100 protein-coding genes, 1 tRNA gene, 2 pseudogenes and 1 riboswitch (2 of these 104 cut by a window edge) are annotated in these 113,528 nt (G+C 65.9%); of the genes and pseudogenes, 55 read left to right on the top strand and 48 right to left on the bottom strand.

Annotated elements, in window-relative coordinates; all coding sequences use genetic code 11:
• On the top strand, positions 1-1,073 hold the 3' portion of the coding sequence (locus U0034_RS12620; RefSeq protein WP_085227941.1) for an ABCB family ABC transporter ATP-binding protein/permease. The gene continues 814 nt to the left of window position 1, outside the view; the window shows 1,073 of its 1,887 coding nt (coding positions 815-1,887); its start codon lies off the left edge, out of view; the stop codon is at positions 1,071-1,073.
• Between the two features lie 38 nt (positions 1,074-1,111).
• On the opposite strand, the gene murU is transcribed toward U0034_RS12620, so the two are convergent.
• A complete protein-coding gene (gene murU / locus U0034_RS12625) occupies positions 1,112-1,834 on the bottom strand; it encodes an N-acetylmuramate alpha-1-phosphate uridylyltransferase MurU (RefSeq protein ID WP_085227942.1) in 723 nt (240 codons plus the stop codon).
• Positions 1,835-1,847: 13 nt separating this feature from the next.
• Positions 1,848-2,885: an aminoglycoside phosphotransferase family protein gene (locus U0034_RS12630; RefSeq protein ID WP_085227943.1), complete on the bottom strand. Its 1,038-nt coding sequence runs from the start codon at positions 2,883-2,885 to the stop codon at positions 1,848-1,850.
• Between the two features lie 195 nt (positions 2,886-3,080).
• On the opposite strand from U0034_RS12630, the gene U0034_RS12635 reads away from it, so the two are divergent.
• The 5 genes from U0034_RS12635 to gloA all read left to right on the top strand — a co-directional run bounded on the left by U0034_RS12635 (position 3,081) and on the right by gloA (position 9,331).
• Positions 3,081-5,447 (top strand): LPS-assembly protein LptD, encoded by a 2,367-nt coding sequence (locus U0034_RS12635; RefSeq protein WP_085227944.1) that lies wholly within the window; start codon positions 3,081-3,083, stop codon positions 5,445-5,447.
• An 80-nt stretch (positions 5,448-5,527) separates the two neighbouring features.
• Complete coding sequence (locus tag U0034_RS12640; RefSeq protein ID WP_176072592.1) at positions 5,528-6,916, top strand: peptidylprolyl isomerase; 1,389 nt, start codon at positions 5,528-5,530, stop codon at positions 6,914-6,916.
• A gap of 10 nt (positions 6,917-6,926) precedes the next feature.
• Positions 6,927-7,949 (top strand): 4-hydroxythreonine-4-phosphate dehydrogenase PdxA, encoded by a 1,023-nt coding sequence (gene pdxA, locus U0034_RS12645; protein WP_085227946.1) that lies wholly within the window; start codon positions 6,927-6,929, stop codon positions 7,947-7,949.
• A 53-nt stretch (positions 7,950-8,002) separates the two neighbouring features.
• A complete protein-coding gene (gene rsmA, locus U0034_RS12650) occupies positions 8,003-8,821 on the top strand; it encodes a 16S rRNA (adenine(1518)-N(6)/adenine(1519)-N(6))-dimethyltransferase RsmA (protein WP_085227947.1) in 819 nt (272 codons plus the stop codon).
• Positions 8,822-8,944: 123 nt separating this feature from the next.
• On the top strand, positions 8,945-9,331 hold the full coding sequence (gloA, locus tag U0034_RS12655) for a lactoylglutathione lyase (protein WP_085227948.1): 387 nt from the start codon (positions 8,945-8,947) through the stop codon (positions 9,329-9,331).
• Positions 9,332-9,346: 15 nt separating this feature from the next.
• On the opposite strand, the gene U0034_RS12660 is transcribed toward gloA, so the two are convergent.
• From U0034_RS12660 to U0034_RS12690, 7 genes are all read right to left on the bottom strand, one after another.
• Positions 9,347-10,213: a M48 family metallopeptidase gene (locus U0034_RS12660; RefSeq protein ID WP_085227949.1), complete on the bottom strand. Its 867-nt coding sequence runs from the start codon at positions 10,211-10,213 to the stop codon at positions 9,347-9,349.
• Between the two features lie 86 nt (positions 10,214-10,299).
• The gene (locus tag U0034_RS12665) at positions 10,300-11,097 is read right to left on the bottom strand and encodes a lysophospholipid acyltransferase family protein (protein WP_085227950.1); all 798 of its coding nucleotides are present in this window, start codon (positions 11,095-11,097) and stop codon (positions 10,300-10,302) included.
• Positions 11,098-11,134: 37 nt separating this feature from the next.
• Positions 11,135-11,698 (bottom strand): D-glycero-beta-D-manno-heptose 1,7-bisphosphate 7-phosphatase, encoded by a 564-nt coding sequence (gmhB, locus tag U0034_RS12670; protein WP_085227951.1) that lies wholly within the window; start codon positions 11,696-11,698, stop codon positions 11,135-11,137.
• A gap of 8 nt (positions 11,699-11,706) precedes the next feature.
• The gene (glyS, locus tag U0034_RS12675; RefSeq protein ID WP_085227952.1) at positions 11,707-13,812 is read right to left on the bottom strand and encodes a glycine--tRNA ligase subunit beta; all 2,106 of its coding nucleotides are present in this window, start codon (positions 13,810-13,812) and stop codon (positions 11,707-11,709) included.
• A 17-nt stretch (positions 13,813-13,829) separates the two neighbouring features.
• Positions 13,830-14,837 carry a glycine--tRNA ligase subunit alpha gene (gene glyQ / locus U0034_RS12680; protein ID WP_085227953.1) on the bottom strand — a complete coding sequence of 336 codons (1,008 nt, stop codon included), beginning with the start codon at positions 14,835-14,837 and terminating at the stop codon, positions 13,830-13,832.
• A 173-nt stretch (positions 14,838-15,010) separates the two neighbouring features.
• Positions 15,011-16,684 (bottom strand): apolipoprotein N-acyltransferase, encoded by a 1,674-nt coding sequence (gene lnt, locus U0034_RS12685; RefSeq protein ID WP_085227954.1) that lies wholly within the window; start codon positions 16,682-16,684, stop codon positions 15,011-15,013.
• A gap of 112 nt (positions 16,685-16,796) precedes the next feature.
• Entirely contained in the window at positions 16,797-17,690 is an 894-nt protein-coding gene (locus tag U0034_RS12690; protein ID WP_085227955.1) for an HlyC/CorC family transporter, read from the bottom strand.
• Positions 17,691-17,865: 175 nt separating this feature from the next.
• Between U0034_RS12690 and U0034_RS12695 the strand changes: the two genes are divergently transcribed.
• The gene (locus tag U0034_RS12695) at positions 17,866-18,465 is read left to right on the top strand and encodes a DUF4337 domain-containing protein (RefSeq protein WP_085227956.1); all 600 of its coding nucleotides are present in this window, start codon (positions 17,866-17,868) and stop codon (positions 18,463-18,465) included.
• A gap of 77 nt (positions 18,466-18,542) precedes the next feature.
• Here the strand turns inward: U0034_RS12695 and U0034_RS12700 are convergent, their stop codons facing one another.
• From U0034_RS12700 to miaB, 4 genes are all read right to left on the bottom strand, one after another.
• Complete coding sequence (locus U0034_RS12700) at positions 18,543-19,202, bottom strand: gamma-glutamylcyclotransferase (protein ID WP_085227957.1); 660 nt, start codon at positions 19,200-19,202, stop codon at positions 18,543-18,545.
• Positions 19,203-19,226: 24 nt separating this feature from the next.
• Positions 19,227-19,700 carry an rRNA maturation RNase YbeY gene (ybeY, locus tag U0034_RS12705; RefSeq protein ID WP_085228112.1) on the bottom strand — a complete coding sequence of 158 codons (474 nt, stop codon included), beginning with the start codon at positions 19,698-19,700 and terminating at the stop codon, positions 19,227-19,229.
• An 84-nt stretch (positions 19,701-19,784) separates the two neighbouring features.
• The gene (locus U0034_RS12710) at positions 19,785-20,858 is read right to left on the bottom strand and encodes a PhoH family protein (RefSeq protein WP_085227958.1); all 1,074 of its coding nucleotides are present in this window, start codon (positions 20,856-20,858) and stop codon (positions 19,785-19,787) included.
• A gap of 24 nt (positions 20,859-20,882) precedes the next feature.
• Positions 20,883-22,250 (bottom strand): tRNA (N6-isopentenyl adenosine(37)-C2)-methylthiotransferase MiaB, encoded by a 1,368-nt coding sequence (gene miaB / locus U0034_RS12715; protein ID WP_085227959.1) that lies wholly within the window; start codon positions 22,248-22,250, stop codon positions 20,883-20,885.
• Positions 22,251-22,501: 251 nt separating this feature from the next.
• Positions 22,502-22,669, top strand: a riboswitch (FMN riboswitch).
• A 122-nt stretch (positions 22,670-22,791) separates the two neighbouring features.
• On the opposite strand from miaB, the gene ribB reads away from it, so the two are divergent.
• Positions 22,792-23,487, top strand: a complete 696-nt coding sequence (ribB, locus tag U0034_RS12720) for a 3,4-dihydroxy-2-butanone-4-phosphate synthase (protein WP_085227960.1) — start codon at positions 22,792-22,794, stop codon at positions 23,485-23,487.
• Between the two features lie 162 nt (positions 23,488-23,649).
• On the opposite strand, the gene U0034_RS12725 is transcribed toward ribB, so the two are convergent.
• The 4 genes from U0034_RS12725 to glpD form a co-directional block, all read right to left on the bottom strand.
• Complete coding sequence (locus U0034_RS12725) at positions 23,650-24,342, bottom strand: HAD-IA family hydrolase (protein WP_085227961.1); 693 nt, start codon at positions 24,340-24,342, stop codon at positions 23,650-23,652.
• Between the two features lie 217 nt (positions 24,343-24,559).
• On the bottom strand, positions 24,560-25,267 hold the full coding sequence (locus U0034_RS12730) for an MIP/aquaporin family protein (RefSeq protein ID WP_085227962.1): 708 nt from the start codon (positions 25,265-25,267) through the stop codon (positions 24,560-24,562).
• Between the two features lie 127 nt (positions 25,268-25,394).
• Positions 25,395-26,894, bottom strand: coding sequence for a glycerol kinase GlpK (gene glpK, locus U0034_RS12735; protein ID WP_085227963.1), 1,500 nt, complete (start codon positions 26,892-26,894; stop codon positions 25,395-25,397).
• 113 nt (positions 26,895-27,007) lie between these two features.
• Positions 27,008-28,564, bottom strand: coding sequence for a glycerol-3-phosphate dehydrogenase (glpD, locus tag U0034_RS12740; RefSeq protein WP_085227964.1), 1,557 nt, complete (start codon positions 28,562-28,564; stop codon positions 27,008-27,010).
• Positions 28,565-28,758: 194 nt separating this feature from the next.
• Between glpD and U0034_RS12745 the strand changes: the two genes are divergently transcribed.
• Positions 28,759-29,124, top strand: a complete 366-nt coding sequence (locus U0034_RS12745) for a hypothetical protein (protein ID WP_085228113.1) — start codon at positions 28,759-28,761, stop codon at positions 29,122-29,124.
• Positions 29,125-29,284: 160 nt separating this feature from the next.
• On the opposite strand, the gene U0034_RS12750 is transcribed toward U0034_RS12745, so the two are convergent.
• A complete protein-coding gene (locus tag U0034_RS12750; RefSeq protein ID WP_085228114.1) occupies positions 29,285-29,482 on the bottom strand; it encodes a hypothetical protein in 198 nt (65 codons plus the stop codon).
• Positions 29,483-29,767: 285 nt separating this feature from the next.
• A complete protein-coding gene (locus tag U0034_RS12755; protein ID WP_085227965.1) occupies positions 29,768-30,553 on the bottom strand; it encodes a DeoR/GlpR family DNA-binding transcription regulator in 786 nt (261 codons plus the stop codon).
• Positions 30,554-30,723: 170 nt separating this feature from the next.
• On the opposite strand from U0034_RS12755, the gene U0034_RS12760 reads away from it, so the two are divergent.
• From U0034_RS12760 to U0034_RS12770, 3 genes are all read left to right on the top strand, one after another.
• Positions 30,724-32,364: a gamma-glutamyltransferase family protein gene (locus tag U0034_RS12760; RefSeq protein ID WP_085227966.1), complete on the top strand. Its 1,641-nt coding sequence runs from the start codon at positions 30,724-30,726 to the stop codon at positions 32,362-32,364.
• A 262-nt stretch (positions 32,365-32,626) separates the two neighbouring features.
• The gene (locus tag U0034_RS12765; protein WP_327197006.1) at positions 32,627-33,460 is read left to right on the top strand and encodes a ferritin-like domain-containing protein; all 834 of its coding nucleotides are present in this window, start codon (positions 32,627-32,629) and stop codon (positions 33,458-33,460) included.
• Positions 33,461-33,520: 60 nt separating this feature from the next.
• Positions 33,521-34,078 carry a hypothetical protein gene (locus U0034_RS12770; RefSeq protein ID WP_085227967.1) on the top strand — a complete coding sequence of 186 codons (558 nt, stop codon included), beginning with the start codon at positions 33,521-33,523 and terminating at the stop codon, positions 34,076-34,078.
• 60 nt (positions 34,079-34,138) lie between these two features.
• On the opposite strand, the gene U0034_RS12775 is transcribed toward U0034_RS12770, so the two are convergent.
• From U0034_RS12775 to U0034_RS12785, 3 genes are all read right to left on the bottom strand, one after another.
• Entirely contained in the window at positions 34,139-35,725 is a 1,587-nt protein-coding gene (locus U0034_RS12775) for a DEAD/DEAH box helicase (protein ID WP_085227968.1), read from the bottom strand.
• 193 nt (positions 35,726-35,918) lie between these two features.
• The gene (locus U0034_RS12780; protein WP_085227970.1) at positions 35,919-37,214 is read right to left on the bottom strand and encodes a cytochrome c; all 1,296 of its coding nucleotides are present in this window, start codon (positions 37,212-37,214) and stop codon (positions 35,919-35,921) included.
• 19 nt (positions 37,215-37,233) lie between these two features.
• Positions 37,234-37,965 (bottom strand): c-type cytochrome, encoded by a 732-nt coding sequence (locus U0034_RS12785; RefSeq protein ID WP_085227971.1) that lies wholly within the window; start codon positions 37,963-37,965, stop codon positions 37,234-37,236.
• Positions 37,966-38,519: 554 nt separating this feature from the next.
• Here U0034_RS12785 and U0034_RS12790 point away from each other — a divergent pair.
• Positions 38,520-39,440 carry a CopD family protein gene (locus tag U0034_RS12790; RefSeq protein ID WP_085227972.1) on the top strand — a complete coding sequence of 307 codons (921 nt, stop codon included), beginning with the start codon at positions 38,520-38,522 and terminating at the stop codon, positions 39,438-39,440.
• 143 nt (positions 39,441-39,583) lie between these two features.
• Here U0034_RS12790 and dgoD read toward each other — a convergent pair whose 3' ends face one another.
• Positions 39,584-40,732: a galactonate dehydratase gene (gene dgoD, locus U0034_RS12795; RefSeq protein WP_085227973.1), complete on the bottom strand. Its 1,149-nt coding sequence runs from the start codon at positions 40,730-40,732 to the stop codon at positions 39,584-39,586.
• A 207-nt stretch (positions 40,733-40,939) separates the two neighbouring features.
• On the opposite strand from dgoD, the gene U0034_RS12800 reads away from it, so the two are divergent.
• The 8 genes from U0034_RS12800 to U0034_RS12835 all read left to right on the top strand — a co-directional run bounded on the left by U0034_RS12800 (position 40,940) and on the right by U0034_RS12835 (position 48,556).
• Positions 40,940-41,620, top strand: coding sequence for a FadR/GntR family transcriptional regulator (locus U0034_RS12800; protein WP_085228116.1), 681 nt, complete (start codon positions 40,940-40,942; stop codon positions 41,618-41,620).
• A 147-nt stretch (positions 41,621-41,767) separates the two neighbouring features.
• The gene (locus U0034_RS12805) at positions 41,768-41,920 is read left to right on the top strand and encodes a DUF6496 domain-containing protein (protein ID WP_170151674.1); all 153 of its coding nucleotides are present in this window, start codon (positions 41,768-41,770) and stop codon (positions 41,918-41,920) included.
• A 304-nt stretch (positions 41,921-42,224) separates the two neighbouring features.
• A complete protein-coding gene (gene phnS / locus U0034_RS12810; RefSeq protein WP_085227974.1) occupies positions 42,225-43,316 on the top strand; it encodes a 2-aminoethylphosphonate ABC transporter substrate-binding protein in 1,092 nt (363 codons plus the stop codon).
• 89 nt (positions 43,317-43,405) lie between these two features.
• Complete coding sequence (locus U0034_RS12815) at positions 43,406-44,464, top strand: ATP-binding cassette domain-containing protein (RefSeq protein WP_085228117.1); 1,059 nt, start codon at positions 43,406-43,408, stop codon at positions 44,462-44,464.
• 43 nt (positions 44,465-44,507) lie between these two features.
• Positions 44,508-45,437 carry a 2-aminoethylphosphonate ABC transporter permease subunit gene (locus tag U0034_RS12820; RefSeq protein WP_085228118.1) on the top strand — a complete coding sequence of 310 codons (930 nt, stop codon included), beginning with the start codon at positions 44,508-44,510 and terminating at the stop codon, positions 45,435-45,437.
• A complete protein-coding gene (gene phnV, locus U0034_RS12825) occupies positions 45,434-46,252 on the top strand; it encodes a 2-aminoethylphosphonate ABC transport system, membrane component PhnV (protein WP_085227975.1) in 819 nt (272 codons plus the stop codon). Before U0034_RS12820 ends, phnV begins: the two co-directional genes overlap by 4 nt.
• 21 nt (positions 46,253-46,273) lie before the next feature.
• Positions 46,274-46,843 (top strand): phosphonate degradation HD-domain oxygenase, encoded by a 570-nt coding sequence (locus U0034_RS12830; protein ID WP_085227976.1) that lies wholly within the window; start codon positions 46,274-46,276, stop codon positions 46,841-46,843.
• 159 nt (positions 46,844-47,002) lie between these two features.
• Positions 47,003-48,556 carry an FGGY-family carbohydrate kinase gene (locus U0034_RS12835; protein WP_085227977.1) on the top strand — a complete coding sequence of 518 codons (1,554 nt, stop codon included), beginning with the start codon at positions 47,003-47,005 and terminating at the stop codon, positions 48,554-48,556.
• A 44-nt stretch (positions 48,557-48,600) separates the two neighbouring features.
• Here the strand turns inward: U0034_RS12835 and U0034_RS12840 are convergent, their stop codons facing one another.
• Positions 48,601-51,093: a hypothetical protein gene (locus U0034_RS12840; RefSeq protein WP_085227978.1), complete on the bottom strand. Its 2,493-nt coding sequence runs from the start codon at positions 51,091-51,093 to the stop codon at positions 48,601-48,603.
• A 334-nt stretch (positions 51,094-51,427) separates the two neighbouring features.
• Here U0034_RS12840 and deoC point away from each other — a divergent pair, with 334 nt between their 5' ends.
• From deoC to U0034_RS12880, 8 genes are all read left to right on the top strand, one after another.
• A complete protein-coding gene (gene deoC / locus U0034_RS12845; RefSeq protein WP_085227979.1) occupies positions 51,428-52,432 on the top strand; it encodes a deoxyribose-phosphate aldolase in 1,005 nt (334 codons plus the stop codon).
• A 15-nt stretch (positions 52,433-52,447) separates the two neighbouring features.
• Positions 52,448-54,871: an aldehyde dehydrogenase family protein gene (locus U0034_RS12850; protein ID WP_085227980.1), complete on the top strand. Its 2,424-nt coding sequence runs from the start codon at positions 52,448-52,450 to the stop codon at positions 54,869-54,871.
• Between the two features lie 64 nt (positions 54,872-54,935).
• Positions 54,936-55,409 carry an RbsD/FucU family protein gene (locus tag U0034_RS12855; protein WP_085227981.1) on the top strand — a complete coding sequence of 158 codons (474 nt, stop codon included), beginning with the start codon at positions 54,936-54,938 and terminating at the stop codon, positions 55,407-55,409.
• A complete protein-coding gene (locus U0034_RS12860) occupies positions 55,406-56,344 on the top strand; it encodes a ribokinase (RefSeq protein ID WP_085227982.1) in 939 nt (312 codons plus the stop codon). Before U0034_RS12855 ends, U0034_RS12860 begins: the two co-directional genes overlap by 4 nt.
• A gap of 37 nt (positions 56,345-56,381) precedes the next feature.
• Entirely contained in the window at positions 56,382-57,425 is a 1,044-nt protein-coding gene (locus tag U0034_RS12865; protein WP_085228119.1) for an ABC transporter permease, read from the top strand.
• 96 nt (positions 57,426-57,521) lie between these two features.
• Positions 57,522-58,529, top strand: a complete 1,008-nt coding sequence (locus U0034_RS12870; protein WP_085227983.1) for an autoinducer 2 ABC transporter substrate-binding protein — start codon at positions 57,522-57,524, stop codon at positions 58,527-58,529.
• 72 nt (positions 58,530-58,601) lie between these two features.
• Positions 58,602-60,173, top strand: a complete 1,572-nt coding sequence (locus tag U0034_RS12875) for a sugar ABC transporter ATP-binding protein (RefSeq protein ID WP_085227984.1) — start codon at positions 58,602-58,604, stop codon at positions 60,171-60,173.
• A 26-nt stretch (positions 60,174-60,199) separates the two neighbouring features.
• Positions 60,200-61,207: an ABC transporter permease gene (locus tag U0034_RS12880; RefSeq protein WP_233211936.1), complete on the top strand. Its 1,008-nt coding sequence runs from the start codon at positions 60,200-60,202 to the stop codon at positions 61,205-61,207.
• Between the two features lie 59 nt (positions 61,208-61,266).
• Here the strand turns inward: U0034_RS12880 and U0034_RS12885 are convergent, their stop codons facing one another.
• Entirely contained in the window at positions 61,267-61,995 is a 729-nt protein-coding gene (locus U0034_RS12885; RefSeq protein ID WP_085227986.1) for a DeoR/GlpR family DNA-binding transcription regulator, read from the bottom strand.
• 158 nt (positions 61,996-62,153) lie between these two features.
• Positions 62,154-62,309: pseudogene (locus U0034_RS12890) on the bottom strand (exo-alpha-sialidase); the annotation flags it as partial.
• Between the two features lie 457 nt (positions 62,310-62,766).
• On the opposite strand from U0034_RS12890, the gene U0034_RS12895 reads away from it, so the two are divergent.
• The gene (locus U0034_RS12895) at positions 62,767-63,945 is read left to right on the top strand and encodes a GGDEF domain-containing protein (protein WP_085227988.1); all 1,179 of its coding nucleotides are present in this window, start codon (positions 62,767-62,769) and stop codon (positions 63,943-63,945) included.
• 67 nt (positions 63,946-64,012) lie between these two features.
• On the opposite strand, the gene U0034_RS12900 is transcribed toward U0034_RS12895, so the two are convergent.
• The 6 genes from U0034_RS12900 to glcD all read right to left on the bottom strand — a co-directional run bounded on the left by U0034_RS12900 (position 64,013) and on the right by glcD (position 72,485).
• Positions 64,013-65,665: an L-lactate permease gene (locus U0034_RS12900; RefSeq protein ID WP_085227989.1), complete on the bottom strand. Its 1,653-nt coding sequence runs from the start codon at positions 65,663-65,665 to the stop codon at positions 64,013-64,015.
• 304 nt (positions 65,666-65,969) lie between these two features.
• On the bottom strand, positions 65,970-68,144 hold the full coding sequence (locus U0034_RS12905; RefSeq protein WP_085228120.1) for a malate synthase G: 2,175 nt from the start codon (positions 68,142-68,144) through the stop codon (positions 65,970-65,972).
• 92 nt (positions 68,145-68,236) lie between these two features.
• Entirely contained in the window at positions 68,237-68,641 is a 405-nt protein-coding gene (locus tag U0034_RS12910; RefSeq protein WP_085227990.1) for a heme-binding protein, read from the bottom strand.
• Between the two features lie 35 nt (positions 68,642-68,676).
• Positions 68,677-69,897, bottom strand: coding sequence for a glycolate oxidase subunit GlcF (glcF, locus tag U0034_RS12915; protein WP_085227991.1), 1,221 nt, complete (start codon positions 69,895-69,897; stop codon positions 68,677-68,679).
• A gap of 21 nt (positions 69,898-69,918) precedes the next feature.
• Entirely contained in the window at positions 69,919-70,986 is a 1,068-nt protein-coding gene (gene glcE, locus U0034_RS12920) for a glycolate oxidase subunit GlcE (protein ID WP_085227992.1), read from the bottom strand.
• Positions 70,986-72,485: a glycolate oxidase subunit GlcD gene (glcD, locus tag U0034_RS12925; protein ID WP_085227993.1), complete on the bottom strand. Its 1,500-nt coding sequence runs from the start codon at positions 72,483-72,485 to the stop codon at positions 70,986-70,988. The genes glcE and glcD overlap by 1 nt, the downstream gene beginning before the upstream one ends.
• 199 nt (positions 72,486-72,684) lie before the next feature.
• Between glcD and glcC the strand changes: the two genes are divergently transcribed.
• Complete coding sequence (gene glcC / locus U0034_RS12930; protein WP_386092133.1) at positions 72,685-73,467, top strand: transcriptional regulator GlcC; 783 nt, start codon at positions 72,685-72,687, stop codon at positions 73,465-73,467.
• 25 nt (positions 73,468-73,492) lie between these two features.
• On the opposite strand, the gene U0034_RS12935 is transcribed toward glcC, so the two are convergent.
• On the bottom strand, positions 73,493-74,575 hold the full coding sequence (locus U0034_RS12935) for an AI-2E family transporter (protein ID WP_085227995.1): 1,083 nt from the start codon (positions 74,573-74,575) through the stop codon (positions 73,493-73,495).
• A 173-nt stretch (positions 74,576-74,748) separates the two neighbouring features.
• Positions 74,749-77,409, bottom strand: a complete 2,661-nt coding sequence (locus U0034_RS12940; RefSeq protein ID WP_199187066.1) for a cation-translocating P-type ATPase — start codon at positions 77,407-77,409, stop codon at positions 74,749-74,751.
• 275 nt (positions 77,410-77,684) lie between these two features.
• Between U0034_RS12940 and U0034_RS12945 the strand changes: the two genes are divergently transcribed.
• From U0034_RS12945 to U0034_RS13000, 12 genes are all read left to right on the top strand, one after another.
• On the top strand, positions 77,685-78,335 hold the full coding sequence (locus U0034_RS12945; protein WP_139831162.1) for a hypothetical protein: 651 nt from the start codon (positions 77,685-77,687) through the stop codon (positions 78,333-78,335).
• Positions 78,336-78,394: 59 nt separating this feature from the next.
• A complete protein-coding gene (locus U0034_RS12950; protein ID WP_085228122.1) occupies positions 78,395-79,099 on the top strand; it encodes a FadR/GntR family transcriptional regulator in 705 nt (234 codons plus the stop codon).
• Positions 79,100-79,177: 78 nt separating this feature from the next.
• Positions 79,178-80,080, top strand: coding sequence for an L-threonate dehydrogenase (gene ltnD / locus U0034_RS12955; RefSeq protein ID WP_085227997.1), 903 nt, complete (start codon positions 79,178-79,180; stop codon positions 80,078-80,080).
• Positions 80,077-81,411: a 3-oxo-tetronate kinase gene (gene otnK, locus U0034_RS12960; RefSeq protein ID WP_085227998.1), complete on the top strand. Its 1,335-nt coding sequence runs from the start codon at positions 80,077-80,079 to the stop codon at positions 81,409-81,411. The genes ltnD and otnK overlap by 4 nt, the downstream gene beginning before the upstream one ends.
• Positions 81,408-82,073, top strand: coding sequence for a 3-oxo-tetronate 4-phosphate decarboxylase (gene otnC, locus U0034_RS12965; RefSeq protein WP_085227999.1), 666 nt, complete (start codon positions 81,408-81,410; stop codon positions 82,071-82,073). The genes otnK and otnC overlap by 4 nt, the downstream gene beginning before the upstream one ends.
• Before the next feature lie 220 nt (positions 82,074-82,293).
• Complete coding sequence (locus U0034_RS12970) at positions 82,294-83,658, top strand: MFS transporter (RefSeq protein WP_085228000.1); 1,365 nt, start codon at positions 82,294-82,296, stop codon at positions 83,656-83,658.
• Positions 83,659-83,674: 16 nt separating this feature from the next.
• Positions 83,675-84,472 (top strand): 2-oxo-tetronate isomerase, encoded by a 798-nt coding sequence (gene otnI, locus U0034_RS12975; protein ID WP_085228001.1) that lies wholly within the window; start codon positions 83,675-83,677, stop codon positions 84,470-84,472.
• A 55-nt stretch (positions 84,473-84,527) separates the two neighbouring features.
• Complete coding sequence (gene denD / locus U0034_RS12980; RefSeq protein WP_085228002.1) at positions 84,528-85,487, top strand: D-erythronate dehydrogenase; 960 nt, start codon at positions 84,528-84,530, stop codon at positions 85,485-85,487.
• A 167-nt stretch (positions 85,488-85,654) separates the two neighbouring features.
• Entirely contained in the window at positions 85,655-86,023 is a 369-nt protein-coding gene (locus U0034_RS12985) for a response regulator (protein WP_085228003.1), read from the top strand.
• The gene (locus U0034_RS12990) at positions 86,016-86,651 is read left to right on the top strand and encodes a chemotaxis protein CheC (RefSeq protein WP_085228004.1); all 636 of its coding nucleotides are present in this window, start codon (positions 86,016-86,018) and stop codon (positions 86,649-86,651) included. Before U0034_RS12985 ends, U0034_RS12990 begins: the two co-directional genes overlap by 8 nt.
• 21 nt (positions 86,652-86,672) lie before the next feature.
• Positions 86,673-87,623, top strand: a complete 951-nt coding sequence (locus U0034_RS12995) for a diguanylate cyclase (protein WP_085228005.1) — start codon at positions 86,673-86,675, stop codon at positions 87,621-87,623.
• Positions 87,624-87,790: 167 nt separating this feature from the next.
• Complete coding sequence (locus U0034_RS13000) at positions 87,791-88,138, top strand: carboxymuconolactone decarboxylase family protein (protein ID WP_085228006.1); 348 nt, start codon at positions 87,791-87,793, stop codon at positions 88,136-88,138.
• Between the two features lie 86 nt (positions 88,139-88,224).
• Here the strand turns inward: U0034_RS13000 and U0034_RS13005 are convergent, their stop codons facing one another.
• Positions 88,225-88,800 (bottom strand): flavin reductase family protein, encoded by a 576-nt coding sequence (locus U0034_RS13005; RefSeq protein ID WP_085228123.1) that lies wholly within the window; start codon positions 88,798-88,800, stop codon positions 88,225-88,227.
• A 108-nt stretch (positions 88,801-88,908) separates the two neighbouring features.
• Positions 88,909-89,673: a helix-turn-helix transcriptional regulator gene (locus U0034_RS13010; protein WP_199187068.1), complete on the bottom strand. Its 765-nt coding sequence runs from the start codon at positions 89,671-89,673 to the stop codon at positions 88,909-88,911.
• Between the two features lie 152 nt (positions 89,674-89,825).
• Between U0034_RS13010 and U0034_RS13015 the strand changes: the two genes are divergently transcribed.
• Positions 89,826-90,452: an MSMEG_1061 family FMN-dependent PPOX-type flavoprotein gene (locus tag U0034_RS13015; RefSeq protein WP_102622983.1), complete on the top strand. Its 627-nt coding sequence runs from the start codon at positions 89,826-89,828 to the stop codon at positions 90,450-90,452.
• A gap of 74 nt (positions 90,453-90,526) precedes the next feature.
• Here U0034_RS13015 and U0034_RS13020 read toward each other — a convergent pair whose 3' ends face one another.
• Both U0034_RS13020 and U0034_RS13025 read right to left on the bottom strand, forming a co-directional pair.
• Positions 90,527-90,829, bottom strand: coding sequence for a hypothetical protein (locus U0034_RS13020; protein WP_085228007.1), 303 nt, complete (start codon positions 90,827-90,829; stop codon positions 90,527-90,529).
• Positions 90,826-91,317 carry an RrF2 family transcriptional regulator gene (locus tag U0034_RS13025; protein WP_085228008.1) on the bottom strand — a complete coding sequence of 164 codons (492 nt, stop codon included), beginning with the start codon at positions 91,315-91,317 and terminating at the stop codon, positions 90,826-90,828. Before U0034_RS13025 ends, U0034_RS13020 begins: the two co-directional genes overlap by 4 nt.
• Positions 91,318-91,446: 129 nt before the next feature.
• On the opposite strand from U0034_RS13025, the gene U0034_RS13030 reads away from it, so the two are divergent.
• Positions 91,447-92,361, top strand: a complete 915-nt coding sequence (locus U0034_RS13030; protein ID WP_085228009.1) for an NAD(P)/FAD-dependent oxidoreductase — start codon at positions 91,447-91,449, stop codon at positions 92,359-92,361.
• Positions 92,362-92,420: 59 nt separating this feature from the next.
• On the opposite strand, the pseudogene U0034_RS13035 reads toward U0034_RS13030, so the two are convergent.
• A pseudogene (locus tag U0034_RS13035) lies at positions 92,421-92,626 on the bottom strand (helix-turn-helix domain-containing protein); the annotation flags it as partial.
• 225 nt (positions 92,627-92,851) lie between these two features.
• On the opposite strand from U0034_RS13035, the gene U0034_RS13040 reads away from it, so the two are divergent.
• On the top strand, positions 92,852-94,645 hold the full coding sequence (locus tag U0034_RS13040) for a hypothetical protein (RefSeq protein ID WP_085228010.1): 1,794 nt from the start codon (positions 92,852-92,854) through the stop codon (positions 94,643-94,645).
• Positions 94,646-94,848: 203 nt separating this feature from the next.
• On the opposite strand, the gene U0034_RS13045 is transcribed toward U0034_RS13040, so the two are convergent.
• The 5 genes from U0034_RS13045 to U0034_RS13065 all read right to left on the bottom strand — a co-directional run bounded on the left by U0034_RS13045 (position 94,849) and on the right by U0034_RS13065 (position 100,944).
• Positions 94,849-95,871: a hypothetical protein gene (locus U0034_RS13045; RefSeq protein WP_139831163.1), complete on the bottom strand. Its 1,023-nt coding sequence runs from the start codon at positions 95,869-95,871 to the stop codon at positions 94,849-94,851.
• Positions 95,872-96,413: 542 nt separating this feature from the next.
• A tRNA-Met gene (locus tag U0034_RS13050) sits at positions 96,414-96,490 on the bottom strand.
• Between the two features lie 115 nt (positions 96,491-96,605).
• Positions 96,606-98,264, bottom strand: a complete 1,659-nt coding sequence (locus U0034_RS13055) for an MFS transporter (RefSeq protein WP_085228012.1) — start codon at positions 98,262-98,264, stop codon at positions 96,606-96,608.
• A 236-nt stretch (positions 98,265-98,500) separates the two neighbouring features.
• A complete protein-coding gene (locus U0034_RS13060) occupies positions 98,501-100,012 on the bottom strand; it encodes a sensor histidine kinase (RefSeq protein WP_085228013.1) in 1,512 nt (503 codons plus the stop codon).
• A 134-nt stretch (positions 100,013-100,146) separates the two neighbouring features.
• Positions 100,147-100,944, bottom strand: a complete 798-nt coding sequence (locus U0034_RS13065) for a response regulator transcription factor (RefSeq protein WP_085228014.1) — start codon at positions 100,942-100,944, stop codon at positions 100,147-100,149.
• A 340-nt stretch (positions 100,945-101,284) separates the two neighbouring features.
• On the opposite strand from U0034_RS13065, the gene recA reads away from it, so the two are divergent.
• The 9 genes from recA to U0034_RS13110 all read left to right on the top strand — a co-directional run bounded on the left by recA (position 101,285) and on the right by U0034_RS13110 (position 110,625).
• A complete protein-coding gene (gene recA, locus U0034_RS13070; protein WP_085228126.1) occupies positions 101,285-102,352 on the top strand; it encodes a recombinase RecA in 1,068 nt (355 codons plus the stop codon).
• Between the two features lie 259 nt (positions 102,353-102,611).
• Entirely contained in the window at positions 102,612-103,112 is a 501-nt protein-coding gene (gene recX, locus U0034_RS13075) for a recombination regulator RecX (RefSeq protein WP_386092128.1), read from the top strand.
• A 108-nt stretch (positions 103,113-103,220) separates the two neighbouring features.
• Positions 103,221-103,865: a DUF2889 domain-containing protein gene (locus U0034_RS13080; protein WP_085228016.1), complete on the top strand. Its 645-nt coding sequence runs from the start codon at positions 103,221-103,223 to the stop codon at positions 103,863-103,865.
• A 38-nt stretch (positions 103,866-103,903) separates the two neighbouring features.
• A complete protein-coding gene (gene sucC / locus U0034_RS13085; RefSeq protein ID WP_085228017.1) occupies positions 103,904-105,073 on the top strand; it encodes an ADP-forming succinate--CoA ligase subunit beta in 1,170 nt (389 codons plus the stop codon).
• Positions 105,074-105,112: 39 nt separating this feature from the next.
• Positions 105,113-105,994 carry a succinate--CoA ligase subunit alpha gene (gene sucD / locus U0034_RS13090; RefSeq protein ID WP_085228018.1) on the top strand — a complete coding sequence of 294 codons (882 nt, stop codon included), beginning with the start codon at positions 105,113-105,115 and terminating at the stop codon, positions 105,992-105,994.
• 239 nt (positions 105,995-106,233) lie between these two features.
• Positions 106,234-106,938, top strand: coding sequence for a TerC family protein (locus U0034_RS13095; protein ID WP_085228127.1), 705 nt, complete (start codon positions 106,234-106,236; stop codon positions 106,936-106,938).
• Between the two features lie 196 nt (positions 106,939-107,134).
• Positions 107,135-107,716: a pilin gene (locus U0034_RS13100; protein ID WP_085228019.1), complete on the top strand. Its 582-nt coding sequence runs from the start codon at positions 107,135-107,137 to the stop codon at positions 107,714-107,716.
• Between the two features lie 144 nt (positions 107,717-107,860).
• Complete coding sequence (locus tag U0034_RS13105; protein WP_085228020.1) at positions 107,861-109,636, top strand: PglL family O-oligosaccharyltransferase; 1,776 nt, start codon at positions 107,861-107,863, stop codon at positions 109,634-109,636.
• Positions 109,637-109,785: 149 nt separating this feature from the next.
• Complete coding sequence (locus U0034_RS13110) at positions 109,786-110,625, top strand: AraC family transcriptional regulator (protein WP_085228021.1); 840 nt, start codon at positions 109,786-109,788, stop codon at positions 110,623-110,625.
• Between the two features lie 12 nt (positions 110,626-110,637).
• Here U0034_RS13110 and U0034_RS13115 read toward each other — a convergent pair whose 3' ends face one another.
• The 4 genes from U0034_RS13115 to U0034_RS13130 form a co-directional block, all read right to left on the bottom strand.
• Complete coding sequence (locus U0034_RS13115; RefSeq protein WP_085228022.1) at positions 110,638-111,225, bottom strand: LysE family translocator; 588 nt, start codon at positions 111,223-111,225, stop codon at positions 110,638-110,640.
• A 208-nt stretch (positions 111,226-111,433) separates the two neighbouring features.
• Positions 111,434-111,928 (bottom strand): cyclic pyranopterin monophosphate synthase MoaC, encoded by a 495-nt coding sequence (moaC, locus tag U0034_RS13120; RefSeq protein WP_085228023.1) that lies wholly within the window; start codon positions 111,926-111,928, stop codon positions 111,434-111,436.
• A gap of 158 nt (positions 111,929-112,086) precedes the next feature.
• Positions 112,087-112,968 (bottom strand): amidohydrolase family protein, encoded by an 882-nt coding sequence (locus U0034_RS13125; RefSeq protein ID WP_085228024.1) that lies wholly within the window; start codon positions 112,966-112,968, stop codon positions 112,087-112,089.
• A protein-coding gene (locus tag U0034_RS13130; RefSeq protein ID WP_085228025.1) for an MFS transporter crosses the window boundary here: on the bottom strand, positions 112,965-113,528 show its 3' portion. 744 nt of this gene lie beyond the right edge of the window; only the last 564 of its 1,308 coding nucleotides appear in the window; its start codon lies off the right edge, out of view; it ends in the stop codon at positions 112,965-112,967. Before U0034_RS13130 ends, U0034_RS13125 begins: the two co-directional genes overlap by 4 nt.

The raw sequence follows: 113,528 nt of genomic DNA on the forward strand, positions 1-113,528 counted from the left end.
AGAACTCGCTGTCGCTGCTCAACTTCGGCCAGCAGGCGATCATCGGCACGGGGCTCGTCTTCATTCTGTGGCGGGCCACCTCGGGTGTGATGGCGGGCCGGCTCACGCTCGGCGACCTCGTGCTCATCAACACCTTCATGCTGCAGCTTTATATCCCGCTCAATTTTCTCGGCGTCATCTATCGGGAGCTCAAGCAGGCCTTGACCGACATGGACCGGATGTTCACGTTGCTCGGCGCCGCGCGCGAAATCGCCGACGCGCCGGGTGCGCCCGCTCTCGCCATACGCGGTGCGCGCGTTTCGTTCGACCGTGTGTCGTTCGCCTACGAGCCGTCGCGGCCCATCCTGCATGACGTCAGCTTCACGATCGAGGCCGGCACGACGACGGCCGTGGTGGGCGCGAGCGGTTCGGGCAAGTCGACACTCGCCCGGCTGCTCTTTCGCTTCTACGATCTCGATCGCGCGACGGGCGGCACGATCACGATCGACGGGCAGGACATCCGCGACGTGACGCAGGACTCGCTGCGGCGCGCCATCGGCATCGTGCCGCAGGACACCGTGCTCTTCAACGATACGATCTACTACAACATCGCCTACGGACGGCCCGCGGCCACGCGCGAGGAAGTGGTCGCCGCCGCGCGCGCCGCCCATATCCACGAGTTCGTCGAAGGATTGCCGAAGGGCTATGAGACCCCGGTCGGCGAGCGCGGACTCAAGCTGTCGGGCGGCGAGAAGCAGCGCGTGGCCATCGCGCGCACGCTGCTCAAGAATCCGCCGATCCTGGTCTTCGACGAGGCGACGTCCGCACTCGACTCGCACTCGGAGCGGGCGATCCAGGGGGAACTGGATCAGATCGCCGAAGGCCGCACGACGCTCGTCATCGCGCACCGGCTGTCGACGATCGTGCACGCGCACCAGATCATCGTCATGGATCGAGGGCGCATCGTCGAGCGCGGCACCCATGCGCAACTGCTCGCGGCGGGGGGCGCGTTCGCGCAGATGTGGGCGCTGCAACAGCGCGCGGCACGCGAAGCGCCCGCGGAGCCGGTGCCCGTGAACGGTCAGGCGCGCTGATCGTGCCGTCCGCGCAGCGCTGCGGTGCGCCGCCGCGGTTACCGGGCCGCGCCGCTTGCCAGGCGTGCATCGAGCGCGCGCAGTTGCTCGGGCGTGCCGACGTTCTCCCAAGCGCCGTCGTACAGCTCGCCGCTCGCCCGGCCCGCGGCGATCGTTTCGCGGTAATAAGGCGTGAGCGCCCGGCGCTCGCCCGGCTGCAGGCCGCGAAACATTCTCGTGTCGTACAGTCCGATGTTGCCGAACGTATAGCGGGGCGTGCCCTGGAGCGCGAGCTGGCCGCCCACGAGGGCGAAGTCCCCCTCCGCGTGAAACGGCGGGTTGGGGACCATGACGAGGTGCATGCCGGGCTCGCTCATGCAGGCGAGCCGTTGCGCCGGCTGCACGAGCCGCGCATAGTCGAACGCGCAATGGATGTCCCCGCTCACGGCCGCGAACACGGTGCCGTGCCCGGCCTCTTCGAGAAGCGGCAATGCCTGCGCGATGCCGCCCGCCGTCTCGAGCGCATCGCCCTCGGCCGAGTAGGCGATCGATACACCCCAGCGCGAGCCGTCGCCGAGCGCCGCCTCGAGCTGGCCCCCGAGCCACGCATGATTGATCACGATCGAGCGCAGCCCCGCGGCGGCGAGCCGCTCGATCTGCCAGACGATGAGCGGCTTGCCGCCCACCTCGAGCAGCGGCTTCGGGCGCGCGTCGGTGAGCGGGCGCATTCTTTCGCCGCGGCCGGCCGCGAAGATCATCGCTTTTTGAAGCGCGAACGTCATCGTGCGCCAGTCCTCAAAACGTGTAGCCGACGTCGACGGAGTGCCCGTCGAGTTCGTCGACGAGCCGCGCGAACGGGGCGAGCGGCCGGTAGCGTCGCGCGACCTTGCGCACGTAGCCGACGAAGCGCGGCAGATCGTCGAGATAGCGCGGCTTGCCGTCCCGGTAATTGAGCCGCGCGAAAAGCCCGAGCACCTTGATGTGCCGCTGCAGCCCCATCCATTCGATTTGCCGATAGAACTCGCCGAAATCCGCGTCGACAGGCAGTCCGGCTTTCTTTGCGCGCTCCCAGTAGTAGGCGAAGCAGTCGAGTTCGAATTCCTCGTCCCAACTCAGGAAGGCGTCGCGCAGCAGCGAGGCGACGTCATACGTGATCGGCCCGTGGACCGCGTCCTGGAAGTCGAGCACGCCCGGGTTCGGCTCGCAGATCATCAGGTTGCGCGGCATGAAATCGCGCAGCATGTACACCTGCGGCTGTGCGCGCGCGCTCGCGATCAGGAGCGCCCAGGTGCGATCGAGCACGCCGCGGGCCGGCTCGTCGAGGGGCCGGTTCAAATGCCGCCCGATGTACCACTCCGGCATCAGCTCCATTTCGCGGCGCATGAAGGCTTCGTCGAACGGCGGCAGCACGCCTTCGCGCGAACTCAGCTGCCAGCGGATCAGCGTGTCGAGAGCGTCGCGGAAAAGCGGCCGGGCAGCCTGCGGATCGGTCGGGTCGAGGGCATGGATATACGGCTTCGTGCCGAGATCCGTCACCAGCATGAAGCCTTCCTCGAGATCGCATTCGAGCACGCGCGGCGCATGGATGCCTGCCGTGGCCAGCATGCCGGCGATATCGGCGAACTCGCGGCACTTCTCGGGCGGCGGCGCATCGACGGCGATGAGCGTCGCGCCGTGCCCGGCCGCGCTCGAGAGCCGGAAATAGCGGCGAAAACTGGCGTCCGCGGAAGCGGGAGCAAGCGTGGCGAGATCGAGCGCGTAGTGCGCCTCGTGCTTACGCAGCCATGAGGCCAGCGCGTCGAGCCGGGCGTCTGCGGGGAGGATATTCGTCATGGTGGAGGGGGGTAAAACGTCTTGCCATATAATACCCGACGACTTTTTGTGTTGCGCCCCGTGTCGGCCTTCGCACGGTCCCGTCGACCGCCGTCATCGCGTGCGCCGCGCGTGACGGGACCGCCACTTTTCGAGGGCGGTGCGAGTGCCCGCGCGCGCGCCGTGCCTGCCCATTGGGCCTTCGCCAATCGATACATGCCGCCCAGACAGCTTTTTCGAACGAATTCCTCCGGCGATTCCCCGCCGCGCCTGCGACGCCTCGCAGCGGCATTGATTGCCGTTCCCGGGCTCGTGCCGTCCGTCTCGCACGCGCAGCTCACGGGTGCTGCCGCCGAGCCGCAGCAGCTCGATGCGCCGTGGGGGCTGCGGCTCGCGCCACAGATCGAGGAGCATCCGCTCGCGCCCGGCAGCGCACCCTCCACGTTCGTGCTCGGCGAGCATACGAGCGGAACGGCCGAGCGCGACATTGCCGCCAAGGGCGCGGCGGAGATTCGCCGGAACAATTCGGTGATCAAGGCCGACGCGCTGCATTACGATGAAGACACCGACATGGCCGACGCGTACGGCAACGTGCGCATCGCGAGCGGCGGAGCGACCTTCGCCGGCCCGGAGGCCCACCTGCAGGTGGAGTCGAGCCAGGGTTACATGCCGGCGCCGAAATACAAGTTCACGCTGCGGGGCGGGTCGGGCAGCGCGAAGCGCGTCCAACTCGTCGACAACGAGCGTTCGGTGTTCACCGACGGCACTTACACCGCCTGCCAGTGCGAAACGAACCCGGCGTGGTACATCCGCGGCAGCGAGTTCGATTTCGATACGGGCCGCGACGAAGGTGTCGCACGCAACGGCGTGCTGTTTTTTCAGGGCGTGCCGATCTTCGCGAGCCCGTGGCTGTCGTTTCCGCTGAGCGGCGAGCGGCGCAGCGGCCTCTTGCCGCCGCTCTTCTCGATGAGTTCGACGAACGGGTTCGAGTTCTCTCAGCCGTACTATTTCAACATCGCGCCGAATCGCGATCTGACGCTGACGCCCCGGATCATCTCGAAGCGCGGCGTGCAGACGCAGGCCACGTTTCGTTATCTCGAGCCCACTTTCGCGGGCTCGCTGACCGGCGAATATCTGCCGAACGACGCAATCAAGCACGAGAACCGTTACGCGATCTACTGGCGGCACGACCAGCAACTGGGCGCGGGCTTCGGCGCCTACGTGAACTACAACCGGGTATCCGACAATACCTACCCGCAAGACCTGGCCTCCGCCGGCAACCAGTTTCTGGTCGGCACGCAGATCGTCTATCAGCAGGAGGCGGGCATCACGTACAACCGCGGGCCGTGGTCCGTGCTCGCGCGCGAGCAGCACTGGCAGTCGCTCGACGAGGCATCGACGCCATACGGGCGCGAGCCGCAGTTGAACGTGAAATACACGAAGTACAACGTCGGCGGGTTCGACTTCGGCGCCGAAACCGACTTTTCGCGCTTTCGAATCACGACGGACGACGCGACTGAAGGCAACCGGTTCGTCTTCAACCCGTACGTGTCGTACTGGTTCGGCGGCCCCGGCTACTTCGCGGTGCCGAAAGTGCAGATGCACTTTGCGTCGTACAACCTCACGAACATCGGGTCGACGGCGCCCACAGGGCAGCCGAAGAACTTCACCGAGTCGATCCCGACGTACAGCTTCGACACCGGTCTCATCTTCGAGCGCTCGATGCGGCTCTTCGGGCGGGACTACATCCAGACGCTCGAGCCGAGGCTCTATTACGTCTATACGCCGTATCGCAACCAGATCTTCGCGCCGCTGTTCGATACGGCGGAGTCCGACTTCGGCCTGGCCGAGATTTTCACGCCCAACACGTTCGTCGGCAACGACCGGATCGCGGACGCAAACCGTGTCACCGCCGGCTTGACGACGCGTTTCATCGACGCCGCGACCGGGGACGAGCGGGCTCGCTTCGTGCTCGCCCAGCAATACTATTTCCGCGGCCAGCGCGTCGCGCTCGACTCGAGCACCACCGCCTCGTCCGCGAGCCATTCCGACCTCATCGTTGGCGCCTCGGTCAAGCTGGGCGCGGGTTTCGCTTCGGAAACGGCGTTCCAATATAATGCCGACGAAAACCAGCTCGTCCGCTCGAGCGTCGGCTTCGGATTCAGCCCGGCGGACCGCAAGGTGATCAACGTCGCCTACCGCTATACGCGGCGCACAGCCACGCTCGGCGACGTGCCGATCAACCAGTTCCTGATCTCGGCCGAGTGGCCGATCACGCGGCGGCTCTATGGGGTCGGCCGGTTCAATTACGATATGGCGGGCCACCGTATCGTCGACGGCGTCGTCGGCTTCCAGTACGATGCCGACTGCTGGACGCTCGGCTTCGGTGTGCAGCGCTACGCGAACGGCGTCACTTCGACCAACCGGTCGAGTTCCGCCACACGGGTGCTCGCGCAGCTTACATTGAAGGGGCTTGCGAACGTCGACAACGGGTTGACGGCGGCCTTCATGGCCGGCGTGGCGGGATATTCGCCACCGCCGCCCGCCGAGCCGCCGCTTTCGCGCTTTTCCGACTATGAGTGAGACGTCGTCGGCGCGAGAGCAACGGTTCTCGCACAACGGGGCAGGGCACGATTCCGTCGCCCGACATGAATGGAGTAGCTGTGGCAATTTCGAATAAGCTTCGCTTGGCAACGCTCGCGGCCAGTCTCGGCCTCGCTTTCGTTCTGGCACCCGCGGCGCCTGCCGTCGCGCAGGCATTGCCGGGTCAGGCCGCTTCGCGCGCGAGCGCAGGCACCGCGGTCGATTCGGTGGCCGCCGTCGTGAACGACGACGTCATCACCGAGCGCGAGCTTCAGACGCGCGTCGATCTCGTCGCGCGCCGCCTGAAGCAGCAGAACGCGCCCATGCCGTCGGCCGACGACCTGACGCGCCAGGTGCTCGACCAGATGGTCCTCGAGCGCATTCAACTGCAAAAGGCGAAGGAAGACGGCATCACGGTCGACGATGCGGCCGTGCAGGCGACGCTCCAGCGCCTCGCTCGCGCCAACAACATGTCGCTCGACAATTACCGTTCGCGCATCGAGGCGCAAGGTGTGCCCTGGGCGGTCTTCGTGCGCGACGCGCGGACCGAGCTGACGCTTTCGAAACTGCGCGAGCGCGAGGTCGACAGCAAGATTTCGGTGTCCGATGCCGAGGTCGCCAATTACATTGCAAGCCAGCGCGGACCGGAAGCGAAGGCACAGCAGGATCTGCGCATCGAGCACATCCTCGTGAAAGTGCCGGAAGGCGCATCGCAGGACGTGCTCGCAGCCGCTCAGAAAAAGGCCGAGGAGATCCTCGCGCGTGCGAAGGCAGGCGCGAAGTTCGAATCGCTTGCGAAGGACACGTCGCAAGCGGCCGACGCGCGCAACGGCGGCGATCTCGGCTTCCAGCCGCCGGCGCGGTTGCCCGAGGAATTCGTCAAAGCCTCGTCGCAGCTGCGCCCCGGCGAGCTGGCTCCGGATCTGATCCGCACGGCCGATGGTTTCGAGATCATGCGGCTCGTGGATCGCCGCACCTCGGTGGGCGGTTCGGCCGGCGATGCGCCGAAGCTCGTGCAAACGCACGTGCGGCATATCCTGGTGCGCGTGGGCCCGGGCGGAATGCCGGAACAGCAGGCGCGCGAACTTGCGGTCAAGATCCGCCAGCAGGTCGCGGCCGGCGGCGATTTCGCCAAATTCGCGCGCAGCTACTCGCAGGACGGCTCCGCATCGCAGGGCGGCGATCTCGGCTGGATCAGCCCCGGCGAGACGGTGCCCGAGTTCGAGCGCGCGATGAACTCGCTCAAGGACGGTGAGGTGAGCCCGCCGGTTCGCACCGAGTACGGCTACCACGTGATCGAAGTGCTCGGCCGCCGCGATGCGCCGGGTTCGATTCAGCAGCAGATGGAGCTCGCGCGTCAGGCCATCGGACAGCGCAAGGCCGAGCAGGCTTACGGCGACTGGCTGCGCCAACTGCGCGATTCGGCTTACGTCGAATACAAGGTGGGCGGCTCGCTCGCGCAGCAGTGAGCCGAAAGCGATGACGTCCGCCGACCGATCCGACCGATCACCGCTTCAGATCGCGATCACCACCGGGGAGCCGGCCGGCGTCGGCCCTGAACTCACCGCGATGGCACTCGCCGGCGCGGCGGCCCACTGGCCGCATGCGCGGTTCGTGGTGTTCGGCGATGCCGGGCTGATGGCGGCGCGCGCCGGGGCCGTCGGCGTCGATTGGGCCGCGCTGACCGCTGGGGGCGAGGCAGGCGAGGCGCGGGTGCGGGTCGAACATCGGCCGCTGGCCGTGTCCTCGGTTGCCGGCAAGCTCGATGCGGCCAACGGACGCTACGTGCTGGGCCTGCTCGACGACGCGATCGACGGCGCAGTAGCCGGCAAGCTCGATGCTATCGTGACGGCACCGCTGCAAAAGAGCACGATCAATGACGCCGGCGTGCCGTTTACGGGCCATACGGAGTATCTGGCGGAGCGTACGCATACGGCGCGCGTGGTCATGATGCTGGCGGGCACCGGCGCCCGGCCGTTGCGTGTCGCGCTCGCGACGACGCACCTGCCGCTCAGGGACGTGTCGGCCGCGCTGACCGTCGACGGTCTGCTGGAGACGCTCGCCATCATCGACCATGACCTGCGGCGCGACTTCTCACTGCCCGTTCCGCGCATTCTCGTTACGGGGCTGAACCCGCATGCGGGGGAGAACGGCTATCTTGGCCGCGAGGAGATCGACGTGATTACTCCGGCGCTCGAGCAGGCGGCCCGGCGCGGCATCGATGCGCGCGGCCCCTATCCGGCCGACACCCTTTTTCAGCCGCGGTACCTCGAACAAGCCGACTGCGTGCTCGCGATGTTCCACGATCAGGGGTTGCCCGTGCTCAAGTACGCGACCTTCGGCGAAGGCGTCAACATCACGCTGGGCTTGCCGATCATTCGTACGTCGGTCGACCACGGCACGGCGCTCGATCTTGCCGGCACGGGCCGGGCCGACGCCGGCAGCCTTATTGCCGCGATCGATACGGCCGTCTCGATGGCGCGCAACCGGCGCGGCAACTGAGACGGCCTCCGGCTGCCGCGTTTCCCGATCTTTTTGCCGTTTTCACGAATCCGATGTCCACCAGCAGACAGCATCAAGGCCATTTCGCGCGCAAACGGTTCGGTCAGAACTTCCTTGTCGACCTGGGGGTGATCGATGCCATCGTCAACGCGATCCGCCCCGTGCGCGGCGAAACCATGGTCGAAATCGGGCCGGGGCTCGGCGCACTGACCGGGCCGCTCGTCGAGCGCATCGCAGCGCCCGGTTCGCCGCTGCACGCCGTCGAACTCGACCGCGATCTGATCGCCCGTCTGGAAAAGAAATTCGGCGAGCGCCTCGCGCTGCATGCGGGGGACGCGCTCGCATTCGATTTTGCCTCGCTCGTCGGCACGCAGGCGCGTCCGACCCTGCGCATCGTCGGCAACCTGCCGTACAACATCTCGAGCCCGCTGCTCTTTCATTTGATGGCGTTTGCGCCGATCGTCGTCGATCAGCACTTCATGCTGCAAAACGAAGTGGTCGAGCGGATGGTGGCCGAACCGGGGTCCAAAGCTTTCGGCCGGCTTTCGGTGATGCTGCAGTACCGGTATGCGATGGACAAGCTGCTCGATGTGCCGCCCGAGGCGTTCCAGCCACCCCCGAAGGTCGATTCGGCGATCGTGCGGATGATTCCGTACCGGCCCGACGAGATCGCGAGCGTCGACGAGCGGCTGCTCGGCGAGCTCGTGACGGCGGCGTTCTCCCAGCGCCGCAAGATGCTGCGCAACACGCTGGCCGATTACCGCGAGCGCGTCGATTTCGACGCGCTCGGGTTCGATCTGGCCCGGCGTGCCGAGGACGTACCGGTCGACGAGTACGTGCGCGTCGCCCAGGTGCTCGCCGCCGGCTCCTGACGCAGTGCCGGGCCCGGCGACGGCATCTGCCCGCCACGGGTACCATGTCGGAATCGCGAATCACCGAATCACCGAATCACCGAATCATCGATTCATCGAAACATTGATTGTTGGGAGTACATCATGCGTTTGCTGCACACGATGCTGCGAGTCGGCGACCTCGATCGCTCGATCGCTTTCTATACGCAATTGCTCGGCATGAAAGTGCTGCGCCGTCAGGATTACCCCGAGGGTCGCTTCACGCTGGCGTTCGTCGGCTATACGGAAGAAAGCCAGGGCACGGTGCTCGAGCTCACGCACAACTGGGACACCAAGTCGTACGAGCAGGGCAACGCGTTCGGTCACATCGCGATCGAGGTCGACGACGCTTACGCGGCCTGCGAGAAGATCAAGGCGCAAGGTGGCACCGTCGTCCGCGAGGCCGGGCCCATGAAGCATGGCACGACCGTCATCGCGTTCGTGACCGACCCGGACGGCTACAAGATCGAATTTATCCAGAAGAAACGCTGATCGCCGCGCGCGGCATCAGAGCGCGGGCAGCAGGTCGGGCGGATGATGCTTGAGCGTATGCCGCGCTTCCCGGAACTCGGGAAAGATCGATTCCACCGTTTGCCAAAAGCGCGGGCTATGGTTCATCTCGCGCAGATGCGCGAGTTCGTGTGCGACGACGTAGTCGATAATCGACAACGGGAAGTGAATGAGCCGCCAGTTCAGGCGGATGCGACCGTCGCTCGAGCAACTGCCCCAGCGGGTGGACGCCGACGATAGCGCGTACGCCTTGAAGCCGACGCCGAGCTTTTGCGCGTAGAACGCAAGCCGTTCGCCGAAGATCCGCTTGGCCTCGGTTTGCAGCCAGCCTTGCACGCGGTCCTTGATCTGCTGGGCGTCGGCATGCGCGGGCAGTGCCAGCGCGAGCGAGCCCGCGGTCGCATCGAATGCGAGCACGCCGTGCGGCGAGGCAAGGGAAACCGTCACAGGTTTGCCGAGATAGGGGATGTGCGCACCGTCCCGCCATTCGACGTGCGGCAAGGCCCGCTGCTCGGTGCGCGTTTGCCATTCGGCCAGCTTCGAAAATATCCAGCGTTCCTTGCCGGCGATGGCTGCTTCGATGTCGGCCAGCGTTACCCACCGCGGTGCCGTGATCGTGAGACCGTTGCCGTCGATCGAAAAGCCGATCGTGCGGCGCGTCGAACGCTTCAAGCCGTATTCGAGCGTACGCCCGGCCAGCGTCAGGCGGCGCAGCCTCGCGCCGGGCGCGACGCGCGGCGCCTCACCGGCCGGCGAGGCGGGCTGCGTCCCCGCATCGCCCTCAGGGTCGCCGAAGAGCGGCAGGTCGAGTTGCCGATTGTCGAGCGCCTTCGATTCGCGGCGGGAGAGAGCGGACTTGGGCATCGATTCGCGGGGGCGTTGGATAGGGGCCTGCCGATCGGTTGCGGTTGCGGTTGCGTCTGTGGTTTGTGGATGCGTTTCCGGCAGCGTCAGATGCCGGCTGTTCCCGCGGAGTCGGTCGAGCGCCGGCCGGCTGCATTTGCACCGGCGTCGCCGCCCGAATCGCGGTATGCGTCCGGATCGATACGTCGCATCTCGTTCTCGATCCACGTCTCGACACGCGTGTTCACCTGCTCGGGCGTGAGCCCTTCGGTGGCGATCGGCTTGCCGATCGATACGGTCACGAGCCCCGGATACTTGATGAACGAATTGCGCGGCCAGACATGACCCGCATTGTGCGCGATCGGTACGACCGGCGCACCTGCGTCCACCGCGAAGCGCGCACCGCCGGTCTTGTATTTGCCCTGCTGGCCGACCGGCGTACGCGTGCCTTCGGGAAACATGATGACCCAGGCTCCTTCGCTCATCCGCAGCCGCCCCTGCTTGACGACCGAGGCGAACGCGTATTTCCCGTCCTTGCGGTTGATGTGCACCATGTGCAGCATGCCGAGCGCCCAGCCAAAGAACGGCACGTAAAGCAGCTCGCGCTTGAAGACGAAGCAAAGCGGGCGCGGCATCATCGCGGGCAGTGCCACCGTCTCCCAGGCCGACTGATGCTTCGAGAGCAGCACGGCCGGGCCGTCCGGCAGATTCTCGAGCCCTTCGACGCGGTAGCGAATGCCGGTCAGATGCCGGGCGACCGCGAGCGTGGCCCGGCACCAGCCAACGGCCATCCAGTAGCGCTTGTCGGCCCGCATGAAAGGAAAGGCAACGAAGCAGGCCATCGCGTACGGCATCGTGAACGCGATGAAGTAGATGAAAAGCAGAAGCGAGCGGAGAAAACGCATTGGAGTGGTCGGTCGGTTGGACGCCACGCGATGATGGCTATTCTTCGCGCTCGGAAAGAAAGGCGAGCGCGAAAGCCTTCAGATCGTCGTGGACGCGGGTGCCTGCGGGCAGGCCATCGGCCTCCAGCGTTTTTTTGCCTTTGCCGGTCAGAACCAGGTGCGTCGGAAACCCGAGCGCCGCACCCGCTTCCAGATCGCGCAGCGAATCGCCGACGACGGCAGTCGTCGCGGGATCGACCTCGAAGCGATCCATGATCATCTTCAGCAGGCCGGGCTTCGGCTTTCTGCATTCGCAGTGATCTTCGGCGGTGTGCGGACAGAAGAATACCGCATCGATGCGTCCGCCCACCGCCGCCGCCGCACGCTGCATCTTCGCATGCATCGCGTTGAGCGCGGCCATGTCGAAAAGCCCGCGTCCGATGCCCGACTGGTTCGAAGCGACCACGACGCGGTAGCCCGCCTGATTGAGCCGCGCGATCGCCTCGAGGCTGCCGGGGATCGGAACCCACTCGTCGGCGGATTTGATGAACGCATCCGAGTCGACGTTGATGACCCCGTCGCGATCGAGAATGACGAGCTTCTTGCTGGAGGTCATGTGCATCTTCCCCGTCACGCCGCCAGCTTCGAAATGTCGGCAACGCAGTTCATCTGCGCGTGCAGGGCGGCCAGAAGCGCAAGGCGGTTCCGGCGCAGCGCTTCGTCCTCGGCATTCACCATGACGTCGTTGAAGAACGTATCGACGGGCACGCGCAGCGCCGCCAATGCCGAGAGCGCGCGCGTGTAGTCGCGCTGCGCGAGCTGCGACTGCACGGCGGGGGCCACCTTGCCGAGCTCGTCGTTGAGTGCCTTTTCGGCGTTCTCCACGAGCAGGCGCGGCTCGACGCCGGAAGCGCCGCCCGCTGCCTGCTCGGATTTCTTCAGGATGTTCGAGATGCGCTTGTTGGCCGCGGCCAGCGCTTCGGCTTCGGGCAGCCCCGCGAATTCGCGCACCGCTTCCAGGCGCGCGATGACGTCGTCGAGGCACCGTGGCTCGAGACTCAGCACGGCGTCGATCTCGCCCGCCGCATAGCCGCGCTCGCGCAGCAGGCCACGCAGGCGGTCGATGAAGAACGCGTAGAGCGCATCGGTGGAATCGCTGACTTGCGGCTCGCCGGCAAACGTCGCGCAGGCCGTACGCAGCAGCTCGACGAGATCGATCGGCAATTGCTTTTCGATGAGGATGCGCAGCACGCCGAGCGCATGGCGGCGCAGCGCGAACGGGTCTTTCTCGCCCGTGGGCACGAGGCCGATGCCCCAGATGCCCGCGAGCGTCTCGAGCTTGTCGGCCAGCGCAACGGCCGTGCCGGCCGGCGTGGAGGGCAAGGCGTCTCCGGAAAAGCGCGGCTGATAATGTTCGCTGCAGGCGAGCGCCACGTCCTCGGGCTCGCCGTCGTGGCGCGCGTAGTAGGTGCCCATCGTGCCTTGCAGCTCGGGGAACTCGCCGACCATGTCGGTCAGCAGGTCGGCCTTCGCGAGATAGGCCGCGCGCTGCGCGAGCCCTGCGTCGGCACCCACGAGCGGTGCGACGAAGCCAGCCAGCGACACGAGCCGCTCGACGCGCTTCAACTGCGAGCCGAGCTTGTTGTGGTAGACGACGTTCGCAAGCAGCGGTACGCGCTCGGCGAGCGGCTTTTTCTTGTCCTGCTCGAAGAAGAACTTCGCGTCGGCAAGACGCGGGCGCACCACGCGTTCGTTACCTTCGACGATCTCGCCCGGCGTTTTCGTCTCGATGTTCGAGACGATCAGGAAGCGCGAGCGCAGCCGGCCTTCGCCATCGGTGAGTGCGAAGTACTTCTGATTCGTCTGCATCGTCAGAATCAGGCACTCCTGCGGCACCTGCAGGAATGCGTCGTCGAAGCGGCATTCGTAGACGACGGGCCATTCGACGAGCGACGTCACTTCATCGAGCAAGGCTTCGGGCATTACCACCATGTCGCCGTTCCCATGGGCGACGAGCTGCGTGGCGATGCGCTCGCGGCGCTCGGCGTAGCTCGCAATCACGTGGCCCTTCGTGCGCAGCGTGCTCGCGTAATCGTCCGCATGCAGGATCGCCACGAGGCCGTCGGACAGGAAGCGGTGGCCGAGCGTGGTGTCGCCGGCGTCGATGCCGAATGCGGTCACGGGCACGACGGCGTCGCCGTGCAGCACCGTCAGGCGCTGCACGGGGCGCACGAACTGCACGCTCGCGCCGTCCGGGCGCTGGTACGTCATCACCTTGGGAATCGGCAGCTTGGCGAGCGTTTCGTCGAGCGCTGCCTGCAGGCTGTCCACCAGTGTCGCGCCGGGCGCGGCATAGCGCAGGAAGAACGCTTCCGCCTTGCCGTCCTGCGCACGTTCGAGGCGATCGACGGTGAGATCGGGGAAGCCGAGCGCTGCGAGCTTTTTCGCGAGCGGGGCCGTCGGGTTGCCGTTCGCATCGAGCGCGACGGATACGGGCAGCACCTTCTCGCGCACCTGTCTTTCGGGAGCGAGCGTGCGCACCTGGCGGATCACGACGGCGAGGCGGCGCGGGGTGGCGTAGGCGTCGAACGACGGCTCGCCCTCGATGAGCGCGCGCGCGGCGAGCCGCTCGACGAGGCCCGTCGCGAAGGCATCGCCCAGCCGTTTCAGGGCTTTCGGCGGCAGTTCCTCAGTCAGCAGTTCGACGAGCAGTGTGGCGTTTTGTGCGTGATTCATGTCTGGATCTGTTCTCGTCATTTCTCGTCGATCGCGCGTTCGACCTTCAGCGGCGGCGCCCAGGCCGGCATTGCCGCGTCCTGCGCGTCGGTGGTGAGCCCGCGCACACCGTGCACCGGATTGCCGAGCATCGGAAAACCGAGCTTTTCGCGCGACTCGTAATAGGCTTGAGCGACGAGGCGCGACAGCGCGCGGATTCGGCCGATGTAGGCGGCGCGCTCGGTGACGGAGATCGCGCCGCGCGCGTCGAGCAGATTGAACGTGTGACCCGCCTTGAGCACGAGTTCGTAGCCGGGCAGCGCGAGCTGCGTCTCGATCATGCGCTTTGCCTCGGCCTCGTAGGCGTTGAACAGCGTGAAAAGCAGATCGACGTTCGCGTGCTCGAAGTTGTAGGTCGACTGCTCGACCTCGTTCTGATGGTAAACGTCGCCGTAAGTGAGGCGGCGCAGCTCGGGGCCGTTCGGGCCCGGCTCCTCCCATTCGGTCCAGACGAGATCGAACACGTTTTCGACCTTCTGCAGGTACATCGCGAGCCGCTCGAGCCCGTAGGTGATTTCGCCGAGCACGGGCTTGCAGTCGAGGCCGCCCACCTGCTGGAAGTAGGTGAACTGCGTGACTTCCATGCCGTTGAGCCAGACTTCCCAGCCGAGCCCCCATGCGCCCAGCGTCGGGTTTTCCCAATCGTCTTCGACGAAGCGCACGTCGTTTTGCTTCAGATCGAAGCCGAGCGCCTCGAGCGATCCGAGGTAGAGATCGAGGATGTTTTCCGGCGCGGGTTTCAGTACGACCTGATACTGGTAGTAATGCTGCAGGCGGTTCGGGTTGTCGCCGTAGCGGCCGTCCTTGGGGCGGCGCGAGGGCTGTACGTAGGCGGCGCGCCACGGCTCGGGGCCGATCGCGCGCAAAAACGTATGGACGTGCGACGTGCCGGCCCCGACCTCCATATCGATTGGCTGCAGCAGCGCGCAGCCCTGTCGGTCCCAATAGGATTGCAGCGTCAGAATGAGTTGCTGAAACGTGAGCATGTCGTGCCTTTGGCGGCGTAAGGCGAAGGCCCGCAGCGGGCCGCCGCGTGGTGCGTGCGCAGATACGGGCGGCGCGCCTGCCGGCTCAATCGGGGCCGGCAGGCCGCTGCTCGCTGCTAAAACGATGAATTTTACCGGAAAGCGCGCAAAGCTCCCTCATTCGCGAGGGTTGCTCAATTGCCGCCCTTGCGCCGCGAGGGCCCCAAGGCGAAGCCGAGCGCGAGCAGCACGAGCGAGACCGCCAGCACGGTGTTGTTGCCGCTCGCGATATAAGGCGTGCGGCCGGCCGTGCCCTGCACGTGCACGTCGAGCGCGCCTTGCGTCATCGTGGGCAGCCGCGCCGTGACGCGGCCGCGCGCGTCGATGGCCGCCGTCGCGCCGGTATTGGTGGCGGCGATCAACGGGCGGCCCGTTTCGAGCGTGCGCATGCGCGCCATCTGCAGATGCTGGTCGAGCGCGATCGTGTTGCCGAACCAGGCGAGGTTCGACACGTTCACGAGAACGCCCGCGGGCACCGGCGCAAGACGCAGCCGGCGGGCGATTTCCTCGCCGAAGATGTCCTCGTAGCAGATGTCGACATCGACAGGCTGATTGCGAACCATGAACGGTGGCTGCACGACCTTGCCGCGGGCGAGGTCGCCGAGCGGAATGTTCATCAGCTCCACGAACCAGTGGAAACCAAGCGGCACGAATTCGCCGAAAGGCACGAGGTGGTGCTTGTCGTAGCGATAGAGCAGATCCGTTTTCGGCGTGAGGCCGAAGAGGCTGTTGGTCGGATCGGTGAGGCGGCCGTCCTGCTGCACGGTGGCGCCGAATGCACCGAGCAGCACGGCGGTGCCCGTGCTGTCGGCGAAAGTGCGCACGGCGCGGCCGAAACTTTCGGGAAACTGCTGCGGCAGGAGGGGCACGGCCGTTTCCGGGGTGACGACCAGATCGGCCGGCCGCTCGGTGATCATCTTCTGATAAAGCGCGACGGCGGCTGCGACGCCCGCCTCGTCGAATTTCATTTCCTGCTTCACGTTTCCTTGCAGGATCCGTACGTCGAGCGGCGCGTTCGCGGGGAGCGTCCAGCTCACGTGTGCAAGCCCGAAGCCCGCGGCGACGAGGGCCAGCGCCAGCGCTGCCGGCCAGGCGGCCGCGGCGCGGTGCGAGGAGGGTGCGATGAAAAAACGATGGAGCGCCTGCACGACGAGCGCGGCCGCGAGCGCCGTCACCCAGCCCACGCCATAGACGCCCGCAACGGGCGCGAAGCCGGCAAACGGGCCGTCCACCTGCGCGTAGCCGCTTGCAAGCCATGGGAATCCGGTGAAGACGATGCCGCGCAGCCATTCGCTCAGTGCCCAAGCGCTCGCGAAGGCGAACGCGCCGTGCCACGTCGGCGAGAACGGCCGTGCGTCGCGCTCCCTGCGTCCGTTGCGCTCGTGGCCGGCGCACAGCGACCAGATCGCGGCGGCAAGGGCCGGATAGAGCGCGAGATAGAGCGAGAACAGCACGAGCGCCGCTGCGGCAAGAGGGGCTGCCATGCCGCCGTAGTCGTGCATGCTGACGTAAAGCCACCAGATGCCCGTGACGAAGTTGCCGAAGCCGAAGGCGCCGGCTGTCAGCGCCGCGCTCTTCCAGCGCTTCGTGCGTGAAAGCCACGCATAGAGAAACGCGAGCAGCGCCAGCTCGAGCCAGCCGCCATGCGGTGTCGGTGCGAACGACAGCGTGTTGGCGGCGCCGGCCGCCAGCGCGGCAACATAGTGCAGGCGGCTTTGCGTGCCGCTTGCCTGCGGTGCCGTATCGGCGCTGCCCGCTTTGCGCAAGCCTGCGCGCTGGCGCAGGCGGGGGGAGATCGGTTCTGCCATGAAGCGAGTGTCGTTCGTTGTCTGCAAGGCCGATGTCGATCGCGCCTCATTGCACGGCGGCGCCGTCACTGCGGTGACCGCCGTCAAGCGGGTGCCGGGGGGGCGCGGCGCGTCAGGTTTGCACGTGCTGCGCTTCGCGTTCGCGCTGCCCGGCGAGCGGGTCGCGCCGCACGAGCAGCATGTGGATCTGGCGCGCGTCGGCGCGCAGGATTTCGAAGATGAGGTCGTCGATGCGTGCACGTTCGCCGCGATGCGGCACGCGACCGAAATGATGGGTGACGAGACCGCCTATCGTGTCGACTTCGTCATCGGAGAACTGCGTGCCGAACGTTTCGTTGAACTGCGAGATCTCGGTGAGCGCGCGCACCCTGTAGCGTCCGTCCGGCGAGGCGATGATGTTGCCGCTTTCCTCGTCGAAGTCGTATTCGTCCTCGATGTCGCCGACGATTTGTTCGAGCACGTCTTCGATCGTGATGAGCCCGGCCACGCCGCCGTATTCGTCGACGACGATCGCGATGTGATTGCGGTTCACCCGAAAATCGTGCAGCAGCACGTTGAGCCGCTTGGCCTCGGGAATGAACACGGCGGGGCGGAGCATCCCGCGCACGTCGAACTCTTCCTCGGCGTAGTAGCGCAGCAGATCCTTCGCGAGCAGCACGCCGATGATGTTGTCTCGGTTGCCCTCGTAGACGGGATAACGCGAGTGCGCTTTATCGAGCACGAACGGGATGAAGCGCTCGGGACTGTCCGCGATGTTGATCGCGTCCATTTGCGCGCGCGGAATCATGATGTCCCGCGCGCAAAGATCGGAAACCTGGAAGACCCCTTCGATCATCGAGAGCGAATCGGCGTCGATGAGATTGCGTTCGTGCGCTTCTTGCAGAACATCGAGCAGTTCGGCGCGCGATTCGGGCTCCGGCGAGATGAGATCGGTCAGCCGTTCGAGCAGCGAACGCTTTTCGTGCGGTTTGTCGGTGTGTCGTCGACTGGGATAGGAGTCGTTCATGGCGAAGCGCCCTGGACAACCGGGCGCGAGGTAAACGGAGAGTTAAGGATACACCACCCTCGTGACGCGTTCGCCACGCGGGCGTCTCCTGCTAAAGTCGTCGCCGGGTGCCGCCGGCGGACAGCCGGGCCGGCCGCGCCCCCGGTCTCTTCTACTCTCTTTGCGCGAAAGAAATATGTCGGAACAATTCGAAGTCCGCGGTCCCCACGAGGAGGCCCTCGAACATGGCGGCCATCATGCTCACGCGTCGCCCGGCGATGCCCGTGATCCGTTCGCCGGCCGCGTCGCCGTCATGACGGCGGTTCTCGCGACGGTGGGCGCCGTCTTTGCCTATCAGGGCGGCTCCACCGAGGGGCTCGCGCTCTTTTACAAGAACGAGGCGGCCATCCGCAAGACCGAAGCCGCGAATCAGTGGAGCTATTACCAGGCCAAGGGCGAGAAGCAGAACCTTGCCGAACTCGGTGCGGCACTGAGCCCGCCCGAGTCGAAAGCGAACGCGAAATTTGCCGCCGACATCGCCAAGTACGCACAGCAGAAAACCGAGATCCGCGCGCACGCCGAAGCGCTGGAGAAAACCGTGCTCGAGGCCGATACGGCCAGCGAGCGGCAATTGCACATGCACCATCGTTGGGCGCAGGCGACGACGCTGACTCAGGTCGCCATTTCGCTCGCCGCCATCACGCTGCTCACGCGGCGCCGATGGCTGCTCTGGGGCGCCGCGGCGACTGCCGGCGCAGGCGTGCTCGTCGGCATCGCGGCGGCGTGCGGTGTTTGAACGGCGGGGCAATGGGAGCGTCGAGCCGGCCCGGGCGTTGCGGCGCGGTTGGGCCGCGCAGCGCACGTGCCGGCGTGTCATTCCCCGGCGCAGCGCTTGAGCAGGGATTCGAGCGCGCGATCGGGCATGCCGCTTTCGCGCAACGCCGCAACGGTGCGGCTCACGTAGTCGCGCGTCGTGCCGTAGCGTCCGCAGGCGCAGCCGAGCACCGTTCGCACGACGGCATCGGACAGCTTTCCCGTATAGGTGGGTACGTCGCGGCGCATCACGAAGGCGAGTGCCTTGACTCGCCGGCCGTCCGCGAGCGCGCATGGCAGCCAGGCGGGACGATACGAGCCCATCGGCATCTCGCGCCGCCACAATGCCTCGAGGTGCGGCATCGCCGTTTCTCCAGCGAGGCGAAACGCCATGCCCGTGCACGAGCCGCCACGATCGAGGGCGAGCACGAGCCCCGGCTGCTCGGGCGTGCCGCGGTTCACGCGCGACCAGAGGTAAAGCCCGCGATGGTAGCCGCGCACACGGGCGCGCATCGTCTCCGCGGCAGGCAGGCCAGGGTTCCAGATCAACGAGCCATAGCCGAAGAGCCATAGGTCGCCCATGCCGTCCCAATGCTCGAGCGTGCGCGCAAGCGAGGCGGCGAGTTCATCGTCGGAGAGCAACCTCGCCTCGCCGAGCGAGGGCGGATAAGTGTCGTCTCCGCAAGGCGCAGGCGAGGGGATCGGGCGGGGGGCGGACATCGCGGCTCGCACCGGAGGCACGATTCAGCGCCCGTGCTCGCGGTACGGGTCCGCGTAGCCGAGGCCGCCGAGAATCTCCGCTTCGAGCGCTTCCATTTCGCGCGCCTCGTCGTCGGCTTCGTGATCGTAGCCCTGCGCGTGCAGCGTGCCGTGCACGATCATGTGCGCGTAGTGGGCCTCGAGCGGTTTGCCTTGCTCGGCGGCTTCCTGTTCGATGACGGGGCAGCAGACGACGATGTCGCCCGCGACCGGGTCGTCGTCCGTTTCCGCGTAGGCGAACGTCAGCACGTTCGTGGCGTAGTCCTTGCCGCGATAGCCGCGATTGAGCTGGCGGCCTTCGTCGGCATCCACGAAACGCAGCGTCAGCGCGCCGTCGGCGAAAAGCGCCGCCTTCACCCAGCTCGTCACGCGCGCGCGCGTCAGCAGCGCCTTGTGCTCGGGGTAGGCTTTCGCGGCGGGAAACTGCAGCGTGAGCGAGAGTCGGGGGGAGCGCTTCATCGGCGGTTCACCGGGCGGCAGGATGCACGCGGTGCGGCGGCGCACTGGCGATGGCCGCCCGCGCACCGGCCCGGTGCGCTGAATTCAACGCAGGTCCGACGCGGCGCCATCGTCTTTCTTCGCATGCTTGTCGTAAGCCTCGACGATCCGCGCGACGAGCGGGTGACGCACGACGTCGGCGCTCGTAAAGCGCGTGAGCGCTATGCCGCGCACGTTGGCGAGCACTTGCTGCGCCTCGATGAGGCCGCTCTTTGCCCCGCGCGGCAGATCGACTTGCGTCGTGTCGCCAGTCACGACCGCCTTCGAGCCGAAGCCGATGCGGGTGAGAAACATCTTCATCTGCTCGGGCGTGGTGTTCTGCGCCTCGTCGAGGATGATGAACGCGTGGTTGAGCGTACGCCCGCGCATGTACGCGAGCGGCGCGATTTCGATCATCTGCCGCTCGAACATTTTCGCCGTCTTGTCGAACCCGAGCAGGTCGTAGAGCGCGTCGTAAAGCGGCCGCAGATAAGGGTCCACCTTTTGCGCCAGATCGCCCGGCAAGAAGCCGAGCCGCTCGCCGGCCTCGACGGCCGGACGCGTCAGCACGATGCGTTTCACCTGGTCGCGCTCGAGCGCATCCACGGCGCAGGCCACGGCGAGGTAGGTCTTGCCGGTGCCCGCCGGCCCGACGCCGAAGGTGACGTCGTGCGAGACGATCTGCTTGAGATACTCGCGCTGCGCCGGCGTGCGTCCGCGCAGATCGGCCCGGCGCGTATAGAGCTTCGGGCCGAGTTCTTCGATGTTTTCGTCGTCGAACCGGGCCGGCTCGTCGAACGGATGGTCCGGATCGTAGCGGACTTCCGTTTCGAGCGGCTCGCCGTCCCCGGCCGGGGATGCGCGATTGCCCGGGTGGCGGGCCTCGACGAGCGCGAGCTGGATGTCGTCCACCGACAGCGGCTCGCGGGCGCGGTTGTAGAACGTTTCGAGCGCGCCGAGCGCGAGCTTCGCGCCGCGCCCGCGGATCGAGATCCGATGCCCGCGCCGCTGCAGCGTTACGTCGAGCGCCTGCTCGATCTGGCGCAGATTTTCGTCGAGCGGGCCGCAGAGATTGGCGAGCCGGGCGTTGTCCTCGCGCGGCGCGGTGAATTCGAGAGGTTGGGCGGTCTTCGAGGCCAAAGCGATCCTGATTCTGAACGAAGCTCAGTGCGTTGCCGTATCGGCGTCGGCAAGCACGAGCTCGCCGCGCAGCGAATGCGGATACGCGTGATTGATGCGCACGTCGATCATCTGGCCGATGAGCCGCGCATGCGCCGCCACCGGCGCAGGGAAGTTCACGACGCGGTTGTTCGCCGTGCGTCCGGCGAGCTCCGTCGCATCCTTGCGCGACGGGCCTTCGACGAGAATGCGCTCGACCCCGCCCACCATCGATTCGCTGATGCGCACGACGTTGGCGTCGATCGTCGACTGCAACTGCTGCAGCCGCTCGAGTTTCACTTCGCGCGGCGTATCGTCGTGCAGGTTCGCCGCCGGGGTGCCGGGGCGGGGGCTGTAGATGAACGAGAAGCTGTTGTCGAAGTCCATCTCCTCGACGAGCGCCATCGTCTTGGCGAAATCGGCATCGGTTTCGCCGGGGAACCCGACGATGATGTCGGTCGACAGCGACAGGTCAGGCCGGACCGCGCGCAGGCGCCGGATCACCGACTTGTATTCGAGCACCGTGTAGCCGCGCTTCATCGCCATGAGGATGCGATCCGAGCCGTGCTGCACCGGCAGGTGCAGGTGCGAGACGAGCTTGTCGACTTTCGCGTAGGCATCGATGAGCCGCTGCGTGAATTCCTTCGGATGCGACGTGGTGTAGCGGATGCGCTCGATGCCGGGAATGTCGGCGACATATTCGATCAGCGTCGCGAAATCGGCGATCTCGCTCGATCCGGGCGTGAGCGGGCCGCGGTAGGCATTCACGTTCTGGCCGAGCAGCGTGACTTCGCGCACGCCCTGATCGGCGAGCCCCGCGACCTCGGTGAGGACGTCGTCGAGCGGGCGCGAGACTTCCTCGCCGCGCGTGTAGGGCACCACGCAATAGCTGCAGTACTTGCTGCAGCCTTCCATGATCGAGACGAACGCGCTCGGGCCTTCCACGCGTGCCGGCGGCAGGTGATCGAACTTTTCGATTTCGGGAAACGAGATGTCGACCTGGGCACGGCCGCTCGCGCGGCGTGCATCGATCATCTGCGGCAGGCGGTGCAGGGTCTGCGGGCCGAATACGAGGTCGACGTAGGGCGCCCGCGCGACGATCGCGGCGCCTTCCTGGCTTGCCACGCAGCCGCCTACGCCGATCAGCAGATCGGGCCGGGCCTCTTTGAGCTCGCGCACACGGCCGAGATCGGAGAAAACCTTCTCCTGCGCCTTCTCGCGCACGGAGCAGGTGTTGAACAGAATGACGTCCGCGTCTTCGGGCGTATCCGTCTTGACGAGACCTTCAGCCTGCCCGAGCACGTCGACCATTTTGTCGGAGTCGTACTCGTTCATCTGGCAGCCGAAGGTCTTTACATACACTTTCTTGGTCATGAAGCTCGCCGTTCGCAGTGGTTGACCTGGGGGCGGTAAATCGGGGGAGCATGCGTGCGCCACGCGTCTTGTCGTATTGCGGCGGCGCAAAGGCCAGCCGGGGCATGCGGTTCAGCCCGTCATTATAGCCTTTCGGGGCGGCCCGGCCGGCGCCCGGCGCCTGGTCGGTCAAAACCCTCGCACCCGAGTGGGTGGCCGGCGCCGCGCGCGCAGCTGTTGTATCCTCTTTCCCGCCGGTTCGCCGGCACACGATGCGTCTTCAGGGCGGGGCGAAATTCCCCACCGGCGGTAAGCCGGCTTTGTGCCGGCGAGCCCGCGAGCGCCCGTGTCGCGGCCTTCAGTCGGGCTGCGGCGCGGGGTCAGCAGATCTGGTGCGATGCCAGGGCCGACGGTCATAGTCCGGATGGAAGAAGATGCAAGAGTCAGTCACCGCTCGCCGTTTTGGCGCCGTGCGGCCCTGTGCCGCGCGCGTTCGGCAGCGCGTGTCCTTTTGCGTGCCCTGAAACGTTTTTCGCCCATTTCATCGCGAGGAGCGTTTCATATGTCAGTCCCTTTCCGCTCGGCAGTCGCCGAATTTTCCCTGCTTGCCGCCGCCGCCGTGCCGCCGCGCATTGCCGCGGCGCTGGACGCCATGCGTGCCGGCCGCGCGGTCATCGTGCTCGACGATGACGACCGCGAGGACGAGGCCGACCTGATCGTCGCAGCCGATCGCATGAGCGTCGAGACGATGGCGCTCATGATCCGCGAGTGCAGCGGCATCGTCTGCCTGTGTCTGCCTGACGAGACCGTGCGCGCACTCGATCTCGCGCCGATGGTCGCGAGCAACGAAAGCCGTTACGGTACTGCGTTCACCGTGTCGATCGAGGCGCGCCACGGCGTGAGCACGGGCGTATCGGCGGCCGACCGTCTGACGACGATTCGTGCCGCCGTCGCGGATGGTGCTCAGCCGGCCGACATCGTGCGGCCAGGGCACGTGTTTCCGCTGCGTGCCCAACCGGGCGGCGTGCTCGCGAGGCGCGGTCACACGGAGGGGGCCGTCGATCTGGCCGCGCTCGCGGGCCTGAAGCCAGCCGGCGTGCTGTGCGAACTGATGAACGCCGATGGCACGATGATGCGCGGCGCGGACGTCGAGCGCTTCGCCCAGGCGCACGGGATGCCGATACTCACGATCGCCGAACTGGTGGCGTTTCGCCGCTCGTTGGCCGAGTTGGACGAGCGTTGCGCCATGGAAGCCTGAGACCCGGGCTCGAGGCCGCCAGAGCCTGCGAGACCTCGAGCGCGGTGCCGCGGCGGGCCTGAAGGTCTGGCCCGGGTTCCGCGCGGAGCCTGACCGAGGGCCGCGCGCGGCTTGCGGGAGCCGTGCTGCGAACGTGCTCGCAGCCGTCGGGCAGGCGCGCGGCTAGCGCGCGTGCGGCAACGATTCGAATGTGCCGTGTGCGCCGCCGGCCAGGAGCGCCGGCACCTGATCCATCCGTTCCACGATGACGCTCACGCCGAGCCGGCGCAGCGCCTGGGCGTAGCCGCCGGGCTGGTGGCTCGAGCCGACGAACGCGATCGTTCGCATGCCGGCCGCGCGTGCGGCGTCGAGCCCGGCGAGGTTGTCGGCCACGGCCACGCAGCGTGCCGGCTCGACGCCGAGCGCACGCGCAGCGTGCTGGTAGATGTCCGGGTGCGGCTTCGCCCTGGCCACCATGTCGGCGCCGAAGAGGCGCCCGCCGACGTGTCCGGCGAGCCCGACGCGGGCCACGGCGATCGCCAACTGGGCAACGCGCTGATTCGACACAATGGCAGCGGGCAGCGTGATGCGCGAAAGCGCCTCGCGTATCTCGGCGACGGGCGCGCACGAGCGCGCGAGTGCCTGCTCGACCGTGCGGGCGAGCTGGGCATCGAAGTCGGGCGGCAGGACGATGCCGAGGCGGTGCGCGATCTCGTCGGGAGGCGGAGGCGAGAGCGGGCCGAAGACGGCTTGCTCGATCGGTTCGGGGTCGATTTCAGGAAACGCAGCCGATAGAAGATCGGCGAGCGCACGATGCGCAACGGCATCGCTGACGACGAGCGCGCCGTCGCAATCGCAGAGAAGTTGTTCGAACATGAAGAAGGGGGCACGCCTGGAGGCGGCCTACCCCGCGGCATGCATTGTTGTCGATTGAGCCCCCAATGATACGTAGATTGGGGGCGTGCCGCTTCCCTTCTTCGATGCTTGCAATCAGCTTTCGGTCAGGCGTTCGAACCGGTTTTCGAGATCATGGGCTGCGGCGGGGCTGCGCCGCGAACGCCGGCCGCGGTGGCCGGCCCCTCGAGTCAAATGTTCAATGCGCGTGCAGATAGACCCATGACGCCATCGCGCCGCCCGCGAACGGCCCGCACACGGGAATCCAGGCGTAGCGCCAGTCGCTCGTGCGCTTGCCGGGGATGGGCAGCAGGGCGTGCATGAGGCGCGGCGCAAGGTCGCGGGCCGGGCTCATCGCATAGCCGGTGGGGCCGCCGAGCGAGATGCCGATGCCGAGCACCAGCAGGCCGACGGGCAGCGCATCGAGCGCGCCGAGCCCGACCTGCGGCGAAGCAAGATAGAGCACTCCGAGGATCAACACGAATGTGCAGATCATTTCGGTCAGGATGTTGTGCGGCACGCTGCGAATGGCCGGGGCCGTGCAAAAGCAGGCGAGCTTGACGTCCGGATCCTCGGTGGTCGAGAAGTGCTGGCGGTAGGCGAGCCAGACGAGAAATGCCCCGGCCATGCCGCCGAGCATCTGCGCGACGATGTACCCGGGTACTTTCGCCCAGGCGAACTTCCCGGCGAGTGCAAGGCTGACGGTGACGACTGGATTCAGATGCGCGCCGCTGAACGACGCGGTGACGTATACGGCCACGAACACGGCCATGGCCCATCCCCAGACGATGACGATGAGATCGGCGCCCTTGCCCTTCGTGCGCGCGAGCAGCACGTTGGCAACGGCGCCGTTGCCGAGCAGCACGAGCAGGGCCGTGCCGAGAAATTCAGCGATCAGTGGCGACATGGTTGACTCCGGAATGGCATCGAACGGCTGCGCGGATCGGCCAGGCCGCGCGCGCAGCGCTTCTTGGTTGTGGGTGCGACTCTCAGGTTCGCGTACGGCTGTGTGCGGCAAACAACCCGCACTGCGTTCAGGAGGCGTCCGCCCAGGCCTTCGCGGCGGTGACGGCGCGCTGCCAGCCCGCGAGGCAGGCTTCGACGGCGGGCTTCTCCATCGTCGGCGAGAAGCGCCGATCGAGCTGCCACTGGCGCTCGAGCTCGCCGATGTCGCTCCAGTAGCCCACTGCCAGCCCGGCCAGGTAAGCGGCGCCGAGCGCCGTCGTTTCGCTCACGCGCGGCCGCACGGCGGCCACGCCGAGCAGGTCGGACTGAAACTGCATGAGCAGATTGTTGGCGCACGCGCCTCCGTCGACGCGCAACTCTTCTATGCGGATGCCCGAATCCGCTTCCATGGCCTTGAGCACATCGACCGACTGGTAGGCGATCGAGTCGAGGGCCGCGCGGGCGATATGCGCGCTCGTCGTCCCGCGCGTGACGCCGAAGAGGGTGCCGCGCGCGCGGGGGTTCCAGTGCGGCGCCCCTAGCCCGGCGAAGGCCGGCACGAGGTAGACGCCGTCGCAGTGCGGCACGCTGGCGGCGAGCGCTTCGATGTCGGATGCCTGCTTGATGATGCCGAGCCCGTCGCGCAGCCATTGCACGACGGCGCCGGCGATGAAGATGCTGCCTTCGAGCGCATAGTTGACCTTGTCGCCGATCTTCCACGCGAGCGTCGTGACGAGGTTGTTCCTGGACTCGATCGGGTGTTCGCCCGTGTTCATGACGAGGAAGCACCCCGTGCCATAGGTGTTCTTCACCATGCCCGAGCTCGTGCACATCTGCCCGAAAAGCGCCGCATGCTGATCGCCCGCGATGCCGCCGATCGGGATTTTCGATGCGAAGACGGTCGTGACGGTCGGTCCATAGACCTCGGACGATGCCCTCACCTCGGGCAGCATGCTGCGCGGGATGTCGAGGGCTTCGAGCAGATCGGCGTCCCATTGCAGCGTGTGGATGTTGAACAGCATCGTGCGCGATGCGTTCGTCACGTCGGTGATGTGAAGCGCATGCTTCGTGAAGTTCCAGACGAGCCAGCTGTCCACCGTGCCGAATGCGAGCTTGCCTTGCCGCGCTTTCTCGCGCGCGCCTTCGACGTTGTCGAGGATCCAGCGGATTTTCGTGGCCGAGAAGTAGGCATCGATCGGCAGGCCTGTCTTCGCGCGAACCTTTTCCTCGAGCCCCTGCGCTTTCAGCGAATCGCAGAACGGCGCGGTGCGGCGGTCTTGCCAGACGATGGCGTTGTAGATCGGCTGCCCTGTTTCGCGGTCCCAGACGATCGTCGTCTCGCGTTGGTTCGTGATGCCGATCGCCGCGATCGACGTGCCGTTGAGTCCGGCGCGCGTGACGGCCTCGGCCGCCACGCCGGCCTGCGTCGACCAGATTTCCTGCGGGTCGTGCTCGACCCAGCCCGGCTGCGGGTAGATCTGGCGGAATTCCTTTTGCGCCACCGAGACGATGTTGCCCTGACGGTCGAAGATCATGGCACGCGAGCTCGTCGTACCCTGGTCGAGCGCAAGAATGTATTGATCCGGCATTGTCTCTTCTCCATGTGTTGTCATGAGTTGTGTTGTTCGCCGCGTATCGCGTGTCGCGATATGCGGCGGCCCTCGGAAACGGCAGTGTGCGGACTGCTGACGGCCCTCAGCCTCTAGCCCGGCTGCGGCGACAGCGTTCCGGGCGGCGCGGCCGGCGCCGGCGCACGCGCGAACCAGGCATCGATCGCCGTGCGGGCCGGTTGCTGGTCCTTCGGCCCGATGTGCAGCCCGAGCTTCGTGCGTCGCCACAGGACGTCGTCGGCGCAACGCGCCCATTCGGCATCGCGCAGGTAGCGCAACTCGCATTCGTAAAGGCCCGGCGCGAATGCCGCGCCAAGTTCGTCGATCGATCGGGCCTGGCCGACGAGGCGCGCGGCGCGCGTACCGTACGCGCGGGCGTAGCGATGCGCGAGCGCCGCCGGTAGCCAGGGATGTTCGTTTGCGAAGCGCGCGGCGAACGCGTCGAAGCGAGCATTTGCGATGTCGCCACCCGGCAGCGGCACGCCTGCCGTCCACGCGTGCGCCCGATGCTCGAGCGCCGCATCGAGCAGGTCGACCGCTTCTTCGGCGAGCTTGCGAAACGTCGTGATCTTGCCGCCGAACACCGACAGGAGCGGCGCTTCGCCGGCGCGCGTATCCACTTCGAGCCGGTAGTCGCGCGTGACGGCCGATGGATTGTCGGCGCCTTGCTCTTCGAGCAGCGGGCGCACACCCGAATAGCTCCAGCAGACGTCTGCTGGCGCGATCTTGCGCTTGAAATAGCGGTTGATGGATTCGCAGAGATAGCGAATCTCGTCTTCGTCGATCGCAACGCGCGCCGGATCGCCGTGGTATTCGACGTCCGTCGTGCCGATCAGCGTGAAATCGGTTTCGTACGGGATCGCGAAAATGATCCGCTTGTCCGGGTTCTGAAAAATGTAGGCGTGATCGTGCTCGAAGAGGCGCCGCGTGACGACGTGGCTGCCTTTGACGAGACGCACGGCATGATGAGCCGAGCGCCCGAGCGCGTCGTGCAGCAACTGGCCGACCCAGGGGCCCGCGGCATTCGCGAGCGCGCGTGCGCGCACGTCCAGCCGGGAGCCATCGGCGCAGGCAAGTTCCGCGTGCCATTGACCGCCCGCCCGCACGGCCCGCACGAGTTTCGTGCGCGGAGCGACCGTCGCCCCGCGCTCCGCGGCGTCGAGTGCGTTCAGCACCACGAGCCGCGCATCGTCCACCCAGCCGTCCGAATAGACGAAGCCGCGTTCTATCGAATCGACGAGCGGCGCACCGGCCGGGTGCCGCCGCATGGCGATGCCGCGCGAGCCCGGCAGCAGTTCGCGCCGCGCCAGATGGTCATAGAGGAAGAGACCCGCCCGGATGAGCCAGGCCGGGCGCAGGTTCGGCATGTGGGGCATGACGAAGCGCAGCGGCCGGATGATGTGCGGCGCCGCGCGCAAGAGTGTCTCGCGCTCCTGCAGCGCCTTGCGTACGAGGCCGAACTCCTTGTATTCGAGGTAGCGCAACCCGCCATGAATGAGCTTGGTGCTCGACGACGACGTGTGCGAGGCGAGATCGTCCTGCTCCACGAGCAGGACGGACAACCCGCGCCCTGCCGCGTCGCGCGCGATGCCCGCGCCGTTGATGCCGCCGCCCACGACAAGCAGATCGTATTGGCCGCCTTGCGTCACTTGTGCTGTCCCTCGATGCGTCCCGACTGGGATGGAAAATAAACTGAAGCTATCGTGTTCGTTTGCGAAATCTATCGAACATTTTCGAAAAAGGCAAGGTCGAGAAGTGGGTTCGAAACCGAACATCGGCTCAAATCGATGATCGACTGCCGCGACGGCGCTACCATCACGGGAAATTCTGGACGAGGTGGGCGATGCGAGGATCGACGCGGGGTATTTGGGCAGTGGCGTGCGTGCTGCTGGGCGGGTGTGCGGGTATGGTCGGGCCCGGCGCGCCGTCGCTTTCGGCGCTGGAGCAGGTGTGCGGGGCGCAGACGGACTTCGGCGGGGACACGCAGTCGGTCTATTCCGCCTATCTCGACGCCTATGTGGCGTACCGGCACGGCCGGTTGCCGCAACAGGCGTATTGCGCGTTCCAATCGTCGATCGCCGAACGGCATGCCGCGCTGGCGGCGGCGGGCCCTGGCGCCCGGGCCCAATGGGCCGACTTCTTCAATGACGCGCGAGCGAGGGCGCTGAGTTGGCGCGCCGCGGTCGACCCGTCGCTGCGCGGAGGCTGAGCTGCTGCTGCCACGGCGCGGGCGGCGCAGCCTGTGGCCGGCATGGCTCACGACGGGCCAATGGGCAGCTATGAGCGGCTATGAGCGGCTCCGGCGCACGCAGCAACCGGCCGGCCGCAGGTGCGGCCGGAGAACAAGAGGAAGGGAATGTGCGCTTTTCTCAGGAGAAGCGTTTCATGGCTTTGACGGTGGAGTTTCCGGATTCCGTCAGGCGCCACTGCTGATGGCCCGAAGCCAGATTCTCGAGCTGCACGAGTTGCTGCTCGAGCAGGGCATCGAGTTCTTCACGGTCCATGTCGATTTGATTGGGAGCGTCCTTCACGAGCAGTAGCGTGGCGAATTCATGCGGACTCAGCATCGTTCTCTCCATGGGCAATCGCATTGCCTCGGCAACCGGCCTGCCGCCGCCGGTGCGCTCGACCTGTCGGGAGCTGGGATTTCATCGTGAGCAGGGCGCTCACGCCAAGGATCTGCAGTGTAGTCAAGCGATCGTTCAGATCCAAATCGTCCCCCTAAAATTTTGGGTTTGACAACAGCCCGGGGGACAAGCGGTTGGCTCACCGGCGCCGTTTCTTGAATCCACTTGAAGTTTCGCGTGCAACGCAGCATGCCCGATTGATCGGGCGAGCGCCCTGAACGACGATCAATGGTCTGCCGCGACGAATACCTGAAGCCCCGTGGTGGCGATCGTCTCGGCCATCTCGGCCGGCGGCGGCGCATCGGTGAAGAGTGCGTCGATCTGGTTCAGGTGCCCCTGGCGCACGAGGGCCGGGCGGCCGAATTTCGAATGATCGGCCGCGAGGAAAACCGTGCGCGCGTGCTCGATGATCGCCTCGGCCACGCGCACCTCGCGCGTATCGAAATCGCGCAGGGTTCCGTCCGGCTCGATGCTCGAGGTGCCGACGATTGCAAAGTCGACCTTGAATTGCCGGATGAAGTCGATCGCCAGTTCGCCGACGATTCCCTTGTCCCACGGGCGGACGATGCCACCCGTGACGAGCACCTCGCATTCGGGGTAGCCGCTCATCATGTTGGCGACGTTGAGGTTGTTCGTGATGATGCGCAGACCGCGATGCCGGTTCAGCGCGCGCGCGACTTCTTCGGTCGTCGTGCCGAGATTGATGAAGAGCGAGGCCTGATCGGGAATGTGCGAGGCCACGAGGGCCGCGATGCGGCGCTTTTCCTCGTGAAACATGCGCTGACGCGCCGTGTAGGACACGTTCTCGGAGCTCGTCGGTAAGCTCGCGCCGCCGTGGTAGCGACGCAGCAGGTTCATATCGGCGAGCCAGTTCACGTCGCGGCGGATCGTCTGCGGCGTGACGTCGAAGTGGGCCGCGAGATCCTCCACCGTGACGAAGCCGTCGCGCTGTACCCAGTCGAGCAGAGCTTGCTGGCGCGCGTTCAGGCTGAGGCGGGGGTCTCGGGTCATGATGGGGCGGCGGACGGGCGAATGGAAGTGGAGGTATTGTAAGACCTTCGTGCGCAGGCTCCGCCCCTGGGGTGTCTCGCCCCTTCGCCGGAGCACTCGCTATCGGGTCGGCTCACAGGGCGGCCTCATCGGATCCTCCGCTATCGGATCGCCCTCTATCGGATCGCGACATGACTCGTTTCGACTGGCACAACCCGTATCCCGCCCCCCGCCTGCCCGTGTTTGCGCGCAACGTCGTTTCGACGTCGCATCCGCTCGCCGCACAGGCCGGTCTGCGCATGCTGTGGCAAGGGGGCAACGCCGTAGACGCGGCGCTAGCGGCAGCGGCCGCGCTCGTTGTCGTGGAGCCGGTTTCGTGCGGCCTGGGGGGTGACGCGTTCGCGCTCGTCTGGCACGACGGGCGCCTGCACGGGCTCAATGCGTCCGGTGTCGCGCCGGCCGCCTGGAGCCCGGAATACTTTCGGCAGCGCTACGGCGACGCGCGCAGCGGCGTTGCGAGACAGCCGAGGCGCGGTTGGGATACCGTCACGGTGCCGGGCGTCGTTGCGGGCTGGGAGGCGCTGCACCGGCGCTTCGGCTCGCTGCCGTTCGGCGACATTCTCGCGCCCGCGATCGAGATTGCCGAACGCGGGTTCGCGGTGTCTCCGATCGTGGCCAGAAAATGGGCCGCGGCCGTGCCCGAGCTCGCGAGCGAGCCTGGGTTCGCCGCCACCTTCATGCCGCATGGCCGGGCGCCGGCCGTGAGCGAGTTCGTGCGCCTGCCCGGGCACGCGAAAACGCTGCGGCTGCTCGGCGAGGCCGGCCCCCGCGCGTTTTACGAAGGCGAGCCGGCCGAACGCATCGCCGCGTTCGCGCGCGAGGGCGGAGGCGCGCTTACCGACCGGGATCTTCGCGAATACCGCGCCGAGTGGGTCGAGCCAATCGGCAAAGACTATCGCGGCTACACAGTCCACGAAATTCCGCCGAATGGCCAGGGCATCGCGGCGCTCATCGCGCTGGGAATTCTCGAGCGCTTCGATCTGGCCGCGCTCGTACGCGACGGCGTGGACGCGCAGCACCTGCAGATCGAGGCGATGAAGCTCGCGTTCGCCGACGTCTACCGTTATGTCGCGGATCCGGCATCGATGGAACTCACGCCGCAGGAGATGCTCGACGACGCATATCTCGAGGCGCGCGCGGCGCTGATCGACCCGAGACGTGCGCGTCATCATGCGTTTGGCATGCCGCGCGCGGGCGGCACCGTTTACCTGGCGGCGGCCGACGAGCGAGGAACGATGGTCAGTTTCATTCAATCGAACTACATGGGCTTCGGCTCGGGCGTGGTCGTCCCTGGCATGGGCATCGCATTGCAGAACCGCGGCTGTGGCTTCTCGATGGACCCGCGCTCGGCGAACGTGGTGGCGGGCGGCAAGCGGCCGTTTCATACGATCATCCCCGCGTTTCTGACAGAGCGTGCCGAGGGCGTCCAGCGGCCCGTCATGAGCTTCGGCGTGATGGGCGGCGACATGCAGCCGCAAGGCCATGTGCAGACGATCGTGCGCATGCTCGATTTTGGCCAGCAGCCGCAGGCCGCCTGCGACGCGCCGCGCTGGAAGGTCAATCGGGACTTCACGATCGATTTGGAGGCAACATTCGAACGCGAGACGGCGGCAGAACTGAAAGCGCGCGGCCATGTCGTCGAATCGTTCGACGATCCCTATATGGACTTCGGCGCCGGGCAATTCATCTGGAAGCTCGATGAAATGAACGCCGAATGCGGCTATGTAGCAGCCAGCGACAGCCGGCGCGACGGCCTTGCGGCAGGTTTCTGAGCATCTTGAAAATAGGCGTTGTAATGTGGCGAAACATGCCGCAATCGTCTAACAGTTCGGGCGGCTTCCGTGCGAGGAACCGAGCGCGCGATATCGGGTCTTTGCATTGTGCCGACGCAGGGTCGGCAAACTCCGGCTACCATGCCAGGAATAAGCTCTAACGAATTGGATGCGCCGCATTCGCCTATTTCGGCACGAAGAGATGCTCGAGGCTGCACGCGCGGGCCGGCCGATGGAATGCGGCATTGGGAGCACAACGCAAATGTCGATGCATACCGAATCAAGGCACGAGATGCCCTGGCGTATCGAGGATATCGATCTGACGAGGATCGACCGGCAGCGGGCCGCCGCGAATGAAGATCTGCTGCTGCTTTTGTGCGCGGCGTCGTTCATCGAAAGCGGCACAGACCTTTATACGAGCAATCTCAGCGAGTACTTCCACGGCGATCCCGAAGTCTCGGCGTGGCTCAACAACGAGTGGGAGCCCGAAGAGCTTCAGCACGGGCGCGCACTGAAGGCGTATATCAACCACGTCTGGCCCGAGTTCGACTGGGATCTGGCATTTCGTAATTTCTTCGACGAGTATTCGAAAACATGCTCGATCGAGGCATTCGAAAAAACGCGCGCGCTCGAGATGGTGGCCCGCTGTGTCGTGGAAACGGGCACAGCCACGCTTTATCGTGCGATCAACGAATGCTCCGACGAGCCGGTACTGAAAGAGCTCACCGATCACATTCGTACCGACGAAGTCCGTCATTACAAGCATTTTTTTCGCTACTTCAAGAAGTACAACAAGATCGAAGGCAATGGGCGGCTTGCGGTGCTCGGCGCATTGATGCGCCGCGTGCTCGAAATCAAGAGCGAGGATTCGGAGATCGCGCTGCGGCACGTCTTCGCCATCCGCTATCCCGAGCGCGTGCAGGATGCCGCATACAACCGCAATCGCGCCGCGCGCATCAATACGCTCGTGCGCCGCAACCTGTCGGCCGATATGTGCGTGAAGATGCTGCTCAAGCCGCTCGAGCTTCCCGCGCGTATTCAGCCGGGCGTGCACTATCCGCTCGCCAAGCTTACGCAGCACGTCTTCTTTCGTTGATTGCCTCGTGGCCGCGGGTTTTGCGGCTGCGCAGCGCTTCTTTCATCCGTCTTGCACGTCATGACCGATTCTTCCCGAGCGCACGCTTTGCAGGCCACCGTATTCGACGAGTGGCCGGCCGAGCTGCACGCGCTCTTCGATGGGCTCTCGCTCGATCGCAAGGCGGGTTTTGCGGCCTCGCTCGTCGTCGTCGACGAATGCGGCCGGCCGTGGACATCGCTGCTGAGCGCAGGGGAGCTTTACGCGCCCGACTCGCGCAGGCTTGCGTTTTCGTTATGGCGAACGTCGCGCGCGGCCCGCTGGCTCGGTAGTGCTGCCCAGCATCAGGCCTGCGCCTTCGCAGCCCTGTCATTCGTTCACGATGCCGTCTTCTATCAGGTGCAGCTGAACGTCGAGCCGCTCGCGGCCGATGGGGAACTGGCCTCGTTCGTCGCTTCGATCGATTCCGCCCAGGCGCAGCAGGTCGGCTATGCGCGCTTGACGAGCGGCATTGCGTTCAGCCTCGAAGCGGTATCGCGGGCATCGGTGCTCGAGCGCTGGCAGCGCCAACTCGCTGCGCTGACCGAGGCCGTGGCGGCGTGCCCGCCGCAAGGCGGAGCCGCACCGACGCGCGGCTAGCGGTCCGGCACGGAAGGCGGCCGGCTGGAAGGTGCCGGCAGGGGATGGGGCCGCGGGAGATCAGCGGCTCGTCGGCGCGCCAGGACGGCGGCTGTTGCCGCCGAGCAGCGCACCGGGATCGCGCGCGTGCTTGCGTGCGCCATTGCCGTCCGTCCGCTGCGTTGCCGATTGCTTGCCCGTACCTCCGCCGGATTTGCCTGCGCCGCCGGGTTTTCCCGCGCCACCGGGTTTTCCCGCGCCGCCCGCGCCGCTCGGGCGCTGGCGTGCGTTGGGCTGCGCCGCGCCGCCTGTCTTGGCGGGGGTGCCTTGCGCCTTTGCTTGTTGCTGCGGGCGGGGCGTCGATGCGCGAGGCTTCTCCGTTGCACTTGCACCTGCCTTTTGCTGCCGGCGCTCTGGCGTGGCGGCCGTCTTCTGGCCGCGCGCCGGGGCTTGGCTCTGCGCCGGAGCCGGGCGCGCCGCGCCGCCGCGTCCACGACGCTGCTGGATCGGCTCGGGCTTCGCATCGGGATCGGGCTCGAAGCCCGGAATGACTTCCTGCGGAATCGTGCGCTTGATCAGCTTTTCGATGTCCTTCAGCAGTTGCCGTTCGTCGACGCACACGAGCGACACCGCCTCACCCGATGCGCCGGCGCGGCCCGTACGGCCGATCCGATGCACGTAATCCTCGGGCACGTTCGGCAGATCGTAGTTGACGACGTGCGGCAACTGGTCGATGTCGATGCCGCGCGCGGCAATGTCGGTCGCGACGAGCACCTGTAGCGTGCCGTCCTTGAACTCGGCCAAGGCGCGAGTGCGGGCCGACTGGCTCTTGTTGCCGTGAATCGCCAGCGCGCTGATGCCGTCTTTCGTCAGTTGCTCGGCGAGCCGGTTCGCGCCGTGCTTCGTGCGCGTGAACACCAGCACCTGAAACCAGTTGTGCTGCCGGACCAGATGCGTCAGCAGCTCGCGCTTGCGCTCGCGGTCGACCGGATAAATCTTTTGCGAGACCAATTCGGCCGTGGTATTGCGACGGGCCACTTCGATGAGGGCCGGCGAGTTGAGCAGGCTGTCGGCGAGTGCCTTGATCTCATCGGAGAAAGTGGCCGAAAACAGCAGGTTTTGCCGCTTCGGCGGCAGTTTGGCGAGTACCCGCTTGATGTCGTGGATGAAGCCCATGTCGAGCATCCGGTCCGCTTCGTCGAGCACGAGGATCTCGAGGTGCGAGACGTCGATCGTCTTTTGCTGCATATGGTCGAGCAAACGCCCCGGCGTGGCGACGACGATATCGACACCGCGCTTGAGCGCCTCGATTTGCGGCTGGATGCCCACGCCGCCGAAAAGCACGGCGGACTTCAGCTTCGTGTATTTGCCATAGGCACGCACGCTGTCTTCGACCTGTGCGGCGAGTTCGCGCGTCGGGGTCAGGATCAGTGCGCGCACGGCGCGTTTGGCGGAATGGCCCGCGCCTTGCGATTTCGCGAGACGCTCGAGCAGGGGCAGCGTGAAGCCGGCCGTCTTGCCGGTGCCCGTCTGCGCGCCGGCGAGCAGATCGCCCCCGTTCAGTACGGCCGGAATCGCCTGTAGTTGAATCGGGGTCGGCGAGGTATAGCCGAGTTCGCGAATGGCCCGTACGAGGGGTTCCGACAAGCCAAGGGAGTCAAAGGACATAGAGTTCGTTCAGGAGTGCGGATAAAAGCGATTCGCCTGCCGCGTCGTGCGTCCGAGGAACGCACCCTGCGTGCCTGGCGCTCGTGGCGCCGGCGATTCGCCCGGATCCGGCGGGGCGATTGGCGCGCGCCGGAAATGCAAAGAGGGCGCGGCCGCGGTTACCCGCGTTGCCGCGCCCTCGTCGGTCATGTGTTTAATCGAGCGGCGCCGAACGCAGATCGCTCACTTGCTGCGGCGAGACGGCCGAACCGTGGTTGCCCCACGATTGACGCACGTACGTCACGACAGCGGCCACTTCCTGGTTCGACAGCGCCTGCGCGAACGGCGGCATACCGTAGGGCTTCGGATTGACCGTCGTGCTCGGCGGATAACCGCCATTCAGCACCATGCGGATCGGGTTTACCGCCGAGGGCATCTGAATCGACTGGTTGTTCGCGAGCGGCGGATACGCCGGCGGCTTGCCGAGGCCGTTTTCGGCGTGGCAGGTCGCGCACTTGTCGACATAGATTTTCTTGCCCTGCTCGAAGAGCTCGCCACCGAACTTCTGCGACGTTTCGTACTGCATCGTCTCGGGGGCTTCGCTCTTTTGCGGAATCGTCTTCAGGTACGTGGCCATCGCGCGCACGTCGTCGTCCGACAGGTATTGTAGGCTGTTGTGGACCACTTCCGCCATCGGACCGAATACCGCACCGCGTTCGGACACGCCGTTCTTCAGCAGATCGGCGATATCCTTGATTTCCCAATCGCCGAGGCCCGCTTCCTTGTTGGATGTCAGCGACGGTGCGTACCAGTTCTGCAGCGGGATGAGACCGCCCGCGAACGCCGCCGAATTGACCGGGCCGCCCATCAGGTTGATCGAGGTGTGGCACATCGAGCAGTGGCCAAGACCTTCCACGAGATAGGCGCCGCGGTTCCACTCGACCGATTTCGTCGGGTCGTCCTTGTACGCGCCCTCGCGGAAGAACAGCGTGCGCCAGCCGATCAGCAGGTTGCGGTTATTGAACGGGAAGCGCAGCTCGTGCGGACGGCTCGGCACCGACACCGGCGCCACCGAGCGCAGGTAGGCGTAGATCGCGTCCGAATCCTCGCGCGTGACCTTCGTGTAGCTCGTGAACGGGAAGGCCGGATAGAGCAGGCTGCCGTCTTTCGAGCGGCCCGTGTGCATCGCGCGGTAGAAGTCGTCGGACGACCACTTGCCGATGCCGTACTGATCGTCGGGCGTGATGTTGGGCGTGTAGAGCGTGCCGAACGGCGTTGCCATCGGCAGGCCACCGGCGAACTGCTTGCCGCCGCGCACCGTGTGGCAGGCGATACAGTCGCCGGCGCGGGCCAGATATTCGCCGCGCTTGATGAGCGCGGCCTGATCGGCCGGCGTGGCAGCCTGTGCCGTGCCGTTGTGCAGGTTGTCGGAGCCAGACCAGAGGACCGAGCCGAGCGCCGCGGCCGCGAGCACGACAGCCGACAACGCGAACAGGGACTTGCGTTTCATTTAACGTTTCTCCTCGCGCTTATTGCGGTTCGCTGCCGCAGGCAAGCGGAGTCTTCATCGAGCGGGCCGGAGCCGGAACGGGGTTTTGCGGGGCGCGCTGCGTCGCGAGCCAGGCCGCTGCGGCGTTCACGTCTTCGTCGGTGAGCCGCGATGCGATGTCGTGCATGCAATCGGGCGCCTTCGCGTGCCGGGTGCCCGTGCGCCATGCGCCGAGCTGCGCGCTGATGTAATCCTGGTGCAGCCCCACGAGGCCCGGGATGGCCGGGTCCATGCCCGTCAGCGCCTTGCCGTGGCAGGCTACGCAGGCCGGCACGTTCTTCGAGGCGTCGCCTTGCAGTACGAGCGCCTTGCCGCGCGCGAGGGTATCGGGCGAAACCGTGGCCTTCGTGGGTTCCGGGTACGGCGGGCGCTGTTTCGAGAACCAGTCTGCGATCTCGTGCAGATATTCATCCGAGAGATAGGTCACGAGGTAGTTCATCGGCGGATACTTGCGCCGGCCCTCGCGGAAATTCTGCAGCTGGTTGAACAGATACTCGGCCGGCTTGCCCGCCAGGCGCGGGAAGTAGTCGTTGTCCGTACCCTGGCCGTGGCTGCCGTGACACGCGGTGCAGCCTTGCACGCGCGCTTCCATCGTATCGGGGGCCTTGGGCTGGGGTTGCGCTTGCGCGCTACTTGCGACGCCGGCACCGCCAATCAACAGAAGGGCGAGTAGCGGGCGGAAAATGCGTCTTGAAGACACGCGTAACTCCATCGTTATTCGGGGACCTGCCGGACTTCGATCGGCCCGGTATGGCTCTGTGACTTGGTCTACTGCTGGATGCGGATCGGTGAGTCGCAGCGGCGCCTGCGGCGTTGCGACGCAGCATTCTATCATCGATGACTCCCTGCGGCTATTTACGGCAGGCGACGCGCATCCGTCCAGATGCGTCGGCGCGACAATTTGACGCGCGCCCCGCGGCGCGTGGCGGGGGCCTCGGAGCGAAAAAAGGGCCGTACCGCTTGGCCACCTGTCGTTGCGGCGCATCGCGCATGCCCGCCTCGCACGCGTGCGGCACGCGGCGTACACTCATGGGTTTTGTCAGAGCCGCGGCGTGGCCCGGGTCTGCGCTCGTCCGCTTTTGTCCGTCTTTGTCATTTGCGCCGTTTCGTTGTTTCTCCCTGCTGCCTGCCGATGAAGCCTTTCCAGTCCGTTTTTCCGCCGGATTGTCTGCTGGACTCTCCGCCGAACCCGCGTCGTTCGCCGGCCCTTCGCGCCGCCGCGCGCCTCTCGCCTCGCGTGGGCGATTCCGCGGGATGGGCCGTGCAATGAACATCGACGGACTGCTGATCGGACAGGCTGCGCTCGCCGCGTTGATGAGCGTGGCTTTCGCGTTGGCACTCGGCTCCGCGACGTTTGCGCGCTGGCTGAGCATGGACGGCGCCCAGGCGCCCGCCGCGGCGTCTCATGCGGCCTGGGCGCGCGCTCGGGCGTCGATCGTGGCCGCGGCGTTCGCGCTCGTGCTGGCCGATGGTGGCTGGCTTCTGTATGAAGCGGCATCGATGAGCGGCTCCGACCTTTTCGGTGCGCTGGCGGTCCTGCCCGACGTCATCGGGCAGACCCACACCGGCCACGCGTGGGCTGTCGCGTTCGGCGGCTCCGCGCTGATGCTCGTGACGGCACTGCTTTACCGCGGCGGCCGGCTCGGCCAAACCATGCTCTGGGTCGCGGCCGCCGTGATCGGCGCGGGCACCGCCTCGCTTGGCCATGCGGCCGATGCGGGCGTGTTCTCGCTCGTCTCGGCAATGCAGTTCGTCCATGTGCTGTCCACCGCGTTCTGGGGCGGCATCGTGCTGGCCGGCGGTTTCGTCGTGCTGCCGGCCCTCGACGCCTCGGTCACGCGCACCGCGCTGCTCCGCCTGGCCGACCGCGTGTCCGGGGCGGCCCTCGCCGCGTTTCTTCTCGTTGTGGTGTCCGGCGTGTTCGCCGCTTATTCGGGGCTCGGCGGCGACGCCGGTGCGCTGCGCACGACCACCTGGGGGCATGTGCTCACGCTCAAGCTCGCGCTCGTATTGCTTGCCGTCGTGCTCGGCGGGCTGAACCGGATCTTGGCGCTGCCGCGCCTGCGGCGCACCGCTTCCACGATGGACGCCCACACGTTCGTCAACATCGTGCATCTGGAGGCGTATGTGATGGTGGCGGTGTTCGTCGCGGCGGCGGCACTCGCGCAGTGCCCGCCTGCGGGTTGATGCCCACTGCCGGCACCTTGATACGTCGAGATCTGGCCGGGCAGGGGCAGGCCCGCCAGCGTTAAGCGGGCCCGTTACGACGACGTTACCGGACCCAAGTCATGAAACGGGGGCTCTGTAACGCAAAGGCAGCCTTCCAGGCATCACCATTCGGCGACGCTGCCGTCCTCGTGCCGCCAGACCGGATTGCGCCAGCGATGGCCGACCTTCGCCATTTCGCGCACCTTCTCCTCGTCCACGTCGATCCCGAGGCCGGGGCCCTGCGGAATGCTCACGAAACCGTCTTCGTATTTGAAGACTTCGGGGTTGCGGATGTAGTCGAGCAGGTCATTGCCCTGGTTGTAGTGAATGCCGAGGCTTTGTTCCTGGATGAACGCGTTGTAGCTCACGGCGTCGATCTGCAGGCACGCCGCGAGCGCGATCGGCCCGAGCGGGCAGTGCAGCGCGATGGCAACGTCGTACGCTTCGGCCATCGTCGCAATCTTGCGGCATTCGCTGATACCGCCCGCGTGCGACGCGTCGGGCTGGAGAATATCGACGTAGCCGCCCGCGAGGATCTGCTTGAAGTCCCAGCGCGAGTAAAGTCGCTCGCCGAGGGCGATCGGCGTGTTCGTCTGGTTGACGATGTCGCGCAGCGCTTCCGCGTTCTCCGAGAGCACGGGCTCCTCGATGAACAGCAGCTTGTAGGGATCGAGTTCCTTGGCGAGCACCTTGGCCATCGGCTTGTGGATGCGCCCGTGGAAATCCACGCCGATGCCCACGTGCGGCCCGACAGCGTCGCGCACGGCGGCAACGTTCGCGATGACACGCTCGACCTTGTCGTATGTATCGACGATCTGCACTTCTTCCGAGCCGTTCATCTTGAGCGCCTTGAAGCCGCGTTCGACGACGGCCCGTGCGTTGTTCGCGACATCGCTCGGGCGATCGCCGCCGATCCACGAGTACACCTTGATGCGATCGCGCACCTGCCCGCCCAGCAATGCGTGCACGGGCACGCCATGATGCTTGCCCTTGATGTCCCACAGCGCCTGGTCGATGCCGGCAATTGCGCTCATCGAAATCGGGCCGCCGCGGTAGAAGCCCGCGCGGTACATGACCTGCCAGTGGTCCTCGATGGCGAGCGGGTCCTTGCCGATCAGGTAGTCGGCCAGCTCGTGCACGGCCGTCTCCACCGTGTGCGCACGCCCCTCGACGACGGGCTCGCCCCAGCCGACGATACCGGCATCGGTCTCGATCTTGACGAACGTCCAGCGCGGCGGGACAACGAACGTTTCAAGCTTGGTGATCTTCATGGGTCTATCTCCTCCTTCAGCAATTCGGCCGGCGCAGGCGTTCGGAAGCGCGCCGGAAAACGGATTGTATCGCAAGTCCGTCAGAAGTAGTATTAATAGTATTATATCGCCGGCAACTTGCGCTTTCCGTACCGGCCGCGATAATCGCGGACGGTGGCATGCGGGCGTCATCGTCCCGACTTATTTCACGGTTATCGAAGGAGAACGATCATTCAGCGCGATCTGCACGGGCGGGTGACCTATCAGCTGGCAACAGGTATTTTGCGCGGCGAGTACGCGCCCGAATCGATCCTGCCGCGCGAGGCCGAGTTGATGGAGCGGTTCGGCGTGAGCCGTACCGTGCTGCGCGAGGCGCTGCGCACGCTCACTTCCAAAGGGCTCGTCGAATCGCGCCCGAAGGTCGGCACGCGGGTGCGGCCGCGCCGTGCCTGGAATCTGCTCGATGCCGACCTGCTCGAATGGTATTCCCTGGTGGCGCCTCCGCTCGCGTTTGCGCTGAAGTTGCAGGAGGTGCGCGAGATGGTCGAGCCGTATGCGGCCGAACTCGCGGCGCGCGCGCATACGAACGAGACGATGGCCGCGCTCGAGAGCGCGCATGGGGCAATGGTCGCGGCGCGCAATGTCGACGAATGGGTGAGGGCGGACCTGCTTTTCCACCTCGGCATCCTGGCGGCATGCAGCAATGAATTGCTGATGCCGCTCGGACCGCTGATCGAGCGCACGCTCGAGGCCCAACTGCTGCTCAACGCCAAGCGGGCCGAGATATTCAATGCGTCGCTCGCCGAGCACACGGCCGTATTCGAGGCGATACGCGCACGCGACGGCGAGGGCGCGCGCGCGGCGATGGCGGGCCTGCTCGGCGTCACGCGTAAGCGGATCGAGGGCTGAGCGCCAGGAATGCGGGTTGCTTCGATATGGGTACGCCATTCATCGGCATATATAGGTACGCCGTTCATCGGCGTATAGGGGTACGCCGTTCATCGGCGCATACGACGCGACGGACGCGCGCCAGACGCGCATATAGAGGAGGGCACCATGCCACTACGTAAAGGCACGTCCCGCGAGGACATATCGAAGAACGTCAAGACCGAAATGAAGCACGGGAAGTCGCAGAAGCAGTCCGTGGCGATCGCGCTGAATCAGGCGCGCAAGCACGGCGCGAAGATCCCGAAGAAGCACGACCGTTGACCTGTCGCGCGGCCACATCCGAGCTGGGGTGGCCGCCCTGGCGCGGGCGCCTGGCCGCAGCCCGTCCCGCGCCCCGCGTTTAACCCGTCGCCTTCAACCAGCCGACTCCAACCGGCCGACTCCAACCGGCCGACTCCAACCGGCCGACTCCAACCGGTTTTTGGCGGCCGCGAGGCCATCTCCCTCCCGTCGAAGCGCCTTCGCCGCTGGTCGTCACGCGTCATCGCTCTGTCACCGAAGCCTGTGAAGCTTGCGCTCTACCGTATTTCCCGGCTCTCGGGCATACGCTTCGGAGAACAGCGACATGAGAAAGGATTTCCGGCGCGCAGCACGCGGCGTCGCGCGCGCACTCGCCGCGCTGAGCGCGTTCGTTGCGCTGCAGGCCGTGGTCACTGCCCCGGCCCACGCCGCCGGCGCCGTCGTGCTTTATACCGCCGACGGTCTGGAGAATCTATACCGCGACGTGCTGCCCGCGTTCGAGAAGAAAGAGGGCGTCAAGGTCAACATCGTGACGGCCGGCAGTGGCGAAGTCGTCAACCGGGCGACGATCGAAAAGGACGCCCCGAAAGCGGACGTGATCGTGACGCTGCCGCCATTCATTCAGCAGGCGCAGCAAACGGGTCTGTTGCAAGCCTATGCGAGCCCGAACTACGCCAACGTTCCGGCGATAGCGAAAGCGAAGGATGGGATGTGGGCGACCTTCGTCAACAACTATTTCTCGTTCGCAGTCAATCCGGAAGTCGTCAAGCACGAGCCGAAGACATTCGCGGACCTGCTGCATCCTGACTATACCGGCAAGATCGCTTATTCGAATCCGGCCACGGCGGGCGACGGCATGGCCGTCATCATTCTCACCACGTCGCTCATGGGCGAGGACAAGGCGTTCGACTATCTGAAAAAGCTCGAGCAGAGTGCGAAGTTCCATACGAAGGGAACGGGCTATCTCGACGTGCTGCTCTCTCGCAACGAAATCGCGGTCGCGAACGGCGACCTGCAGATGGACCTCGACGACGCAGCCAATGGCGGCCTTTCGCTCAAGCCGATCTTCCTCGCGGCGGAGGCGGGTAGCACGCCTACGACGTTTCAACTGCCGTATGCGATCGGTCTCGTCAAGAACGGACCGAATCAGGCTGCCGGCCGAAAGCTGATCGATTATTTGATGTCGAGCGAGGTGCAGGCGAAGGTGCCGGACGTCTTCGGCATTCCCGGGCGTACCGACGTCCCGCTCGCCGGCCGCAATGGCGACGCTGTAAAACGCGCAATCTCCGGCGTCAGGCTGATCCCGGTCGACTGGAACCAGGTGATGACGAAAAAAGCCGATTGGACCGCCCGTTGGAAGCGCGATGTGATCGGCTCGTCCGGCAAAGAGACGGAACTCGTCAAGCCCAAGCAGTGATCGATGATCCGCAACCGCCTGTCCGAGTGCCGAGCCGGACGCGTCCATTGAACGTATTCGCCGATTCCGAACGCCGCGCCTTCGACACCATGGCGCTGGCGCTGCAACCGGCGGACACGCAGGTGCCCGCGGGCGTCGACATCGCCCATCTGAGCGTGCGCTTCGCCGAGCGAGCGGTGCTCGACGACCTCTCGCTCTCGATCGGGCGCGGCGAATTCATGACCGTGCTCGGCCGCAGCGGGTGCGGCAAGACCACGCTGCTGCGCTACATCGCCGGGTTCGTGGACGAGCGGGCGGCAGCGGGCCGGCTGCGCATCGGCGGGCGGGATATGACGGGCGTCGCGCCGCACAAGCGCAATCTCGGGCTCCTCTTTCAGAGCTATGCGCTCTTTCCGCATCTGAGCGTGTTCGAAAACGTGGCCTTCGGCCTGCGTGCGCGACGCGTCGGCACGGCAGAGATCGCGCGCCGCGTGACCGAGGCACTGATGCTCGTGCAACTCGGCGATGCGGGGCACGTCATGCCGGCCGAACTGTCGGGCGGCATGCAGCAGCGCGTCGCGCTCGCGCGGGCGCTCGTCATCGAGCCCGATGTGCTGCTGCTCGATGAGCCGCTTTCCGCGCTCGACGCCAATCTGCGCGCGTCCGTACGCTCCGAACTCAAGGCGCTGCACGAGCGGCTGCCAGGGCTCACGATCGTTTGCGTGACGCACGATCAGGACGACGCGCTCGTGCTTTCGGATCGCACGCTGTTGCTGCGCGAGGGGCGCATCGCGCAGTTGGGCACGCCCCAGTCGCTCTACGACGCACCCCGCGACGCATTCGTCGCGCGCTATCTGGGCCCCGCCAATCTGCTCCCGCCGCGCGTTGCGTTCGCACTCGGCGACGCGCGCTATGGCGAGCGCGAGCGGCTCGCCTGCCTGCGCCCGGAGCAGTTGCAGATCGTGCCGCTTGGCGATGGCCATCTGCACGGCACGATCGCCGCCGTCGACTGGTACGGCGCCGCGTTGTCGGTGTCGGTCGTGCTCGATGCGATGCCCGAGGAGCCCGTGCTCGTCACGACGCAGCGCGCTCGGGGCATGGTCCCGGAAAAAGGCGCGCGCATTTCGCTGCGCTACGAGGCCGATCATGTCCCGCTCGTTTCCCTCTGAGCCGGCGCCGCTCGAATTGCGCGATGCCGCGCGGGCGCGCGCCATGCCCGCGGGCGAGGGCGCCGGTCTGGCCGGGCAAACCCAGGCGGGCCGCCGCGGCCAGCGGCTCGCCGGTCGGCTTTCCGGCCGCCGCTCCGACCGCCTCTCCGACTGGCAGCTCTGGTTCCTGCTGGTTTTCGTGCTGGGCCCGCTCGTCGTTTACCCGCTCGCGCGGCTCGTCCAGCTCAGCCTGAGCGATGCGCACGGCTTCACGCTGCATCCTTACTTCGCATTTTTCTCGAACCCGGAAAGCCGCGGTGTCGTCGCGACGACTCTCGGAATTCTCTTCGCCAGCGCCGGTATCGCTTCTCTGCTCGGCGTCGCGCTCGCCGCGCTGCTGTTTTTCCGCCCGTTTCCCGGGGCACGCCTCGTTACGCGCTTTCTCGAGCTGTTCGTCGCTTTCCCGTCGTTCCTCGTCGCCTTCACGCTGATTTTTCTCTACGGCTCGCAAGGCTCGGTGAGCATCGCTTTGCAACGGCTCTTCCATCTCGATGCGCCGCCGCTCAATTTCCTTTTCGGTGCGGGCGGCGTGATTCTGGCCGAGGTCGTTTTCTATGCGCCGTTCGTCGTTCGGCCCACGCTCGTCTCGTTTTCGCTCATCGACGTGCGTCTCGTGGAAGCGGCGCGCAGCCTCGGCGCGGGCAGACTGATGGTCGCCTGCCGCGTGATCTTGCCTCTTGCCTGGCCCGGCATCGCGGCCGGCACGATCCTCTGCTTTCTGATGACGCTCAACGAGTTCGGCATCTTGCTCGTGCTCGGCAGCGCGCATCTGGTGACGCTGCCCGTTGCCATCTACAGCGCCGCGACCGTCGACCTCGACATGCCCACGGCCGCCGCCGGTGCGGTCGTCATGCTGACGATGTCGCTCGCGCTCTTTGGTCTGTACCGGCGCGTCAATCGCCGGGTGGACCGTCTTCCAGGGGCGCGCCGATGACGCCGCCCACCGCCGGCCGCGCGATGCGGCGCGTAGCCGGCCGCCTGCTGCTCGCGGCGGCGGTGCTCGCGAGCGCGTGGCTCTTCGTGCTGCCCCTCTTCGTCGTCGCACTGTCGAGCGTCGCGGCACATTGGTCGGGCTCGATCCTCCCCGACGGCATCAGCCTGCGCTGGTTCGAGCGGCTCGGCTCGAGCGATTTCGCGGCCCTGGCCACGAGCCTCGAAGTGGGTTTCGGCGTTGCCGTGCTCGGCACGGCACTTGGATCATGGCTCGCACTCGTACTCGAGCGCCGTAGCGCGCAGGGCCTCGGGGCGCTCGCCGATGCGATCGCGATGATGCCCAACGGCGTGCCGAGCGTCGTGCTGGGGCTCGCGGTGCTGATCGCGTATCACAAGGCGCCGTTTGACCTTTCGGGGTCGGGCGCCATCGTCGTGCTTGTCCAGCTCGCGCTGGTGTTGCCGTTTTGCTACCGTTGCACCGCCGCGGCGTTGCGGCCCGAGCTGACGATTCTGCGCGAAGCGGCTGCGAGCCTCGGAGCGCCGCCCGCGATGGTGCTGCGCCGCGTAGTGCTGCCCCAGCTCGTACCCGCGCTGCGCGCGAGCCTCGCGCTCGGGTTCGCACTGTCGCTCGGCGAGCTCGGTGCGACGCTGACCGTCTACCCGCCGGGGTTCGCAACCGTTCCGATCGTCGTGATCGGGCAGGTCGAGCGCGGCTACTATCTGCCCGCTTCGGCACTGTCGCTCATCCTGCTCGTCGCGTCGCTCGCCGTGCTGACCCTGATCGCGGCGCGTGCGCCGGCCCCCCGCCGGCGCTGACACGCGCCCTGGAGCAATGCCATGGCTCTGACACTCGACGACATCCGGACGCTTTTCGAGCAGCACGGGGATATCGCCTATAGCGGCGAGGCCGTCACGCAGCGCCAGCATGCGCTGCAAAGCGCGACGCTCGCCGAGGCGGAAGGGGCCAGGGCCGAGCTCGTCGCGGCCGCCTTTCTGCACGATCTGGGTCATCTGCTGAACCCGCAGGGCGATACGCCGAGCGGGCGCGGCGTCGACGATCTTCACCAGTTCTTCGCGTTGCCGTTTCTGCGGCCTTTGCTGCCCGACAGCGTGCTCGAGCCGATTCGCCTGCATGTGGATGCGAAGCGCTATCTGTGCGCCATCGACAAGCATTATCGCGAGCGCCTGTCCGCCGATTCGCTGCGCAGCCTCGGGTTGCAGGGCGGCGTATTCGATGCGGCCGCGGCCGAGGCGTTCGCGGCGCGCCCCTGCGCCGTCGAGGCGGTGCGGCTGCGGCTATGGGACGATGCCGCCAAGGACCCGGCGATGCCCACGCCCGGTCTCGATCACTTTCTCGATGTCGTGAGCGGCGTGATGCTCGCCGGCCGCGCGGGCCGGATGCCCTGAGCCCGCGTGGCCGGTTGCGCATGTGCTGCGTTTCGGCCTATAAACGCACTTGGTTGTTCATGCTGTTCATGCGGCATCGATCGCGGGCGGGCGCTTGTGCGCCGGCGCGGGTCTGCCGCCCGCCGGCTACTCATACAAAAATCCTGGAGACATGCCCGCATGGATTACGTCATCGGCATCGACATCGGCACGCAAAGCACGAAGGCGGTCCTCGCGGACCGCAACGGCGCCATCGTCGCGCAGCACGCGAGCGGATACCGGCCCGACACGCCCAAGCCGCTTTGGGCGGAGCAGTGGCCGAGCGTGTGGTTCGACGCCGTGCTCGAGTGCATTGCCGGGTGCACGCGCACCGCATGCGAGCACGGCATCGAGCCCGGCGCCATCCGGGCGCTCGCGATCAGCAGCCTGTATGGCGGTTCGGGCATCCCGGTGGGCGACGATATGGAGCCGCTTCATCCGTGCCTGATCTGGATGGACCGCCGCGCCACCGATCAGGTGGCGTGGGTGAGGCAGCACGTGGACGTCGAGCGGTTACAGGCGATCACCGGCAATGGCGTGGACAGCTACTACGGCTTCACGAAAATGCTGTGGCTGCGCGAGCACCGGCCGGACGTCTGGGCGAAAACGCGCTGGTTCGTGCCGCCCAACGCCTGGGTCGCGTATCGGCTCACGGGCCAGCTTGCCGTCGATCACAGCTCGGCCGGCAATATCGGCGGAGTGTACGACGTGGCGGCGCGCGCGTGGTCGCGCGAGACGCTCGACATGCTCGGCATCCCCGCCTCGATGATGCCCGAGCGGCTCGTCGAATCCACCGATACCGTGGGCGGGCTCGCTGAGCGCTGGGCGGCGGAACTCGGTCTTGCCGCCGGCATGCCGATCGTCGCGGGCGGCGTCGATGCGGCCATTGCGACGCTCGCGGCCGGCGTCACCCGGGCCGGCCAGCATGTGGCGATGATCGGCACGAGCATGTGTTGGGGATATATCAATCAAAGCGTCGATGCGCGCCACGGGCTGGTGAGCATGCCGTACGTCGTGAACGGCCGCCGCGATCTCTATGTGTTCGGCGGCGCGAGCTGCGCGGGAGCCTGCGTGAGCTGGTACCGCGATCAATTCTGCCAGGCCGAGATCGAGGCGGCGCGCGGCCTCGCGCACGGCGATCCGCACCGCCTGCTCGAAGAGGCGGCCGCGCAGGTGCCGGCCGGCTGCGACGGCGCGGTATTCCTGCCTTACCTGATGGGCGAACGCAGCCCGATCTGGGACGCCGAAGCGAGCGGCGCGTTCGTCGGCCTGAATCTCGTGCATACGCGGGCCCATCTGTATAGAGCCGTACTCGAAGGCGTGGCCTTCGCGCTCGCCCACAACATCGAAGCGGGCCGCCGCGGCGCGCGCTCGCTCGACGAGCGGCTTATCGTCGTCGGCGGCGCGGCGCATTCTGACTTGTGGATGCAGATCATCGCCGATGTGACGGGCTACCCGGTTTTCACGATCGAACAGGAAGTGGAGGCGGCGATTGGCGCGGCGCTGCTCGCGGCCATCGGCACCGGGCTCGCGAGCGAGGAAGAGGCGGCCCGCGGCTGGGTGACGCTGCGCGCGCATGCGAAGCCCGACGCGGGCCGCCGTGCCGTGTACACGCGTCAATTCGAGGTTTACAAGCAACTTTACCCCGCGCTGCGGGATGCCATGCATCGGTTGCGCGACGTAACGCGGAACTAGGTCGGAGCGGGCATGCCCCGGAGGGCGGCGCCCCGTGCGCCGTCTCAGGACGCCCCGTGGCGGTTGCGGCCCAACCGGTACCGCCGCCTTTTGAGCCGCCGGCTCGATCCCGCAAGCCGCTGCGCGCTGTTGGTGCGCTTCTGATTGCGATACCAGGCTGGGGCCGCGAGCAGGCTGATGCCTTCGCCCAGATCGTCCGTGGGCAGAGCCGCTCGCCATACGCCGAATTCTCCGTTCGCGAGGCGGTAGTTGTCGAAATCCTTGTACTTGATCACGCCGGCGCTTGTCGCGCCGCTGTACTTTCTCGCCCACGCTTCTTCGGTGTCGATGATGGCACTGTCGATGCCGAATTTCTGAAATTGACCGGCAGTAACGTCCACCGCGTATTCAGGGCCGTCGCCTTTCTTCGCCAGCACGACGAAATGATTATTCGGCATGTTGTACCGCACGTCGTGCGATGGCGAACTCCACAGGAACATGCCCCGAACGCGGGTCTGGTAGCCTTTGCTTCTGAGTCGCGACACGACACGGCCGACAACGTACGCGCATTTCTCCCGTGGCTCCGCGAGGTGGCTCTGCAGCACGCTGTCGCTGTTCATGAGGTTGGTTATTTCCGTCAGGTCCTGCTCCACCTGAGGAGAGCGAGGCGCGGGTGGGCCATCCGCGAACGTCCTCACCGATTCGCTCGGCGTATCGAGGATTTCATCGCCACCGGCGTCGCGCGCCTGCTGTCGTTGCTGCTGTCGTTGCGGGCGACGATGCCCGCCATCACCGCCTCTCCTCGCATCCGGCTTTGGGTCATGCCGGGGCGCCGCGCCACCCGCGTTCGGTTTGTCCGGCATTCCCCCCTCGTGCCTTCCGCCGGAATGGCTTACCTCGTCGGCGTTTCGAGCCAGATTATGGGACTGTTGCCCCGGAAGGCGTTTTACGTTCTCGGCGTCGTCGACTTGAGAGACGAGTTTGCGGGCATCGCCGAACTTGTTCCACGCTTTGCGCCCCTTGCTCACCACCTTCACCATCCGTTTGCCGGCGGCGCCCACGTAGGGAATCAATTCCAGCCCGAAGTAAACAACGGCTGTTCCGTAGTTTCCCTCCCTCAGTTGCCGAATGACTTCATAAAACGGGATCGTGAGGTCTCGGAACAGATGGATCAACTGCTCGAGGTCGGTTTCGCCGCGTGCCAAGGCTTCCAATGGACTCAGTGCCTCGTCGATGATTTCGTGAGTGCTGCGACGAAGGGCCTTTTTTACGCCGATATTGGATTTGGACGGCTTCAACGAAATATCTGTTTCCGAAGCCACGCGCTGGAAACTGTCGCCGAAAAAGAGGCGTGCGTTGAGCTTGAGCCAATCGTCACGTTCGTCGGGGTCGGACGGTAGTGAAATGACCATATCCCGATGGCCGGGAACGATGGCGAAAAAGCGGCGTGCGCCGCCGTTTTCCACTTCGAGGATTTGCCCCAACGTTCCCGGCTGACCAGGATCGCCTCGCCCGAATACCCCCAGCGCCTGGCGCATATTCGTCATCTCGCGTGCGTGCTTGTCGGTGGCGTAGACCGAATAGATCGTGGACTTGTCCGCCTGATGCACCCCGGCTGCGGCCAGCTTGTGCCAGGCCTCGTGGTAAGCCGACACCGCGGCTTCCTCGACATGAAGATCGAATTCGGCCTCGAAGAGCGCATCCAGGTCGGGCATATCGTTCAGCTCGGCCGGCTTCGTTCGGAACAGGACCGGTGCTTTGACGATCTGATCGTCCAGCAAAATGTCGATCAGCGCCATCTGGTGCTCCACTTGGCTCTCTCCGCCGCCGGGCACGTCCTCGCCCGTTGGATAGCGGTCTGTGACTGTGTACATTTTGTGCGGATCGAGACCGCGTTCGCGGAGCAACTGCTTGCCGAGTTGACGCCTCGTCGGTACCGTGCTCGCGGCCTTGTTCAGAAAAGAGTGGTCGCTGCCGGACAGGAACGGGCGGGTGCGATGGGAGCCGGGGCCCGGCCGAAGATCGTGCCGCGCATTGCGAGGTATCCGAGCCGCGCGAAGGGCGTCCGCTTCGTCCGCCGCGCCGGACGCCATGCGCTCGAACTCCGCCGCGGTCATACCCGTGGTTGCTGATCTCGCGAATTTCGCCGGGGGCTTCGGTACGCCGCCGGTCGTTGCCGCGGCGGGGGGGCTCCCCGCTTGCGCAACCGATTGCGCATCCGCAGCACTTTTATTCGATTTGCCATCCTCTCTCGGCCCCGGCTCGCTCGAGGTCATGCCGAGCCCCCGTCGCAAGCTCATTTCCTGCTGAGCTTCGACGACGTACTCGCTGATGAGCATCGCGAGGATCAAAGTGGTGAGCAACGTGGGCTGGCGAGGCTCCGCGGCTGGCGGCCTGCCGTGCCGAATGCGGCGAGGGTATTGCCGCACCCATTGACCGCTTTGTTCGTTCGCGAGGCGCCGGGCATCCAGTTCTGCCGGTTTGCTCGTTTTATGGATTCCCCGGCTCTTGGTTCCCTTCTCGCTATTGGGCGGTTTCAGGTTTGCGTGCCTGCTCATGATTCGGAACTCCCGTGGCGCAGGCGCCTCTTACGGGCCCGCTCCGCGTTGAACGTCGGGCTACCCACGTCGGCTACCCATCAATAGCACCAGCCTCGCCGGCCACGTACTAGCACTTCTAACTGGCGAGCGGCTTTGCCTCGCACGTCCGACGAATACGCCCTGCCGGTCAACCGGATGTCGACCGGATGTCGCTCCCGCCCGTGGCACGACGTTATGCCGAGGGTGGATACGATCGTAACAAGCTATTGTCACGATCGTATCGGCGGTATAGGATGTTTGCCAACAAGCGTTCAGCATTTGTCGTGCTTTCGCACATTTGTGGCCGATTCCTATGTCCGAAGCTTCCCATCAGCCGGTGGTTGCGCTGCGCGGCGCCCCGTTGGCGTATGCATCCCGCAACGCCGGCGTGCCGTTCGATGCCACGTGGTTCGATACGCTGCGCGTGAACGCGTCGGCGGTCGAGCGCCGCACAGCCACGCTCGGCACGCGCCGCGCCGTCAAGAAGGATGCGCAGGCAGCATGGCTCCTCAAAGCGATCACCTGCATCGATCTCACGACGCTGAGCGGCGACGACACCGAAGGCCGTGTGAGACGCCTTTGCGCGAAGGCGCGCCGGCCCGTGCGTGACGACATCCTCGCGGCGCTCGGCCTCGGCGACGCATCGATCGCGACGGGTGCCGTCTGCGTCTATCACCGGTTCGTCGCGGCCGCGGTGGATGCCCTCAGCGGCAGCGGCATTCCCGTGGCGGCAGTTTCCACGGGCTTTCCGGCGGGGCTCAGTCCGCATGCGCTCAAGCTCAAGGAGATCGAGGCCTCGGTGGCTGACGGCGCCGCGGAGATCGATATCGTCGTGACCCGCGAGCATGTGCTGACCGGAGACTGGCTAGCGCTTTACGACGAGGTGCGCGAGTTTCGCGCGGCCTGCGGCCCGGCGCACCTGAAGGCGATTCTCGCCACGGGCGATATCCGGACGCTGTCGAATGTCGCCAAGGCATCGATGGTCTGCATGATGGCCGGCGCCGATTTCATCAAGACGTCCACTGGCAAGGAAAGCGTCAATGCGACGCTCGGCGTTTCGCTCGTCATGGCGCGCATGATCCGCGAGTACGGAGAGCGCACGGGCGCCAAAGTGGGTTTCAAGCCGGCCGGCGGCGTCTCGACCGCCAAATCGGCGCTTGCCTATCAGATTCTCATGAAGGAGGAGCTCGGCCGTGCATGGCTCGAGCCTGCGCTCTTCCGAATTGGTGCATCGAGCCTGCTTGCCGATATCGAGCGTCAGCTCGAGCACCATGTGAGCGGCCGATACTCGGCCTTCAACCGTCATCCCGTAGCCTGATCGAGCCCACCAGCGATGAGCGTTGCCGAATATTTTTCTTCGATGGAGTACGGTCCCGCCCCCGAGGACGACGGTCCCGCGCGCGAGTGGCTCGCGCAGCATGGTGCCGTGTTCGGGCATTTCGTCGACGGCGCATGGCGTGCGCCGGCCTCGGGCGGGACGTTCGAGGTTTACGCGCCGGCCACGGGCGACATGCTCGCGCGCGTAGCGCAAGGCGACGCGGCCGACGTCGATGCCGCCGTGGCCGCGGCGCGCGCCGTGCAGCCGGGCTGGCAGGCGGCCGGCGGCGCGGTGCGTGCGCGGCATCTCTACGCGCTCTCGCGCATGGTGCAGCGCCACAGCCGGCTTTTCGCCGTGCTCGAGGCGCTCGACAACGGCAAGCCGATTCGCGAAACGCGCGACATCGACATCCCGCTCGTCGCACGCCACTTTCTGCATCACGCGGGCTGGGCGCAGTTGCAGGAAAGCGAGTTCAGGCAATGGTCGCCGCTCGGGGTCATCGGTCAGATCGTCCCGTGGAACTTCCCGCTGCTGATGCTCGCGTGGAAGATCGCCCCCGCGATCGCGCTCGGCAATTGCGTCGTGCTGAAGCCCGCGGAATACACGCCGCTCACGGCGCTCCTTTTCGCCGAACTGGCGCGGCGCGCGGGGCTGCCACACGGCGTGCTCAACGTGGTGACGGGCGACGGCCGCACGGGCGCCGCGCTCGTCGATCACCCGGGCGTCGACAAGATCGCATTCACCGGTTCGACCGAGGTCGGCCGGCTCATTCGTCAGGCCACGGCCGGCTCGGGCAAGTCGCTTACGCTCGAGCTCGGCGGTAAGTCGCCCTTCATCGTTTTCGACGATGCCGATCTCGATGCCGCCGTCGAGGGCGTCGTCGACGCGATCTGGTTCAACCAGGGCCAAGTCTGCTGCGCCGGGTCGCGTCTGCTCGTGCAGGAGGGAATCGAAGCCCGCTTCATCGCCAAGCTCAAGCGCCGGATGGCGACGCTGCGCGTCGGTCCTTCGCTCGACAAGGGCATCGACATGGGTGCGGTCGTGGACGCGGTCCAACTCGCGCGGATCGATGCGCTCGTGGAGGCGGGCCGGCGCGAGGGCTGCACGATCTGGCAGCCGCCCGGGCTCGCCTTGCCGCGCGAAGGTCTGTTCTATCCGCCGACGCTCGCAACGGGCGTGGCGCCGGCTTCGACGCTCGCGCAAGAGGAAATTTTCGGACCGGTGCTCGCGGCAATGAGCTTTCGCACGCCCGACGAGGCCGTCGCGCTCGCCAACGATACGCGCTATGGGCTCGCGGCGAGCATCTGGAGCGAGACGATCGGGCGCGCGCTCGATATCGCGCCGCGGCTCGCCTGCGGCGTCGTCTGGGTCAACGCGACGAATCTTTTTGACGCGGCAGTCGGCTTCGGCGGCTATCGCGAGTCGGGCTACGGCCGCGAAGGCGGGCGCGAAGGCGTCTACGAATATCTGAAGCCGCCCGGCTTCGGCAACGCACCGTTGCGGGGCAGGCGGCAGCCGGTCGCGCACGATGCATCGGCTGCGCGCGGCGAAGGGGGCGGCGAAGGGGACGTTGGGGGTGCGAGCGCGGGTGTCGAAAGCATCGACCGAACCGCGAAGCTCTACATAGGCGGCAAGCAAGTCCGGCCCGATAGTGGTTACACGCGGTCTGTTCATGCTCCCGATGGCCGTTGCGTGGGCGAGGTCGGCGACGGCAACCGCAAGGACATTCGCGATGCCGTCGCGGCCGCGCGCGATGCCGTCAAATGGTCGGGCACGAGCGCCCATGGGCGTGCACAGGTGCTTTACTATCTCGCCGAGAATCTCGCCGCGCGCGCCGACGAATTCGCGCGGCAACTCGCGCGGCGCACGGGCGCGAGCCTCGAGGAAGGTGCCCGTGAAGTGGAGACCGCGATCGCGCGCCTGTTTACTTATGCCGCCTGGGCCGACAAGTTCGACGGCGCCGTGCACACGCCGCCGCTGCGCGGCGTGGCGCTCGCGATGCACGAGCCGATGGGCGTGATCGGCATCGCCTGCCCCGACGAGGCGCCGCTCGCCGCATTCGTTTCGCTCGTCGCGCCGGCGCTCGCGCTCGGCAATCGGGTGGTGGTGCTGCCGAGCGAGGCGTGTCCGCTGATGGCGACGGATTTCTATCAGGTCGTCGAGACCTCGGACGTGCCAGCCGGCGTGCTCAATATCGTGACGGGTGCGCGCAGCGCGCTGCTGCCGGCGCTGGCAAGCCACGACGACGTCGACGCACTCTGGTGCTTCGGCCTCGCCGAGGAGTCGGCGCTCGTCGAGCGTGCCTCGGTCGGCAACCTGAAGCGTACGTTCGTCGACTACGGCAGGCGGCTCGACTGGTTCGATACGGCAACCGAGGGTTTGCCGTTCTTGCGTCAGGCGACGCAAGTCAAGAATATCTGGATTCCGTACGGCGACTGAGGCCTCGTACCCTGACCGAAGGCCGAAGCGCACGACGGCAAGCCCATAGAACGGAGGAGACAACGTGCTGAAGAACCTGGACCCGCTCTTGAACGCCGACGTCCTGCACGCGCTACGCGCGATGGGGCATGGCGACGAAGTGGTCGTCTGCGATGCGAATTTTCCCGCCGACGCCGTGGCGCGCGACACGACGCTCGGCCGGCTGCTGCGCATGGATGGCGTGGACTCGGCGCGTGCCGTGAGCGCGGTGCTGTCCGTGCTGCCGCTCGATACCTTCGTCGAGGCGCCGGCTATGCGCATGGAAGTGGTCGGCGATCCATCGGCCCTGCCGGCCGTGCAGCGAGAGGCTCAGGCCGAGGTCGACGCCGCCGAGGGCCGCCCGGTGCCGTTTGCGTCGATCGAGCGCCATGCGTTTTATGCGCGTGCCCGCAAGGCTTACTGCGTGATCGCCACGGGCGAGACGCGCGGCTATGGCTGCTTCGTCTTCACGAAGGGCGTGATTCTCGCGCCGGATGCCCCGAAGGAGCGCACGCTATGAGCGGGCGCGTCGTCATCCTCGGCATCTATGTGACGGACCTCGCGTTTCGCGCGGGGCGCATGCCGCTCATCGGTGAAACGATTGCCGGCTCCGCGTTCGCGATGGGGCCGGGCGGCAAGGGTTCGAACCAGGCCGTCGCCGCGGCGCGCGCCGGGGCCGACGTCGTTTTTTGCACGCGCGTCGGTAATGATGCGTTCGGCGACATCGCGCGTGCGACCTGGAACGCCGAGGGCATCGTCGCCCGCACCGGGGCCGCCGACGGTCTCGCCACGGGGGCGGCGCATATCTTCGTCGAAGAGGGCACGGGCGCGAACGCGATCATCGTGGCGTCCGGTGCGGCCGGCGCCATGGACGCCGGAGATGCCGACGCCATCGAAGCCGACATCGCCTCGGCGCAGGTTTTCGTGACGCAGCTCGAGCAGCCCGTCGCCGCGGCCCGCCGCGGCCTCGAGCTCGCACGCCGGCACGGTGTAACCACCGTTCTCAATCCGGCGCCCGCGTTGCCGCTGTCCGACGATATCTTCACCCTGTGCGACTACCTCACGCCGAACGAAACCGAAGCGGCGGCGCTGACCGGCATCGAGGTCGGCACCGCCGACGATGCGCGCCGCGCGGCCGATGTCCTGCTGGGCAAGGGCGTAGGGACGGTGATCGTCACGCTCGGCGAAGCCGGCGCGCTTTACCATTCGCGCGAGGCGTCGCTGCTCGTGCCGGCGTACCGCTGCGGTGCCGTCGTGGAAACGGCGGGCGCGGGGGATGGTTTCACGGGAGGCTTCGCGGCCGCGCTCGCGCGGGGGGCCGAGCCCGTCGAGGCGGTTCGATTCGGCTGCGCGCTCGCCGGCATCTCGGTGACGCGCGCGGGCACGGCGCCGTCGATGCCGCATGCGGCCGAAATCGAGGCGCTGCTCGCCGCGCAGGCGGCGGCCGTGCGATGACGCCACCCTTCATTGTCGTGAGGAGCGCATGGTGACCATGAAGCCTTCGTTCAGTCTTCGCGCATGCTTTGCCGATCGCCAGCTCAACTTTCTGCTGGCGGTCAACGCGCTGGTCGTGCTCGTGGCCATTGCCGTTTCGCGGGGCCAGTTCGCCGGCATCGACAACCTGCAGTCGATGGGCTCGCAGTTGCCCGAAGTCGGGCTGCTCGCGTTCGGCATCATGCTGTCGATGCTTTCCGGCAACGGCGGTATCGACCTGTCGGGCGTCGGCCTCGCCAATCTCTCGGGCATGGTGGCCGCGCTCGTCGTGCCGCAATTCGTGAGCGGCGACGATTCGCCCGTGCTCTACACGGCGCTCTTTTGCGCGATCGTCGTCTGCATGGGGCTCGCAGGCGGGTTGGTCAACGGGCTGGTGATCGCACGCCTGAAGCTCACGCCGATTCTCTGCACGCTCGGCACGCAACTCGTCTTCACGGGCCTGGCGGTCGCATTGAGCAACGGGGCGTCCGTGCACATCGACTACATCGAGCCGCTTTCGGACATCGGCAACGGCACCTTCTATCAGGTGCCCGTATCGTTTTGCATCTTTCTGGCAGCCGCGGTGGCGCTCGGATGGCTGCTCAAGCGGACGCCGTTCGGCCTGCGGCTTTATCTGATGGGCACGAACCAGCGCGCCGCCTTCTATGCCGGCGTGCCGAACACGCGCATGCTCGTCGCCACCTATACGGTCTGCGGCCTGCTCGCGTCCCTGGCGGGTCTCGTCAGCGTGACCCACACGATGAGCGCGAAGTGGGACTACGGCAATTCGTATCTGCTGATCGCGATCCTGATCGCCGTGATGGGCGGCGTGAATCCCGCAGGCGGCTATGGGCGCGTGATCTGCGTGTTCTTCGCGGCCACGGTGCTGCAGTTTCTTTCGAGCCTCTTCAACCTCATGAACGTTTCGCAGTTCTTCGGCGATTGCACATGGGGATTTCTGCTGCTCCTGTCGCTCGCGTTTGCCGACAGCGGGCGGATCCGCGCGATCTTCGGATTGAAGGCCAGGCCGCCAGCCGGGCAAGGGCATCGCGCGGGCGGCTGAGCGGCCGGCATTGCGAACGGCGCGCGTCGAGCCTCGGGCGTTGCGCTGCATGGGAAGGGGCGTCAAGCGAACGAACAAGGACAGGAGACATCGGCTATGAAATCGACTCGACTCGGCATTGGGATCTCAGCGTGCGCGCTTGCCGCGGGCCTCGTGCTGACGGCCCAGGCGGCAACGAACGATACGATCGTCACGGTCGTGAAGGTGACCGGCATCAGCTGGTTCAACCGCATGGACGAGGGCGTGAAGGAATTCGCGAAAGCGACGGGCGTGAACGCCTATCAGACGGGGCCGGGCCGGGCGGACGCCGCGCAGCAGGCGAAGATCATCGAGGACCTGATCGCGAAGAAGGTGAGCGCGCTGGCCGTCGTGCCCTATGACCCGCCCACGCTCGAGCCCGTGTTGAAAAAGGCCATGGACCGCGGCATCAAGGTCGTCACGCACGAGGCCGACAACGCGAAGAACACCATGGTCGACCTCGAGGCGTTCGACAACTCGGCCTACGGTGCCGCGCTCAACGAGCGGCTCGCGAGCTGCATGAAGAGCGACGGCAAGTGGGCGACGCTCGTGGGCTCGCTCGGCAGTCGCTCGCAGGTGCAATGGGCCGAGGGCGGCATCTCCAACGCGAAGGCGAAGTATCCGAAGATGACGCTCGTCGAGCACAACCTCGAAACGAACAACGACGGCACGCGCGCTTATGAAGTGGCGAAGGAAGTGCTGCGCAAGCATCCCGACATCAAGGGCTTCCAGGGCTCGTCGTCGCTCGACGTGCTCGGCATTGGCCGCGCCGTCGAGGAAGCGGGGCTGCAGGGCAAGGTCTGCGTCTATGGCACGGGCTTGCCGGGCGAGGCAGGCAAGTACCTCGAGAGCGGCGCGATCAACGGCATCGCGTTCTGGGATCCGAAGCTGGCCGGCGAGGCGATGAACAAGATCGCTCGGATGCTGATCGAGGGCAAGAAGTTCAGCCCCGGCGATACGCTCGATCTCGGCATGCCCGGCTACGAAAAGGTCGTCATCAGCAAGGGCCCGGGCAAGGGCGTGATCGCACGCGGCCAGGGCTGGGTCAGCGTCGACAAGTCGAACTACAAGCAGTACAACTTCTGAACGGCGTCATCACGCGTCCGGTGCGCTCATGCGTACGATCGCGCCGGACGCGATCAGCGGTGGAATGTCACGATGAACCAGGACAAGGCGGGCGAGCCGCTCCTGCAGGTGATCGGCCTGCACAAGCGCTTTACGGGCGTACATGCCCTGCGCGGCGTGACGCTGTCGTTTTCGCGCGGGCAGATCTATCACCTGCTCGGGGAGAACGGTTGCGGCAAGAGCACGCTGATCAAGATCATCTCCGGCGCACAGCCGCCCGACGAGGGCGAGCTCGTGATCGAAGGGCGGCGCTACGCGCGGCTTGCGCCGCTGCAGGCACTCGCGGCCGGCATCGAGACCGTCTATCAGGATCTCTCGCTGTTGCCGAACATGAGCGTGGCCGAGAACGTCGCGCTGACGGCCGAGCTGGCCGAGCACGACGGGCGGCTCGCGCGTACGCTCGATCGTCGCGTGCTGGCGGGCACGGCGGCGCGGGCGCTGGCGGCCGTCGGCCTGCCCGGCGATGCGGCCTTTCAGTCGACGCTCGTCGAGCAGCTGCCGCTTGCCACGCGGCAGCTCGTCGCGATCGCGCGTGCGATCGCGAGCGAGGCGAAGTTCGTGATCATGGACGAGCCCACGACCTCGCTCACGCAAAAGGAAGTCGCGAATCTGATCGAAGTGCTCGGCGCGCTGCGCGCCCAGGGCGTGACGGTGCTCTTCGTCAGCCACAAGCTCGACGAGTGCTATGCGATCGGCGGCGAGGTCATCGTGCTGCGCGACGGGCAGAAGGTCGCGCAAGGGCCGATCGCCGATTACACGAAGGCGCAGCTCTCGTCGTTGATGACGGGGCGCGAGCTTTCCCAGGACCGCTACCGCCATGCGGCGCCGCAGGCCGAGGTCGTGCTCGAGGTGCGCGGGCTCTCGCGGCGCGCGCAGTTTCGCGACATCTCGTTCGCGCTGCGTCGCGGCGAGATACTCGGCGTGACCGGGCTGCTCGACTCGGGCCGCAACGAGCTCGCGCGCGCGCTGGCTGGCGTGAGCCCCGCCGATGCGGGCGAGATCGTGCTCGACGGTAGGCCGATTGCGCTCGCAACGCCGGCCGACGCGAAGCGTCACCGAATCGGTTACGTGCCCGAGGATCGGCTCAGCGAAGGGCTCTTTCTCGACAAGTCGATTCGCGAGAACGTGATCACGGCCATGATCTCGAGCCTGCGCGACCGCCTGGGTCAGATCGACCGCAAGCGCTCGCGTGCGCTGGCCGAAGCGACGGTGAAGGAATTGCAGATCGCGACGCCCGATATCGAGAAGCCCGTGCAGTCGCTGTCGGGCGGCAACCAGCAGCGTGTGCTCATAGGGCGCTGGCTCGCGATCGATCCGCGCGTGTTGATTCTTCACGGCCCGACGGTCGGGGTGGACGTTGGCTCGAAGGACATCATCTATCGCATCATGCAGCAGCTCTCGCAGCGCGGCATCGCCATCCTGCTGATCAGCGACGATCTGCCGGAACTGCTGCAAAACAGCGACCGGATCCTGATGATGAAAAAAGGCAGCCTGGCAGGCGAATATGATGCGAGCGGGCTCGCCGAGGCGGATCTTTACCGCGCACTGCTGTCCGAGGCGCACGAGGGCCAAAGGATGCATGACGTGCATGAGGCGCAACGATGAGTCGGACAATGACGAGTTCTCCCGATATGGCCCGAACCGCCCGCGAGGCTGATGCGCCGGCATGGCGCGCCCGGTTTGCGCGGCATCCCGAATGGCTCACGCTCGCGCTCATTGCCGTGACGTGCGCGGTCGTGGCCGTGCTCAATCCGCGCTTTTTGCAGTGGGCGACGCTCTTCGATACGCTGCACTCGGCCACGACCGTTTCGCTCTTCGCACTCGGTACGCTCGTGGTGCTGGCCGCGGGCGGCATCGACGTGTCGTTCACGGCGATCGCGGCACTCACGATGTATTCGATCACGAAAGCGGTTTTCGCCTGGTGGCCCGATGCGCCGTTCGTGCTGATCCTGCTCGCGGGCGCCGCGGGCGGCGTGCTGCTTGGCCTCGCGAATGGCTTGCTCGTCTACCGGCTCAAGGCGCCGTCGCTGATCGTGACGATCGGCACGCAATATCTGCTTCGCGGGATTTTGCTGACCTTCGTCGGTACGACCTTCTTCATGAACATCCCGACGAGCATGGATCGTTTCGGGCGCCGCACGCTCTTTGCCTATCAGACGGCCGACGGCTTGCATGCGGTGCTGCCCGTCTCGGTCGTGGCGCTGGTGCTGGCGGCCGGCGCGACGTGGTGGCTGCTGAACCGGACGATGATGGGCCGCGCCGTCTACGCGATGGGCGGCAGCCTCGCGATCGCCGAGCGCCTCGGCTACAACCTGCGTGCGGTGCACCTGTTCGTGTTCGGCTACACGGGGCTGCTGGCAGGCATCGCGGGCATTCTGCACGTATCCAACAGCCGCATTGCGAATCCGTTCGATCTCGTCGGCTCGGAGCTCGACGTGATCGCGGCCGTTATCCTCGGCGGCGCGCGCATCACGGGCGGCAGCGGAACGGTCGTCGGCACGCTGCTCGGCGTCGTGCTCGTCACGCTCATCAACAACGTGCTGATTCTCGTCGGTGTGCCGAGCACCTGGCAGAAAGTCATTATCGGCGCGTTCATTCTCGTGGCCGGGACGTTTTTCGCGCTGCGCCGGCGCGGCTGATTCCACTCGCTTGCAGGAGCCGAACGACGCGGCCGCCGTGAACGGCCGCGCGCGTTGCCTCAACCGTTGCGGCCGCGGCGCTCGATGCCTTTTTCGGTGATGATCGAGTCGAACTCGTCGATCTGCGAAAAGCGTACGGCCTTCACGACCCCGAACTTGCTGGAATCGGCCACGAGGTGCCGCTCGACCGCGTTCGCCATGGCCGCCTGCTTGAGCGCGACCTCGTGAAAATTCCAGCAGGTCACGCCGCGAGCGGGATCGATGCCGCCCGCGGAAATGAAGGCCTTGTTGATACCCATGCGGCGCAGCATGTCGAGGCTTTCGTCGCCCGTGAACGAGTCCGACGATGGCACATAGACGCCGCCGAGCAGAATCATGCGCACGTTCGGCATGCGGCGCAAGATCTCCGCAACGTTGAGCGAGTAGCACACGACGGTCAGTTGCATCGTGGCCGGAATCAGCCGTGCGAGCGAGGCGAGCGTCGTGCCGCAATCGATGAAGATCGTTTCGTTGTCGGCGATCAGTCGGGCGGCGTGGGCCGACGCCTGCGCCTTGGCCGTCGCAAAATGATCCTTTTCCTGCTCGAGCGAGTAGCCGGCCGCGTTCGGCACCTGCACGGCGCTGACGATGTAGCCGCCCAGATAGGTGAACCGATCGGGATGGGCGGCGATGTCGCGGCGCACGGTCATTTCCGAGACGCCGAGCAACGCCGCGGCATCGCGCAGATGCAGAACATTGTGCTTGGCAAGCGCCTCGGCGAGCGCGTGCAGACGTTCCGGTTTGAGCATGGAGACCCGTAGCTGGCCGCCGCCGCGGAGCGGATGCGCCGGCGTTATGTTTGTATCGACTGGATGATTGGATTATAACAACGAAGCGCGCCCCGCATACCATCGCCGGAAGGGCGAGGACGCGGGGCGGGTGGTGGAGGGGGAACGCGGCAGTTGGGTCAGGGTTGAGCGACCACGTCCGTCCGATTCGTGGTGTTCGAGTTGGTCTTCACGAAAAACGGCAGGAACGACGTGCCGCGCGTGTCGAGCCCGTCGTAATCGCCGAGGAAGTAGCCCCCGGCCACGGGTGCGAATTTCATGTCGAACGGCTGCACGCAGGGTCTCGACGACGCGCGTCGTCGGCGTGCCTTCGCGTCGCTTTCGTCTTCGCTCGCCAAGCACACTACCGCTTCGACTGCCACAGGGCGCGAACGCTGGAACCGCCAGCGCGTCGGTCAAGACTGCGGGGCTTCGCGGCCACGGGCTGTTGCAGCCGGCTCGTCGGATCGGAGGCGAGCTCGGCCGCTGGAGGGAACGCAATGCACTGTAGGAAATGCCGCGATCGGCAGATCGAATTTTTTTGTAACAAGCCGGAGTTCCGTAGTCGGACTTTCGTTTTTCGATTTGGGACTGCGGTATTTTCGGTAGATAGCCTCTCTTTTATCTGCGGATAGACGATACTGGCTCGAACCGGTCATGCCGGGCGCGAGACCGGCGGGGAATCCGTCTCGTACCGCATCAGGCGCGGCACTCGCCCGGCGTCGGCGCGGCGGCTCGAATAAACGAATCGATATGCTCAACCCAGTCGCTTACCTCGGCATCGCCGTCATGTCGTGCGTGATGAGCGTTGCCGTGCTCGGCTCGCTCCTGAAGGCCCAAGTGGCCGGTCTGCCGCGCTGGTTCTGTGCCTACTTTCTGCTCGCGGTCGCAATGTTGCTGCTCGTCGCCTTCATCGACACGGCGGCGCCATGGCTCATCGTGACGGTGAATTCGATGCTCGTGGTGGGCGCCGCGCTCGTACTGCAGGGCACACGGCAGTTCTTCGGCAGGCCCGTCGCATCGCGCGCCGAGTGGGCGGGGCTTGTGCTTTTGATCGCGGGCATCGCCTGGTGGACGCTCGTGTCGCCGAATGCCGGTGCCCGCATCGCCCTGACATCGCTGGCTTATGTCTACGTACGCGCGGTGGTCGGATGGCTCGCATGGCGGTGGCGGCCGCGCAGCCGCCCGCAATACAGCTACCTGTTTCTCGTCGCCGCAGCATGGCTCGGCGTGGCGGTGCACCTAGCGCGCGCGATCGTTTACGGCCTCGGGATCGAGCGGCAGACGACGCTGCTCGATCCGTCGCCCGTCAATATCGTCCTGCTCGGGCTCATCATCGTTTCGCTCCCCTCGCTGTCGATCGCGCTCGTCATGGTGGCCCACGACCGGCTCGCCGAGCGCATGGAGCGCCTTGCAACGATCGACGAACTCACGGGCGCGCTCGTGCGGCGAGCCTTCATCGAGCAGGCCGCCGCGCGCATCTCGGCCCTATCGGCTCAAGCGGCGAAAGCGCAGCCGGTGTCGATCGCAATCCTCGATCTGGACCATTTCAAGGCCGTCAACGACCGGTACGGGCATGCTGCCGGCGATCGGGCACTGGCGTGCTTTGCGGCGGTGATCGCGCAGGCGGTGGGGCGCGCGGACCTGTTCGGCCGGCTCGGCGGCGAGGAATTCGCCGTGTTGTTCGCCTCGCGGGACAAAGCGGACGCACAGCGCGCGACGAATGCGCTGCGTGCCGCATTGGCCGAGGCGGCGGCGAACGAGGCGGCATGCACGTTCAGCGCCGGTATCGAGCAGGTAGGCACAGGCGATACGCTCGCCGCGGTCATGGCCCGGGCCGATGCCGCGCTCTATGCGGCCAAGGCGATGGGGCGCAACTGCGTCGTGGCCGCCCGCCCGCTCGACGACAAACTCCTGACTCAGGAGCCCTGAACGAGACAAAGCGGGTCGCAGAAAAAAGGCGGCCCGCAGGCCGCCCTTCGCTGACCGCTCGCGAGCGTTACTGCGGCAGCGCCGGAATCATCCACGACAGTACGTGCTGCTGGAGGAACACGAGCACGCCCAGCAGCAGCGTGAGGATCACGCTGTGCCAGAACGTACGTGCGAAGACGACGCCTTCCTGCCCTTTGAGGTCGGTTGTGGACACGCCCGTGGCAATGTTCTGCGGCGAGATCATCTTGCCCATCACGCCGCCCGAGGAATTCGTCGCCGCCATCAACACGGGATCGAAGCCGAGTTGGCGTGCGGCTACGACCTGCAGATTGCCGAAGAGCGCATTACCGGAGGTATCGCTGCCCGAGAGGAACACCGCGATCCACCCGAGCGTGGCCGAGACGAGCGGGAAAAGTGCCCCGGTGGACGCGACGCCGAGGCCCAGCGTATAGCTCATGCCCGAATAGTTGAGCAGATAGGCAAGGCCCACGATCATCATCACCGTGGCAATGGCGATGCGCGTTTGCTTCCATGTGCCGGCCACGCAGGCGAAGAACTCGCCGACGCTCACGCGCGTGAGCACGGCCGTGACGATCGCGGACAGCAGAATCGCCGTGCCGGTGCCGAGTGGCTGGAAGTCCCAGACCGCCGCGTACGCCTTGTGATAGAGCGTCATGTACACGGCGTTGTGCAACCCCGGCCATTTGATCTTCACGTCGCCGATCGCCGCCACGCTTGCGTGCACCCAGAAGATGACGATGACCGAGACTACGAGCCAGGGCAGCCAGCCGCCGTAGCCCACGCGTCCATGTCCACCGTTGCGCAGCGCGCCGTTCGCGCCCGCGCGCGAGATGGCGAACTCGGGATCGGGCGCGGGCTTCCAGACCTTGAGGAAGGCGACCGTCACGATGAGCGACGAGAGCGAGGAGAGCACGTCGGTGAGTTGATAGCCGAGATAGTTCGACGTGACGAACTGCGCGATCGCGAAACTGCCGCCCGACACCAGCAGCGCGGGCCAGAGCTTCGCGATCGAGCGCATGCCGCCGTACATCCCGACCACGTAGAACGGCAGCAGCAGCGCGAAGAACGGCAACTGGCGGCCGACCATGGCGCCGAGCGTGCCGGCCGGCAGCGAGGTCACGGCGCCGAGTACGGTGATCGGTACGCCGAGTGCGCCGAATGCGACGGGGGCCGTATTGAAGATCAACGTGAAGGTGAGCGCCTCGATGGCCGGAAAGCCGAGCGCGATCAAAAGGGCGCTCGTGATCGCCACGGGGGTGCCGAAGCCCGAGATGCCTTCGAGCAGACAGCCGAACGAGAAGGCGACGACGAGCAGCACGAGCCGCCGGTCGTCGGGCAGGTGATCGAGCATCCACTGACGGAACTGATCGAAGCGCCCGCTCTTCACGGCGATGTTGTAAAGCAGCAGTGCGTTGAAGACGATCCACATGACCGGGAACAGGGCGAGTGCCATGCCGGCCCCCACGGCATCGAGCGCGAGCGCTGCGGGCATGCCCCACGCCGCGACGGCGATGACGATTCCCGCAACGAGCCCGGCGAGCGACGCCTGCCAGGCCGGCCGGCGCAGGATGCCGAGCATGACGAGCGCGATGGCGATCGGCACGACGGCGACGAGAAACGAGAGCAAAAGCGAATTCCCGACCGGTGTCAGCGGCTGAGCGAACACCGTTCCTGGCGGGAGCGCCGTGGTTGGATTCATTCTGTGTCTCCTTGTATGGGCCGAATGTGGCCGTTTTGAATCTTTTGTCGTCCGTGTTGCTTGCTATTCGATTCGATGTAGCCGTGTGGCGCTCGAGCTGGCTGCCCGGTGCTGACGCTGCTGCATCCCCGACATCGCCGGGCGCACCCGTGTTCCTGTCCGCCGCCCCCCTTGCTTGCGGCGGTCCGCGCTCCGGGCGGTGCGGCGGCGACGGGGCTCGCCGCCGCCGCACCGGCTCGTGTACGGCGCTACGGAGTACTGCCGATTCCTGTAATCGATACTGCTCCTACTGCCGTGAGCCTCGTCAACCTTGCCGCGGATGACGCTTGAACTCGAGGCGGAACCGATGCAGGAGCGGCTCCGTGTAGCCGCTCGGTTGCTCGCGGCCTTGCAGCGCGAGCGCGCAGGCGGCGCGGTACGCGAACGACGCGTCGTAGTCGGGCGCCATCGGCCGATAGTTCGGATCGCCGGCGTTCTGCTTGTCGACGACGACGGCCATCCGCCGGAACGTCTCTTCCACGAGTTCGCGCGTGACGACGCCGTGGCGCAGCCAGTTCGCGATGTGCTGGCTCGAGATGCGCAGCGTGGCGCGGTCTTCCATCAGGCCGACGTTGTGGATGTCCGGGACCTTGGAGCAGCCCACGCCCTGATCGATCCAGCGCACGACGTAGCCGAGAATGCCCTGCGTATTGTTTTCGAGCTCGCTGCGGATCTCGTCGTCGCTCCAGTTCGCCTTTTCGACGACGGGTACCGTGAGCAGCCCTTCGATCAGCGCTGCACGCTCGCTCGCATAGTCGACCTTTTCGAGCGATTGCTGGACGGCCTGCACGTCGACTTCGTGATAGTGCAGGGCGTGCAGCGTTGCGGCGGTCGGCGACGGCACCCACGCCGTATTGGCGCCGGCCCGCAACTGCGCCGCCTTTTGCTCGAGCATCGCATGCATGAGGTCGGGCATCGCCCACATGCCCTTGCCGATCTGCGCGCGTCCGCGCAGGCCGCAGGCCAGACCGACGAGCACGTTGCTGCGCTCGTAGGCCGCGATCCATGCCGAACCCTTCATGTCGCCCTTGCGCAGCACGGGGCCGGCTTCCATCGCCGTATGGATCTCGTCTCCGGTGCGATCGAGAAAGCCCGTGTTGATGAATGCGACGCGGCCGCTCGCCGCGGCGATGCAGGCCGCGAGGTTCACGCTCGTGCGCCGCTCTTCGTCCATGATGCCCATCTTGACCGTATGGCGCGGCAGCCCGTACAGATCTTCGACGCGATCGAACAGCCCGTTCGCGAACGCCACTTCGGCCGGCCCGTGCATCTTCGGCTTCACGATGTAGATGGAGCCCGTGCGCGAGTTGAGCTTGCTCTTGCGGTCGTGCAGCGCGCACAGCGTCGTTACGACGGCGTCGAGGATGCCTTCGGGAATCTCGTTGCCGTCGCGATCGAGCACGGCGCCGTTCGTCATCAGGTGCCCGACGTTGCGCACGAAGAGCAGCGAGCGGCCGTGCAGCGCAAGCGTGCCGCCTGCCGGCGTGCGGTAGCTGCGGTCGGTGTTCAGGCGCCGCGTGAAGGTCGTGCCGCCCTTGGCCACCTCCTCGGTCAGCGTGCCCTGCATGAGGCCGAGCCAGTTGCGGTAGAGCGCGACCTTGTCCTCGGCGTCCACGGCCGCGACCGAGTCTTCGCAGTCGATGATCGTCGTGACGGCGGCCTCGAGCACCACGTCCTTCACGTGTGCCGCATCGGTTTTGCCGATCGGCGCGCCGGCATCGATCTGGATTTCGATGTGCAGGCCGTTGTGCTTGAGCAGAATTGCCGTAGGCGAATCGGCCTCGCCTTGAAAGCCCGCGAATTGCGCGGGTGCGGCGAGCGCGAGCGTTCCCTTGGGGGTATCGACGGCGAGTTGGCCATCGCGTACGGCATAGCGTGTCGCGTCGCGGTGCGAGCCGCCTGCGAGCGGCGCCGCCTTGTCGAGGAACGCACGCGCATACTCGATCACGCGCGCGCCACGCACCGGGTTGTAGCCGCCGCCGCGCGTCGCGCCGCCGTCTTCGGGCAGCGCATCGGTGCCGTAGAGCGCGTCATAGAGGCTGCCCCAGCGTGCGTTGGCGGCATTGAGCGCATAGCGGGCGTTCGAAAGCGGCACGACGAGCTGGGGGCCGGCCTGCTCGGCGAGTTCGGTGTCGACGTTCGATGTCGTGACCGCGACGCGCTCGGGAGCCGGAGCGAGATAGCCGATCTGCTCGAGAAAGGCGCGATAGGCCCGCTGATCGCGCACGGGGCCCGGGTGCGTGCGATACCAGTCGTCGATCGCCGCCTGCAGCCGGTCGCGCTCGGCGATCAGTGCACGGTTTTGCGGCGCGAGCTCGTGCACGAGGGCGGAAAATCCCTGCCAGAAGGCGGTGGCGTCGATGCCCGTGCCCGGCATCGCTTCCTGCTCGATGAAACGGCTGAGCGATTCGGCGACGCGCAGCCCCTGGTGGTCGGTCATGTTGTCCATGGTGTGAATCCGTGTGATTCGCTGGTTCGAGGGGGATGCTGAAGCGGCATCCAAGCGGCATTCAAGCGGCATTCAAGCGGCATTCAAGCAGCAATGCGTCCGGCGCCGGCCTTGGCGATCTGCGCATCCTGGTCCGATTTCACACCCGATACGCCGATCGCACCGACGCACTGGCCAGCCGCGATCACGGGCACGCCGCCTTCGAGCGTGCCGCTGAGCGGTGCGCTCAGAAACGCGACGCGCCCATTGTTGATCATGTCCTCGTAGGCCTTCGATTCGCGCCGGCCGAGCGCGGCGGTGCGCGCTTTCTCGGTGGCGATGTAGGCACTGCTTGGCGATGCGCCGTCGAGCCGGGCAAGACCGAGCAGATGGCCGCCGTCGTCGACCACGGCGATCGTCACGGCCCAGCCGTGGCGGTCGGCCTCGTCGCGCGCCGCGGCGAGGATCGTGTCGACTTCGGCCACGCCGAGTACGGATTTCGTTTGCATGTCGTTTCTCTCTTTTCTGTAAGGCTTCGGGTTCGTCAAGGCGCGAGGCTGGCGTCGACGAGCTCGATCCAGTGCTCGACCGGCGTACGCTTCGCGCCGTTCAGGTGGTGCTGGCAGCCGACGTTGGCCGTGACGATCGCGTCGGGGCCGCCTGCTTCGAGCGCGGCGAGCTTGTTGTCACGCAACGTTCGCGCCAATTCGGGCTGCGTGATCGAGTAGGTGCCCGCCGAGCCGCAGCACAGGTGGCCGTCGGCCACATCCGTCAATTCGAAGCCGAGGCGCCGCAAGACGGCCTCCACGGCGCCGCCGAGCTTCTGCGCATGGGCGAGCGTGCACGGACAATGTACTGCGATCCGGCCGGAACCGCGCGCTCGCAGCGTCTCGAGCGGTTCGGCCGACAACACTTCCACCAGATCCCGGGCGAGCGCGCTCACGCGTTGCGCCTTGGCCGCATAAGCGGTGTCGCCGCGCAGCAGCTCGCCGTATTCCTTGACGAATGCGCCGCAGCCGCTTGCCGTCAGTACGATCGCCTCGGCTCCGGCCTCGATCGCCGGCCACCAGGCGTCGATATTACGCCGGGCGCGCGCAAGCCCGGCGTCGTGCGCGTCGAGGTGATACTCGGTCGCACCGCAGCAGCCGGCCTCGGGCGCCGGCGTCACGCTGATGCCGAGCCGATCGAGCACGCGGGTGGCGGCCGCGTTCGTATTCGGCGCGAGCGTCGGCTGCACGCAGCCTTCCAGCATCAGCATGCGTCGCGCATGGCGCGCGGGCGGCCGCGGCAAGGCGGCCCGCCGGTGTACGCGCAGCTTGTCGCCGAACTGGCGAGGAAGCACTGGGCGCAGTGCCCGGCCGGCCTTGAACAGGGCGGCGAAGAGCGCCGGCTCGGGCACGACCCGTCGCAGCGCGGCGCGCACGAGCCGCTGGCCGGCCGGGCGCGGCGTGCGCCGGGCCAGTTCGGCCCGGCCGATGTCGAGCAACGTGTGATAGCGCACGCCCGAGGGGCACGTCGTCTCGCAGTTGCGGCAACTGAGGCAGCGGTCGAGGTGGGTCTGGGTGCTCGCGCCGGCGGGCTGCCCCTCGAGCAGTTGCTTGATCAGATAGATGCGCCCGCGCGGGCCGTCGAGCTCGTTGCCGAGCACCTGATACGTGGGACAGGTGGCATTGCAGAAGCCGCAATGCACGCAGGCGCGCAGGATCGCCTCGGCCTCGTCGGCCCGCGCGATCGAGCGCGCTTCTTCGCTGAGATTCGTTTGCATTCGGGATAGGTACGAAAGCGTTTAGAGCGAGGCGTAGAGGCGGCCCGGATTGAATATGCCGTGCGGATCGAGCTGCGCCTTCAGTTGCCGATGCAGCCGCTCGAGCGGCGCCGAAAGCGGCTCGAACGGCTCGCTGGTGACGTCGGGCGTGAAGCAGGTGGCATAGCCGCCCAACTCGCGCGCGAGCCGGCGAACCTCGTGCGCCGGTGCGTCGCTCTTGAGCCAGCGCTGCATGCCGGCCCAGTCGAGCAGCACCGGGCCCGGGAGCGCGGCAAGCGGCGCGGCGGCCGGCAGGGAGAGCCGCCACAGCGGCGCGGGGCCCGCGAAGAACGGCAGTTTGAGCCGGCGCAGCGCGGGCCAGAACGACCCGTCGCAGACTGCGCCGCCGATGCGCGCTTGCGCGGCCTCGACCGAGCCGTGGCCGCCTTCGAGCCTGACCTGCAGCTTGCCGTCGAAATGGCAGGCGCCGGCCAGCGGCAGGCCGGTGCGGCGCCACTCGGCCACGCGGGCGATGGCATCCGCGGCCGGCACTTCGAGCGTCAGGTCGAGCGCGGCGCGCGGCTTCGGCAGAACCTTCAGCGAGACCTCGGTAATGACGCCCAGGCAGCCGAAGCTGCCCGCGAGCAGGCGCGACACGTCGAAGCCCGCGACGTTTTTCATGACCTCGCCGCCGAAGCGCAGATGCTTGCCGTGCCCGGTGATCACGCGGCAGCCGAGCACGAAGTCGCGCACCGAGCCCGCCCACGGGCGGCGCGCGCCCGAAAGCCCGGCGGCGGCCATGCCGCCCACCGTCGCTTGCGGCCCGAAGACGAGCGGCTCGCAGGCGAGCATCTGGCCTGCGTCGTCGAGTGCCGTCTCGAGTTCGGCGAGCGGTGTGCCGGCGCGGGCCGTCACGACGAGCTCGGTCGGGTCGTAGCTGACGATGCCGCGATGAGCGCGCGTATCGAGCGGTGCGCCGCTCGCGGGGCGGCCCAAAAAGCCCTTCGTATCGCCGCCGCGGATGGCGAGCGGCGTCTTCTTCGCGATGGCCTCGCGCACGGCGTGGATGAGCGCTTCGCTCGCGTCGGCACCATCGAATTCGCGTCGCATCAGAAACGCTCCAGTTCGGGAAACGGCAATTGGCCGTGATGCACGTGCATGGCGCCGAATTCGGCGCAGCGATGCAGCGTAGGAATGTTCTTGCCGGGGTTGAGCAACTGGGCGGGATCGAAGGCCGCCTTCACCGCATGGAAGAACTCGATTTCGTCGCTCGTGAACTGCACGCACATCTGATTGATCTTTTCGCGGCCCACGCCGTGCTCGCCCGTGATGCTGCCGCCCACCGCGACGCAGAGCTCGAGGATCTTGCCGGCCAGCGCTTCGGTGCGGGCCAGTTCCCCCGGCTGGTTGGCATCGAACAGAATCAGCGGATGCATGTTGCCGTCGCCGGCATGAAACACGTTGGCGACGCGCAGCCCGTACTCGCTCGACAGCGCCGCGATGCCGCGCAGCACGCGCGCGAGTTCGCGGCGCGGGATCGAGCCGTCGATGCAGTAGTAGTCGGGCGACAGGCGGCCGACCGCCGGGAACGCATTCTTGCGTCCGGCCCACAGGCGCAGGCGTTCGGCTTCGTCTTTCGCTACGGTGACGTTGGCCGCACCCGCCGCGCGCAAGAGCTGGCTTACGTGCGCGATGTCTTCGTCGACGTCGATTTCGGCGCCATCGAGCTCGCACAGCAGAATGGCTTCCGCGTCGACCGGATACCCCGCATGAATGAAGTCCTCGGCTGCGCGGATCGCAAGGTTGTCCATCATCTCGAGCCCGCCCGGGATGATGCCCGCGCCGATGATCCCGGCGACGGCCTTGCCGGCGGTTTCGACGTCGTTGAAGCTGGCCATCAGCATCTTCGCGCACTGCGGCTTCGGCAGCAGCTTGACCGTCACTTCCACGACTACGCCGAGCATGCCCTCGGAGCCCGTGAAGAGCGCGAGCAAATCGAAGCCGGGGCTGTCGAGCGACTCTGCGCCGAGCGTCATCCGCTCGCCGTCGATCGTGAGGATGTCGACGTTGAGGATGTTGTGGACGGTGAGGCCGTATTTGAGGCAATGCACGCCGCCCGCATTCTCCGCGACGTTGCCGCCGATCGAGCAGGCGATCTGCGACGACGGATCGGGCGCGTAATAGAGCCCGTGGGGCGCCGCCGCCTGCGAAATCGCGAGGTTGCGCACGCCGGGCTCCACGCGGGCGATGCCGGCCACGGGGTCGATGGCCACGATGCGTTTGAACTTCGACATGACGAGCAGGATGCCTTTCTCGAGCGGCAGTGCGCCGCCCGAAAGGCCGGTACCCGCGCCGCGCGCGACCACCGGTATGCCGCGCGCCGCCGCCAGTTTCAGTACGGCCGCGACCTGCTCGACCGTTTCAGGCAATACCACGCACAGCGGGACGGTGCGGTAGGCGGACAGGCCGTCGCATTCGAAGGGGCGGACATGCTCGGGCTCGTGCAGAACCTGCATACCCGGGCAGAGGCGTTCAAGCGCTTCGATGAGCGCGTCGCGGTCGACGGGCGGCAGCGCGCCGTCGATCCTTTCGTCGTATTTGAAATTCATGATGCGTCCCGTAGCGGGGCGGCCTGCGCCGTGGCCGGATCGGATGATGGGCGGATTGTCGAACGCGCTGCGACGACCTGTCCATCGGGTAACGGAGTGGTCGTACCAGTTTTTTCGATTTAGTTTACAGGGCTGCCCGGCACGCGCGTAGAATCGCGTCGAGGGCGCTACAGGCGCCGTGCCGCATTGAGTTTCAAAAGTGGTCATACCAGTGAAATCACGCATCGAAGAGGGGGCGACGCGCAATGTCGCCGACGTGGTGGCGGAGCGCATCGAGAAGCTCATCGTCGACGGCGTGCTGAAGGAAGGGCAGGCGCTGCCCTCGGAGCGGCGTCTGACGGAGAAGCTCGGCGTATCGCGCAGCGCGCTGCGCGAGGGGCTCAAGCTGCTGCGTGCGCGCGGCATCATCGAGACGAGCCACGGCCGCGGCTCCTTCGTTGCACGGCTCGCGTCGCGCGAGCAGACCACGCCGATGATGCATCTGCTCGGGTCGCAGCCGCGCACCCTGTACGACTTGTTCGAGGTGCGCGGCCTGCTGGAGGCCGAATCGGCGCGGCTGGCCGCGCTGCGCGGCACGCCGGCCGACTACGTGCTGATCACGCGGCGCTACGAGGAAATGATGGCCGCGCATGGGCGCGAATGCGACGCCGAGACGCACGCGCGGCTCGATCACGCGTTTCATCTGGCCATTTGCGAGGCGTCGCACAATCCCGTGCTCGTGCATACGCTGCGCTCGCTGACCGATCTGCTGCTGAGTTCGGTGTTTGCATCGGTGAACAACCTCTATCACCGGGAGGCGCACAAGCGGAAGATCGATCGGCAGCATGCGCGCTTGTACAACGCGGTGGTGGGCAAGCTGCCGGAGCTTGCGCGGCGTGCCGCAGGCGAGCATCTGCGCAGCGTGGGGGTATGCCTGCGCGAGATCGAGCAGGAGGAGCAGCGCCTCGTGCGCTCGACGCTCAGGCTCGAGGGCTGGAAGTGAGACGAACGAGATCCGGCGGCGCCGGCTAACGGCGCTCGGGCGTGCCCGTGCGCTGCTCGGGAGCCCCGGTGAGCTGCTCGGCCTGCCATTCGCGCCAGACGGCGATCAGCATCGCCACCACGAAGGGGCCGATGAAGATGCCGATCATCCCGAAGGCCGCCACGCCGCCGAGCACGCTGAACATGACGAGCAGAAACGGCATGCGCACGGCGCTGCTGATGATGAATGGGCGGATCACGTTGTCGACCCAACTGACCACGAGCGCGCACCAGGCGAACAGGCCCGCGGCGGCCCAGGTCTGGCCCGCCACGAGAAGGCTGATGACGACGGGCACCCAGACGAGCGGCGTGCCGAAGGGCAGAAAGGCGACGATGAGCGTGAGGATCGCAAGGAACATCGGCGCGCCCGCGCCGGCCGCCCAGTAGCCGATGCCGGCAAGCGCGCTTTGCGCGATCGCCGTGAGCACGATGCCGTAGACGACTGAGCGGCTGACGGCGCCCATTGCTCTCAGGTAGACATCGGCGCGAGCTCCGAGAAACGGCCGTGCCGCGAGCCGCACTTGCGCGAGCAGCGTTTCGCCGTCGCGGTAGACGAAAAAGAGCGTGAACACGGCGAAGCCGAACTTGGCGGCGTTGCGGCCGATCCCACCCGCGATCTGGGCGATTTCGGCGGCCCATTGATTGCTCCATTGCGCGAGCTGGGTGCCGAGCGAGGAAGGTTCGCGCGTGATCTTGTCGGCGAAGCCGCCGAGCCAGCGGCCAAGCAACGGCACGCGCTCGACGAGGTCGAGCAGTGGCTGGCGGTGATCGGTCAGATAGGTAGCGGAGCCGCTGAAGAAGACCGCCGTTTCGTGCGTGAGCTGGACCATCAGGGAGAACATCGGAATCACGAACGCGAGCGCGAGAAAGGCGGTCATGAGCAGCGCGCTGATGCCGCCGCGCCCGCCGAGCCGCGTGCGCAGCCACGCATAGGCCGGCCAGGTCACGTACGCGATGATGAGTGCCCAGGCGACGGGAATGAGAAAGAGATGCAATACCACGATGCCGAGAGCGATCAGGCACGCGAGCAGCGTGCCGAGCACGAGGGATTTGGTGCGCAGCTGGGTCATGTCGGGCGATGGCGTGAGCGGCCGGGTTCCTGGCGGGTCGTTTCGGGCAGCCGTGACGATTGTGGACGCTCGCGGGCGTGGGTTCAAGCGGGTTCAAGCGGGTTCAAGCGGGTTCAAGCGGGTTCAAGCGGGTTCAAGCGGGTTCAAGCGGGTTCAAGCGGGATCGGGCGGGTTCAAGCGGGATCGGGCGGGTGCGTGGCCGGCGGCGTGGCGCGATGGCGCGCGTGCCGCAGTATCCGCTTCTCGAACTCGACGGCCAGGAAGACGATGCCCGCGAGCGCGAATGAGGCGAGCAGTTCGCCGGCGGACAGCGGCGCCGTCCTGAATATGGGGTTGAGCGCTGGTACGTAGACGACCGCCAACTGCAAGACCACCGTCAGCGCGACCGCGCCCGCAAGCAGCGGGTTCGCCCGCGGTCGGCCCGTCGAGAACAACGGCCGTTCGGAGCGGACCGCAAGCAGATGCGCCATCTGCGCGAGCGCCAGCACGGTGAACGTCATTGTCTGCCAGTGCGCGTGGCCGGTCTCGAGCGCCCATGCCTGGGTGAGTAACGTCACGGCGGCCATGAGGATGCCGCCCCCCGCAATCTGCCAGCCCATACCGTGCGTGAGCCGCTGCTCGCGCGCGTGGCGTGGCGGGCGCCGCATGATGTCGGGCTCGGCCGGTTCGGCGGCGAGCGCGAGCCCGGGCAGCCCGTCGGTGACGAGATTGATCCAGAGGATGTGGATCGGCAGCAACGGCACCGGCAGCCCCATGAACGGGGCGAGGGCGACCACCATCAGCTCCGCCGAGTTGCAAGTGAGCACGTAGCGAACGAACTTGCGCACGTTGGCGAAGAGGCGCCGGCCTTCCTCGACGGCCGCGACGATCGTCGCGAAGTTGTCGTCGAGCAGTACGACACTCGCGGCTTCACGCGCAACGTCCGTGCCGCCGCGGCCCATGGCCACGCCAATGTCGGCGCGCGCGAGCGCCGGCGCATCGTTGACGCCGTCGCCCGTCATCGCGACATAGCGCCCCTCTCCACGCAACGCTTCGACGATGCGGATCTTTTGTGCCGGGTCGACGCGCGCGAACACGGCGATCCGCTCGATTCGCCGGCGCAGCTCCGCATCGGTCGACGCGGCCAGCTCCCGGCCCGTCATTACCGCATCGGGACCGTCGTGCGCGGCATCGAGCAGCCCGATCGCGCGGGCGATCGCCCGGGCGGTGACGGGATGGTCTCCCGTGATCATGACTGTCCGGATGCCCGCCGCCTTGCACTTCGCCACCGCGTCGGGCACCTCGGGGCGAGGCGGATCGATCATGCCGACGAAACCGATCAATTCGAGCGCCTGCTCGACCTCCTCGGCGGTGCATCGCGCGTCGGGAAGGGCTGGCCAGCGGCGGCGAGCCAGGGCCAGTACCCGCAGCCCGTCGGCGGCCATCGCTTCGGCGGTCGAGATCATCTGCCCGGCGGACAAACGGGTGCCGCCCGGCCCGGATGCGCACCGGGCCAGCACGGCTTCGGGCGCGCCTTTGGTGTAGGCGATGAAGGCATCGCCATCGGCATGCAGCGTGGTCATCCGCTTGCGCTCGGAGTCGAACGCGTATTCCATTCTGCGCGGCGTGGTTCGTCCGATCGCGCGCTTGTCGATGCCCGCATCCGCGGCTGCGCGCAGCAGCGCGATCTCAGTGGGATCGCCGATCGGCTTGCCTTGTTCGTCGTAGCCGGCGTCGTTGCACAATGCCGAGGCGTGAAGCAGTGCGGCGAGCGTTTCGTCGTTGCCGACCGGGCCCGCCGCGATACGCGGCCCTCCGGCGGCGCACAACTCGACCACGCGCATGTCGTTGCAGGTCAGTGTGCCCGTCTTGTCGGTACAGATGCAACTGACCGAGCCGAGCGTTTCGACGGCCGGCAACCTGCGCACGAGCGCCGCATGGCGCGCCATGGTGCGCGCGCCGAGCGCGAGCATGACGGTGACGACGGCGGGAAGGGCTTCGGGGATCGCTGCAACAGCGAGGCTGACGGCCGTCAGCAGCATGGGCAGCAGCGGTTCGCCGCGAGCGAGGCCGGCGACGAAGACGAGCGCGCAAATCGCGAGCACGGCGAGCGCCAGCTGGCGACCGAAGCGGGCGAGGCGGGCCTGCAGCGGCGTGCGCGTGCGCGGTGCCGATTTGATCAGAGCGGCAAGGTGGCCGAGCTCCGTGTCCATGCCGGTTGCGACGGCAATGCCGCGCGCCCGCCCGTAGGCGACGGTCGTGCCGCGGTAGGCCATGTTAAGACGATCGGCGAGCGGCAAGCTTTCGTCGCCGAGGGAGGCTGTGGTCTTGTCGATGGGCGCCGCCTCGCCGGTGAGGGCCGCTTCGGCGGTTCTCAACTGCGGCGCTTCGACTAGGCGCAGGTCGGCCGGTACCGTGGCGCCCGCTTCGAGCACGACGAGGTCGCCGGGCACGAGGGCGGCTGCATCGACGATCGCAGGCCGGCCATCGCGCACGACCGTTGCCTTTGGCGCGGCGAGTCGCCGAAGGCCCGCAATGGCGCGTTCGGCGCCGAGGTCCTGCGCGAAGCCGACAATGGCATCGACGAGAACGATCGCGATGACGACGAGTGCGTCGTTGGTGTCGCCGACGGCGAACGAGAGTACGGCCGCCGCGAGCAGCACGAGCACCATGAAATCGGCGAACTGCGCGGCGAACAGCGAAAGCGCGCTGCGCCGTTCGGCTGTGGCAATGTCGTTCGGGCCGGCCGCGTCGAGGCGGCGGCGAGCCTCGGCCGAATCGAGGCCGTGCGCTTCGTCGGTGCGAAGTTGCGCGGCGACGGCCGCCGCGTCGAGCGTGTGCCACGGCGTGCTCATGAGGCAGCGGGCTCCTGGCGGTTGGGGCGGCGCGCTGCGCCGCATCGCGGGAAACGGTTCGCTGCCTATGTTGACGCCGGTCGCGGCGCGGGCTCTTGTCATACATCAAGTGCCCATGTACAAAGGCCGCGAATACCGTCTCCGGTATCCGCGGCCCAAACTGCTCCATGCGTACTGCGAAGGCTGCGGCGCCGGTTGGGGCGCCACAGCCGTTTCCTGGTTCAAAGACGAATGCTTCTTGACAGCGGGTGAACCGACTTCGTACTGCAGTGGTATTGCAAATTGCTTTTGTGCTGCGTGCTGCCGAGGTACTGCGTGCTGCCGAGGTGCTGCGTACTGCCGAGGTGCTGCGTGCTGCCGAGGTACTGCGTGCTGCCGAGGTGCTGCGTGCTGCCGAGGTGCTGCGTACTGCCGAGGTACTGCGTGCTGCCGAGGTGCTGCGTACTGCCGAGGTGCTGCGTACTGCCGAGGTACTGCGTACTGCCGAGGTACTGCGTACTGCCGAGGTACTGCATGCTGCCGAGGTGTTGCGTGCTGCCGAGGTGCTGCGTACTGCCGAGGTACTGCGTACTGCCGAGGTGCTGCGTACTGCCGAGATACTGCGTACTGCCGAGATACTGCGTACTGCCGAGATACTGCGTACTGCCGAGATACTGCGTACTGCCGAGGTGCTGCGTGCTGCCGAGCTACTGCGTACTGCTGAGGTACTGCAGACCACTGTTGGTACAACTGGCTTCGAACTACCCACGCGAGGGGAGCGCGTGGACGGAACCCACATCTCGTTCCATGGAAAGCAGTGTACGGCGGCGAGCGCGGAAGCAATTGGTCGAAACGAGGACCCTATTCGGGCCAATTCGACCAATCGCGCTCTCGGCGCGCGAGCGGGGTGCCGTCCACGCGCCGGGGGGGCGGGTTTGTCCCGATAACCGCGCGGCATCAAGCTTGTATGATGACCTCGTCACCTGATGATGATTGCCGGATGTCCATGTTCGAGAAGATTCCCGTCCGCTCGCTGAGCGAAACCGTGGCGCAGCAATTGCTCAAGCAGATCGAGAAAGGCGCGTTTGCCCATACCGGCAAGCTGCCGACCGAGGCCGTGCTGGCCCAGGAGTTCGGCGTGAGCCGCACCGTCATTCGGGAGGCGGTTTCGCGTCTGAAGAATGAAGGCGTCGTCGAACCGCGCCAGGGCAGCGGTGTATTCATCGCCGAACGCGCGGCCATTCGGCCCCTGCGTATCGACTATGCGGAGGCGGTCGAACCGGGCTCGGTCCTGCAGATACTGGCGTTGCGGCGGGCAATCGAGGCCGAGGTGGCATCCGAGGCGGCGATGCGTCGCACCGATGCCGACATGGTGGCCATCGACGCGGCGCTGGCGAAGATCGACGCGGCCGTGACCGAAGGCGAAGACGGCGTGGCCGAAGACGTGGCGTTTCATCGCGCCATCGCGATTGCCACCGGCAACCCATACTTCCTCAAGACGCTGACGTTCCTCAATCAGTACCTGGAGGCGGGTACGGTCGTCACGCGCCGCAACGAAGCGTTACGAGACGATTTTTCGCGTCAGGTACGCGAAGAGCACGCGGCGATCGTGGCGGCGATCAGGGCGGGCGACCCGATGGCGGCGCGCAACGCCGCCTGTACGCACATGTACAACGCCGCAAGACGGCTTGCAGAGGCCGGCATTCGCTGAAGCCTGCCGGGGGGAGACACCGTCCTGGGCGCCGGCCAGTCATGTAGGACTCCTAACATTTAAGGAAAGGGAAAGCGCATGTCGAGGATAGTCGGAGTGATCGGGCTTGGAGCCATGGGTTTCGGCGTTGCCGAGTCGCTGCTGCGAGCGGGCTTCACCGTTTATGGCTGCGATCTGCGCGAGAGTGCGCGCGCCGGGTTCTCGGCGCTCGGCGGCGTAGCCTGCGAGCGGCCATCCGAGCTCGAGCCGTGCGACGTCGTGCTGACGCTCGTCGTGAATGCCGAGCAAACCGAGGCCGTGCTCTTCGGCGAACACGGTGCGGCGCCGGCATTGAAAGCCGGCAGCGTCGTGATCGCGAGTGCTACGGTGGCACCCGAATTCGCGATCGCGCTCGGCAAGCGCATCGAGTCGGCCGGCCTGCACATGCTCGATGCTCCGGTGTCGGGCGGCGCGGCTCGCGCTGCGTCGGGCGAACTGACGATGATGACGTCGGGCTCCGCGCACGCCTACGCCGCCTGCGAGGACGTGCTGAGCGCCATTGCGGCCAAGGTCTATCGCCTCGGCGCGCAGCATGGCCTCGGCTCCAAGGTGAAGATCGTCAATCAACTGCTGGCGGGGGTGCACATCGCAGCCGCGGCCGAGGCCATGGCGCTCGGCCTGCGCGAAGGCGTGGACGCGCAGGCACTCTACGAAGTCATCACCCACAGCGCAGGCAATTCGTGGATGTTCGAGAACCGCGTGCCTCATATTCTGGCCGGGGACTATACCCCGCTGTCCGCGGTCGACATCTTCGTCAAGGATCTCGGGCTCGTGCTCGACACGGCACGGATGAACAAGTTTCCGCTGCCGCTGTCGGCCGCGGCGCATCAGATGTTCATGATGGCGTCCAGCGCGGGCCATGGGCGCGAGGACGATTCGGCCGTCATCAAGATATTCCCCGGCATCGCGTTGCCGGCGCAAGCGGAAGGAGCCGCACAATGAACGACGCGAGGCACCCGGTGCGGCGCGCTTTGCTCGGCTGCATCGCCGACGACTTCACCGGCGCGACCGATCTCGCGAACATGCTCGTGCGCGGCGGCATGCGCACGGTGCAGACGATCGGCGTGCCCGACGCCGCCGCGCTGACGGCCGCGGCCCGCGACGCGGATGCGATCGTCGTGGCGCTGAAGTCGCGTACGATCGCCGCTCACGAGGCGATCGCTCAGTCGCTCGCCGCGCTTGCCTGGCTGCGCGAGCAAGGGTGCCGTCAGTTCTTTTTCAAGTACTGCTCGACGTTCGATTCGACGGACGCCGGCAATATCGGCCCCGTCGCTCAGGCACTGCTCGACGCGCTCGCAGGCGAGCCCGGCGGCGGCTTCACGATTGCATGTCCCGCCTTCCCGGAGAATGGCCGCACCGTTTATCGCGGGCACCTTTTCGTGAGCGACGCATTGCTCAACGAATCCGGTATGGAGCATCATCCGCTCACCCCGATGCGCGACCCCAACCTCGTGCGTGTCCTCGCGCGGCAAACGGGTGCGGCCGTTGCGCTCGTACGCTACGACACGGTCGTGCGAGGCGCCGACGCCATTCGCGCCCGCTTCGACGCCTGCCGCCGCGAAGGCGCGCGCATCGCCATCGCGGATGCGATCAGCGACGCGGACCTGCTCGCGCTCGGCGCGGCCTGCGCGGACCTGCCACTCGTGACGGGCGGCTCGGGCGTCGCCCTCGGCTTGCCGGACAACTTCCGGCGCGTGGGGCTGCTGCCGGCGCGGCAAGATGCCGCGGCGCTGCCGGCCGTAGCCGGGCCCGGCGCCGTCGTCGCCGGCAGCGCATCGAAGGCCACCCATGCGCAGGTGGCGGCGTGGAAGGCGAAGCGCCCCGCTTTCAGGATCGATCCGCTCGCGCTCGCACGCGGCGAGCCGCTCGTTCACGAGGCCGTGGCATTCACGCGTGCGTATCTGCGGACCGAGCGCCCCGAGCCCGTGCTCGTCTATGCCACCGCCGCGCCCGACGAAGTGCGGGCGGCGCAGCGCGAACTGGGTGTGGAGCGTGCGGGACAGCTCGTCGAGCAGGCGCTCGCCCAGATCGCACGCGCGCAATATGCGCTCGGCATCCGCAAGTTCGTCGTTGCCGGCGGCGAAACATCGGGCGCGGTCGTTCAGGCGCTCGGCGTGCGTGGGCTTCGCATCGGAGCGCAGATCGACCCCGGCGTGCCGGCGACGGTCAGCGTTGGCGGCGAGCCCGTCGCGCTCGCGCTCAAGTCCGGCAATTTCGGCTCCGAGGATTTCTTCGAAAAGGCCTTGCGGCAGCTGGAAGGGGAGGCATCATGACGTCGGCTAGTGGCGAATCGGCCGTACGCGAAGAGATCTGCACGGTCGGAGCGAGTCTTTACGCACGCGGCTACACGGTCGGCACGGCGGGCAACATCAGCGCGCGCCTTGACGACGGCTGGCTCATCACACCGACCGATGCCTGCCTCGGCAGGCTCGATCCCGCACGCATCGCGAAGGTCGACCGAAGTGGCCGGCACGCGGGCGGCGACACGCCCTCGAAGACGCTCGCGCTGCATCGTGCGATCTATGAAGCAAACCCGGCGGCAAGCGGGATCGTGCACACCCATTCAACGCATCTCGTCGCGCTGACGCTTGCGGACCGGAGCAACGGTGAAGGAGTCTGGCGCGACGACGACGTTCTGCCGCCGATCACGCCGTACTACGTCATGAAAGTGGGCCACGTGCCGCTTGTGCGCTACCGCAGGCCGGGCGATCCGGAGGTCGCGCTCGAGGTGGCGCGCGTGGCGGCCAGCGTGAGGGCGGTACTGCTGGACCGGCTGGGGCCCGTCGTCTGGGAGCGTTCGGTTTCGCACGCGAGCTACGTACTCGAGGAACTCGAGGAAACCGCGCGGCTGTGGCGCTCGACGGTACCCCGGCCGGCACCGCTGGACGAATCGGCTATCGAGGCACTGCGCGCGGCGTTCGGTGCGCGCTGGTAGCGGTGTACGGCTCTACCAGCGCGACACGCGGTAAAAAATAAGGAGTACTAATCAACGGAAAATTGGCGCGGCCTCGAAGCTGTGTCGCGCCGCATCGATCGAATGCCCTTGGCCGCGGCGGCGCGCCGCACATCGCGCATCGACCGGTAAATCGAATCCTAAAGCCGGCGGGCCGCATACCGCGAGACCCGCAAAGGCGCCAACTTGACGGAGACATGAGATGCGATTCAATCCTGCCGCGGCTTCGGCCGCTCCGGGCGCGAGCCCGGCCGTTCCATCCGATGCCCGCGACGACGTGGCGGCGCCCGCCGGCGGCGAGCTCGACCGCCTTTATCGCCGGGTGTTCTGGCGGCTCGTGCCGTTTCTGATGCTTTGCTATGTGGTCGCGTATCTCGACCGCGTCAACGTGGGCTTCGCCAAGCTGCAGATGTCGCAGCAACTCGCCTTCAGCGAAACGGTATTCGGCCTCGGTGCCGGAGTTTTCTTTTTCGGATATTTCCTTTTCGAACTGCCTAGCAATCTGCTGATGCACAAGCTCGGTGCCCGCATGTGGATCGCGCGCATCATGATTACATGGGGGATTCTCTCGGGTCTCTTCGTGTTCGTGAAGACCCCGACGCAGTTCTACGTCCTGCGCTTTCTGCTCGGCCTGGCCGAAGCCGGGTTCTACCCCGGCGTGATCCTCTATCTGACATATTGGTTTCCATCCCATCGGCGCGCCAAAATTGTCGCGGTATTCATGTCGGCCATTCCGCTCTCGGGCATTTTCGGCAATCCGCTTTCGGGCTGGATCATGCAGACGTTCGAGGGCACGCACGGTTTCGCGGGCTGGCAATGGATGTTCGTCATAGAAGCATTGCCCGCGATGGCAATCGGGATCGCCACGATCCTCTATCTCGACAACGGCATCGGCGCGGCGAAGTGGCTTGGCGCACGAGAAAAGTCGCTGCTGCAGGCGCAAATCGATGCCCAGCCGCGCGAGGCGGATCACGACACGCGTCGCCTCGGTGCCGTGTTTCGAGACGTGCGGATCTGGGGAATGTCGCTGATCTACTTCTGCTTCGTCACGGGCCAATACGGGCTGACGTTCTGGATGCCGACACTCGTCAAATCGACCGGCGTCTCGGGTGCTTTCGCGATCGGCCTCATCAGCGCGATTCCGTTTCTCGTCGCCATCGTCGTCATGAATGTGCTCGGCCACAGCGCCGACAAGCATCGCGAACGCCGCTGGCACCTGATCGTGCCTGCGATGGCCGGCGCCATCGGCTTCGTCGTCGCCGCCTCGTACGTGCACAATACCGTCGTCGCCGTCATGTTCCTCTCGCTCGCCGCGGGCGGCGTGTTGAGCTGCGCACCGCTCTTCTGGTCGCTGCCGACTGCGTTCCTGTCCGGCACCGCCGCGGCGGCGGGCATTGCCGTCATCAACTCGATCGGCAATCTCGCCGGGTTCGCGAGCCCCTACATGATCGGCTACCTGAAGGATGCGACGCACAGCACGCGCTCGGGCATGTACGTGCTCGCCGCGATGCTCGTGCTCGGGGCGCTCGCCGTGTGGCGCACGCCGGCCAGACTCGTCAACCGCTGAAACCAGGGAGTTTGTCATGCCGCGCTTTGCCGCGAATCTTACGTTGATGTACAACGAGCACGCGTTTGTCGAACGCTTCCGAGCCGCGGCGGACGATGGCTTCGAGGCCGTCGAGTATCTGTTCCCCTACGAGTACGAACCGTCGGTGCTCAAAGCCGCGCTCGACGAACACGGCCTGACGCAGGCCCTGTTCAATGCGCCGCCCGGTGACTGGGGCGCGGGCGAGCGCGGCATCGCCGCCTTGCCGGGCAGGGAGGACGAGTTCGAGCGCGGCATCGATCGGGCGCTCGAATATGCGGCGGTGCTCGGCAACCGCAAGCTGCACGTCATGGCCGGCGTGGTCGCGCCGCAGGCCGATCGCGCGCGTCACCGCGACGTCTATCTGCGCAACCTCGCGCATGCCACGCGAGCCGCGCGTTCGGCCGGCATCACGATCCTCGTCGAGCCGATCAATACGCGCGACATGCCCGGCTACTTCCTGAGCCGGCAGGACGAGGCACAGGCGATCCGCTTGGAACTCGGTGAGCCGAATCTCGAGGTTCAGTTCGATTGCTATCACTGCCAGATCATGGAAGGCGATCTCGCGACGAAACTCCAACGCGACATCGACGGGATCGGACACATACAGATTGCCGGCGTGCCCGAGCGGCACGAGCCCGACATCGGCGAGCTGAACTACCCGTATCTGTTCGCGCTCATCGACCGGCTCGGCTACGACGGCTGGATCGGCTGCGAGTATCGGCCGCGCGCGGGCACCTCGGCCGGGCTCGGATGGTATGCGGCCTATCGCGCCCAACCCGGCGCGCACCGATGAAAGGGCGAGAGGCGCGGGACCACGGTCACAACCCATTGCGGAGGGATCATCGGACATGAAAGTACTGATTACAGGCGGCGCGGGGTTTCTGGGTCAGCGCCTTGCGCGCAGACTGCTTTCGCACGGCTTGCCCGGCGGGCCGATCGACGAACTCGTGCTGCTCGACGTCGTTCCCGCTCGGATCGACGACAGCCGTGTGCGGGTGGCCGTCGGCGATATCGCCGCACGAGAGGTACTGGAGCAGGCCATCGACGCGGATACGGGCGCTGTTTTTCACCTGGCGGCGGTCGTGAGCGGACAGGCCGAAGCCGAATTCGATCTGGGCATGCGTATCAACCTCGACGCCTCCCGGTTGCTGCTCGAAGTCTGCCGGTCATGCGGGCATCGCCCGCGGGTGGTCTTCACGAGCTCGGTGGCCGTGTACGGCGGTGCGTTGCCCGATATCGTGCGCGACGATACGGCGCTCGACCCGCGCTCGTCGTACGGTGCGCAAAAAGCCATCGCCGAATTGCTGCTGGCCGACTATACGCGGCGCGGCTTCGTCGACGGCCGGGTGCTGCGCCTGCCCACGATCAGCGTGCGCCCGGGCCGGCCGAACGCGGCCGCGTCGTCGTTCGCGAGCGGCATCGTACGCGAGCCGCTGGCCGGCGAGCAGGCAGTCTGCCCCGTTGATCCATCGACGAAGCTCTGGCTCCTTTCCCCGAGCGCCGCGATCGAAGCACTCGTGCATGGCTGCGCGCTCGATGCGGCTGCCTTGGGCGGGCGGCCGGTCGTCAATCTGCCCGGGCTGAGCCTGAGCGTTGCTCAGATGATCGATGCGCTGCGCGAGGTCGCGGGAGAGGAAACCGCCTCGCGTATCGTTTATCGGCGTGACGCGCGCATCGAAGCGATCGTCGGAAGCTGGCCGGCTCGCTGGGATAGTTCGCGGGCACAAGCGCTGGGTTTCCGGGGAGATCGCAGCTTCGAAGACGTTATCCGGCACTACCTGCACGACGATGCACCGTTGAGCCGGTAGGCGCCCGTTCGCCGCGCCAGGTATTCAAATAGGGTCGAGGGCGATAAAAAAGCTGCGCCCGCAATCGTTTGCAGGTTTTTCCCATTCTCTTTTGTCCGGGTCCTGGAGCACTTCAGAAACCACGAGCACGGGCCGTTATTGCCATCAATCACGTAGGAATTGTTGAGATGGGATTGCCTGTACTCGTCGTGGACGACTCCACGCTCGCCCGCCGCTTGTTGATCAATGCGTTGCCCGAAGCCTGGGATGTCGAGCTGACACAAGCGGCCAACGGAAACGATGCCCTTGCCGCCTACCGCTCGGGGCGGGCATCGGTGATGTTTCTCGATCTGACGATGCCCGGCATGACGGGATTCGACGTTCTGGAGGCGGTCCGTGCCGACGGGCTCGACAGCTTCGTCATCGTGGTGTCGGCCGATATACAGCCGGAAGCGAAAGCACGCGTGAAAGCACTCGGTGCGGTCGCTTTCATCGAGAAGCCCGTTTCGAGCGAAAAGATCTTGCCCGTTCTGAAAGAGTACGGTCTGTATGAATAACGCGCTGACGCTAAACGAAGACCGGCGCGACGCGCTACAGGAAATCGCCAATATCGGCATGGGCCAGGCCGGTGCGAGGCTCGCCACGCTGCTCGGCCGGTTCATCCATCTTTCCGTGCCGCGCATCCGCATGGTGGACACCGAGTCGCTGCCTTCGGCCGTGCGCGACATGCTCGACTTTACCGAGCCCGTGACGGCACTGCGCCAAAGCTTTCGCTGCGACGTTGCGGGAGAGGCCATCTCGCTCTTCGACAGCCGCAGCGCGGCGCATATGAAGTTCGTTTTTCGTGCCGGCGAGTGTGAGGCGCCGAGCGCGCAAGAAGACGACGCCGATGACGTCGAGGCGCTGTCCGACGTCTCGAACCTGATTGCCGGAGCGTGCCTGACCGGGCTCTTCGAGCAGATCGGGCAGGTACCCACGTTCACGCCGCCGCGCGTGATGGGCTTGCATCTCGATCTCGGGGACATCCTTCATCCGTCGAAGCTGCCGTGGGACCGTGCGCTGCTGCTCGAGGTCACGCTGCAGACCGAGGACGGCGTATTCGGCTCGCATCTGTTGACGTTGATGACGGCGAAGGCGGTGGAGGCGCTCGTGAGCGCGCTCGACGGGTTTCTCGCCAACCTTTGATCTGGAAGTTCGAGGTCGTAAATGGAATTGCCGGGCACTGCCCGTTTGAGCGAGCTGGCACTGGAGCGCGTGCGGCTGGGGATCTTCGCGGTAGATAGCGAATACAAGGTCGTGCTCTGGAACCGCTTCATGTACGAGCACAGCGGGCTCGAGGCGGGATCGGTCATCGGCCGCAGCATTTTCGAATGCTTCCCCGCGTTGCCGCATGCCTGGCTCAAACGCAAATTCGATACGGTCTTTTTGCTGCACAGCGGCTCTTTCTCTTCCTGGCAGCACCACCCATGGCTGCTGCCGTTCGAACACGATTGCCCGATTACCGGTTCGTTCGATCGCATGCAGCAGGACTGCGCGTTCATGCCGCTCATCGAAGGCGGCAAGGTCGTCGCGGTATGCGTGACGATTGCCGACGTAACCGAACTCGCCACGGCATGGCGCGAGAAAGAAGCCGCGCTCGAAGCCTTGCGGGATTCGTCGGAGCGCGACGCGCTGACGGCGGTGTTCAACCGCCGTTACGTCTCGCGCCGGCTCGACGCCGAATACCGGAACTGGGGACGGCACGGTGCGCCGCTTTCGGTGCTGCTTTTCGATATCGACTACTTCAAGCGCGTCAACGATACCTACGGCCATCCCGCCGGAGACCAGGTATTGCGCCACGTGGCGAGCGTCGCGAGCGCGCAGCTGGAAGGGGAAGCCGCCCTCGGGCGTTACGGCGGGGAAGAGTTCATCGCGATCCTGCCCGATTGCGATGCGAGCCGCGCGCTGAGCGTGGGCGAGCGGATCCGCGCGGCCATTGCCGAAACATCGATCTCGTTGCCGGAAGCAACGCTCGGCGTGACGGTCAGCGCAGGCGGCGCCACGGTCTGCAAGGGCACGGCGAGTGCGGACATGCTCGTCGAAGAAGCCGATCACGCCCTCTACGATGCGAAGCACGGAGGACGCAACCAGGTGCGCTTCGCCCCCATGCGCGCGTAAAGCCGCCTGCGGCGGGCGCCGCTGCGCCCCGCATTCGTTTCGCTTGCGCCACGTCAAGGCATGCCGTACTGCCGGCGCTTACGATCTCCCGCGAGAGGGCATGTGCGGCGCTTCAGTGTGAAGGCGTGCGGATTGCCCAGCCAACGGTACTCTATGGGAGGCGGGCAATGGGCGGAATTCCGGATTTCAAAGCGTTGACGAAGGACGTCGCGGCCAAAATGGGCGAGCTGCGCAAGACGCAGCCCGACATGATGAGCGCGTTCGGGCAGACGGCAGTGGCCGGTACGCGCGACAGCGTGCTGCCGAAGAAGACCCGCGAGCTCGTTGCGCTCGGTATCGCCATCGCCGGCCGCTGCGACGATTGCATCGGCTTTCACGTGCAGACGCTCGTTCGCCTTGGCATGACGCGCGCCGAACTCGAGGATGTGCTCGCGACGGCGGTGTACATGGGCGGCGGCCCGTCGATGATGTACGCGACGCACGCGCTCGCGGCGTTCGAGACGTTCAGCGCCTGACATCTGCGATCCGCGCCGTACTTGCCATCCGTGCACGCGCCACAGGCGGAATACGGGGGGCCGTGCGGGGCAGGCCGCGTACCCGCTCAGCGCGGCTGCGCTGAAATCGTCGCGGAGGCGGCAGCGAAATTGCCGCCGCCGAGGTGATGGATCGTGTGAAGCGGGGCGTTTGCATCGTCGAACTTCCATCGCCCGTGATTGAACACGCGCGTATCGGCGGCGGCGCCGACGACTTCGCCGAAACAGGTGTCGTAAGCGTCTTCCGTATGCGGCTCGCGAATCAAGCGGCACTCCATCCATGCGACACAATCGGCCTCGGGCAGCGGCAGACCCAGCACGGGACTGGTGCTGGTTTCGATCTCGAAGCGGGCGAACTTGTCGACGTCCTTGCCGCTGCAGTTGCCCACTGCATAGGTGAGATCGATTGACGCCACGCAGGGAATGCCGATGGCGAACGTACCGCTTGCGGCCATGAGCTCGCGAGTGAACGTGCGTTTGTCGATGACGATGGCGATACGCGGGGGGACGAATTCCACCGGCATCGACCATGCGGCCGCCATGATGTTGCGGCGGCCTTCATGGGCCGTGGTGACGAGCACGGTCGGCCCGTGGTTGATGAGACGGCTGGCGTGTTCGAGCGCGACGGCGGCGAATGGTGACATGAAGGGCATCCGATCTGGAGTGGGTCGACGGTGCGCGGCCGCCCGATGCGGGCAGCCGGCTGGCGACCCGCCGATTATGGCACCGGCGGCACCGGCAGGCGTTCGCTCTCAGCCCTCCTTCAACGGCAGGTGGACGGCGAAGTACCGCCCGGGCGTGGTGCCGAACGTGCGGCGAAAGAGCGCGATGAATGCGCCCACGCTTTCGTAGCCGAGATCGAGCGAGACCGAGGTGACGGAATGGCCGGCGGCGAGCAGCTCGAGCGCGCGCATGAGGCGCGCGCGCTGTCGCCAGACCATGAACGACACCCCCGTCTCGGCAGTGAAGCGCCGGCTCAGGGTTCGAGGTGCCATCCCTGCCCACCCGGCCCATTGCTCGAGCGTGCGGGCGTTCGCCGGATCGTCGGCCAGTGCCGTTGCAATCCGCACGAGGCGCGTATCGCGCGGCATCGGCAGCGAGAGCGCATCCGCCTGCGCGTCGGCGATCTCGTCCAGAATCACACCGGCGAGGCGCGCTTGGCGCGGCTCGAGCGGGCCCCATTCCCAACGCGCCGCGCGAACGATGGCCTCGCGCAGCAGCGCTGGCACTTCGAGCGCCTGGGGCCGGTTCGGCAGGCGGCCCGCGCAATGCGGTTGCGCGACATAGACGGCCCAGCCCTCGAATGGGCCATGGGAGCGCGCGGCGTGCACGTGCTCGGGTGGGATCCATATGGCATGCGTTGCCGGCACGATCCAGGCGCTCGTGTCGGTCCAGACCGTCAGCAGCCCGGAAAAGAGCCCGAGCAACTGCCCGGACTGGTGAGTATGCGGCGGCGATTCGCGACCTTGGCTTTGCCTTCCCATCACGGCAATGAGCGGCGGGTCCGGCTCCGTCATATCGTGGATCCGGCCCAGCTTGTCGTTCAGCAGATCAAGGGTGAGGTCGTCGAGGCGCATGGCGTGTTCGAGCAATCGATTGTCTTCGATAGTGTAGCGGCGCCATCGTGACGGCGTTATCGTGAGCGCTCGTCACCCTCTCGGAAACCACCATGATTTACACGACTGGAAGCGCGGATGCCGCCGTGGATCTGGATCGTCTTTACGCGCCGCCTGCGGAAACGATCGTCAAGGGCGTGATGGATCGGCTGCTGCCGTTTCATATCGCCTATCTGAACGCGGCGCCGTTTTTCTGCCTGGCGACCGGCGCTGCCGAGGGGTTGGACGCCTCGCCCCGAGGCGGCGAACCCGGCTTCGTGCAGGCGCTCGACGATAAGACGGTCGTCTTTGCGGATTGGCCCGGCAACAACCGGATTGCGTCGCTGCGCAATTTGACCGAAGACGATCGGGTCGGGATGCTGTTTCTCTTTCCCGGTCTGGAAGTGTTCATGCGTATCAATGGCCATGCAACGATTTCGGTCGCCCCCGAATTGCTGGAGCGCTTGGCCGAGGGCGGACGAATTCCTAAAACGGCCATCGTCGTGCGAATCGACGAAGTGCTGTTTCACTGCGGCAAGGCCATCAATCGTGCCCGGCTCTGGAGCGCGGAGTCGCACATCGATCGCAGCTGCCTGCCGTCGCCGGGGCAGATGAAGACGGCGATGCTCGGGGGGGATCCGCAGGCCGCCAAAGCGATGGATGAGGGGTACTACCGGGCGGTTCGCAACGACTTGTATTGAGGCGAACGCATATTCGCGGCGTGTGGCTCGCCGGGGGCAGGGCCGCGTCGGGCCGCCGAGTCACCCTTGGCCGGTTATTTGACCGGCGCGTGCGAGTCGGGATGAATCAGCACGAGATTCGCGGCTGACGGCAGCAATGCGACCCCGGTTGCACGCGGCAGCGCGGCGATTTCTTCCTCCGACAGCGCTCGCGTGATTCGGCGCCCGCCCCAGACTTGCGCGCTGACGGGGCGGGGGTCATCGGGATGCGGGGCATCCCAGGCGATCTCCAATGTGTCGCCGGAAGGGAATTGAAGAACGAGCGATTCCGCGGCAAGCGGAACGAGCTGGCCGGCGGCGTCCTGGACGTACGCCCTGATTTCCTTCGAATCGGTCATGGTTTCTCCACTGGATGGTTGGCGCGCTTGCGCGCTCTTGGCCCGACGGCATTTGTCCGACGCCGCGGGGCCTCTCGCGATTCGATCTCCTGCGACAGACTCCCGAGCGAGATGTCCCGAAAGCGCTCGAGCAATGCGGCTTGCGCCTCTTGCATCGTCGTTCCCAGCTTGGCATTGACCGCTTGCTCCACGAGACAGTGTGGATGGTCGCCCGTCAGCAAATCCGAAAACAGTGCGGGTTCCCCCACGGCGCGATAGATGTCGAGCAGCGTGAGCGTATCGAGGTCCCGCGTGAGCTGCCATCCGCCGCCGTGTCCCTTCGCGGATTCCACGTAGCCCTGCTCGCGCAGTCCGCTCAACATGCGCCTGACGACCACCGGATTCGTGCAGAGCATGGCAGCGATCGTGTCGGACGTCATGGGTCCGTCGTGCCGGGCCATGTGCAACAGCACGTGCAGCGTGCGCGACAACCGGCTATCCACTCTCATTCGCTATCTCGAAACTTTTGATGTTGCATGAAAGTTTAGCATGTCGCTATCATGTAACTTCACATGTTTCGAGATGGGGCGGGCTGGCGTTCAGCGCCGCCGCACCGAGGCGAACGAGGGGCACACGAAATGGAAGCGAATTACGACGTGATCGTAGTGGGCGGGAGCTTTGCGGGATTATCGGCGGCGATGCAACTGGTACGGGCGCGGCGCAGCGTTCTGGTGGTCGATTCGGGCTTGACGCGCAACCGGTTCGCCGCGCACGCGCACGGATTTTTCGGTCTGGACGGCAAGGCGCCGCGGGACATCGTGCGCGACGCCGCAGCGCAGGTCGCCGCATATCCGACGGCACGCCTCATCGAAGGCGAAGTGGTGGCGGCGCAGCGGAGCGGCGCGGGTTTTGTCGTCACGCTGGCGAGCGGGGCGACGGCCACGGCCACGCGGCTGATACTCGCGGCCGGTGTGCGCGACGAGCTTCCGGAGATTGCGGGGCTGCGCGAGCGCTGGGGCGCGACGGTACTCCATTGCCCCTACTGCCATGGATACGAAGTGCGGGACGGCCGGCTGGGCGTGCTCGCCACCCATGCGCTGTCGGTGCATGCGGCGTTGCTGCTGCCCGACTGGGGGCCGACGATCTATCTCGTGCAGCCCGGCTTCGAGCCCGACGCGGCGCAACGCGAGGAGTTGGCGCGGCGGCGGGTGCGTATCGAGCACTCGCCGGTGGTCGAATTGCTCGGCCCGGCGCCGGCATTGGAAGCGGTGCGGCTGGCCGACGGCCGCACGATCGAAATGGATGCGATCTTCGTGGCGCCCCGGACCGTCTTGACGAATTCGCTCGCCGCCTCGCTCGGCTGCGAGATCGAGGCGGGCCCGCTCGGCGATTTCATCCGCGTGGACGAGGTCAAGCAAACGACCGTGGAGGGTGTCTTTGCGGCGGGGGATGCGGCGACCGCATTCGCGAACGCGACACTGGCCTCGGCCGCCGGCGTAATGGCGGGCGTGGCGGCGCATCGATCGCTGGTGATGGCGCATGCGGTGGCGTGAGGGCTGCAATGGCCGCGGGTGCAATCAGGGCCACCGGGGCCACCGGGGCCGCATCGCGCTCAATGGGCGAGCATGAGGTTACCGATGCCGACCGCCGGGGAGAGCGCGAACGATGTGTGCATGTCGCGCACCTCCTCGGTCGGCGAGCGGCCGACGAACCGCTTGAATTCCCGGCTGAACTGCGCGGGACTTTCATAACCAGGCCGTCGCGAATCATCAGCAGACGAGCTTGATGCAATCTCGTCGATTTGATGTATTGAATCGGCGGAATCGGCGAAGTGCCATCGCCGTGTGTATTCGCGCGATACTGCCGGCGAAGCAGGGCGTGATCGTGAATGTCGCTCGCTACCTAGAAGAAAAAAGAGGTGTATGCGTCGCCTGCAAAGAATAAGCTGAGCACAGCCAACAAGTTCTCTTTCTCGTTCGCGACTCGCTGGCAGGGGAACGATGGTCGACTCAGCCTATTGCATCGACAGCAGGAGGATCGGAAATGTATGGGTTATCGAGCGTGCGACGCACCCGCTACTGGCGGTTCCTTGCTTTGTTGGCATCTGCCCTCTTTATCACGGCTTACCCGCGCCTGGTTTTCAGCCAGTGCCCCGTGCCGGGAAAGATCACGATTTGCTCGGCCTTCCCGGATGATATTCCGGGAGAAAACGGTGCGCAGGGTGCCTCCCTGCAAGATGCGGCCAAGTTTGCATGGCAGGAATTCATCGCCTTGAATTGGCCGGCAATGGCCGGTGTGCGCGACATGCCCGACGACCAGGAGAAGTTCGGTGCCCCGACGTATTCGGGCCCGCTCGTTTGGCATACGTTTCGGGGCAAGGTGGAGATATATCCGGGAATGTACGCGCCGGGAGACAAGTATTTCGGTAGCCCGCCGCCGGGATATATCGACTCCGCGGCGAAAGATTATGGATATGATACGGGCCCGGCGTATAAGTACGATATAGACATACCGCCAGCTGCCGGCATTACGCCGCCCAAAACGCCGCCGTGGATCAATCTTGATGAAAATAGCCAGATCTTCCTGGATCAAATGTTCGCAGGCGTCGTTACGGAGCATCGACGTCAAAACGACGATCAGATCTTATTTATGGCGAAGGCGAATAGGGCGGAGTATAAATATATTGCGAAAAATCGGTGGTGGGGCGGTGCTGCGCCGTTCGTAAAGACGCAAAATTACATATCGAACAAACGCGCCGACCCTCCGCAAGGTAGTGAGGATTACGTGAGTTTTCCGACCGGCACCGTCGAGGTGAAGGCATCGTGGAGAAAGCTCGCGCCCACGGAGGATCGCAGGAGGTTTTATATCGCAAAAGTTCGCTATTACATATGTGCGGATCGCGATTCCACTGTCTGTGCGAACGACGCCTCAAAAATTCGTTACGTGGACGAGGACATGGCGCTCGTCGGGCTTCATATCATTCATAAGACGAAGACTGCTCCCCACTTTATCTACGCAACGTTTGAGCAGGCGGACAACCTTACCTGCCCCGACGGCTCGCGTCTGGAGGACAGGGAGGGGCGGGCCGATCCAGCGGCTACATGCGCGCCCAAGCAATTCATGACGCCTGAAATAGTGTCGCGTAACGCCCCGACGTCTTCTTCTATTCCATGGCAGACATTCGATCCGATTCCGCGGTTTCCGCTCTATACGGAAAAGCAGCTCTATTATTTGAATACGCCTTATACGGGTATTCCGGTAAAACAGAACGCAGATGGATCCCAGCAACCCGCGGTGATTCGTGTAAACAAGAGAAAGCATGCGATACCGAACGACATCATCGCCGTGAATCAGCTTGCGCATGACCAAATAGATTCCTACACAAGCGGAAAGATCGGTACTCTTCCTGCGGGCTCGGTGTGGCGGTATTACAAGCTCGTCAATGTTCAAGCCAGACTGATCCCCGAGAAGACTCCGGGCAAGGACTATACGGGATCGGATGCCGCGACGTACTATCAATCCAATAGCACGATTGAAACGGATTACAATCTGCAAGTGTTCAGCGGTAAATTCTTTGCTGCGTTCGATGGTAACGACCCTCACAAATTTACGATTACGGATTTCGATCGCAGCGGGAAGGCGATTTCCAACGTCGCTTACAATGGTGCCCTCACAAACATGGGTGGATGCATGGGTTGCCACGGAAATGCGCAGATGGGGGGCAGTGGATTCAGTTTCATCTTGGCCGGCGGGCGGACGGGCGCACCCGATGTGGTGGGCGCACCGGTGACGACTGAGCAAGTCGAACGATTCGTTCGGTATTTTGGCGGCAAATAGCAAGTCCCTGTGTCGCCCAAGAGTGCAGCGACGCTGCGAACAGGGGATTTTGGGTGGCGTGGCTCCGAGGCTGACCTCGGAGCCACGCCACTCTGGTTTTTATGGAACGCGTAACCTCGCGCCCTCATTGGCAGGCCCGCTACGAGAAGGAGAGGCCCGCCGCCCCGATTCGATCGACTGCTGCGGAGGCGGCGGGCGTTGCGTTACTCGAAAAGCAGTTCCGCTGAACCGAGTTTCATGAGCGTTGAAGTGACGCGCTCGGGACCGCCCGGTTCCATGGCGGGCACGCTGTATTCGCGCACAACGCTTTTTTCCTTTTCCGCGATCGTCGCTGACTGCTCCTGCGACGTAGGCAGTTGAAAATAGTTGACGGTAATCGACGCGGTGGGCGGAAAGGGCTGGCCATCGTGCGTGCTGAACGTGAATGCCATGGTCATCAAGGGTGTCCCGCTGCCCACCAGAGGGGGCACGGTTATCGTGGTGGCCGCGCCCTCGTTCGTCGAAAACGTGCCGCCATCGCTGAAGGGCTTGGACAGTCTCGTGTCTGCGCATTTCGCTTCCCAATTGACTTTTGGGGGCAGGCCGGCGCCCTGAAGCACCATCAGGAAATTGCTGGGGAAGGGGTTGGAGTTGCCGAAGGTCAAGTACTCGACCCTGGTCGAATCGGAACCAAGACGATGCTCGACATTGCGTTGAGCGACGTTGGGATTATTGCGCACCCAGAGCGCGAAGTCCGCGTTGCTGTCGAACGTCGACGGTACGCCGAACGGAATATTGTTGTTGTTTGCCACTGCGATAAAACAATAGTGCCCGTCGCCGGGCAGGCCTCCCAGCGAGAAGGGCGACTGCGCAAGGGCGATGGCCTGGCCAGGAATGTAGGTGCTGCCGTCCCCGAAGACGAACGGCTCTTCCGGGTTCGGGTTGCTGACGCGCGTCCAGGTACTGGGCAGCAGAAACAACGACGCGTTTGCGTAGTAGAGATTGACCGTGCCCTGGATGGTTGTGTCCGCAATGTTTTTGCAGCGCACGTAAATGAAATTGTTCAGGTTGTTGATCACGGCTTTGCCGATGTCGGGGCCGCCGTATGTCTCGACTGCTGTTCCGTAATCGAGAAAGTCTTGCCCGTAGGGAATGATGTCTGGCGACAACCAGTAGTAATCCGCAGCGGGGATGACCCCGGTGTCCCCGAAATCGCAGCGCAGTAATAAGCCTTGGTAAGTAGACATTTGTGACCCCTCATTTTGCTAACGGCTTGCCATAGTCTTTCTCGAATGAGAACTATGCTCGGAAGGCGACCGGGGATCGGGGCCGAGGCGTGTGAGAGGTGCGGTATAGCGAATCGGCACCCGCTGCCTGTCGCGGGTACCAGAAGAACACATCGACGGCGCGTTTTCACCTGCTACAACGTGGGGGTATCCGCCGAGCTCGAGCTTGCCCCGCAAAACGAAGCCGGTGCCGAGCGTTTGAACTCGAGCAAGACGATGCAGGCTCGCCATACGCTCGAATTCACAAGCGGGGAGTGTGGGGGGCGCAAGGGTGCCGGAGCGTTACGGCTATCAATCACCGCGACGCAGACGTGCCGGCGAAGTCGATTTCCGACTGGGTTGAGGCTGAGCAGAACGGTAAGTTGGCGCGGCCCGCATGAAGTCGGTAAGGCGGTATGCCGGCAGCAGGTGGAGCCGTCGAGGCAACGGCTCACCAAGTGAGGTCACCGCGCGCAGAAGGCAAAAAGCCCGTGTTCCTGAGAACACGGGCTTTTGCGCTGACTTGGTGGCGAATCAGGGACTCGAACCCCGGACCTGCGGATTATGATTCCGTCGCTCTAACCGACTGAGCTAATTCGCCAAGAGAACGCGAATTATGGCGAGGGCGGACGGCGCTGTCAAGCTCTTTGTGGAAACTTCTTTGTCAAAACTTCGACAGCGCCGCCGCCTGCCACCCTCCGCCGCCTACCCCCGTATCAATCCTGCGAGTAGATGTTCGAGTCCTTGGTTTCCCGCACGAACAGCAAGCCGATGACGAATGTCAGCACCGCCACGGCCACCGGGTACCAGAGGCCCGAGTAGATGTTGCCCTGCGCCGCCACGATAGCGAACGCGGTGGCCGGCAGGAAGCCGCCGAACCAGCCGTTGCCGATGTGGTAGGGCAGCGACATCGATGTGTAGCGGATGCGCGTTGGGAACATCTCCACCAGCATCGCCGCGATCGGCCCGTACACCATCGTCACGTAGATCACGAGCAGGGCAAGCACGGCCACCGTCATCGGCCAGTTCAACTGCGACGGATCGGCCTTCGCCGGGTAGCCCGCGCCCTTGAGCGTCGCGCCGAGCGTCTTGGCGAATGCCGCGCCTTTCTCCTTCGCGCCTTCCGCCTTGCCGTCATACGCGTCGATCGTCGTATCGCCCACCTTGATCTGCGCAATCGTGCCTGCCGGGGCCGCCACGTTGTCGTAGTTCAAGCCAGCCTTGGCCAGCGCGCTCTTCGCGATGTCGCAGGAACTCGTGAAGCTCGCCGTGCCCACCGGGTTGAACTGGAACGAGCACTCCTTCGGGTTCGCCACCACCACGATCGGCGACTTCTGCGTCGCGGCTTCGAGCGCCGGGTTCGCGTAGTGCGTAAGCGCCTTGAAGAGCGGGAAGTACGTCAGCGCCGCGATCAGGCAGCCGGCCAGGATGATCGGCTTGCGGCCGATACGGTCCGAGAGCGAGCCGAAGAACACGAAGAACGGCGTGCCGATCAGCAGCGCGAGCGCAATCAGAATGTTCGCGCTGGCCCCGTCCACCTTCAGCGTCTGCGTGAGGAAGAAGAGCGCGTAGAACTGACCCGTGTACCAGACCACGGCCTGGCCCGCCGTGAGGCCGAGCAGCGCCAGAATCACGACCTTCAGGTTCTTCCACTGGCCGAAGGCTTCGGTAAGCGGTGCCTTCGACGTCTTGCCTTCCGCCTTGATCCGCTCGAATGCCGGCGATTCGCTCAACTGCATCCGGATCCACACCGAAACGCCCAGCAGGATCAGCGAGGCGATGAACGGAATGCGCCAGCCCCAGGCCGCAAACGCGTCTTCGCCGATCGACGTACGCACGCCGAGAATCACGAGCAGCGAGAGAAAGAGGCCCAGCGTGGCCGTCGTCTGGATCCACGAGGTGTAAAACCCGCGGCGGTTGGCCGGTGCGTGTTCGGCCACATAGGTCGCCGCGCCACCGTATTCGCCGCCGAGCGCGAGGCCCTGCAGCAACCGCATCGCAATGAAGATGACAGGCGAGGCGAAGCCGATCGAGGCGTATCCAGGCAAAAGACCAACCACGAACGTCGAGATGCCCATGATCACGATCGTGATCAGGAACGTGTACTTGCGGCCCACCATGTCCCCGAGCCGGCCGAACACGAGCGCGCCGAACGGCCGCACCGCGAAGCCGGCGGCGAAGCCGAGCAGCGTGAAGATGAAGCCAGCCGTCGGATTGACGCCCGAGAAAAAGCTCTTGCTGATAAACGCCGCGAGCGAGCCAGCCAGATAAAAGTCGTACCACTCGAATACTGTGCCGAGCGACGACGCGAATATCACCCTCTTTTCGTCGCTTGTCATCGGCGCGTGCGAAATTTGCCCGCCTACCGTAGCCATGAGTTGTCTCCTCGATATTTGATGTCGGACCGGCCGAATCCGGCTCATCCGTGGTCGATTATTGGGAGGCAAACTTACGGCGGACTGACGCGGCAAAATGCCCTGGGTTTACGATGATGGCCTGTCCCTCTATCGTCTATCTTCGTTTTTCTTCGTCTAATCTTTGGGCAAACGCGCTGTATTTGGTCGATCTTCGTTGATGTCGGAGAGCCGTTGCACGTCGTGCGAAGCTTGCATCAGGGTAAATCCGGGGCGTTCCCGAGCATCGGTAAGCTGATGCGCACGAGGGTGCCCGCAAGCCGCGGCGACTCCTGGTAGACGTTGTCGTCGATCGTGAGCGTGCCGCCATGCATCGTCGCGATCTCGCGAACGATCGCAAGTCCCAGGCCGCTGCCGTCGCCCTCGCGCCCGAGGATGCGGTAGAAGCGCTCGACCACTTTCGGCCGTTCCGCCGGCGCGATGCCCGGGCCCGTGTCCTCGACTTCGAGGTGCACGAGTCGCTCGCCAGGATCGGCCACCACGCGCACCGTGATGCGTCCGCCCGCCGGCGTATACCGGATGGCGTTGTCGATCACGTTGGAGAGCATCTCGCGCAGCATGATCGCGTTGCCGGCCACGACGACGGGCTCGTCGGGCGCTTCATAGCCGAGGTCCATCTGCTTGGCGAGCGCGGCCTGCACCCAGTCGCGCACGGCCAGCCGCGAGAGTTGGGTGATCTCCACCGGGGCGAATATCTGCCCCGACATGCGGTTTTCGGCACGCGCGAGCGCGAGCAACTGCGTGACGAGCCGCGCGGCCTGATCGGCGCTCGCCGCAATCTGCTCGAGCGAGCGGCGCACCTCGGGCGAAACCTGCTGCCGGAGTGCCAGCTCGGCCTGCGTATGAAGGCCCGCAAGCGGCGTTTTCATCTGATGCGCCGCGTCGCCGATGAACCGCTTTTGCAGATCGATGTTCTGCGCAAGCCGTGTGAGCAGATCGTTGAACGAGGTGACGAGCGGCTCGATCTCGGGCGGCGCGCGCTGCGCCTCGAGCGGCGATAGATCGTCGGGCCTGCGCGCGCGCAGGTTGGCCTGCAAGGCCGTGAGCGGGGCGAGCCCGCGCGAGAGTCCGAACCAGACGAGCACGATCGCGAGCGGCAGAATCACGAACTGCGGAAGGATCACGCCCTTGATGATGTCGTTGGCAAGCACGCTGCGTTTGTCGAGCGTTTCGGCCACCTGCACGAGCACGCTTTGCTCGCCGGCCTTCGCCGGAAATTCGACCGTCGTATACGCGATGCGGATGTCGTTGCCGTGCAGGTTCGCGTCGCGGAACTCGACGATGCCGGGCTGCGGGCGATCGTCGTCGGCGGGCAGCGGCATCCCCGATATGCCGGCCACGAGCTCGCCATGCGTGCCGAGCACCTGGTAGAACACCTTGTCGGTGTTGTCGCCGCTCAGAAAGTCGCGCGCCGCATCGGGCAGCGACAGCTCGGCCACGCCATTCACGGGATGGATCTGCCGCGCGAGCACGTAGACGTCGGTTTCGAGCGCCCGGTCGAACGGGCCGTTCGCAATGGTCTTTGCGACGAGATAGGTCACGGCGATGCTCATCGGCCATAGCAGCAGGAGCGGCGCGAGCATCCAGTCGAGAATTTCGCCGAAGAGCGAGCGTGGGCGGCCCGGCGCGATGGCTTCGGCTTCGTCGGGCGGTGCGAAGGGATTGACCGCGGGTGGCTCGGTGCCCGGGCGGCCCGGCGCGTTCGCCATCGCGGTCGCTTCCGCAACCCCGGCTCCAGGGGCTCCCGCGGCCGGCACCGTGCGCGGACCACGGCGCGGTCCGTCGTCGTGCGGGGAGGCGGGGGGAGGCGCGGGAGGGGAAGCGGGAGCGGCCACGGCCGGCCTTATTTCGGCGCGCTCTTGGCGGCGCTTCCGGTTGCGCTCCCGGTTGTGCTCCCGGTTGCGCCCGGCGACGTCGCGGACGCGGCGTGGGGGAGCGGCACAGCGCTCGCAGTTTGCTCCGGCGCCGCGCCGGCGGCGGGCTTCTCGAGGCAATAGCCGAGTCCGCGCACCGTCATGATGCGCACGCCGCCCGGCTCGATCTTCTTGCGTAGCCGGTGCACGTAAACTTCGATGGCGTTGTTGCTGACTTCCTCGCCCCACTCGCAAAGATGATCGACGAGCTGCTCCTTCGAGACGAGCCGCCCGATCCGCTGCAGCAGCACTTCGAGCACGCCGAGCTCGCGTGCGGACAGGTCGAGCACCTGGTCGTTCACGTATGCCACGCGCCCCACCTGGTCGAAGGTGAGCGAGCCGTGGCGCACGACCGTCGGGCCGCCGCCCGAGCCGCGCCGCGTAAGCGCGCGCACGCGCGCCTCGAGCTCGTTCAGATGAAACGGCTTGGCCATGTAGTCGTCGGCACCGAGATCGAGCCCCTTGACTCGCTCGTCGACGCTGTCGGCGGCCGTCAGGATCAGCACGGGCAGGCTCGAATTGCGCGCGCGCAGGCGGCGCAAAACCTCGAGCCCCGACATGCGCGGCAGGCCCAGATCGAGAATCAGCAGGTCGAACGTCTGCATCGAGAGCGCCGCATCGGCTTCGGTGCCGCCTTTCACGTGATCGACGGCATAGCCCGATTGGCGGAGTGATCGGACGAGCCCGTCCGCGAGTATGCTGTCGTCTTCGGCAATGAGTATTCGCATGATGCGCCGGCGTACCGGCAATCGAAGCAGGCCCGCCGCTGTCTCCCATGTTTCCGTGTCGCGGCGGCCCTACGATGCGCTCGGTGGGCCGCGTTCGTTGCCGCGGCACAAGTTCCGCAACGCATCGGGCTTGCAAACAACCCTGTTTTTTTATACAGTATCTGCGTTTCGCGCGTCGGCCGCAGTAAAAAGCCACCAACCGGCCACCAACCCGATGTGGCCCGGCTCGAAAGCCCGGGGGAAGCGCCGGTTTTCCGGCGGCATCGGGGGCGCCGTCAGGCTGCTTTTTTGTGTCGGTTCGCCCACCGCAGACCTCGCTCATCATAGCAAAGGACGATTCATGGAAGAAAGCAAGAAAGGCTCGGCTGGGCTGACCGCTGAAAAGAGCAAGGCGCTCGCTGCCGCGCTCGCGCAGATCGAGAAGCAGTTCGGCAAGGGCGCGGTCATGCGGCTTGGCGACGGCGAAGTGGCCGAAGACATCCAGGTCGTCTCCACCGGCTCGCTCGGCCTCGATATCGCGCTCGGCGTCGGCGGCCTGCCTCGCGGGCGCGTCGTGGAAATCTACGGGCCTGAATCGTCGGGTAAGACCACGCTGACGCTGCAGGTCATCGCCGAAATGCAGAAGCTCGGCGGCACCGCGGCGTTCATCGATGCCGAGCACGCGCTCGATATCCAATACGCGGCGAAGCTCGGCGTGAACGTGGCCGATCTGCTGGTGTCGCAGCCCGATACGGGCGAGCAGGCCCTCGAAATCGCTGATGCGCTCGTGCGCTCGGGCTCGATCGACATGATCGTGATCGACTCCGTCGCGGCACTCGTGCCGAAGGCCGAAATCGAAGGCGAAATGGGCGATTCGCTACCGGGTCTGCAGGCCCGCCTGATGTCGCAGGCGCTGCGCAAGCTCACGGGTACGATCAAGCGCACGAATTGCCTCGTGATCTTCATCAACCAGATCCGCATGAAGATCGGCGTGATGTTCGGCAACCCCGAAACCACCACGGGCGGCAATGCGCTGAAGTTCTACGCGTCAGTGCGTCTCGATATCCGCCGCATCGGCTCGATCAAGAAGAACGACGAGGTGATCGGCAACGAAACCCGCGTCAAAGTCGTGAAAAACAAGGTGTCGCCGCCGTTCCGCGAAGCGATTTTCGACATCCTCTATGGCGAGGGCATTTCGCGTCAGGGCGAAATCATCGATCTCGGCGTGCAGGCGAAGATCGTCGACAAGGCCGGTGCCTGGTACAGCTACAGCGGCGAGCGCATCGGTCAGGGCAAGGACAACGCGCGCGAATTCCTGCGCGAGAACCCCGATATCGCGCGCGAAATCGAAAACCGCATCCGCGAGTCGCTCGGCGTCAACGCGATGCCGCCAGCGGCGGACGTCGAAGTCGCGGGCGAAGAGGAATAAGCCGCGCGTGATGCGCAAGACGCGAGCGGCATCGGGCGCCGGTTTTCGTGGCCCGCGCCCGCATGGCCCGCATGACCCTGCGCGAACGGCCCACGGTGAAAGTGAGCCGTTCGAGTCGCCCGAGCCACTAGCGCCGGTCGATGCCCGTGGCCAGCGCCATCCCGATCCGCTCGATCCCGCTTCGGCATACGAAGCGCCCGCCCGCGCGGTTTCGCCGGGGCTGGGTCGCTCACGCTCGCGTGCAGTCCGATGTTCTTCCGTGGGCGACTCGGACGAGTCCGCCGGGGGCCGCAAAGCCGCCACGGGCCGCACCGGGCGCTCGCTCAAAGCGCGCGCGCTCGAATATCTTTCCCGCCGCGAATACAGCCGCATCGAACTGGCGCGCAAACTGGCGCCGTTCGCCGACGAAGCCGATTCTCTCGACGGTCTGCTCGATTCACTCGAAAAAGAAGGCTGGCTCTCCGATGCCCGCTTCGTCGAAAGCGTCGTTCATCGCCGCGCGGCCCGTCAAGGCGCGAACCGCATCGTCAGCGAGCTTCGCCGTCATGCCGTATCCGATACGCTCGTCGAGGCCGCGAGTGCGCAGTTGCGCGAAACCGAGTTCGCGCGCGCGCAGGTTGTCTGGCAAAAGAAATTCGGGCAGTTGGCCGAAACGCCGGCCGAGCGCATGAAGCAGGCCCGGTTCCTTGCCATGCGCGGCTTCTCGAGCGCCGTCATCGCCCGAATCCTCAAGGGCGACGAGGACTGGTGCGGCGACTGACCTCTTGCGGTCCCGATACCCGTCTGTCCCTGGCGGCGGGGCCGGTCCGAGCGCCGATCCTCACTATGTTAAAATTCGGCGGTTTCCTCTCCAGCCGTCTCGCTTCGCATGCCGCTTTCGCCGCCCGTGTCCCGCCAGTTGCGCCATCGTCGCGCAATCCGAGCGGAAGCCTTCGAGCGCGACGACGGCCTCTGGGATATCGAGGCGTGTCTGACCGATCACAAGCCGCGTGACGTGGCGCTCGCGCCCGGCGTTCGGCCCAATGGTCTGCCGATCCATGAACTCTGGCTGCGCATTACGATCGATCGCAAGCTCACCGTCGTCGACGCCGAAGCGTCGTCCGACTGGGTACCGTATCCCGGTCATTGCGAAGCCGCCAATCCCGCCTATCGAGCACTCGTCGGGCTCAATCTCCTCGACAACTTCCGCCGCCAAACGCGTCGCCTGTTCGGCGGCACGGGAGGTTGCACACATCTCACCGAGCTATGCGCGGTCTTGCCGAGCGCCGCTATCCAGGCGTTCGCAGGCGATGTCTGGCCTACCGGCGAGCATGCTGGCACCGCGGCGAACGTTGTCGACGAGACTGAGCCGCCGTTTCAGCTCGGCCGCTGCCAGGCTCTGCGCTTCGACGGCGAAGCGGTCCGACGCTTCTATCCGCGTTGGCACAACGGTGTGCCGCGCGGCGAGGGCGGGGCGGCGGCGCAAGGGATGCGCGAAGCCGCTTCGGCCGGCGTGAAGGAAATCAGCGATTAAGAAGTTCAATCCAACTCTCAGACTGAAGGGAATCACGCATGAAGATTCACGAGTACCAGGGTAAGGAAATCCTGCGGAAATTCGGCGTCGCGGTACCGCGCGGCAAGCCCGTGTTTTCGGTGGATGACGCGGTCAAGGCCGCTGAGGAGCTTGGCGGCCCGGTCTGGGTCGTGAAGGCGCAGATCCACGCGGGTGGCCGCGGCAAGGGTGGCGGCGTGAAGGTCGCGAAGTCGCTCGAGCAGGTGCGCGAGTACGCGAACCAGATCCTCGGCATGCAGCTCGTCACCCACCAAACGGGTCCGGAAGGCCAGAAGGTGAACCGCCTGCTGATCGAAGAAGGCGCGGACATCAAGAAGGAGCTGTATGTCGGCCTCGTGATCGACCGCGTGTCCCAGAAGGTCGTCGTGATGGCTTCGAGCGAAGGCGGGATGGATATCGAGGAAGTCGCCGCGAAGACGCCGGAAGCGATCCACAAGGTGGCCGTCGATCCCTCGAAGGGCCTGCTCGATTCGGAAGCCGACGACCTCGCCAGGAAGATCGGCGTGCCCGACGCCTCGATTCCCCAGGCGCGCGCGATCCTGCAAGGTCTTTACAAGGCCACGTGGGAAACGGACGCGTCGCTCGCCGAAATCAACCCGCTGATTCTCACGGGCGACGGCAAGGTAATCGCGCTCGACGCCAAGTTCAACTTCGATTCGAACGCGCTCTTCCGTCATCCGGACATCGTGGCCTACCGCGATCTGGACGAAGAAGATCCGGCTGAAATCGAGGCGTCGAAGTTCGACCTCGCCTACATCTCCCTCGACGGCAACATCGGCTGCCTCGTGAACGGTGCCGGCCTGGCCATGGCGACGATGGACACCATCAAGCTGTTCGGCGGCGAGCCGGCGAACTTCCTCGACGTCGGCGGCGGCGCCACGACCGAGAAGGTCACCGAAGCGTTCAAGCTGATGCTGAAGAACCCGGGCCTGAAGGCGATTCTCGTGAACATCTTCGGCGGCATCATGCGCTGCGACGTGATTGCGGAAGGCGTGATTGCCGGCTCGAAGGCCGTGAACCTGAACGTTCCGCTCGTCGTGCGCATGAAGGGCACGAACGAAGACCTCGGCAAGAAGATGCTTGCCGACTCGGGCCTGCCGATCATCTCGGCGGACAGCATGGAAGAGGCGGCGCAGAAGGTCGTCGCGGCTGCCCAGGGCAACGCGTAAGCGGCCCAGGCGCAACAGGATACGAACAGAGGTCAATACATGTCGATTCTGATCAACAAAGACACGAAGGTCATCACGCAGGGCATCACCGGCAAGACCGGCCAGTTCCATACGCGCGCATGCCGCGAATATGCGAACGGCCGCGAAGCGTTCGTCGCGGGCGTGAACCCGAAGAAGGCCGGCGAAGACTTCGAAGGCATTCCGATCTACGCGAGCGTGAAGGAAGCGAAGGCCGAAACGGGTGCGACGGTTTCGGTCATCTACGTGCCGCCGGCAGGCGCCGCGGCAGCGATCTGGGAAGCGGTGGAAGCCGACCTCGATCTCGCGATCTGCATTACCGAAGGCATTCCGGTTCGCGACATGATCGAAGTGCGCGATCGCATGCGTCGCGAAAACCGCAAGACGCTGCTGCTCGGACCGAACTGCCCGGGCACGATCACGCCCGACGAGCTCAAGATCGGCATCATGCCCGGCCACATCCACCGCAAGGGCCGCATCGGCGTGGTCTCGCGCTCGGGCACGCTGACGTACGAAGCCGTTGCTCAACTGACGGCACTCGGCCTCGGCCAGTCGTCGGCGGTCGGCATCGGCGGCGATCCGATCAACGGCCTCAAGCACATCGACGTCATGAAGATGTTCAACGACGATCCGGATACGGACGCCGTCATCATGATCGGCGAGATCGGCGGCCCGGACGAAGCCAATGCGGCTTACTGGATCAAGGACAACATGAAGAAGCCCGTCGTCGGCTTCATCGCCGGTGTTACGGCGCCTCCGGGCAAGCGCATGGGCCACGCCGGCGCGCTTATTTCGGGCGGTGCCGATACGGCCGAGGCGAAGCTCGAGATCATGGACGCCTGTGGCATCAAGGTCACGAAGAACCCGTCGGAAATGGGCCGTCTGTTGAAGTCGGTCATCTGATCCGGCGCCGGCCGGCGTTGCACCGTGCCGTGATCGCGGCGCGCGCGACGCTCGGGCCGCGCCGAGACCCCGGCGTTTTTGGTATGCTTGCGAAATGATTTCGTAAGGCAGCCGATAAACGCCAGCAAAGCGAGGAAGCACATGCGGCTTCCTCGCTTTTTTGTCGCCCACCACTCGCTGCCGGCCTGATTCACAATCGTTGCCGTCCGGGAACGCCATTTGCACTTATGTTCGACTCCATGCTCGAGTTCTTCGCAACGCTCCACTGGGGCGCGGTCCTTCAGATCGTCGTCATCGATATCCTGCTCGGCGGCGACAATGCCGTCGTGATCGCGCTCGCGTGCCGCAAGCTGCCGCCCGCGCAGCGCATGCAAGGCGTGCTGTGGGGCACCGTGGGCGCGATCGTCCTGCGCGTGGCATTGATCGCGTTCGCCGTCGTGCTGCTCGACGTGCCGCTGCTCAAGTTCGCCGGCGGTCTGCTGCTGCTGTGGATCGGCGTGCGGCTGCTCGCACCGGCTCATGACGCCCATGAAAACATCAAACCGGCCGACAAGCTGATCGCCGCCATCAAGACGATCATCATTGCCGATGCCGTCATGAGCCTCGACAACGTGATCGCCATCGCCGGCGCGGCCGAAGCCGCCGACCCGCAGCATCGCGTGGCGCTCGTGATTTTCGGCCTCGTAGTGAGCATTCCGCTCATCGTCTGGGGCAGCACCCTCGTGCTGAAACTGCTCGACCGTTTCCCCATCATCGTCGCGGCCGGTGCCGCGCTGCTCGGATGGATTGCCGGTGGCCTCATCATCAACGACCCCGCGGGCGATCGCTGGCCGCTGCTCGATACCCCCGTGGCGGAATACGGCGCGCACATCGCCGGCGCCGTGCTCGTGGTGGCGCTCGGGTACCTGCTCAAGCGCCGCACGCTGCGGCGCGAGGCGCACTGACGGGTCGTCCGGCTTCGCGCGGTGCACCGTTTCGCACCGCGCGCCGGGTTCGACCGCGGTTGCGGCGACCACCCGGCCGTTTCCGCCAGCCGGTGCCCAAAAGTTGGCCGTTTGGCTGACTGCCGCGCGAAGCGGCCGGCCGATAGGCTTGGAACGTGCCTGCCGCATGTGCGGGCTTACGTTCCGGAGCCTGCCGATGTCCGCCTTCGCTTTTTTTCAGACCTGGCCGCGCCTGCTGCGGTGCGCGCCGCTGTCTCGCCTCCCCGGTCGGGGATTCACCCTTGTCGAACTGATGATCGTGCTCGCGATCGTCGGCATCGTTGCGGCCTATGCCGTTCCCGCCTATCAGGACTATGTGGCCCGCAGCCGCGTGGGGGAAGGGCTGCAGCTGGCGGCGGCCGCCCGGCTTGCAGTCGCCGAAAACGCCGCGAACGGCAACGGGTTCGCCAGCGGCTATGCACCGCCTTCTGCCACGCGCAACGTCGATGCGATCGAGATAGACGACGAGCGCGGCCAGATCTCGATCCGCTACACGTCGCGTGTCGCGCCATCCGGCAGCGACACGCTCGTGCTCGTGCCGTCCGTGCCCGACGATCCGGCCATGCCGAGTGCGCGGGTGGCATTGGCGAAGGGCGTGATGTCGGCCGGCACGCTCACGTGGGAGTGCTTCGCCGACGGCAAGGATGCATCGTCCCTGCCGGCGCCCGGCTCCGGGCCCATGCCGGGCGAGGCCGCTACGCTGCCAGCCGGTATCTCCCCGCCTGAGTGCCGGGCATGAGCGGAAAGGGCAACGCCGGGCATACAAGCGCAAATGACGCGCACCGGCAAGCCAATGTAGCGGCGCAGCCCCGGCGGGCCGCATCGAGCGCACAGCGTAACTTTTTTTTTGTATAGTGCGCCGATTGCCGACCCTCCCCTGCTCATGACTTCTTCTTTTGCACGCTATTTATCGCTCGCGCTGTTGGCGTTCGCGATGTTGCTGCCGTATGCGGTGACGAACCACACGTATCCGATCCCAACGTTCTATTCGGAATTCACGGCGCTTGCGCTCTATCTGGTCGTCGGCGCGGGGGCCGCCTGGGTTGCCGCGAACGCATGGCCACGTCCGGCCTTTGCCACGCCCACCGTCGCGCTCGCCCCGCTGGGCTTCGGTCTCGTGCTCGTCGTACAGACGCTCGCATTGCCGCTGGCACAGCCGTCGATGAACTGGCTGGGGGCGGGCTTCCTGTTGGCGGGGTTCATGGCGACGCATGCGGGCTATGCGTTCGCGCGCGCGAACATGGCCGAGCAAGCCTTGCGTTGGGTGGCGTGGGCGCTCGTGATCGGCGGGCTTTTCGCCGTCTTTTGCCAGGTCGTCCAGGTGCTGCACGCCGAGGCGCGCGTTGCACCGTTCGTCGTTGCCTACAACGTGATGGTCGATCGCCGGCCGTTCGGCAACATGGCGCAGGCGAACCATTTGGCGACCGTCATCGCGTTCGCGTTGGCGGCGGCGATGTTTCTCGTGCAAACGCGGCGGCTCAATGTCGTGCTTTGGGCCGTCGTTTCGGCGATATGCGTGCTCGGGCAGGCGCTCACGGTGTCGCGTGGCCCGTGGCTGCAAACCGGGGTCATCGTCGTGGCAGGTTTTTGGATGGCCATCGCCGTGGCCCGCAGCGAGCGTGGCGCACGAGGCGTGCGCGACTGGCTGATTCCGCCGCTGCTCGTCGCGATCTTCGTCGTCGTCAACATCGGCGTGCGTTGGGCCAACGACCGATATCAGCTCAATCTCGATGTCTCGGCGGCGCATCGCTTTCAGGACAAGGGGCAGTTCGTCTTGCGTCTGGCCATGTGGAAGTACGGCTGGACGATGTTCCGCGGTCATCCGTGGCTCGGCGTGGGCTGGGGCGAGTTCCCGCGTTATCAGTTCGAACTCGTGAAGATGCTCGGCGACGTCGAGGTTGCAAACAACTCGCACGATATTTTCATCGATCTGCTGGCGAAGACGGGGATCGTCGGCCTCGGGGTGCTGCTGATCGCGTTGCTGTCGTGGCTCATCCGCGTGCTGCTTGCTCCGCATACGGCGTGGCGCGTGTTCGGGCTCGCCCTGATCGGCGTGCTGCTCATGCATGCCCTCGTGGAGTACCCGCAGCAATACATGTTCTTCCTGCTGCCGGCGATGTTCGTGTTCGGCATTCTGGAGACGAAGCCGCTCGGGTTCGTCCCGCCGCGCGTATCGCTTGGTCTCCATATCGCCATCGTGGCGGGCGGGCTGCTTGCGTTGACGCCGATTTACCGCGAGTACGCGCGCGCGGAAGTGCTCTATTACGGTGCGCATCCGGCCGAGCAATATCAGGCAGCGCCGTCGCGGCTTTTCGGCGCATGGGGCGAATACGGCATGGCGACGCTGCAGCCCATCGATAGCGACAACTTGCCTGCGAAGCTCGCGATGCACGAGCGGGCGATTGCGCTGCTGCCGGGCGAGACGGTGCTCAGGCGGTACGCGGTGCTGCAGGCCCTGGATGGCAAGCAGGCGGATGCGCTCGATACCGTCGAGCGGCTGAAGATATTCGCCGGCGTGCTGCGCGATTGGCCGGTGCAACTGTCGGCGCTCTACGAGCTTTGCGACGACGAGCCGAAGCTCGCTGCCTTCAAGGCCGAGCTCGTCAAGCGCTACGGGGTTCCTCCGGATACGGAAGGCGACGGGGAAGACGACGAGTGATTCCCGCTGCCCGCATACCCGCGGCGGCGGTGGCGGGCGCGCCGCCGAAGCTGGCGAACCGCTGCGCCGGCCGATTGCTGCGGTACTATCGTGCTGCGCCGCGCGGGACGGCCGGCGCAGTATAAAAGTGTGAATCGGGTTGATCGTTCATGTTGAACACCGGAGTTCCTTCTCAGACATCCGATGCCATTCCGACATTCTGGCGGGATGCGGAGTTGCCGTTCATCGAAGCGCGGGACGTCAAGGATGGGCGTAAGGTCTGCTACGCGAAGCACACGCATGAGTGTTTTTCTATCGGTGCCATCACGTCCGGGCGAAGCACGTATCTGAACGGCAGGGTGTGCGAGCAGGTTGGCGCGGGTACCGTCGTTGTCATCAATCCGGGGGATGTGCATGCCTGCAACCCGATCCGCGATCAGCCCTGGTCCTATCGCATGTTTTACGTGGATACGGGCTGGCTGACCGCTCTCCAGCACGAGCTCGGATTCCGCAATGATCTGAATTTTCAGGCCTTCGCGATGCGCTCGACGACACACGCGAGCCTGCATGCCGGGCTCGGCCGACTGTACGTCACGCTGAGCGACGACCATGCGGACTCGCTGAAGAAGCAGTGTGCGGTCGTTGGCTACTTCGCCGAGGTGCAACGCGTTCTGAACGCGGCGCCGCGCGTACCGAAAGAACCGAATCGAAAACTCGCTCGGGTAGCCGGGTACATCAGGGAGAACTGCACCCGGTCGTTGAAGCTGAAGGAAATCTGCGCGGTCGGCAATATCTCGGCGTCCTACTTGATTCGAGCGTTCAAGGAGCAGTACGGAATGACGCCGCATACGTACCAGATCAACTGCCGCATCGAGTACTGCCGGGCGGAACTGAGGCGGCGGCGATCGATCGCGGACGTCGCGGTCGAAGCCGGGTTCTCGGATCAGGCTCACCTGCAGCGCGTGTTCAAGCAGTTCGTCGCGGCCACGCCGGGGCAGTACCGCGGCTAGCCGGCAAGCGATTCATGCATACACCAGATATGCGGCGCTGCCGGCGAGCATGAGCGCCATCATTCGATTCAATATCCTGACCCGGGCGGGCGATTGGAGGTGCTGCCGCAGCAGCAGCCCCGCTGCCGCCCAACAGGCGATGGACGCATAGCAGACCACGAAGTAGATCGCGGCGAACTGCCAGATCAGTGTCGGCTCCCCGTTTGCGACAAAGATACCCATGCCAGCCACCGATGCGAGCCACGCCTTCGGGTTCAGCCACTGCAGTGCCGCACCGGTGACCAGCGAGGGGCCGTTCGTCGCTTTGTCCAATCCGATCTCCCCATCGTCGAGCGCCAGCTTCCAGGCCAGATAGAGGAGAAAGGCGACGCCCGCCCATTGGATGGTCGCGGTCAGGCTCGGCCAGCGCTCGAGCACCTCGCGCAGTCCGAAGCCGGTCAGCACGAGCAGCAACGTGAAGCCGATGGTGGCGCCCGCGACATGGCGCATGCTCGCACCGAAACCGTACTGAATCCCGCTGCTCAGTGCTACGAGGTTCACCGGGCCGGGCGAGATGGAAGAGGCGAGGGCGAATGCCCCCATGGATAGGAAGACGTCCATCGGGCTCTATGACGTTGGTTGCGAATGGACCAACGATATAAGCGGCGAAAGCGTCGGTATTGAAGAAAATTGCCCTTGCTGTCGTTCTTGCGGGAATACGCCAGCCGGCTGCCGAGCGTGTCGACGTCGATCGCGGCCGGCAGGCTTGCCGCTGGCCCGGATGGAGACGTTCGACCGGAAATCCCGGGTTCCCGCCGTCGAGCAGACGCTACCGGACCGGGCCGGCTCTGTCGGCCACCCAATCGCCGGACTTCCCACCGCGCTTTTCCTCGACTCGGACATCGGTGATGACCATGCCCCGATCCACGGCCTTGCACATGTCGTACACCGTCAGCAGGCCGACCTGCACGGCCGTGAGCGCTTCCATCTCCACCCCGGTGCGCCCGAGCGTTTCGACCTGCGCCGTGCAATGGACGCCCGGCAGCGTCTCGTCGAGCGTGAAGTCGACCGCAACGCGCGTGAGTGCCAGCGGATGGCAAAGCGGAATCAGATCGGCCGTGCGTTTCGCACCCTGGATCGCGGCGATTCGCGCCACGCCGATCACATCGCCTTTTTTCGCGTTGCCGTCCCGAACCAGTGCCAGCGTTGCGGCCTGCATCCTGATGGCGCCGCTCGCGACAGCGATCCGTTTCGTTTCCTGCTTGCCGCCGACGTCGACCATATGCGCCTGGCCGGCAGCGTCGAAATGAGTAAGTTCCGCCATGGAGGGCTCCTTCGAAGGGCGCCTATCTTAACAAGGCCGGCCTGCCGGCGCAGGTGCCCGCCGCCCGCCCGGTCACTACGCCGCAGGCGGAGCAGCCACAGCGGACAGTATGCGCCCGCGAAGCTTGCCGCGCCCGAGCACTGAGCACTGAGCACTGGCTAGCGGAACCCGAAGAGCCGGGCCGGTGCGTCGGCGAGCACGATCCTCCGCTCTCGTTCGTCGGGTATGAGCGCGCGCAGCAGATCCCAGGTGCCGCCGAACGTTTGCTGCGATTCGAACTGCGTATGCGGCCAGTCGCTGCCCCAAACGAGTCGTTCGAGCCCGAACGCCTCGCGCAGGTACGGCAGCGCGGCGTGAGCGCTCAACTGGCCCGACGGGTCGATGCTTGCGCCGCCGTTGCGGTAGGCCGCCGATACCTTGACCCAAACCCGACCGGTCGGCCCGAGCGTCAGCAACTGGCGGAACCCCGGGTCCGCCACCCCGAGCTCCGGAGCCGGCCGGCCGAAGTGATCGACCACGAGCGTGAGCGCGTCGCTTCGGTCTTGCGCAAGCAGTGGCTCGGCGATGCCCATCAGGCGCTGTGCCTCGCAGTGGATCTCGACATGCCAGCCGAGCCCCGCGATCCGGGGCAGTACCGCGCGCCATGCGCTGCTCGTAAAGTCGGGGTTCGGCACCCCGATGAGGTTGATCCGCACGCCCACCACCCCCGCCGCCGCCAGTGCATTGAGGCCGGAGGGTTCCGCCGCGGCCGCCTGCGGATCGATCACGGCAACGCCGCGCAGCCGCTGCGGCGCGAGCGCAAGTGCGCGCAGCAAATAGCCGTTGTCGGTGCCGAGAAAGCTCGGCTGAACGAGCACGCCGTGCGAGATACCGCGGCGATCGAGTTCGGCCAGATACCGCTCGAGCGGCGCGTCGTACGAAGGCGCGTAACGCCGTTGCCGCGCGAGCGGCAACGCGTTCGAAAACACATGGGCGTGAGAATCGACTGCCGTCACAGGCATGGCCGTCCCGTCGTCCGGGTGGACTTCTTTCGTGCTCATCGCCGTGCGGGTTCCCCAGCGGCGGGCCCGGCCGGAACCGCATCGGGCAGCGTATCGGCAAGTGCTCGGCCGCGCGTTTCGGGCAGCATCAGCACGGCGAACACCACGATTGCGTAGGCGATTCCCGCGTCGAGGCCGATAGCGAAGCCAAGCGTCGTCGTTTTCGCGAGATGGCCGACCATCACCGGGAAGAGGGCCGATGCAACGCGCCCGAAGTTGTAGCAAAAGCCGACCCCGGTGCCGCGCATGCCGCGCGGATAGAGTTCGTTGAAGAGCGCGCCCATGCTGGCGGGAATGCCGGCGGCGAAAAAGCCGAGCGGGAACCCGAGAAACAGCATCGCCATATTGGAGAGGGGAGCGAACAGATAGACGAGAACGGTTGCCACGCAGCAGATCGAGAAAAGCAGGATGGTGCCGCGCCGGCCGATCTTGTCGAGCAACTGCGAGCTCGCGAGGCATCCGCAGAAAAACGCGACGATGATCACGGCAAGGTAGCCGCCGGTGCCCAGCACGGAAAGATGGCGCTCGGTCTTCAGATAGGTGGGCAGCCACGTCATCAG

This window comes from Trinickia caryophylli (assembly GCF_034424545.1).
In the GTDB taxonomy this organism is placed as follows: Bacteria; Pseudomonadota; Gammaproteobacteria; order Burkholderiales; family Burkholderiaceae; genus Trinickia; species Trinickia caryophylli.

Coding starts and splice junctions, on each gene's coding strand:
- U0034_RS12790 (WP_085227972.1), top strand. CDS start 38,520: ATGAACATCGACGGACTGCTGATCGGACAGGCTGCGCTCGCCGCGTTG.
- U0034_RS13110 (WP_085228021.1), top strand. CDS start 109,786: ATGTTGAACACCGGAGTTCCTTCTCAGACATCCGATGCCATTCCGACA.
- sucC (WP_085228017.1), top strand. CDS start 103,904: ATGAAGATTCACGAGTACCAGGGTAAGGAAATCCTGCGGAAATTCGGC.
- U0034_RS13095 (WP_085228127.1), top strand. CDS start 106,234: ATGCTCGAGTTCTTCGCAACGCTCCACTGGGGCGCGGTCCTTCAGATC.
- U0034_RS12750 (WP_085228114.1), bottom strand. CDS start 29,482: ATGCTGAGTCCGCATGAATTCGCCACGCTACTGCTCGTGAAGGACGCT.
- phnS (WP_085227974.1), top strand. CDS start 42,225: ATGAGAAAGGATTTCCGGCGCGCAGCACGCGGCGTCGCGCGCGCACTC.
- ltnD (WP_085227997.1), top strand. CDS start 79,178: ATGTCGAGGATAGTCGGAGTGATCGGGCTTGGAGCCATGGGTTTCGGC.
- lnt (WP_085227954.1), bottom strand. CDS start 16,684: ATGGCAGAACCGATCTCCCCCCGCCTGCGCCAGCGCGCAGGCTTGCGC.
- murU (WP_085227942.1), bottom strand. CDS start 1,834: ATGACGTTCGCGCTTCAAAAAGCGATGATCTTCGCGGCCGGCCGCGGC.
- moaC (WP_085228023.1), bottom strand. CDS start 111,928: ATGGCGGAACTTACTCATTTCGACGCTGCCGGCCAGGCGCATATGGTC.
- miaB (WP_085227959.1), bottom strand. CDS start 22,250: ATGACCAAGAAAGTGTATGTAAAGACCTTCGGCTGCCAGATGAACGAG.
- ybeY (WP_085228112.1), bottom strand. CDS start 19,700: ATGAAGCGCTCCCCCCGACTCTCGCTCACGCTGCAGTTTCCCGCCGCG.
- U0034_RS13065 (WP_085228014.1), bottom strand. CDS start 100,944: ATGCGAATACTCATTGCCGAAGACGACAGCATACTCGCGGACGGGCTC.
- U0034_RS12700 (WP_085227957.1), bottom strand. CDS start 19,202: ATGTCCGCCCCCCGCCCGATCCCCTCGCCTGCGCCTTGCGGAGACGAC.
- otnC (WP_085227999.1), top strand. CDS start 81,408: ATGACGTCGGCTAGTGGCGAATCGGCCGTACGCGAAGAGATCTGCACG.
- U0034_RS12970 (WP_085228000.1), top strand. CDS start 82,294: ATGCGATTCAATCCTGCCGCGGCTTCGGCCGCTCCGGGCGCGAGCCCG.
- U0034_RS12725 (WP_085227961.1), bottom strand. CDS start 24,342: ATGTTCGAACAACTTCTCTGCGATTGCGACGGCGCGCTCGTCGTCAGC.
- U0034_RS12730 (WP_085227962.1), bottom strand. CDS start 25,267: ATGTCGCCACTGATCGCTGAATTTCTCGGCACGGCCCTGCTCGTGCTG.
- phnV (WP_085227975.1), top strand. CDS start 45,434: ATGACGCCGCCCACCGCCGGCCGCGCGATGCGGCGCGTAGCCGGCCGC.
- U0034_RS12865 (WP_085228119.1), top strand. CDS start 56,382: ATGAAGCCTTCGTTCAGTCTTCGCGCATGCTTTGCCGATCGCCAGCTC.
- U0034_RS12860 (WP_085227982.1), top strand. CDS start 55,406: ATGAGCGGGCGCGTCGTCATCCTCGGCATCTATGTGACGGACCTCGCG.
- U0034_RS12885 (WP_085227986.1), bottom strand. CDS start 61,995: ATGCTCAAACCGGAACGTCTGCACGCGCTCGCCGAGGCGCTTGCCAAG.
- U0034_RS12630 (WP_085227943.1), bottom strand. CDS start 2,885: ATGACGAATATCCTCCCCGCAGACGCCCGGCTCGACGCGCTGGCCTCA.
- denD (WP_085228002.1), top strand. CDS start 84,528: ATGAAAGTACTGATTACAGGCGGCGCGGGGTTTCTGGGTCAGCGCCTT.
- U0034_RS12770 (WP_085227967.1), top strand. CDS start 33,521: ATGACCGATTCTTCCCGAGCGCACGCTTTGCAGGCCACCGTATTCGAC.
- U0034_RS12830 (WP_085227976.1), top strand. CDS start 46,274: ATGGCTCTGACACTCGACGACATCCGGACGCTTTTCGAGCAGCACGGG.
- recA (WP_085228126.1), top strand. CDS start 101,285: ATGGAAGAAAGCAAGAAAGGCTCGGCTGGGCTGACCGCTGAAAAGAGC.
- U0034_RS13080 (WP_085228016.1), top strand. CDS start 103,221: ATGCCGCTTTCGCCGCCCGTGTCCCGCCAGTTGCGCCATCGTCGCGCA.
- U0034_RS12835 (WP_085227977.1), top strand. CDS start 47,003: ATGGATTACGTCATCGGCATCGACATCGGCACGCAAAGCACGAAGGCG.
- glcF (WP_085227991.1), bottom strand. CDS start 69,897: ATGCAAACGAATCTCAGCGAAGAAGCGCGCTCGATCGCGCGGGCCGAC.
- U0034_RS12990 (WP_085228004.1), top strand. CDS start 86,016: ATGAATAACGCGCTGACGCTAAACGAAGACCGGCGCGACGCGCTACAG.
- glyS (WP_085227952.1), bottom strand. CDS start 13,812: ATGAATCACGCACAAAACGCCACACTGCTCGTCGAACTGCTGACTGAG.
- ribB (WP_085227960.1), top strand. CDS start 22,792: ATGTCAGTCCCTTTCCGCTCGGCAGTCGCCGAATTTTCCCTGCTTGCC.
- U0034_RS12780 (WP_085227970.1), bottom strand. CDS start 37,214: ATGAAACGCAAGTCCCTGTTCGCGTTGTCGGCTGTCGTGCTCGCGGCC.
- rsmA (WP_085227947.1), top strand. CDS start 8,003: ATGTCCACCAGCAGACAGCATCAAGGCCATTTCGCGCGCAAACGGTTC.
- U0034_RS13020 (WP_085228007.1), bottom strand. CDS start 90,829: ATGACCGATTCGAAGGAAATCAGGGCGTACGTCCAGGACGCCGCCGGC.
- U0034_RS12995 (WP_085228005.1), top strand. CDS start 86,673: ATGGAATTGCCGGGCACTGCCCGTTTGAGCGAGCTGGCACTGGAGCGC.
- otnK (WP_085227998.1), top strand. CDS start 80,077: ATGAACGACGCGAGGCACCCGGTGCGGCGCGCTTTGCTCGGCTGCATC.
- U0034_RS12815 (WP_085228117.1), top strand. CDS start 43,406: ATGGCGCTGGCGCTGCAACCGGCGGACACGCAGGTGCCCGCGGGCGTC.
- dgoD (WP_085227973.1), bottom strand. CDS start 40,732: ATGAAGATCACCAAGCTTGAAACGTTCGTTGTCCCGCCGCGCTGGACG.
- U0034_RS12635 (WP_085227944.1), top strand. CDS start 3,081: ATGCCGCCCAGACAGCTTTTTCGAACGAATTCCTCCGGCGATTCCCCG.
- U0034_RS12755 (WP_085227965.1), bottom strand. CDS start 30,553: ATGACCCGAGACCCCCGCCTCAGCCTGAACGCGCGCCAGCAAGCTCTG.
- glcD (WP_085227993.1), bottom strand. CDS start 72,485: ATGAATTTCAAATACGACGAAAGGATCGACGGCGCGCTGCCGCCCGTC.
- otnI (WP_085228001.1), top strand. CDS start 83,675: ATGCCGCGCTTTGCCGCGAATCTTACGTTGATGTACAACGAGCACGCG.
- U0034_RS12695 (WP_085227956.1), top strand. CDS start 17,866: ATGTCGGAACAATTCGAAGTCCGCGGTCCCCACGAGGAGGCCCTCGAA.
- gmhB (WP_085227951.1), bottom strand. CDS start 11,698: ATGCACATGACCTCCAGCAAGAAGCTCGTCATTCTCGATCGCGACGGG.
- U0034_RS12935 (WP_085227995.1), bottom strand. CDS start 74,575: ATGACCCAGCTGCGCACCAAATCCCTCGTGCTCGGCACGCTGCTCGCG.
- U0034_RS12760 (WP_085227966.1), top strand. CDS start 30,724: ATGACTCGTTTCGACTGGCACAACCCGTATCCCGCCCCCCGCCTGCCC.
- U0034_RS12660 (WP_085227949.1), bottom strand. CDS start 10,213: ATGCCCAAGTCCGCTCTCTCCCGCCGCGAATCGAAGGCGCTCGACAAT.
- glcE (WP_085227992.1), bottom strand. CDS start 70,986: ATGCGACGCGAATTCGATGGTGCCGACGCGAGCGAAGCGCTCATCCAC.
- U0034_RS12900 (WP_085227989.1), bottom strand. CDS start 65,665: ATGAATCCAACCACGGCGCTCCCGCCAGGAACGGTGTTCGCTCAGCCG.
- U0034_RS12840 (WP_085227978.1), bottom strand. CDS start 51,093: ATGAGCAGGCACGCAAACCTGAAACCGCCCAATAGCGAGAAGGGAACC.
- U0034_RS12905 (WP_085228120.1), bottom strand. CDS start 68,144: ATGACCGACCACCAGGGGCTGCGCGTCGCCGAATCGCTCAGCCGTTTC.
- U0034_RS12880 (WP_233211936.1), top strand. CDS start 60,200: ATGGCCCGAACCGCCCGCGAGGCTGATGCGCCGGCATGGCGCGCCCGG.
- U0034_RS12775 (WP_085227968.1), bottom strand. CDS start 35,725: ATGTCCTTTGACTCCCTTGGCTTGTCGGAACCCCTCGTACGGGCCATT.
- U0034_RS13105 (WP_085228020.1), top strand. CDS start 107,861: ATGACTTCTTCTTTTGCACGCTATTTATCGCTCGCGCTGTTGGCGTTC.
- U0034_RS12765 (WP_327197006.1), top strand. CDS start 32,627: ATGTCGATGCATACCGAATCAAGGCACGAGATGCCCTGGCGTATCGAG.
- U0034_RS12850 (WP_085227980.1), top strand. CDS start 52,448: ATGAGCGTTGCCGAATATTTTTCTTCGATGGAGTACGGTCCCGCCCCC.
- pdxA (WP_085227946.1), top strand. CDS start 6,927: ATGACGTCCGCCGACCGATCCGACCGATCACCGCTTCAGATCGCGATC.
- U0034_RS12785 (WP_085227971.1), bottom strand. CDS start 37,965: ATGGAGTTACGCGTGTCTTCAAGACGCATTTTCCGCCCGCTACTCGCC.
- U0034_RS12665 (WP_085227950.1), bottom strand. CDS start 11,097: ATGCGTTTTCTCCGCTCGCTTCTGCTTTTCATCTACTTCATCGCGTTC.
- U0034_RS12690 (WP_085227955.1), bottom strand. CDS start 17,690: ATGAACGACTCCTATCCCAGTCGACGACACACCGACAAACCGCACGAA.
- U0034_RS12805 (WP_170151674.1), top strand. CDS start 41,768: ATGCCACTACGTAAAGGCACGTCCCGCGAGGACATATCGAAGAACGTC.
- U0034_RS13010 (WP_199187068.1), bottom strand. CDS start 89,673: ATGACGGAGCCGGACCCGCCGCTCATTGCCGTGATGGGAAGGCAAAGC.
- U0034_RS13060 (WP_085228013.1), bottom strand. CDS start 100,012: ATGGCGAACGCGCCGGGCCGCCCGGGCACCGAGCCACCCGCGGTCAAT.
- U0034_RS13030 (WP_085228009.1), top strand. CDS start 91,447: ATGGAAGCGAATTACGACGTGATCGTAGTGGGCGGGAGCTTTGCGGGA.
- U0034_RS12950 (WP_085228122.1), top strand. CDS start 78,395: ATGTTCGAGAAGATTCCCGTCCGCTCGCTGAGCGAAACCGTGGCGCAG.
- deoC (WP_085227979.1), top strand. CDS start 51,428: ATGTCCGAAGCTTCCCATCAGCCGGTGGTTGCGCTGCGCGGCGCCCCG.
- U0034_RS12940 (WP_199187066.1), bottom strand. CDS start 77,409: ATGAGCACGCCGTGGCACACGCTCGACGCGGCGGCCGTCGCCGCGCAA.
- U0034_RS13125 (WP_085228024.1), bottom strand. CDS start 112,968: ATGAGCACGAAAGAAGTCCACCCGGACGACGGGACGGCCATGCCTGTG.
- sucD (WP_085228018.1), top strand. CDS start 105,113: ATGTCGATTCTGATCAACAAAGACACGAAGGTCATCACGCAGGGCATC.
- glyQ (WP_085227953.1), bottom strand. CDS start 14,837: ATGCTCACGTTTCAGCAACTCATTCTGACGCTGCAATCCTATTGGGAC.
- U0034_RS13025 (WP_085228008.1), bottom strand. CDS start 91,317: ATGAGAGTGGATAGCCGGTTGTCGCGCACGCTGCACGTGCTGTTGCAC.
- U0034_RS13000 (WP_085228006.1), top strand. CDS start 87,791: ATGGGCGGAATTCCGGATTTCAAAGCGTTGACGAAGGACGTCGCGGCC.
- U0034_RS13040 (WP_085228010.1), top strand. CDS start 92,852: ATGTATGGGTTATCGAGCGTGCGACGCACCCGCTACTGGCGGTTCCTT.
- U0034_RS13005 (WP_085228123.1), bottom strand. CDS start 88,800: ATGTCACCATTCGCCGCCGTCGCGCTCGAACACGCCAGCCGTCTCATC.
- U0034_RS12875 (WP_085227984.1), top strand. CDS start 58,602: ATGAACCAGGACAAGGCGGGCGAGCCGCTCCTGCAGGTGATCGGCCTG.
- U0034_RS12745 (WP_085228113.1), top strand. CDS start 28,759: ATGCGAGGATCGACGCGGGGTATTTGGGCAGTGGCGTGCGTGCTGCTG.
- U0034_RS13015 (WP_102622983.1), top strand. CDS start 89,826: ATGATTTACACGACTGGAAGCGCGGATGCCGCCGTGGATCTGGATCGT.
- U0034_RS13115 (WP_085228022.1), bottom strand. CDS start 111,225: ATGGACGTCTTCCTATCCATGGGGGCATTCGCCCTCGCCTCTTCCATC.
- U0034_RS13055 (WP_085228012.1), bottom strand. CDS start 98,264: ATGGCTACGGTAGGCGGGCAAATTTCGCACGCGCCGATGACAAGCGAC.
- glpK (WP_085227963.1), bottom strand. CDS start 26,894: ATGCCGGATCAATACATTCTTGCGCTCGACCAGGGTACGACGAGCTCG.
- U0034_RS12910 (WP_085227990.1), bottom strand. CDS start 68,641: ATGCAAACGAAATCCGTACTCGGCGTGGCCGAAGTCGACACGATCCTC.
- gloA (WP_085227948.1), top strand. CDS start 8,945: ATGCGTTTGCTGCACACGATGCTGCGAGTCGGCGACCTCGATCGCTCG.
- U0034_RS13045 (WP_139831163.1), bottom strand. CDS start 95,871: ATGTCTACTTACCAAGGCTTATTACTGCGCTGCGATTTCGGGGACACC.
- U0034_RS12870 (WP_085227983.1), top strand. CDS start 57,522: ATGAAATCGACTCGACTCGGCATTGGGATCTCAGCGTGCGCGCTTGCC.
- U0034_RS13100 (WP_085228019.1), top strand. CDS start 107,135: ATGTCCGCCTTCGCTTTTTTTCAGACCTGGCCGCGCCTGCTGCGGTGC.
- U0034_RS12895 (WP_085227988.1), top strand. CDS start 62,767: ATGCTCAACCCAGTCGCTTACCTCGGCATCGCCGTCATGTCGTGCGTG.
- U0034_RS12820 (WP_085228118.1), top strand. CDS start 44,508: ATGCCCGCGGGCGAGGGCGCCGGTCTGGCCGGGCAAACCCAGGCGGGC.
- U0034_RS12985 (WP_085228003.1), top strand. CDS start 85,655: ATGGGATTGCCTGTACTCGTCGTGGACGACTCCACGCTCGCCCGCCGC.